The organism is Gemmatimonadota bacterium, from assembly GCA_026702745.1.
In the GTDB taxonomy this organism is placed as follows: Bacteria; JAAXHH01; JAAXHH01; order JAAXHH01; family JAAXHH01; genus JAAXHH01.
Genome location: JAPPBT010000102.1, coordinates 1 through 115,343, shown reverse-complemented (window position 1 = coordinate 115,343; position 115,343 = coordinate 1). Strand labels below are relative to the sequence as shown.

At 62.8% G+C, this 115,343-nt stretch carries 86 protein-coding genes and 3 tRNA genes (1 of these 89 running past the window's edge); 36 read left to right on the top strand and 53 right to left on the bottom strand.

All coding sequences use genetic code 11. The features are described from left to right. The 17 genes from OXH56_16785 to OXH56_16705 all read right to left on the bottom strand — a co-directional run. Positions 1–423 carry the 5' portion of a sulfatase-like hydrolase/transferase gene (locus tag OXH56_16785; GenBank protein ID MCY3556967.1) on the bottom strand. It extends 1,146 nt beyond the left edge of the window, so the window shows 423 of its 1,569 coding nt (coding positions 1–423); its start codon is at positions 421–423; the stop codon falls past the left edge of the window. Then, entirely contained in the window at positions 416–1,738 is a 1,323-nt protein-coding gene (locus OXH56_16780; protein MCY3556966.1) for a hemolysin family protein, read from the bottom strand. Before OXH56_16780 ends, OXH56_16785 begins: the two co-directional genes overlap by 8 nt. Then, positions 1,731–2,273: an rRNA maturation RNase YbeY gene (ybeY, locus tag OXH56_16775; protein MCY3556965.1), complete on the bottom strand. Its 543-nt coding sequence runs from the start codon at positions 2,271–2,273 to the stop codon at positions 1,731–1,733. Before ybeY ends, OXH56_16780 begins: the two co-directional genes overlap by 8 nt. An 18-nt stretch (positions 2,274–2,291) precedes the next feature. Further along, positions 2,292–3,257, bottom strand: coding sequence for a PhoH family protein (locus OXH56_16770; GenBank protein MCY3556964.1), 966 nt, complete (start codon positions 3,255–3,257; stop codon positions 2,292–2,294). A 162-nt stretch (positions 3,258–3,419) separates the two neighbouring features. After that, entirely contained in the window at positions 3,420–3,926 is a 507-nt protein-coding gene (locus OXH56_16765; protein MCY3556963.1) for a DUF402 domain-containing protein, read from the bottom strand. A 26-nt stretch (positions 3,927–3,952) separates the two neighbouring features. Continuing rightward, entirely contained in the window at positions 3,953–4,480 is a 528-nt protein-coding gene (locus OXH56_16760) for a thioredoxin family protein (GenBank protein MCY3556962.1), read from the bottom strand. Between the two features lie 81 nt (positions 4,481–4,561). After that, the gene (locus tag OXH56_16755) at positions 4,562–5,128 is read right to left on the bottom strand and encodes a nitroreductase (GenBank protein ID MCY3556961.1); all 567 of its coding nucleotides are present in this window, start codon (positions 5,126–5,128) and stop codon (positions 4,562–4,564) included. 35 nt (positions 5,129–5,163) lie between these two features. After that, the gene (locus OXH56_16750; protein ID MCY3556960.1) at positions 5,164–5,430 is read right to left on the bottom strand and encodes a hypothetical protein; all 267 of its coding nucleotides are present in this window, start codon (positions 5,428–5,430) and stop codon (positions 5,164–5,166) included. 126 nt (positions 5,431–5,556) lie between these two features. Beyond that, positions 5,557–7,767, bottom strand: a complete 2,211-nt coding sequence (gene feoB, locus OXH56_16745) for a ferrous iron transport protein B (GenBank protein MCY3556959.1) — start codon at positions 7,765–7,767, stop codon at positions 5,557–5,559. Between the two features lie 187 nt (positions 7,768–7,954). Further along, positions 7,955–8,353 (bottom strand): hypothetical protein, encoded by a 399-nt coding sequence (locus OXH56_16740; protein MCY3556958.1) that lies wholly within the window; start codon positions 8,351–8,353, stop codon positions 7,955–7,957. Then, positions 8,322–9,527, bottom strand: a complete 1,206-nt coding sequence (locus tag OXH56_16735) for a PepSY-associated TM helix domain-containing protein (GenBank protein MCY3556957.1) — start codon at positions 9,525–9,527, stop codon at positions 8,322–8,324. Before OXH56_16735 ends, OXH56_16740 begins: the two co-directional genes overlap by 32 nt. Before the next feature lie 172 nt (positions 9,528–9,699). After that, on the bottom strand, positions 9,700–9,963 hold the full coding sequence (locus OXH56_16730) for a FeoA family protein (protein MCY3556956.1): 264 nt from the start codon (positions 9,961–9,963) through the stop codon (positions 9,700–9,702). A gap of 3 nt (positions 9,964–9,966) precedes the next feature. After that, a complete protein-coding gene (locus tag OXH56_16725) occupies positions 9,967–10,461 on the bottom strand; it encodes a hypothetical protein (GenBank protein MCY3556955.1) in 495 nt (164 codons plus the stop codon). Next, positions 10,458–10,901 (bottom strand): FMN-binding protein, encoded by a 444-nt coding sequence (locus OXH56_16720; GenBank protein ID MCY3556954.1) that lies wholly within the window; start codon positions 10,899–10,901, stop codon positions 10,458–10,460. Before OXH56_16720 ends, OXH56_16725 begins: the two co-directional genes overlap by 4 nt. A gap of 133 nt (positions 10,902–11,034) precedes the next feature. Beyond that, positions 11,035–12,045: an FAD:protein FMN transferase gene (locus tag OXH56_16715; protein ID MCY3556953.1), complete on the bottom strand. Its 1,011-nt coding sequence runs from the start codon at positions 12,043–12,045 to the stop codon at positions 11,035–11,037. A 3-nt stretch (positions 12,046–12,048) separates the two neighbouring features. After that, positions 12,049–13,320, bottom strand: coding sequence for a hypothetical protein (locus OXH56_16710; GenBank protein ID MCY3556952.1), 1,272 nt, complete (start codon positions 13,318–13,320; stop codon positions 12,049–12,051). 217 nt (positions 13,321–13,537) lie between these two features. Then, the gene (locus tag OXH56_16705) at positions 13,538–14,068 is read right to left on the bottom strand and encodes a metal-dependent transcriptional regulator (GenBank protein MCY3556951.1); all 531 of its coding nucleotides are present in this window, start codon (positions 14,066–14,068) and stop codon (positions 13,538–13,540) included. Positions 14,069–14,506: 438 nt separating this feature from the next. On the opposite strand from OXH56_16705, the gene OXH56_16700 reads away from it, so the two are divergent. From OXH56_16700 to OXH56_16685, 4 genes are all read left to right on the top strand, one after another. Beyond that, positions 14,507–16,813, top strand: coding sequence for a hypothetical protein (locus tag OXH56_16700; protein ID MCY3556950.1), 2,307 nt, complete (start codon positions 14,507–14,509; stop codon positions 16,811–16,813). Positions 16,814–16,915: 102 nt separating this feature from the next. After that, positions 16,916–21,709, top strand: coding sequence for a translocation/assembly module TamB domain-containing protein (locus OXH56_16695; protein ID MCY3556949.1), 4,794 nt, complete (start codon positions 16,916–16,918; stop codon positions 21,707–21,709). Between the two features lie 55 nt (positions 21,710–21,764). Further along, positions 21,765–23,654 (top strand): BamA/TamA family outer membrane protein, encoded by a 1,890-nt coding sequence (locus OXH56_16690; GenBank protein ID MCY3556948.1) that lies wholly within the window; start codon positions 21,765–21,767, stop codon positions 23,652–23,654. Positions 23,655–23,771: 117 nt separating this feature from the next. Next, positions 23,772–25,391, top strand: a complete 1,620-nt coding sequence (locus OXH56_16685) for a hypothetical protein (protein ID MCY3556947.1) — start codon at positions 23,772–23,774, stop codon at positions 25,389–25,391. A gap of 177 nt (positions 25,392–25,568) precedes the next feature. On the opposite strand, the gene hxlB is transcribed toward OXH56_16685, so the two are convergent. The 20 genes from hxlB to hrcA form a co-directional block, all read right to left on the bottom strand. Continuing rightward, the gene (gene hxlB, locus OXH56_16680) at positions 25,569–26,159 is read right to left on the bottom strand and encodes a 6-phospho-3-hexuloisomerase (GenBank protein ID MCY3556946.1); all 591 of its coding nucleotides are present in this window, start codon (positions 26,157–26,159) and stop codon (positions 25,569–25,571) included. After that, on the bottom strand, positions 26,152–26,874 hold the full coding sequence (locus tag OXH56_16675; GenBank protein MCY3556945.1) for an orotidine 5'-phosphate decarboxylase: 723 nt from the start codon (positions 26,872–26,874) through the stop codon (positions 26,152–26,154). Before OXH56_16675 ends, hxlB begins: the two co-directional genes overlap by 8 nt. A 52-nt stretch (positions 26,875–26,926) precedes the next feature. Then, on the bottom strand, positions 26,927–27,703 hold the full coding sequence (locus OXH56_16670; protein MCY3556944.1) for a LarC family nickel insertion protein: 777 nt from the start codon (positions 27,701–27,703) through the stop codon (positions 26,927–26,929). A gap of 106 nt (positions 27,704–27,809) precedes the next feature. Then, positions 27,810–28,550 (bottom strand): hypothetical protein, encoded by a 741-nt coding sequence (locus OXH56_16665; protein ID MCY3556943.1) that lies wholly within the window; start codon positions 28,548–28,550, stop codon positions 27,810–27,812. Positions 28,551–28,711: 161 nt separating this feature from the next. Further along, positions 28,712–29,542 (bottom strand): Cof-type HAD-IIB family hydrolase, encoded by an 831-nt coding sequence (locus OXH56_16660; GenBank protein ID MCY3556942.1) that lies wholly within the window; start codon positions 29,540–29,542, stop codon positions 28,712–28,714. 39 nt (positions 29,543–29,581) lie between these two features. Continuing rightward, complete coding sequence (locus OXH56_16655; protein ID MCY3556941.1) at positions 29,582–30,409, bottom strand: HAD family hydrolase; 828 nt, start codon at positions 30,407–30,409, stop codon at positions 29,582–29,584. A 69-nt stretch (positions 30,410–30,478) separates the two neighbouring features. Beyond that, a tRNA-Val gene (locus OXH56_16650) sits at positions 30,479–30,552 on the bottom strand. Between the two features lie 6 nt (positions 30,553–30,558). Next, positions 30,559–30,632: transfer RNA gene (locus OXH56_16645), tRNA-Ile, on the bottom strand. An 88-nt stretch (positions 30,633–30,720) separates the two neighbouring features. Beyond that, positions 30,721–32,520, bottom strand: a complete 1,800-nt coding sequence (gene dnaG, locus OXH56_16640; GenBank protein ID MCY3556940.1) for a DNA primase — start codon at positions 32,518–32,520, stop codon at positions 30,721–30,723. Positions 32,521–32,571: 51 nt separating this feature from the next. Next, positions 32,572–33,153 (bottom strand): thioredoxin family protein, encoded by a 582-nt coding sequence (locus tag OXH56_16635; protein MCY3556939.1) that lies wholly within the window; start codon positions 33,151–33,153, stop codon positions 32,572–32,574. A gap of 141 nt (positions 33,154–33,294) precedes the next feature. Continuing rightward, the gene (locus OXH56_16630) at positions 33,295–35,796 is read right to left on the bottom strand and encodes a Smr/MutS family protein (protein ID MCY3556938.1); all 2,502 of its coding nucleotides are present in this window, start codon (positions 35,794–35,796) and stop codon (positions 33,295–33,297) included. Positions 35,797–35,863: 67 nt separating this feature from the next. Further along, the gene (locus tag OXH56_16625) at positions 35,864–36,397 is read right to left on the bottom strand and encodes a CvpA family protein (GenBank protein MCY3556937.1); all 534 of its coding nucleotides are present in this window, start codon (positions 36,395–36,397) and stop codon (positions 35,864–35,866) included. A gap of 82 nt (positions 36,398–36,479) precedes the next feature. Continuing rightward, entirely contained in the window at positions 36,480–36,962 is a 483-nt protein-coding gene (locus OXH56_16620; GenBank protein ID MCY3556936.1) for a GatB/YqeY domain-containing protein, read from the bottom strand. 16 nt (positions 36,963–36,978) lie between these two features. Then, positions 36,979–37,176 (bottom strand): 30S ribosomal protein S21, encoded by a 198-nt coding sequence (rpsU, locus tag OXH56_16615; GenBank protein ID MCY3556935.1) that lies wholly within the window; start codon positions 37,174–37,176, stop codon positions 36,979–36,981. A gap of 155 nt (positions 37,177–37,331) precedes the next feature. After that, positions 37,332–37,676 (bottom strand): histidine triad nucleotide-binding protein, encoded by a 345-nt coding sequence (locus tag OXH56_16610; GenBank protein MCY3556934.1) that lies wholly within the window; start codon positions 37,674–37,676, stop codon positions 37,332–37,334. A 148-nt stretch (positions 37,677–37,824) separates the two neighbouring features. Beyond that, entirely contained in the window at positions 37,825–38,568 is a 744-nt protein-coding gene (locus OXH56_16605; protein MCY3556933.1) for an RsmE family RNA methyltransferase, read from the bottom strand. Between the two features lie 60 nt (positions 38,569–38,628). Beyond that, complete coding sequence (locus OXH56_16600; protein MCY3556932.1) at positions 38,629–39,603, bottom strand: 50S ribosomal protein L11 methyltransferase; 975 nt, start codon at positions 39,601–39,603, stop codon at positions 38,629–38,631. A 51-nt stretch (positions 39,604–39,654) separates the two neighbouring features. After that, entirely contained in the window at positions 39,655–40,806 is a 1,152-nt protein-coding gene (gene dnaJ, locus OXH56_16595; GenBank protein MCY3556931.1) for a molecular chaperone DnaJ, read from the bottom strand. Positions 40,807–40,826: 20 nt separating this feature from the next. Next, complete coding sequence (gene grpE, locus OXH56_16590) at positions 40,827–41,675, bottom strand: nucleotide exchange factor GrpE (protein MCY3556930.1); 849 nt, start codon at positions 41,673–41,675, stop codon at positions 40,827–40,829. Positions 41,676–41,961: 286 nt separating this feature from the next. Beyond that, a complete protein-coding gene (gene hrcA / locus OXH56_16585) occupies positions 41,962–42,993 on the bottom strand; it encodes a heat-inducible transcriptional repressor HrcA (GenBank protein MCY3556929.1) in 1,032 nt (343 codons plus the stop codon). Between the two features lie 394 nt (positions 42,994–43,387). Here hrcA and OXH56_16580 point away from each other — a divergent pair, with 394 nt between their 5' ends. From OXH56_16580 to lon, 7 genes are all read left to right on the top strand, one after another. Then, on the top strand, positions 43,388–43,987 hold the full coding sequence (locus tag OXH56_16580) for a CDP-alcohol phosphatidyltransferase family protein (protein ID MCY3556928.1): 600 nt from the start codon (positions 43,388–43,390) through the stop codon (positions 43,985–43,987). Positions 43,988–44,106: 119 nt separating this feature from the next. Continuing rightward, the gene (locus OXH56_16575; GenBank protein MCY3556927.1) at positions 44,107–45,789 is read left to right on the top strand and encodes a S41 family peptidase; all 1,683 of its coding nucleotides are present in this window, start codon (positions 44,107–44,109) and stop codon (positions 45,787–45,789) included. Positions 45,790–45,841: 52 nt separating this feature from the next. Then, positions 45,842–45,923, top strand: a tRNA-Leu gene (locus tag OXH56_16570). A gap of 235 nt (positions 45,924–46,158) precedes the next feature. Beyond that, complete coding sequence (gene tig, locus OXH56_16565) at positions 46,159–47,406, top strand: trigger factor (GenBank protein ID MCY3556926.1); 1,248 nt, start codon at positions 46,159–46,161, stop codon at positions 47,404–47,406. Positions 47,407–47,418: 12 nt separating this feature from the next. Continuing rightward, positions 47,419–48,042, top strand: a complete 624-nt coding sequence (locus OXH56_16560; protein MCY3556925.1) for an ATP-dependent Clp protease proteolytic subunit — start codon at positions 47,419–47,421, stop codon at positions 48,040–48,042. A 9-nt stretch (positions 48,043–48,051) separates the two neighbouring features. Then, positions 48,052–49,377, top strand: a complete 1,326-nt coding sequence (gene clpX / locus OXH56_16555) for an ATP-dependent Clp protease ATP-binding subunit ClpX (protein MCY3556924.1) — start codon at positions 48,052–48,054, stop codon at positions 49,375–49,377. Positions 49,378–49,410: 33 nt separating this feature from the next. Continuing rightward, complete coding sequence (gene lon / locus OXH56_16550) at positions 49,411–51,828, top strand: endopeptidase La (protein ID MCY3556923.1); 2,418 nt, start codon at positions 49,411–49,413, stop codon at positions 51,826–51,828. Positions 51,829–51,831: 3 nt separating this feature from the next. Here lon and tsaE read toward each other — a convergent pair whose 3' ends face one another. From tsaE to OXH56_16535, 3 genes are all read right to left on the bottom strand, one after another. Continuing rightward, the gene (tsaE, locus tag OXH56_16545; protein MCY3556922.1) at positions 51,832–52,368 is read right to left on the bottom strand and encodes a tRNA (adenosine(37)-N6)-threonylcarbamoyltransferase complex ATPase subunit type 1 TsaE; all 537 of its coding nucleotides are present in this window, start codon (positions 52,366–52,368) and stop codon (positions 51,832–51,834) included. Continuing rightward, positions 52,365–53,633 carry a serine--tRNA ligase gene (gene serS, locus OXH56_16540; protein ID MCY3556921.1) on the bottom strand — a complete coding sequence of 423 codons (1,269 nt, stop codon included), beginning with the start codon at positions 53,631–53,633 and terminating at the stop codon, positions 52,365–52,367. The genes tsaE and serS overlap by 4 nt, the downstream gene beginning before the upstream one ends. Before the next feature lie 149 nt (positions 53,634–53,782). After that, positions 53,783–54,601 carry a TIGR02757 family protein gene (locus OXH56_16535; protein ID MCY3556920.1) on the bottom strand — a complete coding sequence of 273 codons (819 nt, stop codon included), beginning with the start codon at positions 54,599–54,601 and terminating at the stop codon, positions 53,783–53,785. Positions 54,602–54,787: 186 nt separating this feature from the next. Here OXH56_16535 and holA point away from each other — a divergent pair, with 186 nt between their 5' ends. Beyond that, positions 54,788–55,798 (top strand): DNA polymerase III subunit delta, encoded by a 1,011-nt coding sequence (gene holA / locus OXH56_16530; protein ID MCY3556919.1) that lies wholly within the window; start codon positions 54,788–54,790, stop codon positions 55,796–55,798. 31 nt (positions 55,799–55,829) lie between these two features. Continuing rightward, positions 55,830–56,819, top strand: coding sequence for a ribosome small subunit-dependent GTPase A (gene rsgA / locus OXH56_16525; protein MCY3556918.1), 990 nt, complete (start codon positions 55,830–55,832; stop codon positions 56,817–56,819). A gap of 119 nt (positions 56,820–56,938) precedes the next feature. On the opposite strand, the gene OXH56_16520 is transcribed toward rsgA, so the two are convergent. From OXH56_16520 to thrC, 3 genes are read right to left on the bottom strand one after another with little or no spacing between them, the layout of a single operon-like run. Next, positions 56,939–57,409, bottom strand: a complete 471-nt coding sequence (locus OXH56_16520; protein ID MCY3556917.1) for a hypothetical protein — start codon at positions 57,407–57,409, stop codon at positions 56,939–56,941. A 47-nt stretch (positions 57,410–57,456) separates the two neighbouring features. After that, positions 57,457–58,977: a D-alanyl-D-alanine carboxypeptidase/D-alanyl-D-alanine-endopeptidase gene (gene dacB / locus OXH56_16515; protein ID MCY3556916.1), complete on the bottom strand. Its 1,521-nt coding sequence runs from the start codon at positions 58,975–58,977 to the stop codon at positions 57,457–57,459. Beyond that, the gene (thrC, locus tag OXH56_16510; GenBank protein ID MCY3556915.1) at positions 58,974–60,299 is read right to left on the bottom strand and encodes a threonine synthase; all 1,326 of its coding nucleotides are present in this window, start codon (positions 60,297–60,299) and stop codon (positions 58,974–58,976) included. The genes dacB and thrC overlap by 4 nt, the downstream gene beginning before the upstream one ends. 698 nt (positions 60,300–60,997) lie before the next feature. Between thrC and OXH56_16505 the strand changes: the two genes are divergently transcribed. From OXH56_16505 to OXH56_16470, 8 genes are all read left to right on the top strand, one after another. Further along, positions 60,998–64,075, top strand: a complete 3,078-nt coding sequence (locus OXH56_16505) for a TonB-dependent receptor (GenBank protein ID MCY3556914.1) — start codon at positions 60,998–61,000, stop codon at positions 64,073–64,075. A gap of 89 nt (positions 64,076–64,164) precedes the next feature. Continuing rightward, complete coding sequence (locus tag OXH56_16500; GenBank protein ID MCY3556913.1) at positions 64,165–67,356, top strand: T9SS type A sorting domain-containing protein; 3,192 nt, start codon at positions 64,165–64,167, stop codon at positions 67,354–67,356. Positions 67,357–67,394: 38 nt separating this feature from the next. After that, positions 67,395–68,414 carry a PorV/PorQ family protein gene (locus OXH56_16495; protein ID MCY3556912.1) on the top strand — a complete coding sequence of 340 codons (1,020 nt, stop codon included), beginning with the start codon at positions 67,395–67,397 and terminating at the stop codon, positions 68,412–68,414. Positions 68,415–68,530: 116 nt separating this feature from the next. After that, positions 68,531–70,462 carry a multiheme c-type cytochrome gene (locus OXH56_16490; protein MCY3556911.1) on the top strand — a complete coding sequence of 644 codons (1,932 nt, stop codon included), beginning with the start codon at positions 68,531–68,533 and terminating at the stop codon, positions 70,460–70,462. 10 nt (positions 70,463–70,472) lie between these two features. Next, positions 70,473–72,089: a tetratricopeptide repeat protein gene (locus tag OXH56_16485; GenBank protein MCY3556910.1), complete on the top strand. Its 1,617-nt coding sequence runs from the start codon at positions 70,473–70,475 to the stop codon at positions 72,087–72,089. Beyond that, positions 72,079–73,242, top strand: a complete 1,164-nt coding sequence (locus tag OXH56_16480; protein MCY3556909.1) for an NHL repeat-containing protein — start codon at positions 72,079–72,081, stop codon at positions 73,240–73,242. The genes OXH56_16485 and OXH56_16480 overlap by 11 nt, the downstream gene beginning before the upstream one ends. Next, positions 73,242–73,793 (top strand): hypothetical protein, encoded by a 552-nt coding sequence (locus OXH56_16475; protein MCY3556908.1) that lies wholly within the window; start codon positions 73,242–73,244, stop codon positions 73,791–73,793. The genes OXH56_16480 and OXH56_16475 overlap by 1 nt, the downstream gene beginning before the upstream one ends. A gap of 86 nt (positions 73,794–73,879) precedes the next feature. Further along, entirely contained in the window at positions 73,880–75,562 is a 1,683-nt protein-coding gene (locus OXH56_16470) for a CRTAC1 family protein (GenBank protein MCY3556907.1), read from the top strand. Here the strand turns inward: OXH56_16470 and OXH56_16465 are convergent. Continuing rightward, on the bottom strand, positions 75,507–76,973 hold the full coding sequence (locus OXH56_16465; protein ID MCY3556906.1) for a lipopolysaccharide biosynthesis protein: 1,467 nt from the start codon (positions 76,971–76,973) through the stop codon (positions 75,507–75,509). The genes OXH56_16470 and OXH56_16465 overlap by 56 nt on opposite strands. A 324-nt stretch (positions 76,974–77,297) precedes the next feature. Here OXH56_16465 and rlmB point away from each other — a divergent pair, with 324 nt between their 5' ends. The 3 genes from rlmB (at position 77,298) to chrA (ending at position 82,055) form a co-directional block, all read left to right on the top strand. Further along, positions 77,298–78,050, top strand: coding sequence for a 23S rRNA (guanosine(2251)-2'-O)-methyltransferase RlmB (gene rlmB / locus OXH56_16460; protein MCY3556905.1), 753 nt, complete (start codon positions 77,298–77,300; stop codon positions 78,048–78,050). A 143-nt stretch (positions 78,051–78,193) separates the two neighbouring features. Next, complete coding sequence (gene ppdK / locus OXH56_16455) at positions 78,194–80,905, top strand: pyruvate, phosphate dikinase (protein MCY3556904.1); 2,712 nt, start codon at positions 78,194–78,196, stop codon at positions 80,903–80,905. A gap of 4 nt (positions 80,906–80,909) precedes the next feature. Further along, on the top strand, positions 80,910–82,055 hold the full coding sequence (chrA, locus tag OXH56_16450; GenBank protein ID MCY3556903.1) for a chromate efflux transporter: 1,146 nt from the start codon (positions 80,910–80,912) through the stop codon (positions 82,053–82,055). Between the two features lie 93 nt (positions 82,056–82,148). Here chrA and OXH56_16445 read toward each other — a convergent pair whose 3' ends face one another. Continuing rightward, the gene (locus OXH56_16445) at positions 82,149–82,934 is read right to left on the bottom strand and encodes a phytanoyl-CoA dioxygenase family protein (protein MCY3556902.1); all 786 of its coding nucleotides are present in this window, start codon (positions 82,932–82,934) and stop codon (positions 82,149–82,151) included. A 168-nt stretch (positions 82,935–83,102) separates the two neighbouring features. Here OXH56_16445 and OXH56_16440 point away from each other — a divergent pair, with 168 nt between their 5' ends. After that, positions 83,103–84,815: a peptide ABC transporter substrate-binding protein gene (locus OXH56_16440; GenBank protein MCY3556901.1), complete on the top strand. Its 1,713-nt coding sequence runs from the start codon at positions 83,103–83,105 to the stop codon at positions 84,813–84,815. Positions 84,816–84,916: 101 nt separating this feature from the next. On the opposite strand, the gene OXH56_16435 is transcribed toward OXH56_16440, so the two are convergent. The 4 genes from OXH56_16435 to OXH56_16420 all read right to left on the bottom strand — a co-directional run bounded on the left by OXH56_16435 (position 84,917) and on the right by OXH56_16420 (position 89,519). Beyond that, complete coding sequence (locus tag OXH56_16435) at positions 84,917–86,137, bottom strand: mandelate racemase/muconate lactonizing enzyme family protein (protein ID MCY3556900.1); 1,221 nt, start codon at positions 86,135–86,137, stop codon at positions 84,917–84,919. 4 nt (positions 86,138–86,141) lie between these two features. Next, on the bottom strand, positions 86,142–87,398 hold the full coding sequence (locus OXH56_16430; GenBank protein MCY3556899.1) for an RtcB family protein: 1,257 nt from the start codon (positions 87,396–87,398) through the stop codon (positions 86,142–86,144). A gap of 15 nt (positions 87,399–87,413) precedes the next feature. Further along, complete coding sequence (locus OXH56_16425; GenBank protein MCY3556898.1) at positions 87,414–88,304, bottom strand: TauD/TfdA family dioxygenase; 891 nt, start codon at positions 88,302–88,304, stop codon at positions 87,414–87,416. Between the two features lie 126 nt (positions 88,305–88,430). Further along, positions 88,431–89,519, bottom strand: coding sequence for an alanine racemase (locus tag OXH56_16420; GenBank protein ID MCY3556897.1), 1,089 nt, complete (start codon positions 89,517–89,519; stop codon positions 88,431–88,433). A 203-nt stretch (positions 89,520–89,722) separates the two neighbouring features. Here OXH56_16420 and OXH56_16415 point away from each other — a divergent pair, with 203 nt between their 5' ends. Beyond that, a complete protein-coding gene (locus OXH56_16415) occupies positions 89,723–89,938 on the top strand; it encodes a hypothetical protein (protein ID MCY3556896.1) in 216 nt (71 codons plus the stop codon). A gap of 246 nt (positions 89,939–90,184) precedes the next feature. Here the strand turns inward: OXH56_16415 and OXH56_16410 are convergent, their stop codons facing one another. Next, positions 90,185–91,642: an arylsulfatase gene (locus OXH56_16410; GenBank protein ID MCY3556895.1), complete on the bottom strand. Its 1,458-nt coding sequence runs from the start codon at positions 91,640–91,642 to the stop codon at positions 90,185–90,187. Between the two features lie 207 nt (positions 91,643–91,849). Here OXH56_16410 and OXH56_16405 point away from each other — a divergent pair, with 207 nt between their 5' ends. Genes OXH56_16405 through OXH56_16375 form a run of 7 tightly spaced genes read left to right on the top strand, consistent with a single transcriptional unit; the run spans position 91,850 to position 102,018 of the window. Further along, complete coding sequence (locus tag OXH56_16405; GenBank protein MCY3556894.1) at positions 91,850–93,067, top strand: aminotransferase class V-fold PLP-dependent enzyme; 1,218 nt, start codon at positions 91,850–91,852, stop codon at positions 93,065–93,067. A gap of 51 nt (positions 93,068–93,118) precedes the next feature. Next, on the top strand, positions 93,119–94,507 hold the full coding sequence (locus OXH56_16400; GenBank protein MCY3556893.1) for a DEAD/DEAH box helicase family protein: 1,389 nt from the start codon (positions 93,119–93,121) through the stop codon (positions 94,505–94,507). 1 nt (position 94,508) lies between these two features. Beyond that, positions 94,509–95,762 (top strand): DUF790 family protein, encoded by a 1,254-nt coding sequence (locus OXH56_16395; GenBank protein MCY3556892.1) that lies wholly within the window; start codon positions 94,509–94,511, stop codon positions 95,760–95,762. Between the two features lie 53 nt (positions 95,763–95,815). Beyond that, positions 95,816–98,587, top strand: a complete 2,772-nt coding sequence (locus OXH56_16390; GenBank protein ID MCY3556891.1) for a VCBS repeat-containing protein — start codon at positions 95,816–95,818, stop codon at positions 98,585–98,587. Positions 98,588–98,600: 13 nt separating this feature from the next. Then, entirely contained in the window at positions 98,601–99,518 is a 918-nt protein-coding gene (locus OXH56_16385) for an aminoglycoside 6-adenylyltransferase (protein MCY3556890.1), read from the top strand. Positions 99,519–99,573: 55 nt separating this feature from the next. Then, the gene (locus tag OXH56_16380) at positions 99,574–101,112 is read left to right on the top strand and encodes an aldehyde dehydrogenase family protein (GenBank protein MCY3556889.1); all 1,539 of its coding nucleotides are present in this window, start codon (positions 99,574–99,576) and stop codon (positions 101,110–101,112) included. 36 nt (positions 101,113–101,148) lie between these two features. After that, positions 101,149–102,018, top strand: coding sequence for a phytanoyl-CoA dioxygenase family protein (locus tag OXH56_16375; protein MCY3556888.1), 870 nt, complete (start codon positions 101,149–101,151; stop codon positions 102,016–102,018). Between the two features lie 145 nt (positions 102,019–102,163). On the opposite strand, the gene OXH56_16370 is transcribed toward OXH56_16375, so the two are convergent. Further along, the gene (locus OXH56_16370) at positions 102,164–105,421 is read right to left on the bottom strand and encodes an aminotransferase class III-fold pyridoxal phosphate-dependent enzyme (protein ID MCY3556887.1); all 3,258 of its coding nucleotides are present in this window, start codon (positions 105,419–105,421) and stop codon (positions 102,164–102,166) included. Further along, complete coding sequence (locus OXH56_16365; protein ID MCY3556886.1) at positions 105,411–106,322, bottom strand: phytanoyl-CoA dioxygenase family protein; 912 nt, start codon at positions 106,320–106,322, stop codon at positions 105,411–105,413. The genes OXH56_16370 and OXH56_16365 overlap by 11 nt, the downstream gene beginning before the upstream one ends. A 153-nt stretch (positions 106,323–106,475) precedes the next feature. Here OXH56_16365 and OXH56_16360 point away from each other — a divergent pair, with 153 nt between their 5' ends. The 3 genes from OXH56_16360 to OXH56_16350 all read left to right on the top strand — a co-directional run bounded on the left by OXH56_16360 (position 106,476) and on the right by OXH56_16350 (position 114,369). Then, the gene (locus tag OXH56_16360) at positions 106,476–107,591 is read left to right on the top strand and encodes an aminotransferase class V-fold PLP-dependent enzyme (protein ID MCY3556885.1); all 1,116 of its coding nucleotides are present in this window, start codon (positions 106,476–106,478) and stop codon (positions 107,589–107,591) included. Positions 107,592–107,849: 258 nt separating this feature from the next. After that, a complete protein-coding gene (locus OXH56_16355) occupies positions 107,850–113,225 on the top strand; it encodes an autotransporter domain-containing protein (protein ID MCY3556884.1) in 5,376 nt (1,791 codons plus the stop codon). 202 nt (positions 113,226–113,427) lie between these two features. Continuing rightward, positions 113,428–114,369: an alpha/beta hydrolase gene (locus tag OXH56_16350; protein MCY3556883.1), complete on the top strand. Its 942-nt coding sequence runs from the start codon at positions 113,428–113,430 to the stop codon at positions 114,367–114,369. Between the two features lie 36 nt (positions 114,370–114,405). Here OXH56_16350 and OXH56_16345 read toward each other — a convergent pair. Further along, a partial coding sequence (locus OXH56_16345; GenBank protein ID MCY3556882.1) for a hypothetical protein occupies positions 114,406–115,343 on the bottom strand: 938 nt, incomplete at its 5' end.

Here is a 115,343-nt window from a genome sequence, read left to right as displayed (position 1 = left end):
GACCCGCTCGTGGAACCCGCCGGGGATGTCCCGGGGCATGAAATGCATCTTGCCGATGCTGGCGCACCAGTAGCCGTTTTCCGCCAGGTCCTGCACCCAGTTGCGGTGGAGGCCCCAGGGCTGGAAACTGTAGACGCCCGTGTTGTGGGGGTACATGCCGGTGAATACGGCGGCCCGCGAGGCCACGCAGGTGGCGCCCGGACAGTAGGCCTGCCGGAAGGAAACCCCTTCGGCGACCAGCCGGTCGTGGGCCGGGGTGACCATGTGGGGATGGTCCCAGCCGCGGATCGTGTCGATGCGCTGCTGGTCCGTCATGATGAGGATGATGTTGGGGCGGTCCGGACCAGGAGGGCTAGTCGAGCCAGACGGGCTATTCGAGCCAGACGGGCGGTCCGGACCAGGCGGGCCAGGAGGGTTAGGCAACGCGGTCCTCCATCGCGCCGTCGCCGTCCTCTTCGGACCGGGGATGCAGCCGGGTCACCTCCGCCTTGATGATGCGTTGCCCTTCGACTTCGCGCACCACGATCCGGGCGTTCGGGAACGGCACATCCTCTCCGGGTTCGGGCACCCGGCCGAGTTCATTGAAGATCAGGCCGCCAACGGTTTCGAACCCGTCGGGCGTGATATCGAGGTCCAGGATGTCATTCAGCGTATCGATATTAAGCCGGGCGTGGACGATGTACGAGCCGCCGGGCGTCGCTTCGTACATGGGATCCTCGTCGTCGTACTCGTCCTGTATCTCGCCGACGATCTCTTCGAGCAGGTCCTCCAGGGTCACCAGTCCCGCGGTGGTCCCGTGTTCATCCACGACGATGGCCAGGTGGATCTTCTCCTGCTGGAACTCTTTCAGCAGCTCGGCGGCTTTCTTGGTCTCCGGTACGACATAGGGCGGGCGAAGCAGTCCGTCCAGGTCCTTCTCCTCATCCGGGTCTTCGCTCAGCTGGAGCAGGTCCTTGGCATAGACGACGCCTACGATATCGTCGACGGAATCGCCGTAGATCGGAATCCGGGAATGTCCCATCTCGCGGATGAGCTCCAGCAGTTCGGGAATGGGCCTGGATCGCTCGGCGCACACCATGTCCACTCTCGGGACCATCACTTCGCGCACGTTGGTGTCGTGCATTTCAATGATGCTGCTGATCATCTCCTTGTCGTCGGGTTTCAGTTCGTGGGTTTCTTCCAGTTCGAGCACCCGGTGCAGTTCGTCGTCGAGCCAGTATGGATTGCGTCCGCTGCTGAAGAGCCCAGCGCGCGCCATGCGCCGGTTGACGAGCAACAGCGGCGTGATCAGCGGCCAGAACAGCCAGTAGCTGATGAGCACGAGCACGGCGGAGACGCGGACGGTCAGGTCGGAGTAGTGCGACACGAGCAACCTGGGCAGCCATTCGATAAGCACCAGCAGGAGCCCGATGGCGAACAGTCCGGAAAGGGTCAGGGTCAGGGTCGAACCGAACCAGTCGGTGAGCGGCGGGGTAAGGAACAGCGCCACCACGGAGATCACGACGCCGGCCGTGGTGATGATCTTCCCGATCAGCAGGGTGGTGAAGAGGCGCTCCTGGTTGTCCAGCCACCGGGTAACGCGGCTGGACTGTCCGCCCTCGTGGGCGGCCTTGAGTTCCTGGAGCGTGGTTTTGGGCAGGCTGGAAAACGCGGATTCCGCTCCGGTCAGGAGCATGGCGTAGAGGGTGCATCCAATGAGGACTAGCCACTCGACCAATAGGGGAATGTCGTCATCCAAAACTTTTTTCTCCCACTTTACCTTCCGGAATCCCGTGGTCAGCCTGGCCAGCCTGGTCAGCCTGGCCAGCCTGGTCAGCCCGTGCGGTCACGTCGGCCTGGTCGATCTGGCCTGCCGCATTCGCCGAATAGACCTGTTCCTTTTCCCGCATCACTTTGCGCTGTGAAGCGGTGTGGTGGTCATATCCCAGCAGGTGCAGGCACCCATGGACCACGAGCCGGTGCAACTCGTCGTCCATGGACACGTGATGACGGGCGGCCTGATCCCGGGCCCGGTCGACGGATACGTATACGTCGCCCAGGATTTCCCCTTCGGATCCGGGATCGTCTTCCATTCCGAACGACAGCACGTCCGTCGCGCGATCCAGATGGCGGTACTTGTGATTCAACTTCCGGATATAGGGGTCATCGACCAGCACCACGGTCACGGCCGCATGGTCCCGGCCTTCGCCCCGGAGTACCCGGCAGACTGCGGTCCATAGCGCCTCGCGCGGGATGTCCGGCGCGGGCAGGACGGTCTCGATCTCGATATTCAAGTGTCGACGCGGGTGGAATTACGGGTTTTCATGGCGTTCATAGGCCTTGATGATGTCCTGGACGAGCCGGTGCCGGACCACGTCCGTCTCCGTCAGGTACACGAAGGAGATCCCGCGGATGTCCGCGAGCACATCCTGCACGTGCACCAGTCCGGAAACCTTCTCCTCGGGCAAGTCGATCTGGGTGATGTCCCCCGTGATGATCGCCTTGGAGTTCGCGCCCAGGCGGGTCAGGAACATCTTCATCTGCGCGGTCGTCGTGTTCTGGGCCTCGTCGAGTATGACGAAGGCGTTGTTCAGCGTACGGCCGCGCATGTACGCCATGGCGATGATTTCAATGGTCCCGTCCTCGATGAGCCGCCCGGCCTTGTGGTTCGGGATCATGTCGTGCAGCGCGTCGTAGAGCGGCTTCAGGTACGGGTCCACTTTTTCCCGCGGATCGCCGGGCAGAAAGCCGAGACTCTCTCCCGCTTCAACGGCCGGCCGCGCCAGCACGATCCGGTCGACTTCACCGTGGCGGAGGGCCGAGATGGCCATGGCGACGGCCAGGTAGGTCTTCCCCGTGCCGGCAGGTCCGATGGAGAAGACGATATCGCACTTGCGGACCTGATCCACGTAATTCTGCTGATTGGGACTCCGAGCCCGGATCCGTTCCCGCCGGGAGAGCACGTCGATGGACTCGCCGTAACCCGATCCCTGGTCTTCGCCGCTTTTCGTCCCGGTTCGCGTTGCCCGGATGATGTCATCCACTTCCTTCGCCCGGCCCTGCTGGACGGACTTGATCATTTCGCGCAGCACACGGGTGATCTGCCTTACCTCTTCCGCCTTGCCCGTGATCACGACCTCTTCGCCCCGGGCGGTGATTTTGGCGTCGAATTCGCTTTCGATGGCGCGCAGCCTGGAGTCAAACTGGCCGTAGAGCGCGAGGGGATCGATGCCCTTGGCCGACAGGCGTTGCGTAACCGTGTTTTTCAATGATGGCATATAGTGGAAGGTCGATGCTTGTACGGTGCGATTCGCCGACCTGTTCCGATTGTCCGGACAGGCCACGCTTTCGCCACGTTTCCCGTAAGTAAAATCTAAGGCTAAAGCCGGTCCGTGTCAAGCGTATTCCGAATGCTGCCTACGCGGCCGCATGGGCCGGGGTCAGCCGGAATGCACTACGATCCCAAGGTCGGCGAGCAATGCGTCGAAATCCCTCATGATCCGGTGTATGCCGCGCTGGACTTCCGCGGCGGACGTCCTGATGCGATCCGCCGTCTGCCCGTCGATCAGTCCGTCGTCGCTGGCCTGCTTCAACTCGTCCTCATCCAGCACGCGGCAGCCGCCGTCCGGGAAGAACCACAGGTCCAGCAACTGGTCGTCGTATTCCACGCGGTCCGGTCCGATCCGCACCCGGTCGCACAGGTGCACGTAATGTCCGACGAGGCGGCCGCCGGATCCGATCATTTTCCAGAGAATGTACGGAAGCCCCACCTCGTAGTACGCCAGGGTCAGCGTGCCGGCAGGGATCCGGATGTCGCCCTGGCTGTACGGCCGGTCGGACCGGTAGGAGATGACCATGCGGCTGCCGCCGTGGTGCAGCAGGCCGCACTGGAAGGACTGATCGGGCTTGCCCGGGTTGTGCTTGATTTCCGTAATGGTGGCGGCCATGGAAGGGCTACGCGATCCGAGAAGAGCTATGTGATCCGTTCGAGGACGTCCCGGATCTCCGTGACGAGGGGACCGTTTCCGTTCTGCCGGTACCAGGTGCGGATACGCGGGTAAATCTCATCCATGGGGATCCTGCCCTTGTTGTCCCGCATGATCGCCTGGCACGCCTCGGGCCGCGGTCCCCACCGGGCCAGTTCGTTCCGGCCGGCGTCCATGAAGACCAGGTAGGGAATGGCCTTCGAGCCGTCGGTGAGATACCGGTCCATGATGTCCGGGTTCTCGTCCCGGCGGAAGATGCGGTAAGAAACGGATGGACTGGCCTCCAGCATGCGGACGATGGGCGGGAGGCTCTGCACCACGTCGCCGCACCAGTCCTCCGCGAGGATCAGCACCTTCAGGGGCGTTCCGATGGCGGCGAAGAAGCTGGCGTCCTCCCCTTCCAGATTGAACTTGTCGTAATTATCATGGAATCGCTCGAGATTCTTCTCGCTGTTCCCCATGTAGTCGTCCCACAGGAATCCCGATTCGAATCGTTTTTCGGAAACTACGGACATGGTGTCTCCAGGCTGTTTCGAGGTTGATTTAGACGGGTTGACGGGATGGGTTGATCGGCCCGGGACGGGTTGACAAATCGGTCAGGTGAACCACTCGGTCCGTTCGGCGGCCGGCACTCTCTTCTGGGCGGGAACCTGCGCGGGATAGCCGGTGTAGAGGAATCCTACGATCTCTTCTTCCCTGTCGTTGATTTTAAGCAGTTCCAGCGTATCGGGATCCCGGATCAGCCCTCCCGTGCTCCACTGCATGCCGATGCCTTCTTCCCAGGCGGCCAGGGCGATATTGTGTATGGCGCAGCAGGTGGCCGCGTAATCCTCCCGCGCTCGGAAGGCGTCCGCGTCCTTCCTGCAGACCACGCCGATGATCACGGGCTTGGACATGATCTTGGCATAGCCCTTCTCCGTCGCCTTCCGCAGGATGCCGGAATCGTCCGATTTCGTCTTTTCCCGCTGGATCCTGCAGTAGATTTTCGCCAGGGTTTCCTTGGTCTTCCCGGTGACGACCAGGAAGCGCCACGGTTCCGTCAGCTTGTGGTTCGGCGCCCAAACGGCGGTTTCGAGCACGCGGGCGATCACTTCCCGGGGGACCGGTTCCGGCTTGAATTCGTAAATCGACCTTCTGTTCCGGATCGTATCGAGTATGGACATTTGATTGAAGTCGACCGTTGCCTCTAAGGCGTAAGCTATTCCCGGACGGACTCATCCACCTGGATCGGCTTCACCTGGATCAACTCCACCTGGATCAGCTCGTCGTCCCGCGATGCGCTGGTCAGCCTGGACTGCCCGGTCTGTCCGGTCAGCCCGGTCAGCCCGGTCAGCACCGAGCCGCCGTGAGCGCAGCTTCCGCATCCCTTCCGGTCCCGGGAGGTGAACTGCCGGGTGAAGGTGCGCAAGACAGACGCGGCCGCGACCCCCACGACTATGGCGACGATCAGAGTTTGAAGGTCCATGATAGCAAGATAATGGCGGACGGGTTAAAAGCCAAGCGGTCCGGCGGCTGCCAAGTGGTCCGACAGCTACCAGGCGGTCCGACAGCTACCAGGCGGTCCGACGGCTGCTAGACAGTCCGACGACGCTTATCCGAATCCCAGGAGCCGTCCCCCCTGGTAAACGACGAAGGATCCCACATAGGCCAGGGCCGTCATGTACAGGACCATGACGATGGGCCATTTCCAGCCGTTGGTCTCCCGCTTCACTATGGCGACCGTGGCCATGCACTGGCAAGCCAGGGCGAAGAAGACCATGAGCGCGACCGCCACCAGTGGCGTATACAACCGCTCGCCCGTCTCCGGGTCCACATCGTCCTGAAGCGATGACCGGAGATCTACCGAGGTCTCGTCGGCCTCCTCCACATTGTAGATCGTGGCCATGGTGCTCACCAGCACTTCCCGGGCGACGAAGGAGGTGATCAGGCCGATGCCCACCTTCCAGTCGAACCCGAGCGGCTCGATGGCCGGTTCGATCAACTGGCCGAGCTGTCCGGCGTAGCTCTGCTGTATGCGCGATCGAGACGACATGGCTTCATAGTCGTCGGGCTGCGGGTACGAGGCGAGAAACCAGAGGACGACCGATATGGCAAGGATGATCTGGCCCGCTTCTGTAACGAAGACCTTCGCCCGTTCGTACATCTGCAGGAGCACCCACTTCAGGGACGGACGCCGGTAGGGCGGCAGTTCCATGACGAAACTCGTGGGAACGGCGTCCTTCATGAATAACCGCTTGAAGACCAGTGCGGCGCCGATGGCGACGACGATCCCGAATATGTACATGGAAAACAGCATGAGCCCCTGCAGCGTGAACACGCCCAGAATCGTCATGGACGGAAAGAACGCGCCGATCAGCAGGATGTAAACAGGCAGACGGGCGCTGCAGCTCATCAACGGCGCGATCATGATGGTGATGAGGCGGTCTTTCCAGTTCTTGATCGTACGGGTCGCCATGATGCCGGGAATCGCACAGGCAAATGACGAAAGCAGCGGCATGACCGAGTGGCCGGACAGGCCCATGCTCTTCATGAACCGGTCCATAATGAAGGCGACGCGGGCCATGTAGCCCGTGTCTTCGAGCAGCGCCAGGAAGAAGAAGAGGAAGAGGATCTGGGGGAGGAAGACCAGCACGGCGCCCACGCCGGCGATGACGCCATCCACGAGCAGGTCCCGCAGCATGCCGGCGGGCAGAAACTGGTAGACGAAGGCACCCAGGGCGGCGATCCCGTCCTCGATAAGCGTCATGGGCGCTTCGGCCCAGGAAAATATGGACTGGAAGACCAGCGCGAACACGGCCAGGACGATGACCGGACCGGCAATCCGGTGGGTGAAAGCGCGGTCCAGCCGGACACTCAGGCTGTCCTGGACATCCCGATCCTCCCGCACGACCCTGGAATAGAGATCGTCGATCTGGTCATACCGCAGGATGGTCTCCAGCATGCGCCACGGGACCTGCATTTCGTCCAGCCTGCCCCGCGTCTGCTCCACGATGCGTTTCAGGTCTTCCTTGCAAGAGGGATCCTGGCGGCCTTCCATCCACGTCTGCAGCGCCTGGTCGCTCGAGGTCACGCGCAGCGCTTCCGACGCCTGCGCCACCTCGTTCAGATTCGTATGTTCTCCGAACCACGCCGCCGCAGGGGCGAGCGCTTCGTCGAGCAAACCACCCAGCAGCCGCCTCCGCGGAAACCGTTCGGCGAAGGAAACCGCGTCCCTGGCTGACTCCGTCGAACCGTCCGTCCGTGCATCCCGATCCACCGGACCGATCTGGTCGAACATCATCCGTCTCAGTTCGTCTATGCCCTGTTGGCGGGAAGCGACCACGGGAACGATCGGGACCTGCAGTTGTTCGGAAAGCGCGTCCAGGTCGATGTGGATGCCGCTGCTGACGGCGTTGTCCATCATGTTCATGGCCACGGCGACGGGGATGCCGAGGTCGATGAGCTGGGTGACCAGGTAGAGGTTCCGGTTGAGGTTCGAAGCGTCCGCCACGACCACGATGAGGCGGATGTCCAGCTCCTCGTCCGCCTCCCCGATCAGCACCTCCCGGGCGATGGAGTCGTCGAGGGACTTCGGGGTAAGGCTGTACATCCCCGGCATGTCGTGCAGGCGAAGCGTGCCGCCGTCCGGACCCGTCACGGTGCCCGTTTTCTTCTCCACGGTCACGCCGGGATAGTTGCCCGTTTTCTGACGGAGCCCGGTCAACGAATTGAATACGGACGTCTTGCCGGTATTCGGGTTGCCGACGAGGAGTACATCGTACACGGATTCCCGTGCCGTGTATGTATTGGTTGTTTCGGCCATGTCACCGGTTGATTCTTGAATGGGATCGGGATCAAAACCGGGCCGGAAAACCGTCAAGCCCGGATCGAAACAATATAACTAAATACATCACATAAGGGAATAAAAAGCGAAGCGCATGGGATGTCCGGGCTGACCATACCTTGCCCCGCCTGGCCTTGCCCCGTCTGGCCTTGCCCCGCCTGGCCGCTCAATTCAGGTGGCTGTATCTGCACGGTGCAAAGGGGATGAGCTTGGCCGTGCGTTGCTGCCCTGATTCGACCGGTTGTTCGGGATTGTCGGAAAAAAGTCGCTGAAAACTTGTCATAGCCCGTCTGAGGACATGCACGAACATGCTGAAGGCGGGCAGGGGCATTTTAACGACAGTGTCGTCGAACGTCACGTCGATGTGTTTCGATGCCATGCTCTCCGGGCTTTGTTTCTGAATGTACTCGAAGGTCTGTACGACGCAGTCCAGGAGTTCGCGGAACTCGCCCGTCGACAGGGCGATGTTGATGCGCCGATAGATGACATGTATATGACCGGAGTGGCATCGGTAAACCCGGGTCAGGTTCTCTTCATCCTGTGCGAGCAAAGTGTGGTTCTTCATCGGATTCTCCTGGTATATCCTTCGTAGTGTATGCCCTGTCTTGCCGGGTTCTGTTGAACCTTCGTAATCGCCGCCATGCCAGCGAAAGCCCCGTCCAGACCAGGACCACGGCGCCGGCCGACGCCACGCCTGCGATGAGCTGGCCGAACCAACCGGCCGCTTCGCCCGTATGAATCCAGCGCAGCCATGTGCGGATCTGCCGTCCCATGTTCAGGCTGGTGAAGGGTACCCATTCGACTAATTCCGCATCGCTCGTAGATACGGTAAGGGTCGATCGGGTCAGCGGAATGCGATTGTCCATTTCAGATACGGTCAGTGTGGTGGTTACCGCGCCTTCTTTCTGCAGGTTCAGGGTGATGTACGCCCATTCTGGAACCTGCTTCCGCGCCGCATCCAGAAAGGACTCGGACGGCGCGAAAGGGGACGGCGCGGATTCCTCCTCCGGGTATTCCGGTTCCGCGGCGGCCTGTGAAGTCCGTTGCGGGGGTTCCGTTCCCGTGAGCGTGTAGACCAGGTTGCCGGCCCAACGATAGGATATGACCACGCCGCTCAGTGAGATCAGGAAGAGGGCGGGAAGGCACCAGATGCCGAAGGAATTGTGCCAGTTGAAATCCCTGGTCTTTCCCTTGACTTTGAAGTTTGGAAGGAAGACCGCCTTAAAAGCAGCGAAGGTCCACCTGCGGGGCCACCAGATGTAAAGTCCCGTGATGGTCAGGAAGAAGAACGCCAGGTTGCAGGCGCCCGTAACCGCGCGGGCGACTGCCCTGTTCTCGTCCTCCGCGGCGAACCAGCGGTGCCAGTACACAATCTCGCGCAGGAAATCGCGGACGGCGATGTTTCCTTCGCCCCGGACCTCCCCGTTATAAGGATCGACGAAGACGGTTTTCGCTCGGCCGAATCGCACGACGTACGCCTCGTCCGGATCGGGACGGATGGTGACGGAGGTGGGTTCCGTTACGGTTTCGACGTTCCGGACCGCCGACAGCACCGCATCGAGATCCATGCGCTCCGCGCCCGAATGGGGTGGGCGGACCGTGGAGTAATCCCGGTTGGCGAAGTCGACGATCTGGCTTTGGAAGGTGAGCAGCACGCCGGTGACGGACATGATCAGAATGACCACGCCGGCGACGACACCCGAGGAGAGATGGATCCAGAAAATGGTTTTGCGAAACATGTAAGCCCCACAGTGATCCGATGAATTTGACACCGAGCACCAGGGGGCATATATTCAATAATACAGGCCGGGATCGGATTGTACCCTAAACGCGTACGTATCCCCCTGGTCCAGGGACTATCGGGGAGAGCTGGCCAGCCGAACCGATAGTCCTTTTTTTGTAACCTTCAGTTCAGCCTCTTTCCACCATGACCGAACGGGCTTCCGAGCAACGAATAGACAGGTGGTAGCTCCGTACGCGAATCTCGATCGGGTCGCCCATGGGTGCACGTTTGATCAGTTCGACGGTTGTGCCGGGAAGCAGCCCCAGTTCCATCAGGTGAACTTCTTCCCCCGCCGTACCCTTGATCTGTCGGATCGTTCCTTTTTCACCGGGCTTCAGTTCATCCAGGCGAATCGTTTGCGCCGTTGTATTGGTAAAGAGTTCAGAGTGCATGGGTTATCTCGTGTCAGAGGGTCCTATGCTGGTACTTGCTACGGAACTGAAAGGTGTTTTTCGAATAGGCAGTGTCCCCTTTTTACGAAGATGGGTCACCTGGTGTACAAGGTAACCGGTTATCCATAGGAATGACGTAATGCAATGGACGACGATCCAGACGATGCGCCAGGATTCGCCGACCGACACCTGTATCAGGTATCCGGATACGACCATTGGCGCCATGGTCAGTATCAGACTTATTCCACTGCGCCGTCCGGTCGTCAGTCTGCGTCGATAGTGGTCGTAGATATGGTTTTTCCAGATCAGCCCGATGGCGAACACCGCGAACGGGGCGACCACGATATGGAGATATTGTACGCCGGGCTGCCACGGGTGGCTGACCACGGAATATGTATCCACGGGTTCCATCAGGTACCGCATGACGGCATAAATCACCCCGGTGACCCCGACGAGGATCGTCGAGATATGCACGAACCAGGCTTCGATTCTGTTCAACGTTCCAGTTGATCCTTGATAACATGATGAATCGCCAGCATGCGCCGTACCGCGTCGGTGGTGCTGCGCGTCGTTAAGGTTGCACCCAGTATGCCGCGTATTCCCCGGTTCACGGCGAGGTGGTCGTCCAATCGCTGACCCGGGAACAAACGATACCAGGCATCCGGCGGTATGTACTCGGGCGGTTCATTGAACACCAGCAGTTCCACGCGATGCACCCTGTCGTCCGGATCAATGGCCACCATAATCGTCTCATCCAGTGTCCGCACGATATGATTGTCGAAATACGCGACACCGGCGATACGGCCTTCCTTCAACGCCACGTAGGGGTAAATGATTGCACTGTTCAGTTCCACCCGTGCCATTCCGCCGGCATCGGTTGTCTGCTGCTTCGTCAGGTAAATCGTCCGCCGCTCTATTTCGCATTCCGGGAATGCCATTTCGAGCGCTTCGCCAACCGTAAGATAAACGTTGGCGGACGCAGTGGCCGGTATCGCTATCAGTGCTACAGCCGCAAGCAACCATGAGCCGAACCGAAATGCCGACTGCAAGTCCGGCCGTGACGATTCGCAATTAGCGGAAGGACAGGACGACATCCGATCCTCCTGAATCGATTCGGCCCCTGAATCCGGTTGTCGCGCGGGCGTTCAGACCATCATCTGTAGATTCCAGGACGAGTACTTCAATCCCTGTGTATTCCGCCGCCCAGTCCAGGGCTTTCTCCGGTCCGAGCACGTAAAGGCCGGTCGAAAGGCAGTCCGCCGCTAAGGCGTCATCGGCCCACACGGTCAGCGAACCGAAATCCGGCACGGGCATCCCGCTGTTCGGGTCAAGGATATGGCTATAGGTCCGATCGCCGATCACGAGACCTCTCTCGCTGTTCCCCGATGTGGCCAGTGCTCCCCGGTCGATGGTCAGTGTCAGGGCGACGCGTTGACGGTCCGAAGGATCCGCCACCTCGAAACGAACGGATTCGCCGGAACCGAAAAGGGCTACCTGTCCGCCCAGGTTGATCATGGCGACCGTCGCATCCGTCTCCTTCAGTTTTCGTACGGCGTCGTCCAGGCCGGCGCCTTTACCGAATCCACCTTCGTCAATGCGCAAGTCGGCATGCCGCCGAGCGGCGGTAGGCCCGTCCATTTCCAGCGCCTCCAACCCCGGCAAGTCCGCCGTCCGGTCGAGCAGCGCGCGGGTAGGTTTCTTCCCGCCGCTCCGCAGGCCCCATATCTCCGTGAGCTTCCCGATCCCGGGATCGAAAGCACCGCCGGTCGCGATCCACCACCGCCGGGCTTCGGTCAGATCCGCAGCCAGTTCGGGGGACAGGCTCACCGTCCGCCCCACCTCGGCTTCGTTCAATCGAGACAGTTCGGAATCGTTCGTCCAGGTCGACAGTCTCCGCTCCGCCTGATGCAGCACCGCCAGCGCTTTTTCGCTCGCATCAAGGGCCGTGGCCCGATCCCGAGCTTCGACCGAGATCACCAGCGTAGTACCCATCAGGGTCAGATGACGCTCGATGCGCACGGGGTCCGGCCGGTCTTCGGGCAGCAGGGTTAACCAGGGTATGAGTAACAGGCTGATGATCATGAGCTAGAAGACGTATCCGACCTGTAAGTTGAACTGATCGAGTCCCGAGTCCGCTTCGTTGGTGTTGTTCTTGTAATCTACCTTGAACACGATCCTGGGTTCGGGCTGATAGGCGGCGCCAAACGTTATGCTGCCCTTGTCGTTTACCGGGTTTGATGCGTAACCCGAAGGCACGGAGGTCTGCGTGTTCACGCGCTCGTATCGCAGGTACGGCATGAAGGACTGGCCGACGTAGCTGGAGCGGTGCAACAGGTCGTATCCGGCCTGGACGTAGAATCCATTCAACGATTCACCCACGGAACCGTTATCGGTATAGCCGAGTGCATCGTTCAACGCCGCCACGTCACCCAGTTTCGCGTAGGCGGCGAGGGCGCTCAGCCACAGTCCCGAATGGCGAATGTCGACATGGCCTTCGTAGATGCCCGTCGGGACCTTGACGTTGGTATTTTCCCGTGCCAGATCCTGGCCCGAGTTGCCATAGTAGAATGACCCGCCGAAGAGGAATCCGGGCTGCGGCGTGACGTCCACCCGTCCAACCAGCGCGAAATGGTCGCTTACCGCTCTGCCGCCTTTCTGCCGGCCGCCGCGCAGGCCACCCGACGAGAACTTGGAGCCTCTGAGCCCGTTGACGATGTAGGCCCTGTAGGAGAATTTGCCCGTGTCGCCGTAGATACCCATCCCGTTTTCCCGCCACGTACTGGGTATGATGGATTTCTCGACGTCCGGCCGGTTCGCGCCCATGTAGACCGTCGGTTCGTGCAGTTCGTTGACCAGTCCCATGGGAACGAGCAACAGGCCGAAGCGCATGTTGAAGGCGGGACTGTGGGTATATTCCAGGTGGATGAACTCGGCTGAGACGCTGCCGCCCACGCCCGTCGAGCCGTGTTCGAATTCGAATTCGGTGTTGAGGAGCCAATTGCTGTTGAATTTGTATCCGACGTACACGATGGCGCGCAACAGGTCGGTCACGTCCGCCTTGCCGCTCGAGCCGTCGTCTTTTTCGCCGGCGTAATTGAAATACACAGCCTCGCCGTAACCGCCGATGGACACGCCGCGTTCGGTCCGGTAGATCTTTGATGCAGCAGGTCCGAAGCCGAAGCGCATCTGATCGGCCTCCACCAGCGCTTCGCCCAGTCTCAATTGTTCAATCTCCTGGGCAAGCGCGTCGATACGCCGCTTGATTTCCTCGGATTCATCCTTCGTGTCGTCCTGCGCGAACGCCATGTAGGGAAGGATTATCAGGCCGATCACGGCGATCAGTATACGACAGTACATCTAATGGAGTCCTTTCGACTTATGCATTGACCCGTTCGAGCGGCCAATGTATATTATAGAGTAAGAGGGTCGCGTACGTCCGTACCGCCCTCAGGGACTGTAACACAAGTCCTGCCAGGGACTATCGCCGGGCTTGCCGGGCCATGTCGCGATAGTCCCTTTTCATTTACTGGCAGCACGCGTTCCGCCGCCAGGACACCGAATGCTTCCACTTCCCTCACGCCGACTCCGATCGGATGACCAGGCATTCGCCCACTTCCTCGCACACCGCGCAGGACTCGAAATCGCAGATCGACAGCACGTTGGCATCCCAGTAGGACTTCAGGAACGCCTTGCCGTCGGGGTCGTCCGACAGAAGGAACTGCAGGAAGAGCAGCAACCGTTCCCCCGTCTTCGTGCTGATCAGGTGCTCGATCTTGCACGCGTCGATTTCCGCCTGTTCCGCGTCGATATGCAGGACGCCCTTGAGAAAGGCGATAAGGATCTGGCGGTGTGACCATACCGACTGCGCCAGTCGGTTTCCATCGTCCGACAGCAGCAAAAACCGGTTCCTGTCCTCTTCAAGGTATCCCTTTTCCCGCAGCGACTTGATCATGATCGACGCGCTGCCGGGCGTGATATGCATCTCCCGGGCCACGTCCGAAACCCGCGCATATCCCTGTTCTTCGATCAACTGCTGAACTGTCATCAGGTAGTGCGCGCCACTGTGCGTGATCTCGTTGTGCTCGAATTCTCTCCAGACATCCATCTCACTGTCCGATTCGTTATGGCAACCATCGTGTTGCCAGCGCAATAAAAAGTTTGGCTTGTCAAATATGCCATCGAATAATAAAACCTTTCGTGGGACTGTCAAGAAAAAAGTGGACATTCCGCCAATTTATCAGTGGTCCCGCCCGGCCTCACCTGGTCGCCTGCTCACACCCAGGTCTCACCGGATCCCGCATGGCCGTGCCATATCGCCCCCGCGCACGCCTGCTTCCGCCCTCTCGGCCCGGCCTAGTCGCTCCCGGTCCCTCCTGGCTGCGACTGCCCGCCTTGTTCTGCCCTGTCCCGCCCTCTCACGCATGCACGCGCACGCCCGGGCGCGTGTACCTAAATGTGTTCCGTGGTTGTGTTTACGGTAAGGTTGGATATATTATGTATGTTAGGCGTTTTGTGCCCTTGACCATAAGCCCGGAACCTCGGCATGACGAATACGATACCCTTCGCGGAACTATCGGCGCATCTCAAGGGCAGCGATCTGCCGGATACGTTGATCAGGGATCATCTCGACCGGTTGGAGCCGGCCTACTTCGAGCGATACGAGCCCGGAGTGGTTCGGCGACACATCGAAATGATCAACGGGCTGGGTCCGGACAGCGCTGCGGAGATCGACGTGGAGCCCCTGGACGACTCCACGTGGCGGCTTACCGTCGTGGCTTTCGACAACCTGTCGGTAATCTCGATCCTTTCCGGCCTTATGGCGTCTAATGGACTGAGCATAAGGCGGGGTGACGTGTTCACCTACGCCGACGCGTCGCCTGCGGTTGAAGGGCGCAAGCGGTCATTGCGGCCGAGACGGCGCCGCCGCATACGTCCGGGTATGCCGGCCGCGCCGCCGGACATCACCTCGGCGTCGCTGAGGACGCAGCGGAAAATCGTGGATGTCTTCCGCGTGCGCGCGTCGTCGGAGGCACCTCCGGACTGGTCCGCCATTACGCGGGAGATCAAGGATGCCATGCACAGCCTGCGGATGAACAGCGCGGGGGCGCTGCAGCGAAGGATCAACGAGCGCGTCGTGGACTACCTTCGTCACGAGGAGGACGCGGGGCGTTCCTCCATGTTCCCGGTGCGCGTGGCGATCGACAACGACAACGGGACCGGGGCGACCCGCCTGGACATCACGGGCCAGGACACCCCTGCGTTCCTGTACGCCCTTTCGACCGCCCTGGCACTGCGCGACATCAACATCCGAAGGATCGATATCGCGGCCGCCGGGGTCGAGGTGCAGGACACGCTCGAGGTGACCGACCGGCGCGGCGGAAAGATAACCGATCCGAGGAAACTCCATGAACTGCGGTTCGTGATCACGCTCATCAAGCAGTTTACCCATCTGCTGACCCGGGCGCCGAATCCCGCCCAGGCCCTGGAACACTTCAACCATTTGATCGACCAGGTCCTGGCTAACGTACCGCCCGGACGGGCGATGGAGGAGATGTTCGACCAGCTGGAGAAACAGGAAGTGATCAGCGCGATGGCAACCCTCTTCGGCACGAGCGATTTCCTGTGGAAGGATTTTCTCAGGATGCAGTACAAGAACCTGTTCCCCGTGCTGCAGGACATCAAAGTGGTCGGTATCGTCAGGTCGCGGGAGCAGATGGAAGGAGAACTGGCCGCGCGGCTGTCGAAGGTCGGAAGTTACGCCCGCCGTAAAGAGTTGCTGAACCGGTACAAGGACAAGGAGATGCTCCGGATCAGCATGCGCCAGATCCTGGAGAAGAAGCAGGACATCCAGGCCTTCTCCCGCGAACTCACCACGCTGGCGGAGGTGGTTATCGAATCTGCGTACGACATCTGCGACCAGGAGCAGCGCCGGCAATACGGCGAGCCCACGCTGCCCTCCGGCGAGCCCTGTGTCTTCAGTATCTGCGCGCTGGGAAAGTGCGGCGGCCGGGAACTGGGCTGGGCCTCGGACATCGAACTGATGTTCGTCTACGCCGGACAGGGCAGTACGAGCGGATCCCACGTCGTGCTCAATTCGGAGTACTACGAGCGGCTCGTGCGCATGATCTGCAGCACCATCGAATCCCGGAGAGAAGGCCTGTTCGAGATCGACCTGCGGCTCCGGCCCTACGGCGAAAAAGGGGCCTTGGCCTCGTCCCTGGAGAAGTTCAACGCGTATTTCAACGAAAAGGGCGGCGCCCTGCCCTACGAGCGCCATGCACTGATCAAGCTGCGCGCCATCGGGGGCGATCCGCTCCTGGGTGGTAACGTCGAGGCCGCCCGCGACGCCTTTGTATACCACGAAGTCCCGGTCGACGGCAGGTCGTGGGCCCATCTTCGCGAGCGGCAGAACGACGAACTGGTCGAAACCGGCGCCATTAACGTCAAATACAGCTACGGCGGCCTGATCGACATCGAGTACTTCGTGCAGGACCTGCAGATCCTCTACGGCGCCCGGAACGACTCCGTCCGCGGACCGAACACGTTGGAGGCCATGGAAGCCCTCAACCGGGCCGGACTCCTTTCAGACGAAGAGCGCGGCATGCTGGACCGGGCATACCGGTTCCTCGTCCGGCTGATCAACGCCCTGCGCATGGTACGCGGCAACGCCCGGGACCTTGTCCTTCCGGATTGGCCTTCCCAGGAGTTTCTGTTCCTTGCCCGTCGCCTGGGATACGAGGAGGGAGACGGCGCGGGACCGGACGAGCAACTGCGGCGGGACATAGAACGGAACATGGAATGGGCGGCCAGGGCGCTGAGGACCCGTTTCGTCCACAAGCTGTTCGACTGACGGTTTCGGGTCGGCGGCTTCAGGCTGGAAACCTCTGGCCGGTGGTTCTCGACTGGCGGCTTCGGACTGGCGGCTTCGGACTTCACATTTCGGTATGGCACGATGAAACTACAGCTGAACATATGGACCATGGGACTGGGCCTGCTCGCCGCGTTGACGCTGGCAGCGAGCCTGGCCGTTCTCGTCCTGCTGGGTACCGGCTGGGGCAATGACCTGATCCGCCGCGCCGTGGTGCGGACCGTCCAGGAGCGGCTCAACGGACAGGTAACGATCGAAAGCGTCGAAACCGGTTTGCGGACGCACCTGGCGATGCAGGGCGTATCCTTGCGCCTGGCTGACGTCCAGGGTGGTATGGAAGTCGCGGGTGCGGACGAAATCAGGATAGACTTCAGCATCTGGGACGCCGCGGTGGGCGATGCACCCCTCTACAGCGTAGGGATAGACGGATTCCGCATGGCCTACATCGAAAACGCCGCCGGCAGCGGGGCGAATTCCCTGGATCTGCTGTTTGAAGGCCCGGCGCAGGACGGGGCATCGGCGCAGGACGGGGCATCGGCGCAGGACCGGCAGTCGGCGCAGGACGGGGAAGCGACCGTGGCATCGGATGAGGGAACGTCCGGCCTGCCCTTCGACCTGCGCGACCTGCGGATCCGGAACGGCACGTTCCGCTATTTCGATCCCGGGGATTCCACGGCGGTGAGCGCCGGGGAAGTCGGTTTCAGCGGCTCCGTGCTCCGGCCTTTCACGGTGGAAGGCGAGATCGACGCGGGGCACGTGGCTTACCGTATTGCGGGCTATGAAGACGCGGCAACGAATATGCGCGCGGACGTGTATTTCGAAGGGGACGACCTTACGGTGCACGACCTGACCATGGAATCCGCCCACGGCCCCCCGATCAGATACCACGTGACCGGCGAGATATCGACCGCGGACGAGAACCCGGCCACGCTGGATTTCGCCGCGAACGGACAAGTCGGCGCCATACTGCGGATCATCGGTTTCGAAAACACCATGCCGGGGATCTTCACCATGACCGGGTCGCTGCGCAACAGCCTGTCCGATCCGGCCATCGAGGCCAGGTTCACGTCGCCGGTGGTACGATCGGAGTACGGCGCCTTCGACCTGGCCGCATTGGATATGGCCTATGCGCGGGACGTGCTCACGGTCAACCGGTTTCGGGGCAGGCATGAGGCCGGATGGATATCGGGACGGGGCCGGCTCGATTTCAGTGGAGAATCTACCGGATACCGCCTGCAGCTGGAGTCGCCCGGGATCGCGCTCCCCGCCCTGCCGACGGTCCTCGTCGGCGACGAAAGCGAACTGGAGGGCGAGGTGGAATTGGCCTTCGAAATGGAAGGCGACGGCTTCGACGACGCGCCCCGCAGGGCCGATCTGAGCGCTTCTTCCGCCCTGGTGAGCATAAGCGGCCTGCCGTTGCGGGAGGTAACGGCGACGGCCGCGTACCGGCGCGGTTTGCTGCGGACCGACCTCCGGGAAGCGTCTTTCCAGGTTAACACCGAGGGACAACTCGGCACGGACGGGAACCTTCAGCTGACCGGTTCGGTCGACGTGCAAGACGTCGGAAAGCTGCCCCCGCCGCTGGATTTCGAAGAACTCCGCGGTTCGGGCGACCTGGATCTCTACCTGCTGGGCACGCTCCGGCGGCCGACCGTTCGGCTCGGTGGCTGGGTCAGCGATCTGGCCTATGGCGATGTCCTCCTCGGCGAAACGAAAGTCGAAGGTTTTCTGGACGAGCGACGCAACCTGAAGATCAATGCCGTACTGGACAGGCTGGAGCTCCGGGCGAGGACGAACCTGGCCGGCGACCGGGCTGTGTCCGGATACTTCAACGTGCATGACCTCAGACTTGGAGACTACCTCCAAAGCGAATCCTGGTGGGGGCTGGATGCCATCCTCCGCATGCAGGGGGAGATTTCCGGCACCATACAACAGCCGTCCGCAACGGGGAAGGGCACCGTCCGGAACCTGGCGATTCAAAACGAAGACCTGGGCGACACCGATCTGGAAATGACGATCGACACGGACCGCCTGGCGTTTATCCTGAACCGGGTGCCGGGTCCCACCGTGCGCGCGGAAGGATCCCTCGAACTGACCGGGCAGTACCCCTACGATCTGCGGGTCGATCTGCTGCAGACTTCGCTGTCTCCGCTGCTTTCCATTCTCTCCAAGAGACCGGTCGAAGGCGGCACCGGCACGTTCAGCGGGAGCGTACACGCCGTGGGACTGGCCGGGTATCCGGACCTGTCCACCATAACGGTCTCCCTTGATTCGCTGGATGTATTGATGAACGATCGGATACTGCATTCCGCGGCTCCCTCCACCGTGAAGCTGGAGAACCAGGTCATTACCGTGGACGAATTCAGACTGGCGGGCGATTTCGGGCGCGTAACGGTCGACGGTACGGCGAGTCTCGCCGCGGACGGACCGGTCGACCTTGAAACCGTCCTGGAAGGCGTGCAGCTGGAGTTCTTCTCGCCTTTCCTGGTGTCGGCCGGCACGTTCAGCGGCGCCATGGACGGCGTGATCTCCCTGGAGGGCACGCCGGAGGATCCCAGGATGAACAGCCAGCTGACCGTATCGAACGTGAGCTATACACTAGGAAACAGAACCAACCTGCTTGGCACGGTGGCCGCATCGGCGCTTTACGAAGACCGGTTGCTGCGGGTTCCCATGCTATCCGTGCAGAGTCCGGTGGGACGATCGGAGATCGATCTTGTCTATCCGGTCGATCTGCGATGGGCGACGGAGGTCCAACCGGAGTCGCTTCCGTCCGGCGAAAGATACACGGCGTCCATGGTCGTGAACAATCTGGCCGTGGCGCCCCTGCGGGAGTTCTTCGAGGTGGTTCCCGCCGATCTGGACGGGTACATCCGGGGCAGGATCGACGTGAACGGTTCGGTCCGGGACCGCAGCGACGTCGACGGAGTCATGGCGCTGGACTCGCTGAAACTGTTCGGTCTCCAGAACGAGCTGGTGAATACGGAACCCGTCAGGCTGCATTTCGACGGGGCCCACATCCATATGGAATCCATGTCCGCCACGTTTCGCCGCATCAACCAACCCGGTGACGAGCGGGGCCGGCTTTCGATGCACGGCCGCCTGGCGTACGTCGATGGCGGAACGGAGGCGGGCGCGTCCGATTTCGTCATCCTGGGTGAGCAGATCAGGATGGACGCCGTAATGGCACTGGCGAATCTCGACCTTCCCCTGGGCGGTAACGTGAATACCCGGATCGAAGTCACCGGTCCGGCCTCCGCCCGGGTCATAGACGCCCGCGTTTCCATGGATCAACCGAGATACAATCAAGCCTCCCTGGACAGCCTCGCCGCCCACATGGTGTATAGCGGCAGGGAAATCGCCATCCGGGACCTGAGGATTCGCAAAGGCGGCGATACCATAACCGCTCACGGCTCCATACCCTATGACCCGGCCCGTACTGAAAGGACCGGCGATGCGACCGGTGTGGAAGATATCGCCCTGACCGTCGAAGGAGACGACATCGACCTGTCTTTCCTGAGCGGCGTCGTGTACGATCTCGAACGCATCGAGGGGAAGGCCGACATCCGCCTGTCCATCGGAGGAACACCCGCTTCACCCCGGTCGGTCGGTCAGGTCACCGTTCGGGACGCGGCGTTGCGTTTCCGTGAGTTCGAACCGATGTTCCGGGCAGACGTGCTGCAGGTCGACGTCGATGGAGGCGCCTTCGCGCTAAAACCCACAGCGTTCCGCGCCGGGGACGGCACGGTCCAGGTTTCCGGCGACCTCTTGACAGACAACCTGTCCTTCGCCGAAATCGAAGCCTATGCCGGTTTCAACCAGGCTGAAGTGGAACGGCTCGGTTCGGCCATGCTTGTAATCGACGGATCGCTTGCGTGGACCGGCAACAGAGACCTTTCGCGGATTTACAATGTAGCCGATCCGATCGTCGTGACCGGCGTGGTCACGCATTCGCTGGATATAGGCGAACTGCTCCTCGACAACGCGATCATACGTCCGCAGGACACGCCGGACCCGTTCCTGGAAAGCATCGCGCTGGACGTCGCCGTGGACGTGACCGATCTGGCTGTCGAGAACAATATCGCCCAACTGACCGTCGAGGGCGGTGTGGCCCTCGGCAATACGGTGCAGAATCCCCTGTTGACCGGAAACGCCGTCGCCGAGGAAGACGGCGTGATCAGGTACCTGGGCGCAACCTTCGAACTGGAAACCGGACGGATCGACCTGACCAGGCGCGTACCTTTGGAGAGCTTCACCGCGTTGATCGAGTACCCGGTGGCGCAGCTCGACCCGGTCCTGAACATACAGGCCTGGGCGCCCCGCGTGCGCGACATTCACGATACCTATTACGAAGTGGAACTGCTCGCGTCCGGACCGGTGTCGACGGTGACGCCCCAGTTGCGTGCGGCGCCGCGCGACGACAACGCAACGGAGATTCTGGCTTCAGGTTCCCGGTCGCTTGCCGGCCCCGAGGTTATCTACGGTCCCGAGGTCGTCTCCCTGCTGACTTTCGGCACGGCCGGACTCACCAGCCTGGGCACGCCCGATGAATACGCCGGCATGAGAAACAGGGCCTTTTTGATGACCGGTGAAGCACTCGCAGAGGCTTTGCTGAATCTCGACGAAGTCCAGGTCGAGGGCGATCCTTTCTCGATGAACAGCGCCATTCAAGCCGGATCGCCGGTTCAACTTACCCTCAGCAAGCGGATCAACCGTCGCGCCCGGGTCAGCTTTACCCGACTGTTCCAATCTTCGGAATACTCGTTGCGGGTCGGTTACCAACTGACCGATTTCCTGTATATCGAGACGTTTTCCGATCAATCGGGCGAACTTCCCCAGAATGGAATCGACCTCCGGGTCAAATTCCGGTTTCGGTAAGCTGAGCGCCTTTGCATGTAAGGACGACAGGGGACCAAACGGTCAGGCATTTCACATGGTAAAGGGAATGAGGCTTCCTTCGAAGCCAACCGTTGCCGAATCGGGTCGTATCGGTTCATCCCGGACGCGGTATCCCGTAACGATCCGGACGCTGTTTCTCCTGGCGATCCTGTACGCTTTCCCCGCTGACGCCCAGCAGTCCCATATCGTCGATCGCATCGTCGTCGATGGCAACGCGTCCATCGCCGAGGACCGTATTCTCAGTCTGATCGAAACCAGGACGGACAGTTTTCTAAGGCCCAGATTCTGGCAACGCAGACGAATAAACAACGCCACCTGGCGGACCGACCTGTCGGCGATAGAGAGTTTCTACAGGAACAGCGGTTTCCTGGATGCAAGGGTCCGGCACGTTCGCGAAGAGATTGACACGGATCGAGTCGCGCTCAGGATCGTCATCGACGAAGGTCCGCGGTACACCGTGCGCGCGGTCAATCTGAACGGCTTCGGATATCTGTCCGAAGACGAGATCCGGCAGAACCTGATCACGCGGGAAGGCCAGGTATTCTTCCGACTCTCCGCCGCGACGGACAAACGCTACATCCAGCGTCTCGCCGATCGCCGGGCGCTGCTGGACGTGGTCGTGGACTCGAAATTCGTAGTGCACGAGGAGGACCATTCCGTTACCGTAAACTTCCGTGTTATCGAAGGGCATCCCGTCAGCGTGGGTGCGATACAGGTCCGGGGACTGCGGAAGACCCACAGAAACGTAGTGATCCGCGAACTGGAGATCCAACCGGGAGAACTCTACGACAACGCGAAGATATCGTTGAGCCAGACCCGGCTTTTCCAGACGGGCCTGTTCCGCAGCGTGCGCCTGTCTCCCCTGAGGAGCGACACCTCAGCCACGGTGCGGGACCTGGTGGTGGAGGTCACCGAACTGCCCGGGGGCGAGGTGAGCTTCGGCGCCGGGTACGCCACGGCCGAACGCTTCAGGGGCAGCTTCAGTGTCGCCTACCGAAATTTGCTGGGCCGGGGGATCACCATTGGCGCCAACGGTCAGATCAGTACGCTCTTCCAGCACGTCGAGTCGGGGGTCACGCAGCCGTGGTTGTTCCGGACCAGGACGACGGGCATCTTGCGCGCGTTCTTCCGTCGCGAGGACCGTATCAGCCATACCGAGCAGGAAGCGGGCGTGTCCGTGGCGGTCAACCGCGAACTCTCCCGCACCTACCGCAGTCAACTGACCTATACGCTGAAGAACATCGAGGTGTCTTCGCTCAGCGACGAACTGGCCGAACTCCTGCAAAGCGGCTCGGAAGTCGACAGCCTCCGGTCCAGGCGCGAAGGCAGTCTGACCGGGCTTGTGACGTACGACACGCGGGATGATATCCTGAACCCGAAGACGGGATTCTACAGTCAATTCCAGAGCAGCGTGGCCAGCCCCCTGCTCGGCAGTTCCTCGCTCAACCGGAACTCGATACTAACGGTGAGGGCCATAGCCCGTAAATACCTGTCCTTTCCCAACGCGCCGGATTTTTCCACTGCGGTCTCGTTCGCCTACGTGAGGGCGCTGAATGAAAACCGCGTACCTCTCGACAGCAGACTGTTCATCGGAGGCGACCGATCGGTGCGGGGGTTCGGCATAAACCGGATCGGCCAGCCCGACGGCGGACTGATCGCCATCAGCGCGCAGCATGAAGTCCAGATACCCTTCTCCCGGTTTGACCTGGCCGTATTCGCGGACTGGGGCGGGGTAGGGAAGACGGTGGGTTCTTTCGGTTTCGGAGATCTCCTGCTCGGTTACGGGGCGGGAGTCCGTGTGAATTCGCCAATCGGGCTGATTCGGGGCGACGTGGGCTTCCACAATCAAAGCAAGATCGACCCGCCCAATTCGAGGAAGTACGACCGGACCTTCTTCTACTTCGGTCTCGGACAGGCATTTTGATTTCGACCGGACGGCGCCTTACCGCGTACCTTCATTCACCCATAAACCTATTCACCCAATAAGCGACGCGATTTCAATCGCGATTTCAATCACGGATTCATGCCGGGATAGGGAGACATGTTCGCCAAATCGAGAATGCAGGCTTTCACATACTATAACGAGTTTGACCGCGCGGACCGATGGCGCGACGACTTCGCCGAGCTCAAGGCCGGCGGATTTCAATACGTCGTCTTCAGAGACGGATTCGACCTGAGAAACCAGCTGGCCTCGGAGGACCAGACGGACCGGGTGAAAGAAATGATCGGCGCAGCGGCGGACGCGGGCATCCGGTCCATCCTGCACATCGGCAACCCGAAGGCCCTGTACCTTTTGCCCGACACCCGGGCGTGGCGCCTCGACTATGTACGGCGCGTGTCGGAAGTGTTCGGGTCCTGCAAGGGATTGTACGCGCTGCAGCTGGAGGACGCGCCCACGGGCGGCAGCGAGTACCCGGAGGATCGCTGGCAACCGGTGATGGAGTCCGTCGAAGGCCGCCTGTTGACGATGGAAATGACCGAAGACGGATACCGGCATGGGCGCAGGATCTGGCAGATGGAACAGCATGCGCTGTTTACGGCGGAGGTGGTCCGGGCCGTGAAGAAGGTGAAATCGAACCTGAAGACGACGATGGCATTCCATCTCGACGCCCTCCTGCCCGCCGAAACGCTGGTCCACTTTCAACAGACAGCCCGCGCGCTGGACTTCGTCATCATCGATCCGGGATCCCCGCCGGTTCAGTACGCGACGGATTCCGGTCGACTGATCCGCTGGGCGGCGCGCGCGGCCGGGTCTCTAGCGGAGAAGGACGTCTGGATGGTCGTTGGTTCGCAGATGATGCGGGGCAGGTACCAGGCCACGCTGCGGGAGCTGCGGGAATGGACGGGTGCGGCCTGCGCGCCGGGGGTATCGGCCGTTGGCTGGCATAACTGGGACGATACCGCCTGGTGGGATGGCCGGGCCATACGAGGCAGAGCCCTGTCGGAATCGAATCCGGAGCAGTGGGCGGCGATTTCCGCACTGAGCCGATCGGTGACGGAGAAGGAACGTACGGATGCGCCTTCCACGGGATACCGATGCCTGCTTTCGTACGATTCCTTCGCGAGCCGCGTGCCGGCGCTGGACGTATGGACGCCCCATGCCATCCTCGAAGAGAGCACCGGGCAGGAAATCGGGTACGCGTCCGATCACCAGGTATCGGACGGAGACAAACTCTCCGGGTGTGAATGGCTCTGCTGCACGCCCTGTCCAGCGGTCAAAGACGCGGTCGTCGAACGGTTGATCCGCTACATGCGGGCAGGCGGATGGATCGTGGGTTCGGCCGACGACTTCAGCCTGGACGAGGGGATGCGTCCCGGCGACGCGCGGGCACGCCTGCTCGGCATACAAGCGGAGTCCGTCCTCAACGATCCGGACCGGATCCTGCTGACCGCCGGCTGGCCCGATCTGCCCGAAGGCGCCGCGCTCGACGCGCACCAGTGGCGGGTCCGACCGGCGGAAATCGAAGACGACGTGCGCATCATCGGACGGTGGGGCGATGGTACGGCCGCGGTGATCCTGAAGCCGCACAAGGACGGCGGCGCCCTGTACATGGGCACCGATCCCTATCGGTCGGCGGACAGAGACCCCAACGGCCACTGGCGTGGATTCCTGAAGGCCGTCCTGAACCGGGAAGTGCTCAAGCGCCTGTCGAAGGCATAGCAGCCAAGGACCTGGGCCGTTGCCAGCAGCCGAGGACCGGAACCGCGGCCGGGTCCGCAGCATACGCAGGAACGACCGGCGCCTACCGGAATGGTCGGCGCCTAACGGAACGACCGGCGCATACTGGAATGGCCGGCGCTTAACGGAACGACCGGCGTCTACCGGAATGGCCGGCGCCTACTCCAGATTGGCGTGGCGGGCGAACATGCTCTGCCCGGATTCATCGAGCCGCGCCATGAGCAGCATGACGCAGGCATCGAGCATTACCCCGAGGCTCTGTTCGAAGAGGGTGCCCATCGGCTGGCCCGACCGTTGTTCCTGTTCGCCGGTTTCTTTCGATGATTTCGGAGTGGGCGCGGGTATCACGACGACAACGCCCGCCCACCGGGCGGTCGGAGAGTCCGGGACGGCGGTGGCCGCCGCAACGCGCGCGCCGGCCTCGGCGGCTTTCCCCGCATAGTGGACCAGGCGGTCCGTCACGCCCGATCCCGATCCGATCAGCAGTAGATCGCCCGGCCGGATAGGTGGCGAGATCGTTTCGCCCACTACGTGGACCGGCAGACCGAGCTGCGCAAGCCGCATGGCGAAGCTGCGCATGACCAGCCCGGAACGTCCCGCGCCGGCAACGAAAACCCGCCGTGCCCCAGTGACTTCCCGTACCAGCGCTTCGACTTCATCGCATGAGATCTGGTTCAGCGTCCGCCGGAGTTCGTCCAGGATGGACTGGGCGATTACATCAAATGGGGGAGTGTTTTTCTCGTTATCCATCAGTTCGATGCGCGGACTCCATGGTCTGCCGGACCGCACGTACCGCGCGTACGGGATCGGCGTTTCCTGTGATGTAACCGCCGACGACCACAATGTCCGGGCCGTACGGAATCAGACGCTCGATCAAGACGGGGTCCAGGCCGCCCGCGACGGCCAACCCGGCCCGTTCGACCACCGCGCCGACCCGGCCGATGCCTTCCAGGGTCCACGCTGAATCGTCCAGTCCGCCTGGCCCGTCCTGCCCGCCCGGTCCGCCCGGCCTCTGGGCGTCTGGCCCGCCCTGCCCCCGGGCGTCGAAAGCGGTGTGCATACAGATGAAATCCAGCCCGGACCGATCCAGCCGCCGGGCCAGGGAGACCGCCTCGTCCACTTCGCGGATGGTGATCAGGTCGGCCATGACCTGGCCGCCGGACCGCTTCGCCCGCTCGACCGCTTCCCGAAGCGTGGCCGGGTGGGCCGTCCCGAGCACGGTTACGATGTCCGCTCCCGCATCGAAGGCAAGGCCCGATTCCACGGCACCGGCATCGGCGATCTTGAGATCCGCCAGGATTTTTCTGTCGGCATGGTCCCGCCTGATCCCGGCGATGATGTCGACCCCGTAACGGATCAGCAGGGGTGTACCGAGTTCGATGATGTCTACGTCGCCGGCGGTCTCGTCCAACAGGCGGCGAACCGTACCCGCGTGCGGCATGTCCAGGGCGAGTTGAAGCAGCATGATGGCCGTGTCCGCTTAAGCAGCGGTGGGCAACGGGTCCGCTTCGACCCGGTCAGTCCACACCGTCGCCAATATAAACCCGGAGCAGGTTCGGGTGTTCCGGGAGATCCTTCGTACCCGCGCCATAGCCGATCTTCCTCAATATCATCCTTGGCAGGACCCCGTGCCCGTTGGCCGTGGCTTTAAGGAACGCGGCGCCGGTCGGCGTGACCAGTTCACCTTCGATCCCGGTGTGGTAAACCGGCATGTCGCGCATCAGTTCAAGCGCGCCCGGGGCGGGGACGGGCATCCGGCCGTGCGCGCAGTGGATAAAGCCCCGCCCCACCGGCAGCGCCGACGCGTAAACCCGGTCTATGTCGAGCAGGGCCAGGCCGATGCATGCGCCCACGACGTCCACGACGGCGTCCACCCCGCTGACTTCGTGCAGGTGTACCTCCTGTTTCGAGATGCCGTGCACCTTGCTTTCCGCCGTCGCCAGGTGGTCAAACACCTCGATGGCCCGGCTTCTGACGGCCCCGTCGAGCGTGCTGCCTTCGATGACGGAGGTCAAATCGTCCAGGTGCCTCGCTTCCCCGTGGTCGTGGAAGGGTCCGGATTCACCGGGTCCTTCGATGATCTCACGGCCCTCGGCGGTCCGAACGATAACATCGATCTTGGTTCCCGCGATTAGCTGCCGGGTCACCGTCTTTCGGGTGAGCCGGAAACTGTCCACGGGGAGTTTCTTCAGTTCGCTGTTCAGCGTATCGAAATCCAGGCCGGCGTCCACCAGCGCGCCGAGAATCATGTCGCCGCTGATGCCGGAGAAGCAGTCGAAGTACGCAATGGCCATCCATCCGCTCCATATATAAATGACCGGACGATCACCGTGCTATCGTCCGGTCATGAGAATCGACTGAAAAAAGCGGTTCCTGCAATTTGCGGAGGCCGCCGTCGCCTTATTCGCGTGTGCCGCCGTCCGCCGCGGCATCTCCGGTTTCACTTGTTCCGGCGTCGCCGCTCACATCCCCGGTGTCGCTGGTGTCGCTGGCTTCACTGGCTTCACTGGCTTCGGCCTCCACGGCGGCTTCCCCGGCCTCACCAGCTTCCATGGTTTCGACGCCCGCGTTCCCTTCTTCACTGTCCGCGGTCGCTTCCCCACCAGTGTTCCCGGCCTCACTGTCCTGGCCGCTTCCTGCTTCCATCTCCCCGTCGGTCATCCCCTCTTCCGCCATCTCCTCTTCGGTCAATTCGGCTTCTTTCAATTCCAGGGCGACCAGCAGTTCATCCACGTCTTCCGGCCAGGCCTCGTTCAGTTCCAGCGCGATCGTCAGTTGATCGGCGACGGTCTCCATGGATGCTTCCTCTATACCCATTTCCGCCAGGCTTTCCTTGAAACTGCTGCCTTCGTATTCGATTTCACCGCCGGAGACGAAAGTGAACTGGGCCAGCAGGGTCTCCTTCCACGCATCCTGGTCGACCCCTTCGAGATGACCCTTCAACGGTTCCTCTTCCACGGCCGCGGCAACGAAGTCGTCGATCACGCCCATAATCATTTCTTCGCCGCCCAGGCGGTCATACAGGGGACCGTCCATCACCCATTCCATGTTCGGATCGTCATGCTGGGCATGCACGGGTGCGGCGGTTCCGATCAGCAGCAACGCGGAAAGCGCCGCAGTAGCCATAGCCATACGAGTCATTTTGATAATCTCCTTGTCCCGGTTCGGGTCGCGTTGTTTCGGTACAGACTCCATCTCTCGCCTTGTCTCGTCGTCTGCGTCAACAGGATTATACAGGAAGATAGGGGAATCCGTTAAAAAATCAAATGATTCTCCCCGGTCCGGCCGGACCGGGGTGGCGCTCACAGCAGACAGGTGTCGATGACGTGGGCGACCCCGTCGGCGTCGTTGTCCGGCGCGACCAGGTCCGCCGCGCGCCGCACGGCGTCGGGCGCGTTCCCCATGGCCACGCCGAGGCCGGCGTATTCGATCATGTCCAGGTCATTGAAATTGTCGCCGATGCCGATCATCCGCTCCGCTCCGATCCCGTAGCGTTCACCCAGGAATGCGAGGGCCTTCGCCTTGGATACGCCGGCCGGTACGATTTCCATGCACCAGTAGTCGCCCACCAGGGTGCTGCGCGACAGTATGACGCCGATACGGTCGCCGTATTCCGCCAGCTCCGCCTTCAGTTCATGCATGGACGAACCCTTGCCGGCCACCGCGATCTGCGCCGGGTCCCGGCCCAATACTGCTTCCAGGCTGTCCACCTGAAAGGCCTTGTCCGCATTGGCCTCCAGGTAGCGTTCCCGCCAGCCGTTCGCCGAACGGGGGTGCTCGAACCAGATGTACCGGCTTTGAGGGACCGGTTCGTACACGAGCGGGTCGTGACCGCGTCGTCGGCAGAAATCGACCAGGTCGGTCGCCAGGTCCCTGGGCAGGTTTACCGCCCTGAGCAGCGGGCCGTCCAGGTGCTCGAGTATGAGCGCGCCGCTGTGGAAGACCAGCATCGTGGAGGACGGCACCTGCTCTGCCGCGGCCCGGCCGGAGTTCAGGCTTCGCCCGGTACAGAGCGCCACGCGCTTCCCGGCCGAGACGGCCCTTTGAAGCGCCTCGCGCGTCACCGGGGATACCTCGCGGCGCGACGTGAGCAATGTGCCGTCGATGTCGATGGCGATCAGGTCGTAGATCATGCCTGCGGTGCTTTCCAATCAGTTTATGAAGCGCTCGATTCAGTCTATGAAGCGCTCGATGGCCCGGGCGACGCCCTCGTCGTCCACTGAAGCCGTGACATGGTCCGCCCGGTCGCGGATTTCAGGCGGTCCGTTGCCCATGGCCACCCCCAGGCCCGCGACGTCGAGCATTTCCAGGTCGTTCAGGTTGTCCCCCACGGCCATGACCTCGGAGAGACTGATCCCGAGAAGCCGGGCCAGCCTGCGCAGCCCGTCGCCCTTGGACACGCCGGGCGGCATGACCGTGATGACGTGGTAGCCAGGGTCCCACGGACTGATTTCGAAGACCACCCCCGCATCGCGAAGCCGGGCCTTTATGTGTGGTTCCCGGGACTTGACCCGTTCGTTGCGTTCGGCGACCGTAATGCAGGCAACGTCCTGCCGGAGAAACGCGCACACGTCGTCCACCCGGTGAACGCGGTCGGCGTTCTGCTCGGCGTAGTCTATAAACGCGTGGTTGTCCGGATCGAAGGAGTCGTAGTAGAAGTACTGCACTTCGGGCAAGGGGCCGTACACGATGGGATGAAACCCGATGCCGCGAAAGACCCCGACGGCATCCTTCGCAAGATGGTTCGGAAGATTTCGCAGATACCTGGCGCGATGAACGGGGGCGTCGTAGATCATCGCGCCATTGTTCAGTACGTAGGGGGCGTTCAACGGCAGATGCCCCACGGCCTCCTCGGCGGAGGGCAGGCTTCGCCCGGTACACACCGTGACGCGGACGCCTCGGCCTGCCGCGTGGCGAACGGCGTCGACCGTGGCCTCGGACATTTCCCGCCTGCCGTCCAGCAGCGTGCCGTCGATGTCCAGGGCGAGTAGGCGATACATGACAGACCCAATTAAAAAACGGAGACTTCAGAAAAGCCTCCGTTTTCCGTCGTAAACCTTTTCAATCGATGGGCGCTAGTGGACTCGAACCACTGACCTCCACGATGTGAGCGTGGCACTCTAACCGGCTGAGCTAAGCGCCCGGCAAATGGGCCCGCCAGGACTCGAACCTGGGACCGTCCGATTATGAGTCGGATGCTCTAACCAACTGAGCTACAGGCCCATGGTTGACGCCCAGTTCAGCATGCCCGACAAGCGGAATCAATATAGGCGAACGGCCGGTCATCGTCAAGCAAAAGATGGGGGGCTTTTCAATCGCCGCGGGCTGATCTCAGCAGGACTTTTTCCTGTTGCTTGAGTTCCATGTAGGTGGCCATGGCGTCGTTCAATTCGCTGCTTCGCCCCCCCGTTTCCATCTGCTTGATCTGTTCCATCAGGCGGGCCATGCTTTCCTTGAGCCGTTTCTGCTTGATCCGGACGATATGGTCCCGGGCTCTTTGCTCCAGGTGAACGCCGGAGTCCGACGTGTTGATCAGTTCCGTGATCACCCGCGCGGCCTCTTCGTCACCGATGGTATCGACCAGGCCGGAAAGGTCGTGGGATCCGCCGCCCAGTCCGAAGAGACACTGTTCGACGATCCGGCGGTAGAGGGGGTACTTGAAATCCTGCGGCTCTAGCTGGCCTTCGACGAGTTCGGCGATGGACCGGTCGCTGAGCATGAGCTGGACCAGGTCCCGTTCCACCCGTTCGTCGCCGTCCCGCGCCGCGGCGGTTGAGGTCGCCTGGCGATCACGCCCCCCGGCGCCCGAACCGCCCGATCCGTCCGGACCGCCCGGACCGCTTGGGCGCCGCAGTTCAGAGGCCAGCAGGCCCTGAAGCGCCGGGAACCGTCGTTCGGCTTCTTCCCGGTACATTTCCCGGTGGACCAGGTTCGTCGTCTTCCGGATCAGGCCGGCCAGCGTCCGGAATACCTCGTCCCGGTCGCCCGCTGCCTGGAGATTGGCATGATAGCCCATGAAATCGGCCAGGGAATCGGCCTGTTCGACGAGTTTCATGAACCCGTCCGGCCCGTGTTCCCGCACGTAGGAGTCGGGATCGTAGTCCTCCGGCAGCCGCACGATACGGGTCCAGAGCCCGCTTTCCACCAGGGGCTCGATGGCGCGCCAGGTCGCCCGCACGCCGGCCTGGTCCGAATCGTAGACGAGATACGCCTGTTGCCCGTACCGCGCCAGGAGCCGGGCCTGTTCCCGCGTCAACGCCGTTCCGCACAGGGCGACCACCCCATGAATCCCCTGTTCATGCAGGCCGAGCAGGTCCATGTATCCTTCCACGACCAGCGCCTGCCCCTGCCGCCGCAACGAGTCCCGGGCCTGGTACAGCCCGTAGAGCACCTGGCTCTTCCGGTAGATGGGGGATTCGGGTGAATTGAGGTACTTGGGCTGGTCCTCGTCGGAAAGCGCTCTCCCTCCGAATCCGACCACGCGGCCGCTCGGCGCCTGGATGGGAAAGATGAGCCGCTTCCGGAAGGCATCGTAGGTACGCTGCTCGCCCGTCTTGGCCAGTCCGGCCTTGACGAGCCAGTCCGCGCCGATGCCCTTTTCCCGGGCGGCGCTTAGCAAGTCGTTCCAGGAATCGGGCGCGTAACCGAGCCCGAAGGACTTTATCGTCTCTTCGGACAGTCCGCGCCGTTCGGCGTACTGACGGACGACGGATTCCCGATCGCTGTTCAGCAGCCGGTCGTGGAAGAACCGGGCGGCGAACCGGGTCACGCGCGCCAGGCTTTCCGCCTCGCTGCCGGCCTCCCGTTCCCCCTGTGTTTCGGGTATGGTGATATGAAGGCGGCGGGCGATATGGTGGACCGCTTCGACGAACGTGACGTTCTCGTGCTCCATGAGGAAGGTGAACACGCTGCCGCCCTTCCCGCAACCGAAGCAGTGGAAGATCTGTTTCTCCGGATTGACGCTGAAGGAAGGGGTCTTCTCATCGTGAAACGGACAGAGCCCCATGTAGTTTTTACCCGATCTGCGCAGCGTGACGTAGTCGGACACGACGTCCACGATGTCCGCCTGCGACCGGATCGAATTGACGAGGTCTTCCGGTATCCGCGCCAAGGCGCTCTCTCCGCGTTTGCCGCCGGCCTGGGGCGGGCTTGTTCAGGGTCCTCACACCAGATCGCACGCCTCGGGCGGCATCCAGTGCGCGTCCTGGTTCTCCCACTTGACGTTGCACCCGATGGGGTTGGTGAGCGCCGTCCGCACGGGACGGCCCGCCGTCACGTCGTCGAGGGCCGCTTCCAGGTCGTTCACCGTTATGCCGTCCGCGTCCCGGGGACTGTCGACGCCGCGGCCGGTGTAGACCAGGGTGCGGTCGCGGTCGAAGACGTAGAAGTGGGGGGTCCGCAGAGCGCCGTACGCCCGCGCGGTATCCTGGCTCAGGTCGCGCAGGTAGACCCACGGGAAGCGATGGACGTTCATCCGGGCGACCATGTGATCATAATCGTCGTCGGGATGGGTGACTTCGCTGTTGGAATTGATCCCGACGAACCGGACGCCGCGGGACCCGAATTTCTCCGCGGAAACGCGCGTCACTTCATCGGATCCGGTGACGTAGGGACAGTGGTTGCAGGTGAAGAACACCACCAGCGTCTCGGCGGTCGAGAAATCGTCCAGGCTGTAGGTCCTGCCGTCCGTCGCCGGCAGCGAGAACTCCGGTGCGGATTCGCCCAGTTGCAGCGTAAAGGCCATGATTGTCCTCCTGTCTCGAGCACATTTATTGATATCGAAGATGGATCGTCCGTTTGCCACGGCCTGTACCGGACGCCCCGTACCGAACCGGCCCTTGCGGCGTTACCGCGAAAAAAGCGCGGCGTCAGCGCGCGAACGCGCTTAATCCTTCATCTCCACGATGGTCACCCCGGTCCCCCCGTCGCGCTGTTCGGCGAAATGGGAGGACTTGACCAGGGGATGTTGTTGCAGAAACTCCTGAATCGCGCTGCTCAGGGCCCCGGTACCCTTACCATGAAGTATACGGATTTCGTTGAGGTCATCAAGGGCGGTCTGGTCGATGTAGCGATCCACGGCGTCGATGGCCTCCCGGGCGCGGAAGCCCCGCACGTCCAGTTCCGTCAGAGCAGCGCGGGGTCGGTCCATCCGCACTTCCACGTGGCCTGCCGGTTTTCCGCTCGATGGCGCGGGGTCGGGTTTGTGGAGACGGACCTCGGATCGCCGGGCCGTGATCTCCATTCTGCCGGTCCGGATGCGCAGCCGGTCTCCCTGGTCCTGGATCACGCTCCCCGGTTGTCCCAGTGACGCCACCCACACCTCGTCGCCCGCCGATATGGCCTCGTCGACGGGTTCCGCAGTGAGACCCCCGGCGCGATCTGTGGCTGAATCCCCGGCGCGTTCCGCGGCGGCGCGTTCCGCGGCGGTGCCCACCGTGTCCCCGGCGGTCTCCCCGACGTCTCCTTCATCGGAAGAGGTTCCGGAATCGATGGAATCGAGCATGCGTTGAAGCTGCGCGCGCTGGTCCCCAACCGTCTTGCGCGATGCCTCGACGGCCCCGGCCGCGGCCTGTTCTCGGCGGACCGCGGCCACCGCCTGGTCGATGGCGGCCTGGGCGTCTTTCATCAGCCGGTCCATCTTTTCCCGGCCGGCGGCGATCGTGTCGCGTTCCTTTTGCCTGTAGGAAGCGATCTGGTCCTCGTAGGTCCGTTTCAGTCCATCCAAATCAGCGCGAAGCCGGTCCGCCTGCTCCTGTGCGGCAACGAGCAGTTCATGCTTCCGGTCCACTTCCACGATGACTTCGTCCAGACGCTTTTCGGCGGTACCCATGAACCGGGAGGCACGCTCGAGCACGTCACCGGGCATACCGAGCCGGCTGCCGATTTCCAGGGCGTAGCTGGCACCGGGGATGCCCTGCCTGAACTGGTAGGAGGGCGTCAGGGTTTCCACGTCGAAAATCATCGATCCGTTTTCCACTCCCTCGGTCCGGGTGGCGAAAGCCTTGAGCGTATCGAAGTGGGTCGTAGCCGCGGTGACGGTTCCCCGCAGGGTCAGCGATTCCAGGATGGCCATGCCCATGGCCGAGCCCGCCGATGGATCCGTGCCCGCGCCCAGCTCGTCGAGGAGCACCAGGGTATGGTCGCCGGCCTCCTCCAGTATGGTCCGGATATGCAACAGGTGGGCCGAGAAGGTACTCAGGTTCGCCTCGATCGACTGCTCGTCCCCGATGTCCGCGAAGACGGTGTCGAACACGGCGATTTCGGTGTCGTCGTCCGCCGGTATGTGCAGTCCGGCCTGGGCCATCATGGTCAGGATGCCGATCGATTTCAGGGCGACTGTCTTGCCGCCCATGTTGGGACCGGTGATCACGAGCGTCTGCGCGCTTTCCCCGACCAGCAGGTTCAGGGGGACGACGGTTTCGCACTGGTCAGACAGCTGAAGGATGGGGTGCCGTGCGTTGCGCAGGACGATGCGTCCGTCTGAATTCATCCGCGGCGGCGCGGCCCGGAGGTCGATGGAAAGCACGGCGGCCGCGTGAAAGAAGTCGAGTTGGCCCAGCAGTCCGTACGATAAGGTTATGGCTTCCACCTCCTGATGTACCTGGTCGGTCAGGGACAGCAGGATGCGCTCGATCTCGCGGCCTTCCGCCACGATCAGTTCGCGCAGCCGGTTGTTGAATTCGACGACGCCGATGGGTTCTATGAATACCGTGGCGCCGCTGGCCGACTGGTCGTGGACCACCCCCTGCACCTGCCCGCGGTGGTCCATTCGTACCGGGACTACGTACCGCCCGTCACGCATGGTGATGACCGGCTCCTGCAGCGCTCTGGCCCCTGCTTCCGACTGTATGAAACGCTGCAGCCAGTTCCGCGCGCGCTCCCGCATGGTCTGCTGGTCCGTGCGGATTCGCCGCAACCCGGGACTGGCGTGGTCGCGTATGTTGCCGTCGCCGTCGATGGCCTGCCCGATCGAGGTCTCGATCTCCTGGAAGTCTCCCAGGCCGGCCGTGAGGGACGCGACGTGGGGGGCCGTGGAACGATTCCGCAACCTCTGGCCGAACGCTCGCATGCGCCGGCTTACCCGGAGGGTGTCGGCCACGTCGAGCAGGGCCTGGGGCTCCAGCCTTGCGCCGGCCACGCCGACCTGTTCCAGGGCCACGCCGATGTCCTTGATGCCCCGCAGGGGAACCGTTTCGGCCTGGTCCAGGAACCCGCGCATTTCGGTGACGGTCTGCAGGTTGTTCCGGATTACGACGATGTCTTTGCCCGGTTCCAGGGACATGGCCCGGCGGTGGCCCGGCGCGGAGACCGTCCGCTCCGAACACATGGTCCTGACAGCGTCGAATTCCAGTACTTTCAGCGTGTGGGAAGGTATTCCGGGTTTCATGTTCGGTTGTTCTCGAATCGCCGACGGCCGGCTGCGCGCTTCGGACTGGCCGCCCGCATCGGACCGGCTACCTGGTAAGCAGATACCGTTCCAGTTTCTCCATGATCGACGGGGAACCGGGTGACACGCGGTCCATGACGGTATCGATGATCGCCGGTATGATGGACATGGCCTCCGGCGCCAGGGACGACCGGTCAAGCTGGGTCTTCGCAGTGCCGGTGAACGGCATGAACGCGTAAAGGATCAACAGCAGGCTCGCGATGACGCAGCCGCGCGCACAGCCGAGCAGAAAGCCGGCCGCGCGGTCGAGAAGGGACTTTGAAGCGCCCCGTAACGATCGGCCGGCCACGCCGGTCACGACATTGACCAGCGCAAGCGACAGGACCAGGCAGACGAACAGGCTGAACCAGTGCAGCCAGCCGGTGGAAATGCCGGTCATGCGGCCGAGGAGATCGGACACCAGGACGAACTGGGTCAGGGATATGACTACCGCCGCGACGATGCCCGCAAGGTCGAGCAGGCTCCGGGCGATTCCCTTGCCAAAGCCGGTTGCCGCCTGGTAGAAAACGAGGATCCCGATGGCTATATCGATCCAGTTCATGGCATCAAAACACGGAAAGCCTCCCCGGGGATTCGGAGAGGCTTCGAAATCAGGACCGCCGCTGACCGTGATTTGGAGAGAACTATCCGGTCTGCATGGACTGCATGTCCTGCGTGGCCAGGCCGGCCAGGCATTCCCGCACAATGGTGTTGACGAGCCTGCCGTCCGCCCGGCCCTTTACCCGGGGCATGACCGCGCCCATGACCCTGCCCAGGTCTCCCGGTCCCGCTGCGCCGGACTGGTCGATGGCTTCCTGGACGATGGATCCGATCTCTTCCTCGGACAACTGTTCCGGAAGATAGGACGCAAGGATCTCCAGCTCTTCTTCGGCCTGGGCGACCAGGTCCTTTCGATCTCCCTTGACGGCGAATTCCAGCGCTTCTCTCTTGGCCTTGATCAGGGAAGAGACCACCTCGACCGTTTCCTCGTCCTCCAGGTCGCTCCCCTTGGCGATCTCCCGGTTCTTGATCTGTGCGCGTATCATGCGGACCAGGCCGAGGCGTACGGTCTCCCGGTTCCTGAGTGCCGTCTTCATGTCATCCGACAAACGCTCTTTAAGCGCCATGACCCGCTCCGGTCGATCAGTATCTTTCCTGCTGGAGCCGCTTCTGATTCTTCCGCTTCGCCGCGTTCAGCTTGCGCTTGCGTTTCGCGCTTGGCTTTTCGAAATGCTGATGCTTGCGTATTTCAGACATGATGCCGACTTTCTCGCAAGTCTTGGTAAAACGCCGCAGGGCCTTCTCGAACGGTTCTCCTTCCCTGACACGAATACCTGGCATCCTCACACCCCCTCTCATGCCACACGAATCGGGTGAACCAAGTCTTACTCTCCGTCTCTATTCAAGCCAATCTAATATGCCATGGACTGGTTGAAAAGGCAAGGAGATTAATTCGTTCGGTTCCAATAGGCGCCCGTCGTCCCGCCCATTGCCGCTCAAGCGGCCAATTCGGGCATCTTGCGTCCTGCGAGCAGGTGCATGTGGAGGTGGAAAACGGTCTGGCCCCCATCACGGCCACAGTTGACGATCAGCCGGTATCCGCCGGCGTCGACCCCGGCTTCCCGGGCGATCCGGTTCGCCGCCGCCGTGAGCCGGCTCATGACCCCGGCCGTATCGATGCCCAGGTCGGCGACCGTTTCGATATGCGCCCGCGGTACGACGAGGATATGCACAGGGGCGGCGGGGTTTATGTCCCGGAAGGCCACGACGTGCTCGTCTTCGTAGACGAATTCGGTAGGCAGCGATCCGTCGATGATCCGGCAGAACAGACACTCTGGCATGTTATCGTCCTCCATTGCGCCTCTAGCGCGACGCGGGTGCGCTTCGTGCACGTGCGGGGCAGGGCGGTGAATCCGGGCGATTGTGGTCAGGCGGCGGTGACTTCGGGCGACCCTCGGTCATGGGGCGGTGACTTCGGGCGACCTTCGGTCACGGGGCGTCCAGTGCTGCCATGAGCAGGGCCAGCCCCGCGATGGCCGCCGTGTCGGATCGCAGACGCGAGCGTCCCAGGGAAACCGTCACCAAGCCTGCTTCACGGGCCATGGCAATTTCCTCCCGGGCGAAACCGCCCTCGGGGCCGATCATCAGCAGGACGCGCCTGGCCTTCGCGTCGAGGCCGGCCACGAGGTCCAGGCGCCTATCCCCTTCCTCTTCCCAGGCGATGAGGGCCAGATCGTAAGACGACGCGGTTCCCACGATGTCTTCCATGCTCTTGACCGGTTCGATCCGGGGCAAACGGGCGCGCAGCGACTGCTTCATTGCGCTCAGGGCAATGCGCCGCCAGCGTTCCATCCGCTGGCCGGACGGTCCGCTGGCCGGTCTGCCGCCCGCCACCGTCCGGGCGCTGCGCATGGGAAGGATGGCGGCGACACCCAGCTCCGTCGCCTTCTCGACGACGGTGTCCAGCCGCGTCCCCTTGAGCAGCGACGGCGCGAGCGTGACTTCGGGCGATTCCGTTTCACGGTCTCTCCGGCGGTCCCGGATCTCGATTTCGATCTCCGGTTTCATGCGGACAAGCACGCCGTCGTAGATCCAGCCTTCGCCGTCCACGAACTGCACGGCGTCGCCCGGTCTCTTCCGTAAAGCGCGGGCCAGGTGATGCTGTTCGTCCTTGTCGGCAACAAGGGCCGAATTCTCCGTGATCCGTTCCGGGGGCACGTAGCTGTATTCCATCAATTCCGCCGATCATGGCTTGCCGTCCGGCTCGTTGCCGCAACGACCGGCCGCCATCTGTCAGGTCGCCAGCACGGCCGCGCCGGCCCACCAGAGGCCCATGGTCTTCCGCTCGATCAGCGAGAAACCGCCACCGGCCAGGGCGTCTTCGAATGCCCCGGCCTCCTCGATGAGCAGACCGGACAGGATCAGTTCGCCTGTGGGGTGCAGGCAGGTTGCGAAACCGGGCAGCATGGCGGTCAGGCTGGCCGCGCTGATATTGGAGACCACGACCCGGTAGCGGCCGCTGACCGCGGGATGATCCAGGCGGCCAGCATGTACGTCGACCCGGCCGGCCACTCCGTTCAGCCGGGCGTTCTCCCGCGCGTTGCCGAGGGTCTCGGGGTCGATATCGATGCCCGTCGCCCGGGAGGCGCCCAGGAGGACCGCGGCGATGGCGAGCACGCCGGAGCCCGATCCCACGTCGAGTACCCGGTCTCCCGGCCGGACCCGTTTTTCCAGTTGCCGCAGGCACAGTTGCGTGGTCTCGTGGCCGCCCGTGCCGAAGCCGGTGCCCGGATTGATCCGGACCACGAGCGGTGGGCCGGCCCGGTGCCTACCAGACGGGGGCCCACCAGACGGGGGCGCATCAGACGGGGACGGCCCGGACCAGGGCACCTCGGACCAGGGCACCTCGGACCAGGGCGCTTCGGACCACGGCGGAGCGACCATGAGCCCCTCCGAGACCCGGACGGGCCCCACCTGCGCTTTCCATTTCCCGGCCCAGTCGTCTTCGGAAACCTTCCGCGTCGAGATCCGGCACGGACCTTCCGCCATGCCTAGGTTGCGAAGTTCTTCCCACAGCCGGATGATCCGGTCAAGCTTTTCGTTCACTTCGGGCCGGTCGGGCCAGAAGCCGGTCACACGATCGGATGCGCCGGCAGGTTTGCCCCCGGATTGCAGGACGCCGCTGGAACCCAATTCCCAGAAGGCATTGACGATCGCTTCTTCGGTTTCCGGCGAGATGTCTAATGTGACTTCAACCCAGTGGCGCATAGGCAGGGATCGGGTGGAAGCCGGGTCGGAGTTAGCATGTATGCAGCGGTTTCAGTCGCCGAACAGCTCGTCCCGGATCCGGTTGAAGAATCCCCGGTCGTTTTCTGGCGTCTTCCCGCTTTGCAGACGGGACAACTCCTGGTACAGTTCCTTTTCGCGGCCGGTGAGTTCCGTGGGCGTCCACACGATGACCTTTACGAGCTGGTCGCCCTGGCCGTACCCGTTGAGATGGGGCATGCCCTTGCCGCGCAGCCGGAACACCTTGCCGAACTGGGTACCGGGGGGAATGGTGAGACGGACTTTGCCCGAGAGGGTCGGGACTTCGATTTGTTCGCCCAGGGCCGACTGGCTGAAACTGAGCGGCATGACGTAGATGATGTCGTCGTCCTGCCGTTCGAAGAACTCGTGGGGTTCCTGCTCGATGACCACGAGCACGTCGCCCGCCGGTCCGCCGCGGATCCCCGCGTGGCCCTGGCCCTGGAGGCGCATGTAGTTCCCGTCGCCGGCACCCGCCGGGATATCCACCTTGACCGTAACCGTCTTCATCTGCCGGCCCTGCCCCTCGCACGCGCTGCAGGGCCGGTCGATGATTTTCCCCTGTCCCTGGCAGTTCGGGCAGGTCGTTACGTTCATCACGACGCCGAACAGGGAGGACGCGCGCTGCTGCACCTGGCCTTGCCCGTGGCAGGTGGAACAGGTCCGCACGCTGTTCCGGTCGGCGGCGCCGATGCCGCCGCAGCTTTCGCAGGGCACGTAGCGCTTGATGCGAATCGTCTTGCTGACACCCTGGGCCAGTTCTTCCAGGGTCAGCTTGAGGTTCACCCGCAGATCCTCGCCACGGTTGCTTGCCCTTCCACGGGTCCGTCCGCCGAAGAGGTCGCCGAAAATACCGCCCCCGAACAGGTTCCCCAGGATGTCCTCGAAGTCGCCGGCGTGGGTGAAGTCCCCCCACTGGAAGCCGCCCGACCCGAAGTCGCCCGCCACGCCCTGGTGGCCGAACCGGTCGTATCGCGTGCGCTTGTCCGGATCGCTGAGTACCTCGTAGGCTTCGGCGGCCGTCTTGAACTTCTCTTCCGCCGCCTTGTCGTCCGGATTCCGGTCCGGATGATACCGCATGGCCAGCTTGCGGTACGCCTTCTTGATCTCGTCTTCGGAAGCCGAGCGCGCCACGCCCAGGGTGTCGTAGTAATCTTGTTTGTTCATCATACACTGGATCCCGGCGTTTAGTTGCCGTCCTGGTTCTCCGTTTCTGCCTGGTCGGTCTGGTCCACCTGGTCCGCCTGGTCCGGCGATTTCGTCGGCGCGCGCGTCACGATGACCTTGGCCGCGCGCAGGACCTTTTCATTAAGCGTATACCCCTTTTCGACCACGTTGATCACCGTGTCGGCCGGGTGTTCTTCGTTCTCCACGGCCATGACGGCTTCGTGCCGCGTGGGATCGAAGGACGTTCCCTCCGCGGCGATCTCCTTCATTCCTGCCTTCTCCAGTTTCTCCAGGAACTGCTGGCGGATCATCTCGAAACCCTGGGCGAAGGACCGGGTCTCGTCGGAGGTCTGCGGAGCCTGGAGCGCCCTTTCAATGTTGTCGAGGATGGGCAGCAGCTCGGTGATCAGCGATTCACCCGCGTTCTTTACCAGCGCGGTAAACTCGCGGCCGGTCCGTTTCTTGTAGTTGTCGAACTCGGCGGCCAGACGTACCAGCCGGTCCTTGTAAAGCAGGACCTCCTCGGCCAGCCTGGCCTGTTCATCCTCCTCCGCATCGACCGGATCGCCATCCGATGGCTCATCGGTTTCCGCTTCGGTCCCGGACGCGGGTCCGCCGGACGGATCCTCCGCTCCGGCCGCGGAATCCGCCCCGGCCGCGGAATCCGTCCCGGCCACGGAATCCGCCCCGGCCGCGGAATCCGTCCCGGCCACGGAATCCGCTCCGGCCGCGGGGTCGTTATTCTCCGCCGCGGTTCCGGCCACTTCGGCTGCGTCACCCGTCGACGCCGCGGTTCCGGCCACTTCGGCTGCGTCACCCGTCGACGCCGCGGTTTCGACTGCGGCGTCCTCTTCCTTGCCCTTAATCACCTGAAGCCTCCTGTCACCATTCCGAATTTCAGTTCGCGCGCCCGTTCTACAAGTTTTGCCCGACCAGTTCGGGCGAATGTTTTTAGTTTCGACCGTTGCGTCCGCTCTATACTGTACTGTCCGTAACTTCCGTTCTGCCCGTACCGTCCATTCTCCCCGGTCCGTCCATTCCGCCCGTACCGTCCATTCTGCCCGGTCCGCCAGGCATTTCCCGGCTTTTCAAAACGAAGCGGGCGTGATCGCTCACGTCCGCTGGTAAACCGGTCCGGTACGAAAACCCCGGGTCTCATGCGAATTTCGTATTCAGGTATCTCGCCGTGTATCCGACGACGGACATCAGCCGCGCGTAGGGCATGCGCGTCGGGCCGATCACCCCGATCACGCCCGTCATGTCGCCGATTCTGTAGGTTGAAGTCACCACGCTGCACGAGGTTACTTCACGCTGCCCGTTCTCGCTCCCGATGGTGACGGCGATCCGGTTGTCGTGATGGCGCTCGCTCAGCCAGTGTGCCACCGTCCGCTTGTGTTCGAGAAACTGCAGCAGCGATGACAGTTTCGTGTAGTCCGTCACGAATTCCGGTTGCGACACGATGTAGGTCGTGCCGCCGATATGGGTCTTCTCGTTCTCCTCGAAATCGAAGAGATATTCGCTGTACTGGATGAACAACTGCACGATCTTCCGCCTGGACTGCGGCGCGTCTTCCAGGCGTTCGTCGAGCTGGCCCCGGATCTCCCTGAGGGAACAGCCGGACAGTCGCTCGTTCAGGAACCAGCTCGCGCTGTCGAGCCGGTCTTTGGGGATATCGGCATCGAGTTCGGCGACGATGCTCCTGACCATTCCGGAAGCGAGGGTCAGCACCAGCAGCACCTTGCGGCGCGCGACCGGGATCAACTCCACCCGTTCGAGCCTGCCGTCGTACAGTTTCGGCGCCAGCGCCACGCCGACTTCCCGGCATACGAGGCCGAGTATCTGCGCGGTGTGGCTCAGCAGCTCCTGCACGCTGAGCCAGTCGTTCTCCAGTTCGAGATGGATCCGTTCCCGGTCCCGCTTGTTGATGGGCCGCATGCGGAGGAGGGCATCCACGTAATACCGGTAGCCCTTGTCCGTCGGCACACCTCCGGCGGAGGGATGGGGCCGCGTGATGTAGCCCGCGTCCTCGAGGTTCACCATGGTATTGCGCACCGTCGCCGGGCTGACGTCGAGCGGGCCCTGGCTGGCGATCGAACGGGAGCCGACGGGCTGTCCCGTGGATACGTGGTGTTCCACCAGGTTCCGCAGTATGTCCTTGTCCCGGTCGGTCTGTAGGGTGTATGCCATTACGATCCTGTGGTCAGCATGGTCTGAAAGGAGGACGGTCAAGGACCGGTTCCGGAAGCGGAGAAAACCGCATGCGAACGCCTGGCGGAACTGCGCTGCCCCACGACGTTCCAAGGCGGGCGGCCGCGCGCGAAAAACTGATTCTTTATTTACGAATCGCACCGGTCGATGTCAAGCGAAAAGCTGGGTGGAAGGGACGCCTTTCCCCCGGGCACGCAATGACTTTTACTTGACTGCGGGGGGCGCCTCGGCTATATTTTCGCAACATGTATCCGGCAATGAAAACCCTCGCCGGGTTCCGTCCGTCGACCGGCTGCGCGGAGCGCCGCAAGGTGGAGTAAGACGGAGCCGGTAGCTGGCGGGAACGCGCCGCGGCCCGATGCGGGAGTTTGCCATGCTGAGTTCGAAAGTGAAGACATGGTACGTGAACATGCTGGGCCCCTTCGTCCGTACGTCCGTGCGATTCGGGATACATCCCAACGCGCTGACCATGATCGGCTTCGGGATCACCCTGGTCTCGGCCTGTCTCTTCGGTCTCGGCGCTTTCAGGTGGGCGGGCCTGGTCATGTTCATCGGCGGCAGCTGCGATGTGCTGGACGGGCATCTCGCCCGGGAGACGGGCACCCGAAGCACCTTCGGGGCGCTCCTCGATTCCACGCTGGACCGCTACGCTGAAATCGCCGTATTCATCGGCATCATCGCCTTCTATCTCTTCAACGCGGCAGACAGCGCGTTGAACGCCTACTGGGTGCTGGCGTCCGTGATGGCGATCAGCGGCTCCCTTATGGTCAGTTACGTCCGCGCCCGCGCGGAGGGACTCGGCCAGGAATGCACCGTGGGACTCATGCAGCGGCCCGAACGGATCGTCTGTCTCGGGCTGGGCGCGCTGCTCGGGGAAACGTACCTGCCCGTCGCACTGGTCCTGATTGCCGTGGTGTCGAATTACACGGCCATCACTCGCCTGTACTACATACGCAGGACATCGAAAGGGTGAGAGAGGTACCAGGATCCGGGGAATCCCCGGTGCGCGGGAATACGGGAATACGGACCGTCGTTCGTTGACGCGGTCCCGAATGCGAAGCATGACGGCTTAACGTCACAGGAGTTAGGTTCATGTGGGCTAAAAACAGGAAAATCACCCTGGCCTTGCTGGTGTTCGTCGGTCTGTTGGGCGCCGTATGGATCATCCGGCAGGACCGGGCACAGGCGGTCGGCGATCAGCAGTACGACATGAAACTGCTGCAGCAGGTCGTGGACCGCATCCGCGCCAAGTACGTGGACGACCTGAACGAAGGAGAAGCGATCGACGCGGCCATCAAAGGCATGCTTGGCACGCTTGATCCCTATACGGAGTTCCTGGAGAAAAAGCAGAGCGACGAGATGAAAATGATGCAGATCCAGGGGAAGTACGGTGGATTGGGCATCAGGATCCAGAAGCAGGAGAACGCCCTGGTCGTCGTCGCGCTGTTTGACGACACGCCGGCCTTCGACGTCGGCCTGCAGACCGGCGACCGCATCGTGCGGATCGAGGAATCTTCCACGGCCGACATCGACGTTTCGCAGGCGGCGGACCTCCTCCGGGGAAGTCCCGGGACTTCCGTGAAGATCTCGGTCAGCAGGGATGGCGAAGACGAGTTCATCGACTTCACGGTGACGCGGGCCATCATCACCATACCCGTGGTTCCTTACGTCGGCATGCTGGAGGGCGGTACCGGCTACATCAAGCTGAACCAGTTTACCGAAGACGCCTCCATGCAGGTGGAACAGGCGTTGAAGCAGCTTCAGGCGCAGGGCGCCGACGGCTATCTGCTGGACCTGAGGGGCAACCCCGGGGGCTTGTTGGAGCAGGCCGTGGACGTAGCCGGGAAGTTTCTGCCGGAGGACCGTCTCATCGTGTATACAATGGGCAGGCCCGGTTCGGATCAGCGGTCGTACCACGCGCCGGAATCCTACACGCTGGAGGACGCGCCGCTGGTGGTGCTCGTCGACCGGTACAGCGCCAGCGCGTCCGAAATCGTCGCCGGAGCGATCCAGGACTGGGACCGCGGCGTCGTGGCCGGCCAACCGACCTTCGGCAAGGCATCGGTGCAGCAGATATTCCCCATGAACCAGGGGACGGCCCTGAAGATCACGACGGCGAGGTACTACACGCCGAGTGGCAGGCTCATCCAGAAGACCGGGGAGCGTCCGGGCGAAAGCGGCGCGTTGGATTCCGCGCTGGGTGAGACGGACGAACCCGACAGGACGTCGTACGAGACGAGAATCGGGCGGACCGTCTACGGCGGCGGCGGTATCGCGCCGGACGTGGAGATCGAGGTTCCCGCATACCCCAACCTGATCCGCGCCTTGAACAACCAGAGCATGTTCATCAAGTTCGCCATCCACTACGTTTCGAACAACCCCGTCGCGGACCAGTCGAACTTCGACGTCACGGACGAGATGATCGACGCCTTTCGCCGGTTCGTAGGGACGCGGTCCTTCACCTACTCCTCCGTGGCGGAACAGTCGCTCGACGAACTGGAAGAGATCGTGCGGGACCGCGCGCCGGCTGTCGACGTGATGGCATCCCTCGCCGACCTGCGGGGCAAACTGAACCGTCAGCGCGAACTGGAGTACTCCAGGCACCGGGACCTGCTCGTGGCCCGCATCGGTACGGAGATCAGCGCGAAACTCTGGGGTACGGCGGGCCGTTATGCCTTCGCCGCCAGGCACGACCCCCAGATCAGGGCGTCTCTGGAGATCCTGAATGACGAACGGGAATACCGGAAGCTGCTCGGTGACGATCCCGCGGAATAGAGGCGGCGGCAAGCCGCCGGCAGAGACCCGGGCATCGAAGTACGCGGGCTTCGCGAGGGTGGCGGAACTGGTATACGTGCTGGATTTAGGATCCAGTGGGGCAACCCATGGGGGTTCGACTCCCCCCCCTCGCATCTTGCACCGTGTTTTGTCAAAGGCCCCGGATCCCGGGCGCTTTTCCGTTGACACACCAACCCCTCCACGGTTAATTACGACGGCTTTACGAACGGCGGCCGCGACGCTTCGGGACCGCGGCCGGTCTACGCGGCGCCGGCCGGTCCGCCAGGTCCATCCTGGTCCGATCGGTTCAGCCCGGTCATGCAGGCAAGCAAGCGAGGCGCAGGGAGCGAGGCGAAGGGAGCGATTGGCTTGAACTACACGGTTTCCGAACCCAAACCCTGGAAACGCGTCCTGGAGATCGAAGTGCCCTCCGACGCGATTCAATCCGAACTGAACGAGGCCTACGCGCGTTACAGTAGAGAGGTGCGCCTTCCCGGGTTCCGCCGGGGCAAGGTGCCCATGAGCGTGCTCAAGGCGCGGCTCGGCAATGAAATCCGCGCGGAAGTGCTGGAAAAGAAGATACCGGAGTATCTGAACAGCGCCCACGAAAGTGCGGAGATCAAGCCCATCAGCCAGCCCGTGATCGAAGAGATTGAATTCGACGAGGGGCAGGACCTGAAACTTCGGGCCAGCGTGGAGATCAAGCCCGCCATCGAACTGAAACAGTACCGGGACCTGCGGGTGACCCGGCGGACCGTGAACGCGACGGACGAGGACGTGGACGAACGGCTCGAGCGGTTGCGGGAACGCTACGCCAGCGTGGTACGGATCGACGGGGAAGCGGAGAAGGATCACTTCATCCGTGCCGATATTCAGCACGCCGATGCCGGCGGGGTGCCGATCATCGGACGCAAGGAGGAGAACCAGTTCTTCCAGGTCGGTTCGGGACGGCTGGGCGAGGGGTTCGACACCCAGCTGACCGGCGTCCGGGCCGACGAGGACCGGACCGTGAAGACCACGCTGCCGTCCGATTACCCCGATGAGGACCTGGCGGGCAAGGAGGCCTGTTTCATCGTGCACGTCCACGAAGTACTGGAAAGGCAGTTGCCGGAAGCGGACGACGATTTCGCCGTGGACATCGGGATGGAGAGCCTGGACGCCCTGAAGCAGTCTGTCCGCGAGGAAATCGAGCGGGAACCGGACCTGGAGCTGCGCAGGGACCTGGTCACGCAGATCGTGGACGCCCACGACTTCGAAGTGCCCGAATCCATGATGACGACCTTTCTCGACCAGGTCGTCGCCGACGCGCGCCGGTCGACGCGGGACCAGGATCAAGTCGACGAGAACGCCCTTCGCCAGGAGTACCGGCCGGTGGCGAACAGCCAGATCATGCGCCACCTCATCCTGGACGCCATCGCGGAGCAGGAAGAGCTTGAAGTGGAACAGGAGGAGCTGGACGAGTGGCTGGAGGCGGTCGCGGCAAGGGGGCAGGCCTCGGTCGACCAGGTTCGCCGGCTTTTCCGGGAGAACGGAAGGCTGGACCGCATCGAAGCGGACATCAGGGAAGAGAAAGTCGTTGAATTCCTCGTGGAGCACGCCGACATACAAACGGAGTAGAAGGAGCGCATCATGTTAGTGCCGATGGTGATTGAACAGACGGGCCGCGGGGAACGGGCCTACGACATCTACTCGCTGCTGCTGAAGAACCGCATCGTCTTCATCGGCATGCCGATCGACGACACCATCGCGAACCTGGTGATCGCCCAGCTCCTCTATCTCCAGTACGAAGACGCCGAAAAGGACATCAAGCTGTACATCAACAGTCCCGGCGGCAGCATCACCGCGGGGCTCGCCATCTACGACACCATGCAGTTCATCCAGCCCGACGTGGAGACCTACTGCCTGGGCATGGCCGCCAGCATGGGGGCCTTCCTCCTCACGGCGGGCGGGACCGGCAAACGTTACGCCCTGCCCTATTCGCGCATTCTGATCCATCAGCCTTCCATCCCCCACATGGCCGGCACGGCCAAGGACATCGAGATCCAGGCCGAGGAAATGCTGCGCATGAAGCGTACCATGAACGAGATCATGGCTCACCATACGGGACAGTCGGTGGACAAGATCGAAACGGATACGGACCGGGACTTCTGGATGTCGCCGGAACAGGCCGTGGAATACGGGCTGGTGGACCACGTGGTCGAAACCGCCGCTTCCAGGGCCATCGCCGAGTCGCTGAACGGCAAAACCGCCTAGGATCGGATCATGAAGAAGCGATCGACACCGCGGGACCTGCGCTGCTCCTTCTGCAACCGGAACGCCGACGAGGTGGAACGCCTCATCACGGGCCCGAACGTGTACATCTGCAACGAGTGCATCCTGATGTGCAACGGGATCCTCGAGGAGGAGATGAGTCGCAGCACCCTGTCGACGGTAGAACATCTCCCGTTGCCCACGGAGATCAAGGAGGCGCTCGACGAATACGTCATCGGCCAGGAACAGGCCAAGAAGGTGCTTTCCGTGGCCGTGTACAACCACTACAAGCGGATACAGCACGGCGCTGCCCAGCACGGCGCTGCCCAGGCCGGCGGCGCCACCCAGGCCGGCGGCGCTGGCCAGGCCGGCGGCGCCACCCAGGCCGGTCAGGACGACGTGGAGCTCGAGAAGAGCAACATCTTGCTGATCGGTCCCACGGGCACCGGCAAGACGCTCCTGGCCCAGACCCTGGCGAAGATGCTCCACGTTCCGTTCTGCATCGCGGACGCCACGGTGCTCACGGAAGCCGGATACGTGGGCGAAGACGTGGAGAGCGTCCTGGTACGCCTGCTTCAGGCCGCCGATTACGACGTGCCCAAAGCCGAAAGCGGCATCGTCTATATCGACGAGGTGGACAAGGTGGCGCGCAAGTCGGCCAACCCCTCCATCACCCGCGACGTGTCGGGAGAAGGGGTGCAGCAGTCCCTGCTCAAAATGCTGGAAGGCACCATCGCCAACGTGCCCCCGAAGGGCGGCCGGAAACACCCTGAGCAGAACTTCGTCCAGATCAACACGCGGAACATCCTCTTCATCTGCGGCGGCGCTTTCGACGACCTCGACCAGATCATCGAGCGGCGGACCGCGGAAGGGACCATCGGATTCGGCGGCGTTTCGAAGCACTCCGCGAGCCGCAATACGAGCGAACTCCTCGCCCGGGTCGAACCGGACGACCTTCTGCAGTACGGTCTCATCCCGGAGATCATCGGCCGGCTGCCGGTGATCGCCACATTGGGCGAACTGGACGCCGATGCCCTCATGGAAATCCTCCTCAAGCCCAGGAACGCCCTCGTGAAGCAATACCAGCGGCTGCTCGAAATGGAAGACGTCAAGCTGACCTTTACGGACGAGTCGCTCCAGGCGGTGGTGAACGAGGCGATGGACAAGAAGACCGGCGCGCGGTCGCTGCGGTCCATCCTCGAGGAAGTGATGCTGGACGTGATGTTCAACGCACCTACTCAGGAAGACCTGAGCGAAGTGATCGTCACCGGGGAGACCGTCACTGAGAAATCGCCGCCCGTCTACGTTCAAGGCAAGGAAAGCAAGCAAAGCGCCTGATTCCCCACCCCGCGGCGGCATCAACGGTTTCCCATGATTACCCTCAATCGCAACGAACCCATCACCTTCGACGACAAGCTGCCGCTCATTCCCCTCCGTGAAGTGGTCGTGTTCCCCTACATGGAATACCCCCTCATCATTGCCAGGGATGCCTCCATCAAGGCCCTGGAGCACGGGGTCAACAACGACCGGCTGCTCTTCCTGACCGCCCAGCGGAACCCGGATATCGAGCAACCCGCGAAGGGGGACGTGCACCGGACCGGCATCGTGGCCCGTATCCTGCAGGTAGTGAAGCTGCCCAATGGCCTGATCCGCGTGCTCGTCGAGGGGATCGTCCGCGCCCGGATCGTCCGGTTCCTGTCGACGGAACCCTACATGCGGGTGAAGATCACCCTGGTCGAGGAGGCCGGAGACACCGAAGCGGAGGTGCAGGCGAGACTGCGGACCGTCGTGGACCAGTTCACGGAGTATATCAAGCTGAACCAGCAGGCGCCCGACGAGATCCTGCTGTCCCTGCAGAACATGGACGACGCCCAGCGCCTGGTGGATACGATGTCGGCCTTCATCCAGCAGAGCCCCCAGGTCAAGCAGCGTCTCATCGAGGCGCCGTCGATCATCGAGCAGCTCGACGAACTGGCGGCCCTCCTGGCCACGGAGCTGGAGATCCTGGAGATCAAGAACCAGCTCGACGGGGAGGTCCGGGACCGCATCACCAAGTCGCAGCGGGAGTTCTTTCTCCAGGAACAGATGCGCGTGATCAAGCAGGAACTGGGCGAGCTGGAGGACCTGCCGGAGAACCCGGACGGCCTGGCCCAGCAGATCGCGGACGCGAAAATGCCCAAAGAGGCCCACGAAAAGGCCATGAACGAGTTGGAGAAGCTCCAGCAGATGCACCCGACTTCACCCGAAGCGACGGTGATCCGGAACTACCTGGAATGGCTCGTCGAGGTCCCGTGGCGGAAACGCACGCGGGACAGCCGGGACATTGGCCGGGTGGCGTCCGTGCTCGACGCCGATCACTACGGGCTGGAAAAACCCAAGGAACATATCCTCGAGTACCTGTCGGTCATCCAGTTGACGCGGCACCTTAAGGGACCGATCCTGTGCCTGGTCGGCCCGCCCGGCGTGGGCAAGACGTCCCTCGGCCGTTCGGTCGCGCGCGCCATGGGCCGCAAGTTCGTCCGCATGTCCCTCGGCGGCGTGCACGACGAGGCCGAGATCAGGGGTCACCGCCGGACCTACATCGGTTCCATGCCCGGACGCATCATCCAGGCGATGCGTCGCGCCAAGTCGGTCAATCCGGTCATCCTGCTCGACGAGGTGGACAAACTCGGCCGGGACGTGCGCGGCGACCCCGCGTCGGCCCTGCTCGAGGTGCTGGATCCCGAACAGAACAATGCCTTCAACGATCACTACCTGGAGGTGGATTACGACCTGTCCCGGGTACTGTTCCTCACGACGGCCAACACCACCGAAACCATCCCCCCGGCACTGAACGACCGCATGGAGATCCTCGAGCTGCCCGGTTATCTCGAAACGCAGAAACTGGCCATCGCGAAAGAGTTCCTCGTGCCGAAGCAGATCACGTCCCACGGACTGAAGAAGGAACGTGTCACCTTCAGGAAGGACGCCCTGCTGGCCATCATCCGGGAGTATACCCGCGAGGCCGGCGTCCGTGGACTGGAACGCCACATCGCCGCGGTCTGCCGCAAACTGGCCCGCAAGGTAGTGGAAGGGAAGTCCGGCAAGCGGATGCAGGTTACGCGCAACCAGCTTTCAGGTTACCTCGGCGTTCCGCGCTACCTGGACTCCGAAGTAGTGAAACAGGACTCGGTGGGAATCGCCACGGGACTTGCGTGGACGCAGTCGGGCGGCGACATCCTCACCATCGAGGTCAGTGTCCTGAACCGCCGCGGCGCCGGGAGACTGACGCTGACCGGCCAGCTGGGGGAAGTGATGCAGGAGTCGGCCCACGCGGCACTCACCTACGCCCGGTCCAGGGCGCCTTCGCTGGGACTCGAACCGGATTTCTACAAGAACGTCGAGATCCACGTGCATATGCCCGAAGGCGCGATCCCCAAGGACGGGCCTTCCGCCGGCATCACGATCGCGACGGCGCTCTGTTCGGCGCTGACCGGCGTGCCGGTCCGGTGCGACATCGCCATGACGGGCGAGATCACGCTCCGGGGAAACGTCCTGCCCATCGGCGGACTGAACGAGAAGCTGATCGCCGCGCTCCGGGCCGGCATCAAGGAAGTGGCGATACCGCTCCGCAACCGGAAGGACCTCGTGGACGTGCCGCCGGAGGTGAAGGACGGGATCGAGATCATCCCGGTATCGACCATGGACGAAGTCCTCAAGCGGACCATGGGCATGACGGTCGTGGAATCCCGTGTGCCCGCCCTGCTCCCCGCCCAGTCCGTCGCCCAGCCGTCCATTAAGCCGGTCTAGCGGTCAACGGCCGGCCTGGGCCGCTGCCTCCAGATCAGCCACCAGTTCGCCACTGCCTGCAATCTCCAGCGTTCTCCGCGTTCCCGCTCCGATTTCGATGTTTACCGTTACCGCGTCGGACGGCATGATCCCCGGAAACTTGTCTCCCCATTCGACCAGGCAGACGCACGCGTCCAGGTATTCGTCGAAGCCGAGGTCCAGTACCGACTCGGGGTCGTCCAGGCGGTAGAGATCGAAGTGGGCCACGGGGACCCGCCCAGGCTGACCAAGCTGACCAAGCTGACCAGGCTGACCGTAGTATTCGTTCACGAGGGTGAAGGTGGGACTCGTGACCGGTTCCGCGACACCGAGGCCCGCGCAGATCCCCTGGATGAAACAGGTCTTCCCCGCGCCCAGGTCTCCGGACACCCGCACCGTGTCCCCCGGCGCCAGCCACGCCGCAAGCCGTCTCCCGACCCGCGCGGTCTGCCCGGGTCCGTCCGTGTCGAAACTGCGCCGTACGGGACGGTCCTGCGCGTCCCCATGTATCGAAGCGTTCACCCGATTTCCTTGAGTCCACCCATGTAGGGGATCAGGACTTCCGGGATGCGGATGCTGCCGCGCCCGGTCTGGTAGTGCTCCAACACCGCGATCAGGGTCCGCGCCATGCCCATGCCCGATCCGTTCAGGGTATGCACGAACTGGCTTTTCCCGTCCTTGTTCCGGTACCGGATCCCGCTTCTCCGCGCCTGGAAATCCTCGAAATTGCTGCAGGAAGAGACCTCCAGCCACCGGTCTACCCCGGGCGCCCAGGCTTCCAGGTCATAGCACTTGGCCGCCGCGAAACTCAGGTCGCCCGTGCTCAGTGAAACCACGCGGTACGGGATGTTCAGCAGCTGCAGCACTTCCTCCGCGTCGTTTACCAGCGTCTCAAGTTCATCGTAGGAGGTCTCCGGACGGACGAACTTGACCATCTCCACCTTGTCGAACTGGTGCACCCGGATCAGGCCGCGGGTCTCCCGCCCGTAGGAACCGGCCTCGCGGCGGAAGCAGGGGCTGTAGGCCGTGTAGTAGATCGGCAGGTCGTCCTCGGAAAGGATCTCGTCACGGTGCATGTTGGTGACGGGAACTTCCGCCGTGGGGATGAGGAACAGGTCGTCCAGGTCGGTCCGGTACATGTCCTCTTCCATCTTCGGCAGCTGGCCCGTGCCGAACATGCTCTGGCGGTTCACGATGTAGGGCGGGATGACTTCCGTGTACCCGTGCTTCTGGATGTGCAGGTCGAGCATGAACTGGATCAGCGCGCGCTGCAGCCGCGCGCCTTCGCCCTTGAAGAGGACGAAGTGGCTGCCCGATATCTTGCCCGCTCTTTGAAAGTCGATGATGTCGAGCGCTTCTCCCAGGTCCCAGTGGGCCTTGCGCTCGAAATCCACATCGGGCGTGGCCCCCCAGCGGCGCACCTCCACGTTGGCGCTTTCGTCGGCGCCGACCGGCACCGAGGGATGGGGTATGTTGGGCAGGCGCTCGAGCACGGACTGCAGGCTGTCCTGGAGGCCGGCCAGATCGGTGTCGATCCCTTTGATGCGCACGGACACCTCCCGCATCTCCTCGATCCGTACGGAAGCGTCTTCGCCGTCGCGTTTCATCGAGGCGATTTCGTCGGACACGGTGTTCCGCCGCTGCTTGAGCGACTCGCTCGTCTGCAGCAGTTCCCGCCGCCGGGCATCCAGGTCGAGGAACCCGTCGACGTCGACCCGCTCGTTCTTGTTCGCCGCCGCCTGCTTTACCACGTCGGGGTTGTTCCTGACGAATCGCTGGTCTAACATGATCCCTCCGTGTCCGTGGATGATCTGCCGCAATAAACCACGGTAAAATAGGAAGAGGCCTTCGCGCCCGGCAAGCAGAAACGAAGCGTTGGCGGACGCGCACGTGGACGCGCACGTGGATGCGCACGTGGACGCGCCGGCCGGGCAGTTTATCGCTTCCTGTACTCCAGCATGCCCCAGTGGCAAAGGGCGAAGTCGTATTTGACCGGATCTTCCGGGTCGAATCTCCTCAGCGCCCGCGTGACCTCCTCGGCCATCTTCCAGTCAGCCTGCTTCCGGGACGTCAGGCCCAGCCGCCTGGAAATCCGCGCCACGTGGGTGTCGATCGGCATCACCAGGCGGGCGGGCAGAATACGCGGCCAGAGGCCCAGGTCCGGAGCTTCCCGCCGGACCATCCACCGGACGTAAAGGTTCATCCGCTTGCAGGCGCTGCCCGAAACCGGGGAGGGCAACAGGTAGCGGATCCCCGTTTTCGTCCCGTGCCGCTCGCGCCGCTCCCCGGGATGGATCTCCCGCGTGTATCCGAGCAGCGTATCGGTGAAATGAGCAAGCGCGGGACCCGTGTGGTTATCCGATGGGCAATGGCCCGCGGCGAACAGCGCGCCGAGGGAACCGTGCCGCCGAAGGGCCTTCCCCACGACCGCGACAAGGGAAGAAAGGTCCCGTCCCCGCGTCCACCGGTATACGAATCCGTCGAATCGTCCGCCGTCCCGCCCGGGATCGTAACCCATGACGAAGTCCCAGGGCGCGTCTCCCATCCTTCCCAACGCCTCGCCGGCCGCGTCCATGATCGTTTCCGCCCGGCCGTAAGCCAGCGAAGCCGCCACCAGACCGGCGATCTCCTGGTCTTCCGGACGTTCGAAGCGTCTTACCACTTCGAGCGGGTCGGGCGAGATCATGGAAGGATCGAAGGAACGGTACAGGACTTCCAGCCGGTTCCCGATCGCGGTCCAGTCGATACGCGTCATGGCGAAACGTCCGTGTTGCGGGCCAGGATTTAAGCCCGGGGTTCGGTTAAGGGATGGCGTATGCGGCTTGACTTGAATATAATTGACTTGAATATATTCGTATTTCGCGATTCCCGTAACCCGATTCGTGCCGGCTCCGCACCGGGCCTGCAAAGGCCGGCCGCGGTCCGTCGGCTAGGCGCTCGCATGAACCCCGAGCAGTTGATTCAGCAAATTGACCGAGGCCGGATCGAAGCGGTGTACTTCTTCTCCGGCGACGAGGCGTACCGGAAGGAAGAAGCCGTGGATACGCTGGTCGCCCGGGTCGTCGAGCCGGGGACGGAGGCGTTCTGCATGGACGTGCTTCGCGGCGACGAAAGCGACGCTGCGGCGATATTGACCGCCGCGTCCCTCGTGCCCATGATGACCGACCGCCGGGTGGTCGTCGTCCGGGATTTCAACAAGTTGCCGCAGAAGGACAGGGAAGCCGTGGCGGACTACGCGGAGCGGCCCGTGCCGAGTACGGTCCTGGTGCTCGAAGCGCCCCGGGTGAACCTGAAGACCAGGCTGTACGAACGGCTGGCGGCGTCGGCGGTCTCGGTGGTGTTCTACCCCCTGTTCCCGGAACGGGTTCCTTCCTGGCTTCAGCAGCAGGCGAAACGTTACGGAAAGCGGCTGACCCCGGAAGCCGCGCATCAATTGCAGGCGGTCGTGGGGACCGACCTGGGGGAACTGGCCGGAGAGGTGGAGAAACTGGCCGTGTTCGTCGGTGGCCGGGATACGATAGCGGCCGGCGACGTGGAGAGTACGCTCGGTCCCGTTCGCGCGGGGACGGTTTTCGACATCGCCGAGGCCGTCGGCGAGAAGGACCTGGCCCGGGCGCTGGTGGCCTACGAGCGTGCGATAGACGGCGGCGACGCGCCTCAGGCCATCGTGGCGCTCTTCGTCCGCCACCTGGTGATCCTCTGGAAGATCAGGTTCCTGAAAAGGGAACGCCGGACGGACGACGACATCAAGAAGAGGCTGCAGCTGGGATGGGGGTTCAACCGGTTCTACAACCGTTATGCCGCGCAGTCCAGGCTGCTGGCGGGACGGGACCTGCTCAGCGGGTTCGAGGCGCTCTACGAAGCCGATACGGCCCTGAAGTCCAGCGCGTTGCCGCCCGAACTCGTCATGCGGCGGCTGTTGTATTCCTTGTGCACCGGACACGCGGCATAGCCGCAATGTCACGGAGGGCCGGCCAGGCGCCATGGGCGCCGCTATTGTGAAACCGACCGAAGGCATCGTAATCAGGGAACACCGGGGCGTGTTCGACGTGGAGACCCGGCACGGGATCTTCGCCTGCGCGTTGCGCAGCAGGATGAAGAAGGCGCTGATCTATCCGGAACGGGACGACCAGCATCACTCCGTCGAGCAGGTCGGCCGTATCGACGCCGTGAATCCCGTGGCCATCGGCGATCGCGTGCGCGTCGTGGAGGACCAGGGCGAGACCGGCGCCATAGAGGAAGTGCTCCCGCGCCGCTCCAAACTCTCCCGTCTCGCCCCCGGCAAGCGGCGCATGGAACAGATCATGATCGCCAACGCCGACCATCTCGTCGCCGTCTTCTCGGTGCGGGACCCGCGCCCGAACCTGCAGCTGCTGGACCGCCTGCTCGTGGCCGCGGAGGCCGGCAACCTCGCCCCGGTCATCTGCCTGAACAAGATCGATCTGTCGAAGGACGGGGACCCGGACATCGCGGCGATCTACGAACGGTGCGGCTTCCGCGTCATCCCGGCCAGCGCCGTGACGGGGGAAGGAGTCGACCTGCTGAAAGCCACGCTTCGGAACCGGGTTTCCGCGATCGCGGGCCCGTCCGGCGCGGGGAAGACTTCCCTGCTGAACGCCATGCAACCCGGCCTTGGACTGCGGGTCCGCGAGGTGAACCGGACGACGGGCCGCGGCCGGCACACCACCACCTATCTCGCCGCGCACCGGCTCGATGCGGGGGGCCTGGTGATCGACTCTCCGGGGATCCGGGAATTCAGCCTGTGGGACGTATCGCCGCGCGAGCTACCGGAGTTGTTCCCCGAAATGCGCGGCCACCTGGCGGGTTGCAGGTTCCACGACTGCACGCACGTCCACGAACCGGACTGTACACTGCGGGCTGCCGTGGCAACGGGCGACGTGTCACGTGAGCGATACGACAGCTACGTCGCGTTGCGTAAAGAACTGGACGGGGGGCGACCTGACGGGCGATAGGCGTCGTGCCGGACGGCGGCGGTCCGTTGTGCCGGACAGCGGCGGGGCGTCGTGCCGGACGGCGGCGGTCCGTTGTGCCGGCAGGTCGGCTGACCGGACGGTGGACGGCAAGGTGGTAATCAGAACCCGATGCCCCGGTCCGGGTCGGCGCATATCCCGGAGAAGGTGACCAGTTCGTCCAGGGTCAGTTCCATCTCCCGGCCCGTGGCGAGACGATTCGATCGGATGACGACGTTCAGGTGGTTGGGCAGGTGCGTCTCGTCGAAACCTGTTATCGTCCCGATCTCTTCCTCCCGGACAGAGACCGTGTCCCCGCAGAGCAGCAGTCCCGCTTCCGAAACTTCCGCGAATCCGATGTAGGCGGTCCGGTCCACGTTCGAACCCGGTCCGACGCCTTCTTCGTCGGTGCAGATGAGTTCCAGGACATCGCCCCGCCGCACCGCCCGGGAAAGCTGGAGGATCAGGTTCAGTCCCCGGTCCTCCTCGGTCAGGTCCAGCACGGCGAAAAGGCGCGCCGACAGTTCCGTCTTGCTCGAGTAGTGCGCCCGGTTGACCTTGCCTTCTATGTGAGGATCCCTGGACTTCGCCATAGCAGGTCCCTTCCCGGTTAGCGTTACATGCGCCGTTTCACTTGAGGTCACTTGCGGCTGAATTCCGCGAGCAGGACGCCGATCGCATCCTGTGCACTGCGCGCCGTAGACGCCGGACCGACGAAGTTGTTCACCAGGATCGAGAAGACCAGGGGCTCGCCGTCTCGGGTATGGACGTAACCACTCAGGCAGCTCACACCGGTCAGCGTGCCGGTCTTCGCCCTGAGATTGCCCATGGCCTCCGTGTCCTTCATCCGGTTCGCCAGGGTTCCGTCCACTCCGGCGACGGGCAGTGCCTCCCTGAATTCGTCGCCGATTTCGGGATCGTGGTACGCCGCCGTAAGCAACGCCGCGACCTGGTCGGGCGATACGTAGTTGTACCACGAGAGCCCGGATCCGTCCGCGAATCGGTAGGCCTCGGGATCCAGGCCGATGTAGTCCGCCAGGACCTGCCGGAGGGCGGCCAGCCCGTCGGCGGAAGAGCCCGGTTCGCCCGTCGTGTGGCGTCCCATGGTCTTTATAAGCAGTTCCGCCGTCAGGTTGTGGCTGTACTTGAGCAGACGGGCCAGGGCCCCGGTCACCGGCGGTGAACGGTAGGTCGCCACCGTCCGGGCGCGGGTCGGCGTGACGCCTTTTCGGACCGGTCCCGTCACGCGGACGCCGCGGGCCTGCAGCCTGTCCCGGAACAGTTTTCCCGCATACAGATCGGGCGCTTCGACAGACCGGAAGTACTCCCGCTCTTCCGCGTCCTTGGCGACCCGGCCGGTTATGGTGATCCGGTTGGACCGCGACGGCCAGTCGCGCTCGATCCTGAGCGGTTCGGCGGACACGGTATCCCCCGCTGCCGCCGTCAGGGCTTCCACTACAAAATTAACGGATGTCGTCGGCGGATCGACCCGGACCGTTACGGGCGCGCCGACGGCGGCCCCGGGCGAAATGCCGATCTTCACGCTGTTTCCGTTTACCGAAAGCGCGTTCAGTGAGGCGGAGTAACTGTACTGCACGTCGTCCCACATCCACCCTTCACCGTAGGGCACCCGGTCCAGGTAGGCGTCGTCGACGACGATGTCGCCCACGATGACCCGCGCGCCGTACGACCCGGCGATAAGGCCGGCGAGGCTGTCCAGGTGCGCCGATTCCAGCATGGGGTCCCCGCGGCCGAGCAGGTACAGCGACGTGTTCAGCGTGTCGCTTCCGGCAGCGGCGTCTCCGTCCGCGAGGACGCTCGTCTGGTAGCGGTAGTCGGGGCCCAGGGTCCGCAGGACGCCCAGGGCGGTGAAGAGCTTGGTATTGGACGCGGGGTGGAACAGTCCGTCGGAATGCCGCGCGAAGAGTACCCGGCCCGTGACCGGCGAAACGACCTTCACGCCAACGGTCATGGGCGCCAGGTCCGGATGGTCCAGGATCCGGCTTATGTCCTCCGCCAGGCGGCGTTCCGGCCCGGAAGGCCCCCCGCGGAACTGCAGGGGACCGCCGCAGGCGAGCACAAGCAGGGCCAGGACCGGCAGCAGGATGCCGGCGGCAGTGACTGAAAAGGCGGCCGCGCCGAATATCGGTTTCGTTCTCATGACAGCACCCGGTCGATCGCCCGGACCACGTCGTCGTACCGGGCAGGCAGTTCCAGGGGGGATTGTCCATGTCTCACGTCGACGCCGTCCAGGCAGTCCTCATGGTATCCGACCTTGAAATCGGTGAACTTCAGTCCGTTCGCCGTGGAGATGATGATGACGCGGTCCGTGGACCGGATCTCGCCCCGTTCGACCATCTTGAAGAGCGCGGCCAGCGCGACGCCCGTGTGCGGACAGTTGTAGAGCCCGGTCAGGTCGCCGCGGGCGGAGGCATTCGCGATCTCGTCCTCGGTGGCCTGTTCGACCTTGCCGTCGAAGGCCTTCAGCACGCGGACGGCGCGCTTGTAACTGACGGGGTTGCCGATCTGGATGGCGCTGGCCACCGTCGACTCGGCGTGGATGGGTTCGTATTCATCGAATCCCTTGAGGTAGCTCTGGTAGAGCGGATTGGCCCGTGCGGCCTGCGCGCAGACGATGCGCGGCCGCTTGTCGATCAACCCGAGTTCTTCCATCATCAGGAACCCCTTGCCCAGCGCGGAGACGTTGCCCAGGTTGCCGCCGGGTATGATGATCAGGTCGGGCACCTCCCAGTCGAACTGCTGGCAGATCTCGATCCCGATCGTCTTCTGGCCTTCCAGGCGGAGGGAGTTCATGGAGTTTGCGAGGTAGATGCCTTCACTTTCGGCCACCCGCTGGACGATCTCCATGCATCCGTCGAAATCCGTATCCAGCGACAGGGTCAGCGCGCCGTGGGAGATGGGCTGAATAAGCTGGGTCACGGAGACCTTGTCCCGGGGCAGGAACACGATGGCCGGGATGCCCGCGGAGGCGCAATAGGCCGCCAGCGAAGCCGAGGTGTCTCCCGTCGACGCGCACGCGATCCCCCGGATGCCCTGGCCTTCCTCGATCATCTGGTTGACCATGGAGACCAGCACGGTCATGCCCAGGTCCTTGAACGAACCGGTGTGGTTGTTGCCGCACTGCTTCACCCAGAGGTCGCCCAGGCCGAGTTCCTCGCCGAGCCGCTCAGCCCAGAAAAGGTTGCTGCCGCCCTCGTAAATGGAGACGACGTGCTGGTCGTCCACCGCGGGACAGACCCATTCCTTCTTGCCCCAGACCGAACTCCCGTATGGATACTCCGTCCGCCGGTACCGTTCGTCGAAGAGCCTCATCCACGCCGCGGCGCCCCGGGCCTTCAGGCTGTCCATGTCATGCACGACGTCGAGGAGGCCCCCACAGACCCGGCACCGGTAGATGATTTCGTTCAACGGATAGGTCTCGCCGCAGCCTTCGATGCAGTGAAACCTGGCCCTGTATTCCATGGGGGACCTGCTTTTTGAGCCCGCCATCGCCTGTTTTTTTGAACAAAATGAAATAATAATGTTGACTATGAATGGGACCGGATATATACTTACTACTCGTTGCAAGCGAATAACCAAACATAGCCGAACCATTACCAGCGCAACACCTTATGCGCGTCCGTACATAATGTCAAGAAAGATATGACGGCGGTCGCGGGGTTGCAATGAGTACGATAGCGTAATGGATTCGGACCGTGTTGTGCAATTCGTTTCAGCCCGTATCGAAGGATGAAAATTATTTCGTGTTTCGTGTTGTCCGGAACGACCCCTTACAGGTGGCAGAATACGGCACATGGACTTGTTACACCTAGAGCCCCAATGGGTTCCGGGCAGGGAGTTGTGCGCGCCGGCGGGCGAATCGAAATCTGGCACGTTGTTTGCATTAAATAGGAACTTGGAATCCTGACATCCAAAATCGATGTTTCGTCGCGTGTTCACGCCCTTGCACGCGGCCGTCATGTATGTCGTTTCTAGTATTTTAAGGTATTCAGATTACTTATTTATATACGATTGCCCCAATACCATCGCTGGAGGGAGGTGAGTGTCGAAAGAAGTGCGGTTGGAATTTGAAGTCGAGTCTGCAACATTACGATACCGTCAGCAGGCCGGGGCAAGCTGACAATAATCAGAAGGGCTCTGTTAAACGAGGAGTGAATTAGATGTCTATAACAATTTCACGAGCTTTGCGCTTCGCATTCGCTTTCGCGTTAGTGCTCAGCATCTCGACGGATGCACAGGCGCAGTTGTCGCTGGGTAAGATTTCCGGTGTCGTGGTCGACAGCGCGACGCGGGAACCGCTGCCGGCAGCCAGTGTCCAAGTCGAGGGCACGGTTCTGGGTGCGATGGCGAATGACATGGGCGAGTACTTTATCCTGAACGTACCGCCCGGCAACTACAACCTGGTGGTGAACGTCATCGGCTACGTCCCGGTGAGGGCCGTGGGTACGTTGGTGAATGCCGACTTGACCACGACGCTCAACTTCGAGCTGGAATCCACGATTCTCGAATCCGCGGAGGCGGTCGAGGTCGTGGCGACGCGGGATCTGGTCGAGAAGAGCCTTACCTCCACCCGGACCATCGTGCAGGCCGAGGAAATCCACTCGATGCCGGTGATCAGCATTTCCGAAGTGGTCCTGACCACTGCGGGAAGTTTCGCCGGTAACCTCCGAGGCGGTCGCGCGGAGGATCAGCAGACCACGCTCGACGGGGCCACGGTAACCGGGCAGCGTACGAATACGAGACAGGCGTTTGCGGTCAACCCCTACATGATCCAGGAACTCGAGGTCAAGACGGGTACGTTCAACGCCGAATACGTGAACGCACTGGCCGGCATTACCTCGGTGGTGACCCGCGAAGGCGGCGCCAGCTACAACGGTAACTTCGAATACCGCACGCTGGGCCAGAAGGGTCTCAACTGGGTCAAGCCGCCGGATATGGATATCGTGGACGCGTACCGGGCAGGGACCTGGTCCGAGGAGGACCTGCGCAAGGTCATCCAGGACGCGATCGACAAGACGAACGCCTTCAACAGCGACCCGGCCCGCGCGGACGACGGTCTCAGGCTGCAGGATCCCTTCGACGTGTTGGACATGACCGGCGCGCCGGACAGCTGGTCCGCCATCTACAAGCGCGACAACTATTATTGGGATTATGACCGGGTCATTCCGGAGGTCGAGGCCATCAACTGGTCCTATCTGACCGACGGTTTGCCGGAAGCCCAGGCCAATAGTTTCGCAGTGGACCGGTCGTTCCATCTGGACAAGTACAACCAGTTCGCCCGGAACAACCGGACGGAGAAGCGCCCGGTACAGATCGACTTCGGCATGGGCGGTCCGCTGGGCAGCAAGTTGAACTGGTTCGCATCGGGCCGGTTCGCGGAGAGTTGGGGACGGAATCCCAATGACTACGCGCGCGTGATGAACACCTTCGTCAAGATGACCTACCGGCCAGAGACCGCCATGAAGCTGTCCATGTCCGGACTCATCGAAGACCAGGGTTTCTTCAGCAAGAAGGGCAATCGTGGTTCGGGCAGCGTCGGCGGGATTTTCGATCCGGGCTCCTCGAACTATGCCTGGAAGTACAATAAAGAAGGTCTCAACCAGGATTACGGCGGCCGGCTGCACTTCAACCTGGCGTTTACCCATACGCTCAGCCCTCGTACCTTCTACGAGATCCGCTTCAGCCACCTGCGCGAGTACAACGAACGCTATAATCCCAAGTACGGCAAGGAGCCCCTGCCGGCCCTTACCGATGCGTTCATCCACTCCGTGGGTTATTCGCCGCTTGAGCAGGGCGCCGGTACGCAGGTGCCTTATATCCTGTACGGCGATGAGGCCTACGCTTCGATCGACTTCGGTAACTACACGAGTCGACGCCCGTTCAAGACCGACATAAATTTCGCCATTACGAGCCAGATGACCTCGAATCATCAGCTCAAGGGCGGATTCGGCATTACGATGAACGATTACGAAGAGAACACGCGGGGTCCCGCCCGGGGTAACGCCGTGACGCTCTTCAACGACCTCAACCGGGATCCGACGGCCAGCGTCCTGCCCCTCGCTGGACGTCAGGCGCACGTTTACCCGGTCGAGTACTTCGCATACATGCAGGACCGGATCGAGTACGGTAGCCTCGTGGTGAACGCGGGACTGCGTCTGGACATCTTCGATGCCAACGCCAACGCGATCAACCCGTACCGTCCGCGTCCGGGTCCCGATCCCGAGCATGACGATCCCGAATACCGCACGCTCGAGCCGTCGATGAAGACGGGTCTCGCACCGCGCCTGGGTATCTCTCACCCGATCACGGATCGCGCCGCGCTGCATTATTCGTACGGGATCTTCAACCAGCGCCCGTCGCTGGAAAGACTGTTCACCGGTCTGGTTCAAACCTCGTCATTCGAGCGGAACCACGGAAACCCGGATCTGCCGTTCCAGAAGTCCACGAACTACGAGATGGGTCTGCAGGCCGAGGTCTATCCCGGGTACTACCTGGACGTCACGGGTTATTTCCGGGACGTGAACAACCTGCCGCTGGTATGGCTCTTCGCGCCCGATGTCGCTTTCATCGGCGGTTCGCAGCGCGAGATTTCCATACTGCTTCCGACTCATGCCCAGGATACACGGGGACTTGAGGTGTCGGTGCGGCGCCAGATGGCCAACCGGTTCTCGGTACGGGCCAACTACACCCTGGCTTTCACGTCCGATCTGACGACGCCTCAAACGGTTCGTGAGCGCGGCGGCGAGACAGTGCTCGTATTCTCCGACTTCGTGGATGGAACTCCGACGCCGGATACCTACATACGCGAGTTCACCAGTTTCGATCGTCGTCACCGGATCGTTGCGAACCTCCTGGTCGAGCTGCCCTATGGTATAAACGCTTCCTTCCTGACCAAGGCGCAGAGCGGCAACCAGTACCGCACGTCCAGCGATCAAGCGATCGATCCGCTCGGTCTGCTTGCTGCTTCGCAGCGTTCGCCCTGGACGTGGACGACCGACCTGTACGCCCAGAAGTCTTTCGATCTCGGCGCGGTACGGTTGGGCGTGTTCACCCAGGTTAACAATCTCTTCGACCGGACGAATATCTACAGCATCGTCAGCAATGCTGCCAATGCAGCCGGCGATCGTTGGCACCGTCGTGGAGATCCTGTAGGCCTCGTAGGCGGTCCGGTAGGTGGCATCGGCTCGCAGGCCAACGGACCACGCGATATCTGGGTGGGTCTCAACTTAGCTTGGTAAATCCAACGCGAGGAGACGCGCATTTCCCGCGCGTCTCCTCGCCAGGTTGGCGACGTTCGCAAGACGTTGCCGGCATAAGGAGGTTCATTTTGAAGAAATGGCGTCGATATGTAACAGCCGGAGCGGTCGTGTTTACGACGGCGCTTGCCCTGGGGGTCGCTCAATACCTCACGGCGTTGCCGGACGCCCCGGCAAGATCCGCGGCGACTCAGGGGTCTCCGATCCCGAACGAGTTGGCCCTGGACGAAAGACAGGATGCCTATATTGGCGGCCAGACCTACATGGCCATCATGAACTCGGAAATCACCGATACCTACACCGGCGTAGGCTGGCGGGGATCGGGCCGTTCCATGAGTCCCACGATGGGCTTCCCGTCGTACACCTTTCCCGCGGGCGGGTTGGATGCGCCGCTGTGGGCGTCGGCCTTCGGGATTACGGCCTATCAGCCCAACGCCGTGGCCGGTATGCCCATCAGCCGTGCTGAAGGCGATTTCATCGGTACCACCAACGTTTACCGTGCACCGCCTCACCAGCGCGAGCAGGCGCCCCAGGGCTTCTGGTCCGATCAGGGTGGATCAACGAGCCCGGGTTTTGCTGGTGGCACCGTGGGACCTGGCGGTTACCGCGAGCCGTTCATTACGGAAACGACGTTCAATACGAATGCCGGCATCCGTGTCCAGCGTCAGTCGTACAGCTTCAGCTACGGCTACGGTCATACGAATGATTTCATCCTGCTGCGTCACGTGCTGCACGTGCACGGTGATGTCGATGTGAATCAGGACGGCACGCTGGAAGAGCAAGGCGTTACGATCAAGAACTTCCTGATCATCTTCAATTACGACTTTGATATTCCCTGGACGAACAACCCACTCCTGACCGGTGGGGCGATCGGCGGCGGAACCGGCGGCGACGACAAGCAGCCGCCCGCCATGTTCAGTCGTGTGATGCCTCTCGCCGTGCCGGAAGGATTGATCAATTCGGGTCGATACAACCAGGCGCCCTTCAGCGATCGTTTCTATTCGGGTCTGGTTACCATGTTCGACGAGGACAATCCGAACCATCCGGGGATCGATTCCTACGTGTGGAATACGACCAACGGTAACTTCAATCCGCTGCACGTGGGCGAGGCCTCCCTGCTGGTCCTGGAAGGTTCCGGCGACGATGATATGTACGGGGATCTGAACAATGTCGCGGCGCTGGATATCTATGACGCGCCTTCCGTCGGCCTGTTCAATACCCACGAATGGTGGATCGCCGACCTCAGGACCGTTTTCGGCTGGTACGAGGGTTCCCTTACCAAGTACCTCGAGAACAAGAAAGTCAACGTGCCGGGCGGAAGCAGTTCACCGCATCCGGATCTCTTTACCAGTGGCTCTCCGCTTGATAGAAACTCCGATATCAGCACCTGGACTGCCAAGACGCAGCCGGGTGGATCGGCCGCGGGCATGGGCCTGATGTGGGGCGACCCGCGTAACCTGACCCAGTCCGGCAACCCCGGCGTGGCCAATGGTGTGCAGCCTGGTCAGTATGACAGCTTTACGCTCTTCGATCTCGACGGCGTGTTCCGGGGCATCGTGCCCGATCCGTACAACGGAAGCGACACGAAGGAAGAGACCTCGGGCGCCGGTTGTATCCGGAACGCCCTTGGCTGGGGCCCCTACACCAAGGCGCCCGGCGAGGATCTGTCCATCTGGCACGCTGATGTCGTCGGCGCCGGCAAGGACGGCACTTACGACGTGTACCTCCGTGCCATGGACGTGTGGATGCAGCGGAAGTACAACATGGCCAACAACACGTACTACTGGGACGGCTCCAATGACCGCACTGTCCCAATGTACAACGCTGATGGTTCCGTCATGCGGGACGGTGGCGGCGCAGTCATGACCGCGACGCACAACCCCGGTCGCGGTGCAGCCAGCGGCGCGCTGTTCCATCCGCCTCCGCCTCCTACCCTGTCGGTCTTCCCGACCGCCAACGGTACGATCGCGCTGGCATGGGCCAACAATGCGGAAACGGCTAGGGATCCGGGCCTGGGCCGCGCGGACTTCTCGAAGTACCGCGTGTACCGTGCTTCCGGTTTCATTGATCAGTTCCCGACCGCTACGGTGGCCCATGAAGTCGGTTACAACAGTACGGTGATTCCGCCGAACCTGGGTCTGAGCGAAGGCGCTGCACCGGTCACGGACGTAACCGATCCGACGAGTGCCGCGGTGAAGCAGGGCCATCCCTACGCCCGGTTCATCCACGAAGGGCTGACCCTCGGTGCCGATTATAACATCGGCCGGGTATACGACTTCGTGGCTGACGACCTGGTGAAGCGCTTCGCAGCGCCGAACTTCTCCGGTCCGTACGTCCAGATCGCTGAATTCGGCGGCGGCGGCGGAAATCAGACCAACAGCCTGAATCCGCCGGAGTCCGTTTCCTATCCGAACCCGTATCCGGCTGGCAGCAGGCTGCCGGGTTTCGAGGATGATTTCATCGAAACCAAGCCCAGTTCGGCGCAGATCGTCGAAGCAAACAACGCACTGGGCGCCACGACGGCCATCGCCACCAGCTTCTCGGATCGCTATCCGGATGCCATCGGATCCGGTGATGCGCAGATTACCAGTGTTGGCGGTATTCCCACCGATCCCCGACTGGTGGGCAAGAGCGGTTATATGTTCGAGGATCGCTCCGTGCTGATCGGGTTCAGCTACTGGTACTACGTAGCCTCGGTGGATACCGAAAGCGCGCAGCAGCACGATTTCGACAACTACGTCGCAGATCAGGGTTCTTCGCAGCGCGTGATCACCCGTACCATCAATGGCCTCGAGAGTTTCTACACGATGAACGCAAACGGGACGGACGGACGCTGGCACGGTCAGTATCCCTACCGGGGTCTGACGGTGGGTCCGCAGGTTCCGGGACAGGACGTCATCCCGACAACCGTGGTCCGTAACGACGTGGTCGGCGGTGTGGCGGAGTTTGAGAATCTGATGACGGTCGCACCCAACCCCTTTGTCTTCCAGGCCCAGTGGGATCTGGCGACGAAGTCTCAGACCGTCAAGTTCTTCAACGCTCCGGTACCGTCCCGCATCACGATCTTCGATGCGGCCGGCCTGCAGGTGAAGCAGTTCTCCGTGCCGGGTGACCAGACCACGACGATCGGTGGTGTGACGGACTGGGATCTGAAGAATGATTCCAACGTACCTGTTTCCAGCGGTCTGTATATTATCGTGGTAGAAGCCGAGATCGGTGGCGTGGACTACGCGAAAACGTTGAAACTCTACGTCCGGCGGTAAACTGCGGTTACGTCCTGCGCCATGGGCCATGACCGGCCATGGCGCGGGGCGGTCCGATTCAGGGAGGTTTTCTAATGAAAGTATTGTTTCGCTGGGGCGTGGTCACCGGACTGCTGCTGGCACTGTCAGCGCCGGTACATGCTCAGGTTTCCAAAGGTGGAACCGCCGCGACGAAGTTTCTGACGCTGGATTCTAGCGCCCGTGTCGCGGGTGTTGCATCTTCCGCCACGTCCTATACGGACCTTGGCGCCTTCTCGGCCCTTACGAACCAGGCTACCATGGTGTTCGTTGAGGGCAGGGGTGCGGTCGGCGTTTCCTACGCACCGTATTTTGCGGAAATGACCGTGTTCAGCGCAGGTCTCGTGTGGAATCTCGGCGATAACGGGGCGGTGGGTGTGAGTGTGCATTCGTTGCTTTCGGGCGACATACCCTATACCACCTCTGGAGATCCGACGGGTCAATTCGCCAACCAGGGCCAGAACTTTAACGTGACGGACCTGGCCATCGGTCCGAGTTACGCACGTCGTCTGACGGATTCGTTCGCGGTCGGTGGATCGCTGAAGTACGTGTCGGAAGGCACGAGCGGTGCCGGAGACGATGACCGGACCAGCACGGCGGTTGCGGTCGACGTGGGCACCATCTATACGACGGACTTCCGTAACTTCCGTATTGGCGCCTCGTTCCAGAACTTCGGTCCGGACATGCAATTCATCGATGAGTCGAGCGCTCGCGATCAGTTGCCCACGACGTTCCGTATCGGTTTCGCCATTGAACCGACCGAACTGCCGGTGGGTAGCATCATGACCAGCGCCGAACTCTGGAAGCTTCGCGAGTTCGATTCCGTGCTCAATCTTGGTATCGAGTGGTGGGTGAACGATTACATCGCGGGGCGGGTTGGCTGGAAAGCCGGTTACAGTGGCGGCCAGGACGAAGGCGTTTCCGCTGGTGCCGGTCTCCGGTTCAGCCAGGGTGAATTGAGTCTCAACGTTGATTACGCGTATACGCAGTATGAACTGCTGGACGATCTGCATCGCGTGTCCGTCGGCGTGGGCTTCTAAACATCAAGCCAGGAAGTACCGATGGATGTAAGCATTATCGTTTGAAGCACCAGGAGAATCCCTCAGTCCGTTCGATGAGGGATTCTCTTATGTTGTGAGAGAATCGGGGAATTCCGATGGTGTTGTACAGACTGACCGGACTGGCCGCGAAACGCCTGACCGCATTCAGGCAGGTGTTGAGGATTTTCGTGATCGGATGCATCGTGACAGCCGGAGCGATGATCGGTCTGGAAACCAGGGCCCAGGCCCTGCAGCTGAGCGGAATCGTCATCGATGGGAAAGATCCCATACCGGATGTCCGCGTGCGGGAACACGGAAAGCCGAATTTCGTGCTTACCGATTCCGAGGGAAGGTTTACCCTGAACATCATTGAAGATCCCGTGCAGCATTACGCGGTAACGGCAGGCAAGGAAGGCTGGTTGAATGGCGGGGTCATGGTCGATCCCAAAACCTCATATACGACGATTATATTGCAAAAAGTACCGGAAGAAAAAGACGACTCCTACGATTTCATCACCCCCCATAAATCGCTGGTCGATCTTCGCGAAGATCCGGAAGAGCTGGAACGACTGCGTATGCAATCCCACACGGGCTTCGAAGAGGGGTGCAACCTCTGCCATTTCGAACCGACCTGCTACCTCTGCCACAGAGACCTCTACGATCAGTGGAATACTTCCCAACACGCGAAAGGCGTGACCAATCCGTGGACGTTGAATCTTTACGACGGTACGGATGCGGACGGGAATGAGAACGTGGGGCCGGGTTTCAGGCTGGATTTCCCCGATGAAGCCGGAGAATGCGCCGATTGCCACGCTCCCTCGGCCGCCGTGCGCGCGCCGGGGAACACCGACCTGAAGGTCGTGTACAACCGTTCGCTGGCCTATCCTACCATCCAGGACTACAAGACGCTTGAACGCATGGAGTACGAGAAAATGGCCGGTTCGGTCGACGCCGCGGGGATACATTGCGATTTCTGCCACAAGATCCAGAACGTGGAGGTGAATGATCACGCGGGCGTGAATGGATCGATTACCCTTAACCTGGTGGCCATGGAAGAGGAAAGACATGCCAGGCTCATCAAGGGGAAGTTTCCGCCGATCTTCGTCTACGGACCCTATGACGACGTCATCAACTTTACCCCGTTGCCGGGTTCATCCAACACCTCTCCGATGGTGGCGAGTTACAATCCGCAATACACGAGCAGTGACTACTGCTCTGCCTGCCACCAGCACAAGAACAAGCACGGCCTTCCGTTCATGGATACGTATCGGGAATGGAAGGAGAGTCCCTATTCCGCCATGGGCATCGAGTGCCAGGACTGTCACATGGAGCCCGAATCCGATGGTTTCACCTTTGGTTCTTTCGTAAACGGCGACGCGGAGAAGTTCTGGACACCCATCGGATACCGGGATCCGACCACCGTTAAAACACATGGGTTCCCCGGGGCCACGGAAGAGCTCCTGCCGAATGCCGCCACCCTGGCCATCGACGCTGTTGTATCCAAAGGCCTGCTGACGGTGACCGTGGACGTGCGCAACGTAAATACCGGCCACCATATCCCGTCGGGAATCACCATCCGAAACATGCTGTTGCTCGTCACACCGGTGCTGGCCAATGGCGATACCCTGCGTTACCTGGGGGACCAGCGCGTACCGTCCTACGGCGGGGAAGGCGACCTGGCCGAAGGGAACTACGCGGGCTACCCGGGCAAGGGATTCGCCCTGGTCTTCGGTGACGACGAGGGCAATACCCACGTCATGGACTGGCAGGCGACCCGCATCGTTGAAGACACGCGGATCAAGGCGCGCGAGGCGGATCGCTCCGTGTATTCCTTTGAAGTCCCGTCGGATGTCGATCGCGTGGATATCCATACCGATCTGATTTACAGAAGAGCGTTCAAGCCGCTGGCGGATCTCAAGAAGTGGACACAGAAGGACATGACCGTGGCTTCGGACGTCACCTCGGTAAGGCCTGTTGGGCAACTGGAAGTTTCCACGCCTTCAAAAGGACTGAGCCTCCGCGATCGAATCAGATCCTACTTCGACTGACGGGTACGGCATGCGCAATATCCTTCTCGCAGCCCTTCTGCTTTACACGCCTCTGATTACGGACACCGGTCCCTACCTAACGAGCATAACCACCGTCCGTCAGGATGAAGGGGTCAGGCAACTGTCCCCCGAGGACGAGTCCATTCTGCTCGAAGACGTGATGTACTTCCGACGGCAGATCGAGGACAACAGGAACGAACCCTCCAACTACTTCAACCTTGGGCTTGCCGCCGTCGCGTTGGAAAAGCTGGACACGGCGGAAGCGGCCTTCCTGGTCGTCACCGAACTGCGTCCCGGGGACGCCGATGCCCATTTCAACCTGGGTCTGGTCTACGCCCGGCAGGAACGGTACGACGAAGCGATCGAGGCGTTCCTCCGCGTCGTGGAAATGGATCCCGATCGCGCCGAACCTCACTACAACCTGGGCCAGGCCTACCAGTACACGGGCCGGCTTGTCGAATCGATCAAGTCCTTCGTCGAGGCGACGGGCCGTGACCCCGACAACAGCCGGTTTCACTACGGCCGGGGGACCACGGAAGAGAAACTGGGCGCCCTGGACGAGGCCGCCATTTCCTATGCCAATGCCCTGTCCATCGATCCGGAATACGTCGACGCCCGGTTCGCGTTGGGACGCGTGATGCTGGATCAGCGTAAGTTCCAGGAAGCGCGGGATGCCTTTCGTGCGGTTTTGCAGGTGGATAGCGGCATGCTGGAAGCCTACTGCCAGCTCGGTGTGATCGCGTTGAGTGAAGGCCGTGTCGACGACGCGGTCCGGTCCTACGAGAACGCGCTACGCATTGATGAAGCATCGGTGGAAGCCATCGCGGGTCTTGCCCAGGCCTCGCTGCGTGCTGGCCAGGCTGAACGGGCGATCACGCTGTACAAGGAGACCCTGGAGATGGATCCCGAGTCGCCTACCCTTCACTACCATGCGGGTACGGCCTATGCGGCCGCCCAACGGCAAGAAGAAGCCCTGGAAGCGTTCTCGCGGGCGATAGAACTCAACCGGACGTACCCCGAACCCTATCTTGCGATCGGAAACACCTTGAACGCCATGGGCAGACAGGACGAGGCCAGGCGTTTTCTCGATACGTTTCAGCAGCTCAACGGGTTCAGGGAAGCGTTGTCGCAGGCGGAATCCCTGGTACGGCTGAACCCCCGGGTGGCGGAGGTGCATTACAACATGGCGACGGCCCTTACCCGCCTGGGCCGGTACGAGGACGCCGTGCGGGAATTCAGGATAGCGACGGAGCTGTCGCCCCGTTTCGTTCACGCCTTTAACAACCTGGGCGTGGCCTACGTGGAACTGGGCATGTTCGATGAGGCACGCGTTGCATATCAGCAGGCGATCCTGCTGGATTCGAACTATGTGGAGGCCTATACGAACCTGGCCTGGCTCATCACCCGGCACGGGGAGGACCTGGACCGTGCCCTTGAACTGGCTGGCAGGGCGGTTGAGATCGCGCCTACCGCCGTCGCCTACGAAACGCTCGCTATCGTGCGGAACGCGAGAGGAGACTACGGCGGGGCCGATGAAGCGATGCGGACTGCCATCCGTATCGAGCCGGAAAACGTGATATTGCAGCAGCAGTGGGAGCAGATCAGGCAGGAAAGGAATGGATCATGAATCGATGTACCGGAAGGAGAAGCGGATGAAGCGGTTCAAGTCCGGAGCGTTGTCGCTCCTGGCCGCGGCACTTCTGATGGGCTGTACGGAAGCGGACGATGACGGGATGTGGCGCGGGAGAACGGAAGTGGTCGCGGGCGCTTCAAGAGTCATCAGCGACGCCCCGGTCCGGCACGCACCCGATCAGACGGCTGACGTCACGCTCGAAGAAGACCTGGTGATCCAAGGAGGCGAGGGCCCGTCCTTTGCTTCGGTTTTCGGGATCACCACGGATCGAAGCGGCAACATCTATATTGCCGATTCGGACCTAAAACAGATTTCCAGGTTCGACGAATCCGGTAGCTTTCAGTCGGCCGTAGGGTCGTTAGGCGTGGGACCGCTGCAGTTCAGGTCTCCGGTAGACATGGCGGTGGATGACGAAGGAAGACTGTTCGTGCTGGACAACGAACTCGACCGGGTCACGGTACTCAATCCGGACCTTACCTTCGCGGACATCTGGTCCACGCAGGTTACGAAGCCTCGCCGCATACGCATCGATGCCGAGGGCAACGTGCTCGTCTTCGTCATTACGCAGCACGATCTCATCTACAAATACAGTCCGGAAGGCGATCCGATCACCAAGTTCTACAATCCGATGGAGACCCTGCGGCGCACGGGAACGCTCAAGGAATTCATCGCGTATTCAGACGCGGCCATGGAAACGACGGAGGACGGTTACGTGGTCGTATCCGCGAAACACCCTTACTGGATCCGTAAATTCGACCGGGTAAACGGACTGGAACTGGAGTTCTACCGGACCACTCCCTTCGCTATGAACCCCATGGCGCGCTGGACGGCTACGCGGCAACCGCCGCCCGTGGGCGTGTCCGGCGGACTGGCCGTTCTGCCCGACGGACGAATCGTCAACTCCATACAGTACCAGGAATTCGAACAGATCGGTCTCAACGTGATGGGCATGCCCAGACTGCAATTGACGAAACTGGATCGATGGTTCGATTTCTTCAGGCCGGATGGAAAGTGGGAAATGTCGGCGCAGTTCGACGTGGTCGGCGTACCCATGCACGTGGACCGGCAGGGCCGGATCTATTTCGCGGAACTGGAGGAGGACCGAGTCGTCCGGTACCACTTCGTTTTTCCCGAGGAGTACAACTAGTGCGCGGTATCAAAACAAGCTTCTTTCTGGTGTTCACGGCGGTGGTCACGCTGGTGGTTACGGCGCCAGGCTGCAACGGGGCGCCCGGTGACGATCAGGTGGCGGGCGGCACTTTCGTCGGATATACGTTCTCCGAGCAGGCCGTCGTCGACGAAGCACGGGACATGGACGCAGGGTACACGCTGACCTTCAAGGCCTACGATCTCGGCGGCGACGCGCGATTCGTGACCTACGTCCAGCGCAGGTCGTCGGGCGAATACTACGCGGGCGTCCTCCGGATCGGGATCACGGATCCACAGGGCAACGTATACACTCATTACCACAGTGCCGAAGCCGAGGCCATAGACCGTCCCATCATGTGGACCCGGCGGATTCCGGGCGTGCATCACGTTGAGGTGGAGTTTGCGGCCCGCGGCGAACAGAAGGCAAGTGTCGCCTTCGAGGTTCCGCTGGTCAGGGAACCGGTGTCGGGCTTTCTCGTCGCCGGGGTCAGCCTGGGTGTGCTTGCCCTCGTGGCCATGACCGTCGTACTTATGAGAAAACGCCGTTGAGATGGGCGCCGGTACTTCTCTCCTTCCTATTCCTCTTTCCTTCCTGTGGCCAGCCCGATCCTCGTCCTGAAGGGCCCCGGCCGGTCGTGCAGTTCACGGACATCGCGTCTACCGCCGGGATCACGTTCCGGCACACCAACGGCAAATCGGGCCGGTACTACTTCCTCGAAACGGTGGCGTCCGGCGGCGGGTTCATCGACTACGACGGAGACGGCGACCTCGACGTCTACCTGCTCAACGGCGCGGCCATACCGGGTTTCGTGCCCGACCGGCCCCTGTCCAGCGCCCTCTATCGCAACGACGGTGACGGATCCTTCACGGATGTAACCAGCCAGGCCGGCGTGGGCAATGCGGGGGGTTACGGGATGGGCCTGGCCGTCGCGGATTACGACAACGACGGCGACGACGACCTGTTCGTCACGAATTACGGGGCGAACATCCTCTACCGTAACGAAGGGAACGGGACATTCCGGAACGTGACCGCCCGGGCGAGTCTGACGGTACCGACGAACCCCATGTTCTCGACCAGCGCGGCGTTCCTGGACTACGACCGGGACGGGTACCTGGACCTCTACGTGTGCGCATACGTCGAATTCGACTTCGAGACCAACAAGCGCTGCTCCCGGGACGGCATCCAGTCCTACTGCGGACCCGACATCTACGAAGGCGCGGCCGACCTGTTGTACCGAAACAACGGCGACGGCACGTTTTCCGACGTCTCCGTGGCGGCGGGAATCTCGAATCCGAATGGCAAGGGCCTCGGGGTCGTGGGAGGCGACTACGACGGCGACGGATGGACGGATATCTTCGTGGCCAACGACCTGACGCCGGATTTCCTGTACCGGAACAACGGCGACGGCACGTTTACCGACATGGCCCTGCTGGCGGGCGTGGCCTATGGCGAGGACGGCGTAGCCCGGGCGGGCATGGGGGTGGATTTCGGAGACTACGACCGGAATGGGTCGGCGGACATCTACGTGACCAATTTCTCCCTGGAACCCAACTCGCTGCACCGGAACAACGGGAACGGTACATTCACCGAAACGACTTTCGGCGCGGGCGTGGGCAATCCCACACTGCTCTTTTTGGGATTCGGTACGGCCTTCAAGGATTTCGATCACGATGGCTGGCTGGATATCTTCGCAGCGAACGGCCACGTGATCGACAACATCTCCCTCTTCGATCCGACGATCACCTACGCGCAGACCAATCAGCTGTTCCGGAACGAGGGCGATGGCGTTTTCACCGACGTCAGCCCTGAAGCGGGTCCACCCTTCCAGGTGGAGCGCGTGCACCGTGGCGCGGCCTTCGGAGACGTGGACAACGACGGCGACGTCGACGTGCTGGTCACCACGGTGAACGACGTCCCGCTGCTGCTGCGGAACGACGGGATTAACGGGCGAGGTGCGACCGGCGTGATTGGGGGCGGCGATGGCGTCGGAAGCGGCGGCGCCGGTCAGTCCGACCCCCTCAGCCTGCTCGTCGCCACCGAGGGCGTCCGGAGCAATCGCAACGGCATCGGTGCGCGGGTCACCGTGGTCACGGATGCCATACGACAGTCGCGGGAAATCCGAAGCGCCTACAGCTACCTTGCGGCCAACGATCTCAGGGCCCATTTCGGACTTGGCGCTCACGCCGTGGCGGACTCGGTCATCGTGGAATGGCCCCTCGGCGCGAGAGACGTCGCAACCGGAGTCGAAGGTGGCCAGCTGATCACGATCCGCGAAGGCGCAGGTATCGTCTCGCAAACGCCATTTCCCCGGCGTTGAAGAATCTCATCGCCCACAACGCCACCGGGTAGGCCGCGACCAGGGCGATCTCCCCGGGCCAGGTGATCTCCCCGGGCCATGCGCTTCCGGTGAGTTCACGCACTGCGAACAGCACGCCGCACGCGAAGACTACCTTGAGCAGACGGATGTATTCATAGGGTATGGGGTAGTACCTCCGGCCCACGAAATACAGCCCGGCCACCATCACCGCGTAGGCGGCCGCAGAGGCCGTTGCCGCCCCGTACATGCCTAATTCCGGGATGAGCCAGAGGTTCGTCAGGATGCAGACCAGGGCCGACGCGGCGGTGATGAAGGGGAGCAGGATGGTCTTCTTCTCCAGGTAGACGCCCACGGTGAGGTTGACGTAGATCCCATACAGCACGTAAGCCGCGAGCAGGATCGGTACCACGGCGATCCCTTCCCAGTATGACGCCTCGATAAGGGTATAGCCACCGAAGGATATGCGGACCAGGTCGTCGATGAGGAAAGAAAGGGCCAGGAAGACGCCGCCCGCAATGGCCAGGAAGTAGGTCAGCACGCGGGCGAACAGCGGCCTGGGGTTCTCCTCCCTGGAAGTCTCCAGGAAGAAGGGCTGCCAGGCCTGCCTGAACATGGTGACGAAGATGAGCATGCCGACGCCCAGTTTGCGGGCCGCATGGTATATACCGAGGGTTTCCGTGCCGGCCATCCGTTCCAGCATCAGCCGGTCGATGGTTTCGATGATGATGATGCAGGCGCCGGCGGGCACGTAGGGCAGGCCGAACTTAAGGAGCCGTCCCATCGTTCCGCGAGACCAGGAGAAGGACATGTGCCGCAGGGTAATGCCCGCCAGGATGAGGAAAACGATACCGGACCCGGCGATGTTGCTGATGAGAATGCCCTGCAGCCCCATGTCGAGCACGACGACGAGGTAGCAGTTCCCCCCCAGTTCGATCATGACCTTCATCAGCTTGAGGGAGGCGAACGTCGCCGCCTTGCCTTCTCCCCGGAGTCGCGCGAAGGGAATGGCGTTCAGGGCATCCAGCGCCAGGACGGCGGCGGCCAGCTGGACGTAGGAGGTGAGGGAAGCGGAGACGGCAATCAGGGGCGCGATCCGGGCGGCGAACAGGACGATGATCACGGCGAGCCCGGCCGACGTGAACAGCATGGTGAGATAGCCGGTGCTCAGCGTATCCCGCTTGCGGTCTTCCTCGAGCACGTAGTACCTGAGAAAGGCCGAATCCATGCCGTAGAGGAAGACGACGTTGGCCAGCGCGATGAAGGTATATACGAGCCCATAGTAGCCGAATTCTTCCACGGGCATGACATGGGTATACACCGGTACCAGCAGGTAGGCCATGGACCTGCCCAGCACGTCGCTGAGACCGTAGATCGCCGAATGGGTGGTGAGTCTTTTGAGGCCTTGGAACATGGATCCTGGTCTGTGGGCGGTCAGGGTTTCTCGTAGCCCGGGAGGGGCGGATCCCAGTCGCTGAGCATCGATATGGTACCGGCGACCGCCGGGGACGTCAAGCAATTGCAGTTGGCCTTGACCGCCGGAATCCTTGTCGCGCCGTCACAGCCGGACTTCGATATTGAACGCCGTCGGGCGAAAAAGGTTCGTTGCGTCGGGCCGGTGCTTTATCTTGACCGGGTGCCCCCGGGGAGATCGCCACGGTTTTCCATGATCGTGGCAGCGCGTCGTAGCGACACAGTCCTCAGGATGGTTTAATACTCGTCACGGGCTGATACGGCCATGTCGGAAGTCACGGAAGTCATCTACGGACGGAACCCGGTCAGAGCGGCCCTGCAGGCGGGCCGGAGCCTCAACCGGATCTACATCGCCGACGGGGTTGCGCGCCAGGACGTGGCCGACATACTGGACCTTGCCCGGAAACGGGGCGTCGTGTTCCAGTTCACCGAACGCCGCCGGCTGGACCGTCTGACCGAAGGCAGGCACCAGGGGGTCGTCGCCACGGTGGCCGGCCACCCGTACGCCGAAATGGCGGATATCCTGGCCTCGGCCCGCAGGTCCGAATCTCCCCCCTTCCTCGTCATGCTGGACGGCATACAGGATCCCCACAACCTGGGCGCGATCATTCGCACGGCCGATGCGGTCCGCGCCGACGGCGTCGTGATACCCCGTCGAAACGCGGCGGGACTGACCGCCGCCGCGGTCAAGGCTTCCGCCGGGGCCAGCGTGCACGTTCCGGTCGCGCGGGTGGCGAACATGAACCACGCCATGAAGGCGCTTCGTGAAGCGGGCGTCTGGCTCGTGGGCCTCGCGGCGGACGGTCCTTCGCTTTTCAGCAAAATGGACTATACCATCCCCGTGGCGCTCGTCATTGGCGGTGAGGGCAAGGGACTGAGGTCCCTGGTCCGGCGCAACTGCGACGAGGTGGTGCGGCTACCGGTCGCCGGGCACGTGGATTCGCTCAACGCGTCCGTGGCGGCCGCCCTCGTGCTGTACGAGGTCTTTCGCCAGCGCCAGGAAACGGAGGAAGGGTAAATCGGTTGACACTTCTGCTTCGCCGAGTTATGCTAACGCCCTGTGTTTTTTGGCGAAAAACCCTGCGGGCGGGACGGAATAGAGCAACGGAATGTAGTAAAGGAATATAGTAAAGGGATATAGTAAAGGAGCACGATAGCGTCATGGCGAAACACGTATACTACTTCGGTGGCGGCGAAGCGGATGGATCCGCCGACTTTCGGGAGCTTCTGGGCGGCAAGGGTGCCAATCTGGCCGAGATGAGCCACCTCGGCATTCCCGTTCCCGCGGGCTTCACCATCTCAACGGAGATATGCACTTATTTCTACGACCACGACCACCGGTACCCGGCGGAACTGGACGAACAGATCCAACTGGCGATGGCGCAGGTCGAGGGCGTCATGGACGCCGGTTTCGGCAGCGCGGGAAACCCGCTGCTGGTTTCCGTCCGGTCCGGGTCCCGTTCCTCCATGCCCGGCATGATGGACACGATTCTGAATCTCGGCCTGAACGATGCCACTATCGAGGGACTGATCGCACAGTCGGGTGACGAACGCTTCGCCTACGACAGCTACCGGCGTTTCGTACAGATGTACGGCGACGTGGTCATGGGCGTGCGTCCGTCGGACGATGAGGATCACGATCCCTTCGAGGCGTTGCTGGAACGCATGAAGGCCCGCGCCGGCGTCACGGAGGACATGGAACTCGGGGCCGCCGACCTCAAAGCGCTGGTCGCCGAGTTCAAGTCCGAGATCAAGGCGCGCACGGGCGCCGACTTTCCAGACGATCCCCGCGAGCAGCTCTGGGGCGCTATCGGGGCCGTGTTCGGCTCGTGGAACAACGAACGCGCCGTGGTGTACCGGAAGTTGAACGACATCCCGGATGAATGGGGCACCGCCGTCAATGTGCAGGCCATGGTCTACGGCAACATGGGCGACGACTGCGCCACGGGGGTCGCCTTCAGCCGCGATCCCGCGACCGGCGAAAAGCGGTTCTACGGCGAGTACCTCATCAACGCCCAGGGCGAGGACGTTGTGGCGGGCATTCGCACCCCAAGGCCCATCGAACAGCTCGAGGGCGAAATGCCGGACGCCTATTATCAGCTGGTAAGCATCTGCGATACCCTGGAATCTCATTACAAGGACATGCAGGATATCGAGTTTACCATCCAGCGCGGCAAACTGTGGATGCTGCAGTGCCGCGTTGGAAAGCGTACCGGTTTCTCCGCCATCACGATCGCGGTGGACATGGTGCGGGAAGGGCTGATCGACGAGCAGGAAGCCCTGCGACGCGTGGAGCCCGACCAGCTCGACCAGTTGCTGCGACCGGTATTCGACGTGGAAGAGAAGCGCCGCGCGGAACAAGCGGGGCGGGTGCTGGCCCGGGGCCTCAACGCCGGCCCGGGCGCGGCGGCCGGCAAAGTGGTGTTCAACGCCACCGATGCCGAGTCCTGGGCGGACCGGGGCGACCAGGTCATCCTGGTCCGTATCGAGACGTCGCCCGAAGACATACGCGGCATGAACGCTGCGGTGGGTATCCTGACCGCCCGGGGCGGCATGACGAGCCACGCGGCCCTGGTCGCCCGCCAGATGGGCAAGGTCTGCGTCGCCGGCTGCGGGGAACTGGATATCGACTACGCCACCCGGCAGATGCGCGTCGGCGAACAGGTCATCGCCGAAGGGGACTACATCTCCATCGACGGGTCCACCGGGGAGGTCATGGCCGGCGCCATCCCGACCATTCCCTCCGAAGTGCTGCAGGTCCTGTTGCAGAAATCCATTTCGTCCGAGAACTCGGAGGTCTATCAGCGGTACGAAAGCCTGATGGCCTGGGCCGACCGGAACCGCCGGCTTAAGGTGCGGACCAACGCGGACCAGCCCGATCAGTCGGCCACCGCGCGTGCCTTCGGCGCCGAGGGCATCGGCCTCTGCCGGACGGAGCACATGTTCTTCGAAGAAGACCGGATCGACTCGGTCCGGGAGATGATCCTGGCCGATGAAGAAGCCGGCCGCCGGAAAGCGCTGGCCAGGCTGCTGCCGATCCAGAGAAGCGATTTCATCGGGATATTCGAAGTCATGGACGGCTACCCCGTCACCATCCGCACGCTCGACCCGCCCCTGCACGAATTCCTTCCCCACGAGGACGAGGCCATCGGGCAGCTCGCCGCACAGACCGGCGTGCCGGTGGAGCGTTACCAGCGCAAGCTGGAGGACCTGCGGGAGGCCAATCCCATGCTCGGACACCGTGGGTGCAGGCTCGGTATCGCCTACCCCGAGATTACCGAGATGCAGGCCCGGGCGATTTTCGAAGCCGCGAGCGACTGCGTGAAACGGGGCATCCAGGCCATCCCGGAGATCATGATCCCCCTGGTCGGCCACATCAACGAGTTGCGTCTGCAGGCCGAGGTCGTCCGCCGGACGGCCCGGGAAGTGCAGTCGGAGACCGGCGTGGAGGTGGACTACCAGATCGGTACCATGATCGAGCTGCCGCGGGCGGCGCTGACAGCCCACGAGATCGCGGAGGAAGCGGAGTTCTTCTCCTTCGGGACGAACGACCTGACGCAGACCACCTTCGGACTCTCCCGTGACGACGCGAGGTTCATCCCCGACTACCTGCATGCCGAGATCTGGCCGGAAGACCCCTTCGTGAGTATTGACGGCAGCGGTGTCGGCGAACTCGTGAAAATCGGCGTCGAGCGCGGCCGCGCCACGCGGGACGGCATGAAGGTGGGCATCTGCGGCGAGCACGGCGGCGATCCCGCCTCAGTCGAATTCTGCCACGGCGTGGACCTGGACTACGTCAGCTGCTCCCCGTACCGCGTGCCCATCGCCTGCCTGGCCGCGGCCCGGGCGGCGCTGTCCGACCAGGGCGCGTAAAATCATGTGGGAACTCTTCTGGCGATTCCTGGCCCTGGGATGCATCAGCTTCGGCGGTCCCGTCGCCCACCTGGGTTATTTCCGGACCGCCTTCGTGGATCGGTTGAAGTGGCTTGACGAAGCCTCCTACGGCCGGCTCGTAGCCCTGAGCCAGTTCCTTCCCGGACCATCTTCCAGCCAGGTCGGCTTTGCCATCGGATACCAGCGGGCGGGCGTCGCCGGCGGCATCGCCGTCTTCCTTGGGTTCACGCTGCCGTCCTTCGTGCTCCTGTACCTGCTTGCCATCGCCGGGAGCACGGTAACGGACACGGTCTGGTTCGGCGGATTCGTCAAGGGACTGAAACTGCTGGCCGTGGTCGTGGTCGCCGACGCCGTGCTGGGCATGTATTCCACCTTCTGCAGACGCCGCCTCGCCGGGGCATTGTGCATCCTGACCGCGTCGGTCCTGCTGGTCGCCCCTTCGATGACGACCCAGTTCGCGGTACTGGCGGCAGGCGCGCTGGCCGGCTGGCGCTTTCTGCGCGCGCCGGAGGCGCCGCCCGGAGGCCGGCTCCGATTCTCCTGGCTGCCGCTGGCCCTCTTCTTTCTGCTCCTCTTCGGTCTTCCGCTCCTGGCGAGCCTGTCGCCGGACCTCGACCTGTTTTCCCGGTTCTACCAGGCCGGCAGCCTGGTATTCGGCGGTGGACACGTGGTACTGCCGTTGCTCCAGCAGACCGTGGGCGACGCGCTTCCCATCGACCGTTTCCTGCTCGGCTACGCCGCCGCCCAGGCCATTCCAGGCCCCATGTTCGCCATGTCGGCGTTCCTGGGCGCCGGCATGAGCCCGGATCACGCACTGGCCGGTGCGTTGATCGCGGTCCTCGGTATTTTCCTGCCGGGATTCCTGTTGATCCTGTCCTTCCACGACACCTGGGAGACCCTGGCGCGAAAGCCGGGTGCCGCTGGCGCGGTGGCGGGGGTCAACGCGTCGGTGGTCGGACTCCTGCTGGCCGCACTCTACCAGCCCGTGTTCGTCAACGCCGTCTTTTCGTCCCTGGATCTCGCCCTCGCCATCATCGGGTTCTTCCTGCTCAGGGCGCTGCGCCTGCCGATCCTGGCGCTGGTCGCCTTCTTTGCCGCGGCGGGGATGCTGGCAGCCGTCCTGGGATGACGGTGCCGCGATCGTCCAGGCAGTCATCTTGCGCGTTGACAGTTACGTGTTCCGTAAGACACAGCGCTGGTGAGTGGTACCGGGGCAGAGCACTTAAGACCAGGCCTCGCAACCGCTGAACGCCATGTGCTTTGCGTCTTCGTACACGGGGAACTCCCGGTAGGTATTGATCCCGGGAGCGGGATGGCCGCGGAACAGGAACAGGCACGGCCATTCCCGCGTGACCTTCGTCGTCGCGGGCATGTACTGAATTGAACCACCCCGCCTCCACGCGTTGCTTTCGTTCGGATTGGATCCATGCAACAGCAGCGGGTGATGGACCGAGACGTCTCCGGGCGACAGCACCAGATCGACCGCCTGGTTTTCATCGAACGCGTCCGGATCGGCCTGGTTGAGGATGTAGTTGTCTTTTCTCTCCGGTGAGTGATTGTGCAGACCGGATCTGTGCGATCCGGGGATCACGCGGACACAGCCGTTGGAGGGCGTCGAATCGGTTACGGCGAACCAGACCGTGATGACGTCCATGGGCTCCAGGGGCCAGTAGTGTCCGTCCTGGTGCCAGAGGACCCCCTTGCCCCTGTGGGGCGGCTTGCAGATGTAGTCCGCCGCGAAGAAGGCCACATCCGGACCGACCAGGGCATCCGCCACGTCGAGCAGGCGGCGGTCGCTGAGGAAACGGACCCAGAAGGGGTCGTCGGCGATGAGCCAGTGTCCCAGCGATTCCGGGGGCAGGTCGGGATGACGTTCCATCAGCCAATTGATGTGCCGGTCGACTTCCCGAAGCAGATCGGCCGGCAGGACATCCCGCACGATGACGAAACCATCCCTGTCGTAGTCTTCTATGATGCCTTTCAAATAGGGAAACGTGTAATCGGACATACGCCTTGAACTCCGGCAGAGGCGGTCGCCTTCGCGGTTTCAGTGGACGGTGATCAGGATTCGGAAAATCGAATATGGCATACTCTGTCTATGTTGGTTAAATTAAAATATCACACAAGGGTCAATCCACCAGGGCCGGACATATCCATGTTTTTATGGTATCTGACCATGCAACGACTCACTCCGTTTCTAGTGTTGGTTTTGTTCTTTTCGGTTCCGGAACTCCGGGCCCAGCAGGTCAACTCCATCGGTATCGAACTGCCCGAGGACGCCGCTCCGCCGGAAAACCAGAGGCTTCGCTTCTTCGAGATGGACGGGACGTACATGGAGTGGTTCAAGACCATTTACAAGCGCAGCCCGGCCACCAACCTCATTTCCGAGCCGCTGGTCCGCCAGGACCACAACTACGACCTGGTGCCGGCCGCCGCAAAGTCCTGGGAGGCCACGCCGGACGGCAATACCTGGCTCTTCCACCTGCGGTCAGGAATGCAGTGGGACGACGGCCGGCCCTTCACCGCCCATGACTACGTCTTTACCTTCCGCCGGGGAGCGGACCCGGACAATGCCTACGACTTCGAATGGCACTACCGCATCATCAAGAACTGGAGCGACGTGGTCGGCCGGCGGCTTCCCGTCGATTCGCTGGGCGTGGAGGCGATAGACGATACGACGCTGGCCGTACATACCGAGCAGCCCGTCCCTTACCTGCCCTTCAACCTCATCATGAGCTGGGCTTCGCCGGAGCACGCGGTGGCCAAGTACGGCGAAGAGTGGTCCACCCGGGCGGAGACCCATATTTCGTCCGGCCCTTTCAAGGTTACGGAATGGCGCAAGAACGAGATTATCATCCTGGACGCCAACCCGATGTACCGGGGATCCATGCCGCCCCTGCTCGACCAGGTGATCATCCGGGTGTTCTCCCAGTCGGCCGTGCCGCTCATGCTCTCGGCGTATACGGCCGATGAGGTGGACATGATTCTCCTGAACGGGCAAGCGGCGCTCGGACGGGTCAAGAGCGACCCGGTGCTCCGTCATGAACTGCATTCCATGGTCAACTTCGTCACGTTCTACATGACCATGGATACATACAATCCGCCTTTCGACGACCTCCGCGTCCGCAGAGCCTTCGCCCACTCCATCGACCGCACGGCCCTGATGGACTCCGCCCTGAAGGACGTGGGCGTGGCGGCCTACAGCATGCTGGCCCCCGGTTTCCCCGGCTCGAGACCGGAGGTCTTTCGCGATATGCTGCCCTACGATCCCGAACGGGCCAGGCAGTTGCTGGCCGAAGCCGGTTACCCCGGCGGCAAGGGGTTTCCCCAGGTCGATATCTGGATCCGCACCCACGACTACCAGGCCACCCGCTTGCCCGCGGAGGCCATCCAGGCGATGATCGCCGAAGCGCTGAACGTACGGGTCGGAGTCAGGGTCATCGAACGCAAGGTGTTCACCGACGGTCTCAACAACCACGAGGTGACGCTGGCCCTGGTGGCCTACAGCCAGGATTTCCCCGATCCGGCCAACCTGCTCGGGCTCTGGCGGTCCAGGGGGCGTCACGCGTGGCACGACGACACCTTCGAACGGCTGATTCACGAGGGCAACGAGTTCATGGGGCCGCCCGAGGAAAGGTACGCCATCTACCACGCCGCAGAGCGCAGGCTCGTGGAGGACGTGGGCGGCATCTTCCTCTGGTTTCCCGTGGAGCACCGCCTGTGGAAACCCGATTTCCACAGCCCTACTCTCCAGCCCAACCGCCTCGGCATGGAGGTCTGGTCCAACCTGACCTGGATGAACGGGTATTTCAGGGATACGGATCGTGACGCGGCGGATCAGCCGCGCAGCCGCGGCCTCTGGGACTGGCTCAAGTCCGCCCTGGACTGATGCGACCGGCGTGTGGCGGGCGGGGCAGGACGAGCCGCGCGGGGTCAGCCGGAACCAGGACGACCCAGGCCGACCGCAAGCGTGCGAGCAGTGATCGCGGTTTAATGCAGGGGACTTGAAAAACCTTCCAGCGCTTCATCGTCGATCCGGACCCCCAGGCCGGGATCGTCCGTCACCGGAAACGCGCCGTTTGTGGGTTGCGGGGCTTCCAGCGCGTAGCGGCACCGCGTGGGAAAAGACTCGTGGCCGTGTTCCATGACCAGGAAGTTGGGAATGGCCGCGGACAGCTGGATGGTCGCGGCGGTGGCGAGCAGTCCGCCGCCCCCGATGTGGGGTGATACGGGGATGTTGTAGGTCTCCGCGAGCACGGCGATGCGTTTGCCCTCGGTCAGCCCCGTACGCCCGATATCCGGCATCACCACGTCGCAGGTCCTTCGGTCAAAGGCTTCCTTCATCTCGAACCGGGTGCGGTACCACTCACCGTTGGCGACGTGCATGTCAAGCGCCCGGGTCACGGCCGCGTGGCCCGCCAGGTCTTCCGGCAGAGTCGGCGCCTCCAGCCAGTAGATGTCCAGTGCTTCCAGTTCCCGCCCCAGCCTGATCGCCTCGGCCACGTCGAATTCGGTATGCACGTCCACCATGACGGCGATGTCCGGACCTACGCGCTCGCGGACGGCCCTGGCGATGGCGACGGTACCGGCGCGGTCCCTTGACGGGGACAGTTTCAGACCGCGGTAGCCCTCGGCCACGAGTCTTTCGGCCCGGTCCGCCGCGGTGGCGGGGTCGCGGCCGGCGCATCCCGAGTAGATTTCGACCCGGTCCCGGAACCGTCCCCCGAGCAGTTTATGGACCGGCAGGTCCAGCGCCTTGCCTTTCAGGTCCCACAGGGCGATGTCGCACGCGGCTAGGGCGTCGACGTAGAAGCCGGTCGGATGTCCCCTCTCCCGCATGCCGTCGAAGAGACGCTGCCACAGGACCTCCACGTCGAAGGGGTCGGCACCGATCAATACGGGACGGCACAGGTTTTCCACGATGGTCCGCGTCGTATCGGGCAATATGGGACTCTGCCCTTCGCCGTAGCCGACCAGGCCCTCTTCGGTCGAGACGCGCACCACCAGGGTCTCGTGCATATCGGATTTGAAGGCATGCCTGTTTTCCGGGATGAAATATGGGGAGGCAGTACCGGCTTTGGGGGATTCGCCGGTCGCTCCAGGGCCGGCGGCCGTTCCCTGACCTTCACGCGCTCCCTGGCATTCACGCAATTTCTGGCCGGCTTCTCTCGGAACGCGTACCGCGAATGCTTCGACGTTCGTTACTCTCATGGTCTTAATCCTCCGGTCGCTCGCCGGCCGGCGCCATCTTCACCAGCCTGGGATCGAAACGGGCCACCACCTCCACCAGGTCGGTCTGGGCCGCCATCACTTCTTCGATATTCTTGTACACGAAGGGAACTTCGTCAAGGCCGGCGGACATGAGCGTGACGCCTTTCTCCCGAAGCAGCCGGTTGGCGTCCTGCCAGTTCAGGCTCCGGATCGCCCGTTTCCGGCTCATCACGCGGCCGGCGCCGTGTGCCGCGGAGTTCATCGACGCGCGATTGCCCTTTCCGCGGACCACGAAGGCCGGACTCGCCATCGAGCCGGGTATGATGCCCAGAACGCCCGGGCCGGCCGGCGTGGCGCCCTTTCGGTGTATGATCGCTTTACAGTCCAGCCTCCGCCCGGACCGCCCGGACTGTTCATGCTGGCCTGACTGTTCGTGTTGGCCGGATTGGCCGTGCTGGCCGGGGACGGCGATTCGTTCCTCCCAGGCGAAATTATGGTGATTCTCCAGGTCCAGCAACACTTCCGCACCGAGGTGGCCGGCCATGTGCCGGTGTATACATGCGTGGTTGGCCTCCGCGTAATGGCCCATAAGCTCCATGGCCGCCCAGTATTCCTGTCCCGGCTCGGAGTTCAGGTCCAGCCAGGCCAGGTGCCGTTGCTCTTTGGGCAGCTCGGGACGCAGGGACATGGCCAGCCTGCTGTAGTGGGAGGCGACCATGGCGCCGGTCCCGCGGCTTCCGCTGTGGGACAGCAAGGCGAGGTAGGTGCCGGTATCGAGCCCCTTCAACGGCTCGTTCAGCGTCAGCTCGCCGAATTCGACGAAATGGTTGCCGCTCCCGCTGGTGCCCAGCTGGCTCCAGGCCTTGTCCCTGGCCTTCCGGGTCACGGGGGAGACGGACCAGTTCCGGTCGAGGACCGGGTGGTTCCGGCGTTTCTTGAAACGGGCCCCCACGCCGAAGCGCGTCTCCGCCGAGATGGCCTTCTTCAGGCGGTCCGTTCCCCGGTCGTGCCGCAGCGTACCCAGCGGAAGGTCCAGGACGGTCATTTTCATCCGGCAGGCGATGTCGACGCCCACGGCGTAGGGTATGACCGCGTTGTCCGTGGCCAGCACGCCGCCGATGGGCAGGCCGTAACCCACGTGGGCGTCCGGCATCAGCGCGGCGGCCAGGGACACGGGAAGCGCGCAGGCCCGCTCCATCTGCTGGATCGACTGCGCGTCCAGGTCCCGTCCCCACTGCCGGTAGGGTATGCGATTTGCCAAAGCGGTCACGTCCTCTCAGAAGCCGGCAATCTGGCGGCCGCTGAAGGTAAGCCGGTACATGAGCCGTTCGTAACGCGTGTCGTCAAAGGGCGTCGGGGCGTGCAGCGTGCACCGGTTGTCCCAGACCACCAGGTCGCCCGGACGCCACTGGTGCATGTAGGTGTAGTCCACTCCGGTCGCGTGGGCCTGCAGATCGTTCAGCAGCGCGGATCCCTCCGCCGTCGACATCCCTTCGACGGATTCGATATGGCAAAGGGGCAGGTAGAGGGACTTCCGACCGGTCTCCGGGTGCCGTGCGACCAGGGCCCGGACGATCGGGGGAAACTGTGCCCGCAGTGCTTCGCTGAGCGGTGGCCGATGCGGGTTCTTCTTCCTGAGCAACTCGTTGAGGTGGTTGTAGGAATGAACGGTACGTATAGACTCGATGCGTGCTTTGACCTGGTCCGGCAGGTCCTCATAGGCCGCGGTCATGCCCGCGAAGCCCGTTTCCCCGCCCTCGGGGGGCGTGCGGACGCAGAACAGGCAGGATCCGATCGGCTGGGGATGGCGGAAGGAATCGTCCATGTGCCACAGCAGCGGCGGCGGGTCCGCCTGGATGAAGAGCGCGGTGTACTTTCCGTTCTCTGTCGCGTTCCCGATGCGCAGTATGTCGGGGAACCCCGGGACCAGAAAGGCCGGATCGTACTTCTCGTTACCTTCAGGCGTGCCGAACCGGGTCACGAACCGGCGAAGGTGACCGGGTTCGATATGTCCCTGGTTACGGACGACCACCAGTCCGCCCGCCTCGTGAAACGCGGCCACGGCCTCGTTGACCATGGCTTCATCGGGCCGCGCGAGGTCCACGTCCCCGAGTTCGGCCCCGAAACCGGACGGGGTCAGCGTAGTGTATCTGGACTTCTCGGGCATTCCGGTAGCATTCCTGGTGATTGATCCGGCTGAAGGGTCGCCCTTCATGGTGCGGCTTTCGTCGGATCAGCGCAGTTTTCCGCGGATCAGCGCAGTTTTCCGCGGATCAGCGCAGTTTTCCGCGGATCAGCGCAGTTTTCCGCGGCCGACGATGGGCCAGATCGTCTCGACGACCCCGTTGCGGATCCCGTAGAGGTGGTCGTGGAGGAACAGGGTGACGTCGGTGTAGGCCACCATGAGGTCGAGTTTGTCCCCGACGGCGATCTCGTGGTTCGGACCCGTGAAGGTCACGGTCCCGTGTTCCGCGGACATGCGCACGCTCTCCACGCCATCGACACCTACCGGCATGGGCATGCCGAACCACGCGGGTACGGTCTTGAACCCGGCGTCCACGATCAGCCGGTCCGGTTCGGGGCGGCTGGTGACCGTCACGTGCACGAAGATGGCCGGGTCGGTCCGAACCCCCCACAGGGTGTACATCACATCGTTGAAGATCGCGCCGCCCGCCTGGATCTCGGTGATCCCTGCCAGGTCGGGCGTGACCGACAGCGTGCCGCTCCCGCCGCCGCTCACGATATCGCAGGGTAGTCCCGCGGCCCGACAGCGCCGCGCGGAGTCCACGAGATCTCCCACGGCCCGCCTGATCTCCCCGTGTTTCCAGTCGGAGTCTTCGTCCACGCAGGCGTGCCCCTCCCAGGCCATGACCCCCCGGAACCGTAGGCCGGGGGTCTGGTGGACCTTCCGGGCGAGTTCGACGACCGGTTCGCCAGGCCGGACGCCGGCCCGTTCCATCCCCGTGTTCAGTTCGACGAGCACGCCGACTTCGACGCCGGTTTCCATCGCGGTGCGGCCCAGATCCTCCAGCGTGGCGTCGCTGTCGACGGCGACCTTCACGTCCGCCTGCCTGCAGAGATGGGTCAGGCGGATGTATTTCGGCGGTCCGACCACCTGGTTGGCGATGAGGATGTCTTCGACGCCGCCCGCGGCCATGACCTCGGCCTCGCCGAGTTTGGCACAGGTAACGCCGATGGCGCCGGACTCCAGAAGCCTGTGGGCAATCGCCGGGATCTTGACCCCCTTGATGTGCGGGCGCCAGTCCACGCCGGCATCATTCAGCCGTTGTCCCACGGTGCGGATGTTGTTTTCAAGCCGATCCAGGTCGACCCAGAGGACCGGGGTATCCAGGTCTTCCTTGCGCGTTCCGATCTCGTCCAATGTGTGTTCCCTCACGTGGTGCAACTTGGCCAATGCGTCGTTTTGATCTCAAGGTCGACAACGGCTTCCTGCAGATTTGGGCACGCCGTCCGACGAATTGTTCGAGAATCCGCCATGACGCGCTGACTGACTACTTTGTATCACCTCGGCAACGCTCCGTCAAGGACGATTAGTGTATCGGTACCCAAACACAGGAAGACATCATGGAAATAGCTGGACTGTTGATTCAACCGGCCGTTTTGCTGGCGGCCTTCGTCTTCTTCTGGCGGGAAGCCGAGGCAGGGCGCCAGGAGCTGAGGGCCGAACTGAAGGCCGAGATGCAGAACATGGAAACGCGTATCCGGGAAGATATCGGGAAGTTGGAGCACCGGATCGCCCGGATCGAAAATATCATGCTCAGTCAGCGCCAGACTTCATAATAACAACGGAAGAGAGGTGACAAGATGCCAGGCTGGACAGACTGGATACCCCAGGTTATCACAATCGGAGTTTTTATTTACTTCTTTCGCGATCTCAAGACAGATATCCGCGACCTGCGCGATAAAGTGTTCGATCTCGGCACTCGGGTTTCACGCGTCGAAGGGCTCCTCGAAGCCAGGTCGGAGCAGAAGGATGATCGACATTCCTGACCTGCAATTCGTCCTGATGCTTCCTTCCGCCACGATTCAACCCTGGTACCGGACGTCCTTGAACGGTGAGACCAACGGTTCGTCCGGGCAGTGCAGCCGGCCGTTCACGACCCATCCACAGTCTCGCGCCTCGAGCTCCGACACGAGATACCCCTCCCACTTTTCTATTTCTTTTTCATAGGCCGGGTCGCTCACCAGGTTGCGGCACTCGCCGGGGTCCTTATAGAGGTCGAAGAACTGCTTCTGATCGATGCGCGGCAGCCAGATGAACTTCCGGTGGCCGTCCGTAACGTATTGCATCTCCTGTTCGGGCGCGTAGCACCAGCAATGCTCGCCGTGCAGGTAAGTTCTCCATCCACCTGAGTTGCCCCGGACCAGCGGCAGCAGGCTTTTTCCCGTCACCGTGGGCGGCACGTCCAACCCGGCGGCGTCCAGGATCGTGGGCATGATGTCGCGGAGTTCGGCCACGCCGTACGGAACGGGTGCCGTGACCTGTTCGTCCCAGGCAGCCGGCGGGCAGACGATCAGCGGAATCCTCGCGCTCCCCTCGTAGGCATAGGTCTTGCGCCAGAGATGGTGGTCGCCCACCATGTCCCCGTGGTCGGACGTGAAGACGATCCAGGTGTTGGACCAGGCCTCCGGCTCGTGCCGCTCCATCCAGTTCTTGAGCCGTCCGATCTGGGTGTCGATGAAGGAGATCTCCCCGTAGTACCCGGACCTGCCGCGATGGATGCGTGCGGCCGACTGCTTCCCGTGCCATGCGTTCACGTCCGTGGCGTCGAAGGGCACGTCGTGCATGTCCGCCCAGTCGCCGATGTACGGCGGTGGGGTTTCCCGGTCGTGGTACAGGTTGAAGTACCATCCGGGCGGCACGTAGGGCGAATGGGGCCGGGCGAAGCTGACGTTGAGGAAGAAGGGTCTTGCGCGGTCGCGCCGCGCGATGTAATGGATCGCACGGCTCATGGTCCAGGCCGTCGGATGGAGGTATTCCTCCGTATGCCAGGGACGCCCGATCCACGAGTTCCAGTTGACCCCGTGATCGTCCGGTGTAATGTCACGTTTCTTCTCCCGATCGAACCACTGCCGGTACTCGTCTCGCAGGCCCTGGGAGATCAACCGGCCGGACTCGTCCAGTTCCGACGACTGGAAGCCCATGTCGGCACGCTGCGGCGTGAAGTGGCCCTTCCCGACCAGGTGGGTGGCATATCCCGCATCCGCCAGCGTGCCGGCCAGGGTATGGGGGAAGTCGTTGGGGATGGGCCCCTGACCGCGTCCCATGCCGAGGACGCCGGTGTGCCACTGGTCCATGCCGGTCATCACGGTCGAACGGGCGGGAATACAGGATGGGATCGCGGTGTAGGCGTGGGGAAAACGCGCGCCCCGGGCGGCCAGGTGATCCAGGTTGGGCGTCTCCACCACCGGATGGCCGTCGCAGCTCATGCAGTCGCCGCGCATCTGGTCCGCCATGATGAATATGACGTTGGGACGGGACATGGCTTCATAACTTACGCTTCCCCGGTCTGCTGTCAAGATCGGAAGCCCCCCTCGCACCACGGTATATGAGCACGGTATACGACTTCCGTTAAGCCGTTAATCCCCTTGACATTGGGGCGGTCTCCTCCACATTTCATGCAGGGCAGGACCGTCGATATTCGAGCGATGCTCGACACCTCGAAATCCCGTCAAAGGAGGCATGCGCCCATGGCTGCGCGCGACAAACCCATAACCGATGAAGAGCGGGCATTCTGGGCGGACATTCGGCGCCAGTTCTACCTCGAGGACGGTGTGACCTTTCTCCAGGGCGGCTCGGTGGGTCCATCGGCGAGACCGGTCATCGAGCAGGTGATCGATTGGCTGCGGCAGGTGGAGGAGAACCCGCTGCGCAACCAGGGTGGCGGGCTCATGCGGACCCTGGTCGAGTCGGCCCGCGAGAAAGTCGCCGATTTCACCGGGGCTTCCGCGAGAAACACGGCCCTGGTACTCAACACCACGATGGGCATGAACGTCCCCGCCCGCGGGTTGCCCCTGCAGCCCGGCGGAGAGGTGTTGATGAGCGACCAGGAATATCCTTCCGTCCAGCGCATGTGGGAACACATGGCCAGGACGCAGCACGTGCTGATCCGGAAGGTCCCCCTGCCGACGCCGCCCGACTCGCCGGGGGAGATCGTCGAAGCCTTCGCCGCCCATATCACGCCGCGTACCCAGGTCATGGTCTTCTCCCACGTCTACTGCACTACGGGTCTTGTGGCGCCCGTTGACGAACTGACCACCCTGGCCCACAGCCACGGCGCCGTGGCCGTGGTGGATGGCGCCCACGCGGTCGGCATGGTGCCTGTCGATATCGAAGCCTGGGGGTGCGACTTCTACGCCAGCAGTACCCATAAGTGGCTGCTGGCGCCCAAGGGAACGGGCATATGCTATGTCGCGGATCCCTATCTGAGCGCGCTGCCGGCGCCCATTCTGGGATACAATACCTTCCCTGTGACCCACGCACGCCGGTTCGACGTGACGGGGACTCACGATACGACGCACTTCGCCGGACTGGGCGCCGCCATCGATTTTCAACAGGGCATCGGGTGGGAAGACCGGATCAGGCCCTATTGCCTCGACCTGGCCCGGTACCTGCGCGAACTGATCACGACAGAGATCGAAGACGCCCGCATGACCGTGCCCCCCGGGCCCGATATGTCCGGATTCCTTACTTCCTTTACCATCGACGGCTGCGATCTCCAGAAGATCGTACAGCTCATGTGGGAGGAGTATCGCATACAGATCGCCGGCACGCGGGCCGGCCATCTGCCCGTCTTCCGCATATCCACGCACTTCTACGACAGTTACGAGGATATCGATCGGTTCATCGACGCGTTGAAGGAGGTGCTCGCCACCCGGCGGAACGAGTTGTTCGAAGAACGGGAATAGTCCAGAACGATCACACCACGCGCCGCCGCGTGTGTGCAAGGCCCCGAACCCATGCTCAGACTCGAATTCGACCGCGGGACCATCCTGGTGCACGGCGACCGGGACCAGGTGGACGCGTTGTCCCTGCCCGGTTGCGTGTTCGACCGGCGGGTAGCGCTGTACCGTGCTCCGGCGCGGCATTACCGCGAGATCATCACCCGGCTCAACGACCGGGACATCCCCCATCAGGACGACGCCCGGTCCTACGGGAAACTGGACCTGTCCTTCCAGTCGGACCGGTCCCCTTTTCCCTACCAGCAGGAGGCCGTGGACGCCTGGTGGCAGGCGGGCGGACGGGGCATTGTCGTATTGCCGACGGGAGCGGGCAAGACTTTCGTCGCGCTCATGTGCATGGCCCGCGTCCAGCGCGGCACGCTGGTCGTCGTTCCGACCATCGACCTGATGCAGCAGTGGTACGGCGTGATTTCCAGCCAGTTCGACACCGAAGTCGGGCTCATCGGCGGGGGATACTACGACATCGAGCCCGTCTCCGTGACCACCTACGATTCCGCGTACCTGCACATGGAGCGGTTCGGCCACCAGTTCGGACTCGTGGTCTTCGACGAATGCCACCACCTGCCCGGACCCTCCTACCTGATGACCGCGGACCTGTCGCTGGCGCCCTACCGGCTGGGACTGACCGCCACGCTCGAACGGGAGGACGGGGCGGAGCATCTCCTGCGGGATGCGATCGGCGATACGGTCTACCGCCAGGAGATCCGTTCGCTGAGCGGAGAATACCTTTCCGGATACGAGACTATAAAGATCAGCGTGCGACTTTCGCCGGAAGAGCGGACGGAGTACCAGGAGGCGAGAAACACCTACCGGGCGTTTCTGGACAGCCAGCGGATCGCCCTGTCCGGCCCCGGTGGATGGGTGCGGTTCCTGGCGGCAACGTCGAGGAGCGAAGAGGGACGGAGGGCATTCACGGCCTACCGGAACCAGAAGACCATCGCCCAGGGTTCACAGGCCAAGCTGCGCGTCCTGGAACGGTTGATCCGCCAGCACCGCCGCGACCGCATGCTCATCTTCACCAGCGACAACGAAACGGTATACCGGATCTCGCGCCGGTTCCTCGTCCCCGCCATCACGCACCAGACGAAGGTAAAGGAGCGCCAGGACATCCTGGCGTCGTTCAACGCGGGCAGGTATCCCTTCCTGGTTACGTCCCGCGTGCTGAACGAAGGGGTCGACGTCCCCGAAGCCAACGTCGCCGTGGTGCTTTCCGGCACCGGCAGCGTGAGGGAGCACGTGCAGCGTCTCGGCCGGATCCTGCGCCGTGTCGAGGGAAAGCATGCATTGCTCTACGAACTGGTAGCCGAGCAGACGGGCGAGGAATACGCGAGTTCCCGGCGCAGGCAGCACAGTGCCTACCGGAAGCCATCGCCTGGGGAGGCGTGACATGCTGACCGGCGACTTGCTCCGCGTCCGGTTCCGCAAGGGACAGATCCAGCTTCCCTACATCGACGAAGCGAGCGGGGATCACCTGGGCGTGGCTGAAACGCTGATCCGTGCCTTCGTAAGCCATGAAGGCGGTTCCCGGCAGGAACTCGACGAAGAACTCGCGGATATCACGGGCGCGGGAACGGATTTCCTGTTCCACCGCGGCCTGAGCAAGCTGTTGAAGGATCGCTGCACCTTCGCGGCCGCTTCGCCCGTCGACCCGGTGGAACTGCGAAGCAAGATCTTTGAGTCGGCGGCGGCGGCTTACCGGAACACGGACCAGATCCGCATCGACCGGGAGGCCGTTCTGGCCAAGGCGGCGAAGTCGGCCGGCATTGAAGCAAAGGAGGTCGACCAGGCCTTCTATGCCGATCTCAAGGCGGCCGAGCGGCTGGAGTCTTTTAAATCCTGTACCCCGGAGTGGCTCCTCGGCAGGTACAACGTCGCCCTGGTCCAGGCCGTCCTGTTCCGGGCGGCGGAACTCGACCTGCACGTCGAGGGCGAGACTCCGGCCCGTTACCGCGACCTCTTCCGGAAACTGAAGTTCTTCCGGCTGCTCCACGAGATCCGGCAGACCGGTCCGGGGAATTACCACATTCATATCGACGGTCCCATGGCACTCTTCAAGTCCTCCCAGCGCTACGGACTGCAGATCGCCCAGTTTCTACCCGCGGTTCTGCACTGCGGGAACTGGTCGATCGCAGCAACCGTTACCTGGGGCGCCAGGCGTCGCGAGGGCGTGTTCAGGCTGACGCCCGAAACGGGACTCAAACCCATCGGCCCATCCACGGGCCAGTGGATACCCGAGGAGGTGGCCTGGCTCGAAGAACGGTTCGGCCGGCTGAAAACGGTCTGGCGCATGACGGCCGGATCGGAAATCATCGACCTTGGAGGCCGGGGCGTACTGGTTCCCGACTACGTTTTCACCCATCCGGCCGCAGGGACGAAAGTGTACCTGGATTTCCTCGGTTACTGGCGTTCCGCGGCGGTCCGGACACGTCTGGACCTGATCCGGCGCCACGGTCCGCCCAATCTGATACTGGCGATTTCCGACGATCTCGCCGTGGACGACGAATCCTCGTCGGGACTGCCCGGCGAAGTGTACAGATTCCGCCGGACTCCCGTGGCCCGAGACATCCTCGGAATCCTCGACGCCATGGCGGCGGAGACCCACGGTGGATCTCCGGAGACGCTGGACCTGTTCGATCACTGAGGAGCGCCATAAAGGGGTTGATTTAACCGTCCGCCCTGCCATAGGTTATGGCCATGTCCTCCCATCCTTCCCCTTCCGTCTCATCGACATGGATTACCCGGGGTTTCGAGGCCTTCCGACGCGGTACCTTCGGCAATGGCGGCCAGAATCTCTATGTGTCGCGGGCGGGGATACTGCAACGCATTCACCAGTTCGACCTGGACCGCGACGGCCACGTCGACCTCGTCTTCTGCAACAGCCAGAACCATGGTGAAAAACCTCCAGTTACCCTGTATCATGACGTACTCGGTCGGACCACTCCCCGGTTTCTGCCGTCCGACGGGGCGAGAACGGGTGTCGTCGCCGACATGAACGGGGATGGATACGACGACCTGGTCGTCGGCATGTTCTATAACGGCATCCGGCGGGATCTCAACGCGTTCCTGTACTACGGCGGCCCGGATGGACTCGGCGAACGGCGGGTGCAGTACCTGCCCGCGCCTTGCTGCACTTCGGTGGCCGCGGGTGATTTCGACGGCGACGGCAGGCCGGACCTGGCCTTCGTATCCGGCGGCAGGCTGCGGCTGTTCCGCCAGACGGCGCTGGGGTTCGAACCGAAAGGCTACCGGGACCTGGAAATCGAGGCGGACCAGGCCGCGTCCTGCGATCTGGACGGCGACGGGTACGCCGACCTGGTCATCCGGACCGCCCGGGGAAGCGTCCGGGTATACTGGGGCGGTCCGGACGGAATAGTGCCGGAACGATCATCCGACGTCTTCGTCGTTGCCGACCCGCCCGAAAGACCGGACCAGGCGGACCCGGCTGACCAGGCGGACCCGGCTGACCAGGCGGACCAGGGCCTCGATGGTTATCCCGAGGAGGTCGATCCCGCTGTACCGCTGGTCTCCGTGCTCCATATCCGGGGTGCGCCCCATGTATTCGTCGCTCGGACCGATGCGATCTTTCTCGTTCCCTTCGAAGGGGGACGGGCGGCCGGGACGCCGGTCCGGCTTTCCTGCCGGAACGCCTTCGCAGCCGCCGCGGGCGACCTGGCCGGCGACGGACGATGCGGCCTGGTCGTGGCCTGCCGTGACCGCCACGGCGGGGAGGAGTGTTCGTGGCTGTACCACGACGGGGACGAGGGCGGGTACAGCGATCAGAACCGCACGGCGATCCCCAGCCGATACGCCTGCGATGCGGCCGTCGGGGACCTGGACGGGGACGGCCGGTCCGAAATCGTGATCTGCCAGACCCACACGCCGGAGAGCTATACGTCGGAATCCCTGGCGTACCGCTGGGGCCGGGACGGGCTGTCGCCACCGCGCGTCCTCGAGACCCATGACGCCCGGCGGGTGCTGCTGGTCCGCATGACCCGTGCCTCGGACGATCCCCTGCCGCAGGCCGTTTTCATCAACCAGTTCAGCCGGGACCTGAGGGGCGACATCCCCGTCTTCGTCTATTACGGCGGTCCCGATGGGTTCAAGGCGGAAAACCGCCAGGAAGTGCCGGGGTGGGGTGCGGTGGAAGCGCTCCGGTGCGACCTGAATGACGACGGGATGCCTGACCTGATCCTGGCCAACGCCTCCGAAAACTCGGTCCGCAAGGATCCGGGGTCCTACGTGTACTACAACGATGAAGGGCGATTAGGGAGCGAACCGGACGTGCGCCTGCCGACCGTGCGGGCCCACGGGGTCTGCTGCGCGGACCTGGACCGGGACGGATACCTGGACCTCGTCTTCTGCGGATTCGACCATCCGGATATCGTCATCTTCTACGGCGGACGGGACGGCTTCGACGCCGGCCGAACGGAGCGCATCCGGCTCGAATACGAGGGCGTCGTGTACAAGGATCCGCGCTGGATCTTCCTCGTCGACCTGGACGGCGACGGCTGGCTCGACCTGGTCGTGCCACAGATCGCCGACGACTACAGCTTCATCCTTTGGGGCGGCCCGGAAGGCTTCAGCATGGACCGGTGCCAGGCGCTTTCCGTGTGGCACGGCGCCTGCGCCCGGGCGGCGGACCTCAGCGGGAACGGGTATCCCGACCTGGTCATCGGCGGACACGAACCGTCGATCGGAGCGCCCCATGACTCTTTCGTGCACATCTACTGGAATGGTCCCGACGGGCTTCGCGAGGACCGCCGCACCCTCCTGCCGTCCAACGCGGTGAACGCCATGTCCATCATGGACTTCAACGGGGACGGCCTGCTCGACCTCTTCGTCTGCTCCTACCACGATAACCGCGTGCGGGACATCGATTCCTACATCTACTGGAACCGTGCCGGCCGGGGATTCTCCGCCGACGACCGCACCCGGCTGTTCACCCATTCCGCGTCGGGCTGCGTAGCCGCGGACTTCGACGGTGACGGCCGCGCCGACCTCGCCATCGCCTATCACAAGGTCGAGGGCGACCACGTCGGCCATTCCGCCGTCTGGTGGAACGGTCCCGACGGGTTCGACGCCAGGCGGGTCACCCGGCTGCCCACGATGGGCCCTCACGGCATGACCGCCGTGCAGACGGGCAACCTGTTGGACGCGGGGCCTGAAGAATACTATGTCTCGGCTCCGCACGAGATATCCCGGGGACAGGCCATGACCGGCATCGACTGGGAAGCGGAATGCGGACCGGGCACCTGGGTGCGCGCCCAGGTCCGGTGGGCGGACTCGGAGGAGGCGCTTGCACGATCGGCCTGGCATGGCGCCGGGGGAGCGGGCACCTGGTACGAGACGCCCCAGCCGGTACGGGTCGCGGACGCGGGAACATGGGTCCAGTACCGGCTCGCGCTGGGCGCTAAAAACGGCGGAAGCACCCCGAGGGTTACGGAAGTCCGGCTGGAAACGGGTTGACGGTCCGGCCGCCTTGTCCTTCGGCAAGCGGGGACCGCGGGTCGGCGGATGGATCAACGGAGAACAGGGCATGCGAAAGGCGTCGGAAGTCCTCGATCAGATACAACGCTGGGCGGAAGCGGACGATCAGATCAGGGGGCTGGTCCTGTCGAGTGGCCGGGTCGATGGAAACGACCAGGTCGATTTGTTGTCGGACTACGACGTGATCGTGTACGTCACGGACCCGGAGCCCTACAAACGGGACGACATCTGGCTGGAAGCGTTCGGATCCGTGATGACGCGCTCGCCGACCTTGCCAACGCAGTTCGATGATGGCAGAATAGGCCGCATGGTAATTTATGACGATGGCGTCCGGATCGACTGGAGCGTCGCGGACGTTGAGTCCATGCACGACCTCAACGGCGAGCCCGAACCTTACCGAGTGCTGCTGGACAAGGACCGGATCGTACATAATCCCATATTGCCCTATCACAGCGCCTACCACGTTCAAAGGCCGTCGAAGGACGAATACGACGAACTGGTGGCCGATTTCTGGTGGGACATCATCTACGTAGCCAAGGCCCTGTGGCGTGACGAACTCTACTGGGCGAAGCACATGAACAGAAAGGTTCATTCCCCCTTTCTTGAAAAAGTCATCGAATGGCATATCGGCATGAAAAACGACTGGTCGGTTACGACCAACAAACACGGCCGCTGGTTCAAGCGCTACCTGGACCCCGGGACATGGGCGGAAATCGAATCCACGTATTCGGGTGCGGACCTGGATCAGAACTGGGACGCCCTGTTCAATGCGATCCGGCTGTTCCGGCGTCTTGCCGTCACCGTCGCCGACGGGTTGGATTTCGACTATCCTCACGAAACCGACCGGCGCGTCACGGCGTACATGGGGAAGATCAGGCGGCTGGACCGGGACGCCGAGGATTTCGTGTGAACCAGGCGCGCCGCCGAGGGTTTCTTCTAACACAGATCAAACTGGAGCATCGAAGATGAAGGCACTGCTTGAGAAACTGAATATCGAGGCTTTGAACGCCGGAGCCTGTACGGGGATGGACGGCTGGATTCACGGGGAGGGGCCCATCCTGACGTCGTACAACCCGACGACGGGCGAGCCGATCGCGGGCGTGCGGCAGGCGACGCCCGAGGTCTATGACCGGGTGATCGAACACGCCCGCGCCGCCTTCGATACCTGGCGAGCGCTGCCCGCGCCGAAGCGGGGCGACATGGTCAGGGACCTGGGCAACATCCTGCGGGCGTACAAGGAACCGCTGGGTGAACTCGTCTCCCTGGAGATGGGGAAGATCCGCGTGGAGGGCATGGGAGAAGTCCAGGAGATGATCGACATCTGTGATTTCGCCGTCGGCCTTTCGCGCCAGTTGTATGGACTGACCATCGCGAGCGAGCGGCCGAGTCACCGCATGAGCGAGCAGTGGCACCCCCTGGGCGTGATCGGCATCATCACCGCCTTCAATTTCCCAGTGGCGGTCTGGTCGTGGAATGCTTCCCTGGCCTCGGTGTGCGGCGACGTCACCGTATGGAAACCGAGCGGGCAGACGCCGCTGACGGCCGTGGCCACGCAGCACCTGTGCAACCGGGTCATGGCCGACCACGGGGTGGACGGCGTGTTCAACCTGGCCATCGGCCGCGGCAGCGACGTGGGCAACCTCATCCTCGATGACGAACGCATACCGCTCGTATCCTTTACGGGTTCGACCGCGACGGGCCGGACCGTGGCCGCACGGGTCGCTTCCCGGTTCGGCCGCAGCATACTGGAACTGGGCGGCAACAACGCGATCGTCGTCACCGAAAACGCCGACCTCGAGCTGGCCGTGCCCGGCATCGTATTCGGCGCCGTAGGGACGGCGGGACAGCGGTGTACCTCGACGCGTCGCATCATCGGGCACAAAAGCTTGACGACGACGCTGATCAATCGACTGGCCCGCGCCTACGCGCAGGTGCCGATGGGAGATCCCATCGACGACGGCACGCTCATGGGACCGCTGGTCACGGTCGACGCCGTGGACGACATGATGCAGGCCATCGAGCAGGCGAAGACCGAGGGCGGAGAGGTCGTCACCGGCGGGAAACACCGTCCGGACCTGGGACCGAACTTCGTCGAACCGACGATCATCCGCATGCCCGCCCAGTCGGCTATCGTGAAACAGGAGACCTTCGCCCCGATCCTGTATATCCTGGAGTATGAAACCCTGGACGAGGCCATTGATCTGCACAACGACGTGCCCCAGGGTCTTTCCAGCGCCATCTTTACCGACAGCCTGCGCGAGGCGGAGCGCTTTCTCTCCGCGACGGGATCGGACTGCGGCATCGCGAACGTGAACATCGGTACGTCGGGCGCCGAGATCGGCGGGGCCTTCGGGGGCGAGAAGGAGACGGGAGGCGGCCGCGAATCGGGCTCGGACGCCTGGAAAGCCTACATGCGCCGCCAGACCAATACCGTCAACTGGTCCACCGATCTCCCGCTGGCCCAGGGAATCGAATTCGACACCGTCGGATCAGACGGTGACTGACCGCGCTTCTCAAATCAACCACAGGGAGGAATACGCATGTCATCCAACGGAGCGTTTATCATCGACAAGAACCTGGGCGCGCGCCTGGATGAATCCCAGGCCGATCTGACCCGGGTGAATGCCGACGGCAAGGAGGTGGTCCCGCCGACAGACGAACAGAAGTACCTGTTCGACAAGGACGGCTGGCTTTTGATCCCCGGGGTGCTTTCCGAAGCCGAATGTGCGGAGATGCGGGCATTCTGCCTGCAGCTGCACCATGACCCGGAGTCCATTCCCGAACGGGAGCGGTCGGCGCTCGGCGGTCCGCTGCAAAGCCTGACGGATCATCCGCGGGTGGTGGGGTTCATGAACGAATTCCTGGCCTATCCCGGCCTGTCCAACCAGATCTGCTACGGTTTCAGACAGGAATCGGCCACGCTGTTCTACCGGGAAGCCGGCGACGGCGAGTTCGGGCCCCACAACGGGAACGGCATGCTGCGGCTCCCCGGCGACTCCCATCTCTACCACTGCATTCCCGGGAAGGCCAACTCCGCGCTGACCCGGGTGGTCTGGGAGTTGAACCCGGTGGAGGAGGGGAACGGCACGCTCCTGGTAACCGGCAGCCACAAGTCCGTCTTTCCCACGCCGTCCTCCATCCAGTCGCCGGACTCGCCGATCTGGGATACATATACCTGTCCGGCTGGATCGCTGATGTTCTTCACCGAGGCCCTGACGCACAGCGGAAGGCCGTGGGTCAGCGAGAAGTATCCGCGCGTCGCCATTTTCAGCTGCTATAACTCCGTCAACTCCAGGTGGCACAATTGGGATCCCGATCCGGAGCTGCTCGCCTCCATGCCGCCCCTGCGCCAGACGCTCTACCGCGGCGTCTACGCGGGGAACAATCTGGTGGGGGGCGTGATGCTCTAGGACCGGCGGCCGTGACCGGTATACGGCCGGCTCAGACGATCCCGGGGCGTCGATTTAGTTGATGGAATCGGGTTCCGCGGGGCTACGCCGATTACGCCGATTACGCCGGTCAGCCCGGTCAGCCCGGTCAGCCCGGTCAGCCCGGTCAGCCCGGTAACCGCAGATAGTCCTCCTCGAGCACCTTGCCGAGGCAGTGCAGGAGATAGTCGGCGTCTTCCCGGGTGAAGACCAGGGGAGGCTTGATCTTCAGGACGTTGTGCAGGGGGCCGTCGGTGCTGATCAGCACCCCGTGGTCCCGCATCCGGTTGGCCACGTAAGAAGCCTGGTGGCCGGCCGGTACCAGCGAATCGCGGTCCAGCACGAGTTCCACGCCCACGTAGAGCCCCATGCCGCGGACGTCACCGATGATCGGGTGGTCCGGCTCCAGGGCGCGAAGCTCTTCCAGCAGGTAGCCGCCCACCTCCAGGGCATTGGCCTGGAGCCCTTCTTCCTCGATGATATCCAGCACCGCCAGGCCGATGGCGCAGGAGACCGGGTTCCCGCCGAAGGTGTTGAAATACTCCATGCCGTTGTCGAAAGCGCCCGCGATCTCGGGGGTGGTAACCACCGCGCCCAGCGGGTGGCCGTTGCCGATAGGCTTTCCCAGGGTGACGATGTCCGGTACCGCGTCCTGGGTCTCGAATCCCCAGAAGTGCGAACCCACGCGTCCGAATCCCACCTGCACCTCGTCGGCGATGCACACGCCGCCCGCTTCGTGCACCTGTTGGAACGCCTTCTTGAAATAGCCGTCCGGCAGTACGATCTGCCCACCGCAACCGGGCAGGGACTCGGCGATGAAGGCGCTGATGCCGCGGTCCTGTTCCGCGAGCGCATCGATCCGTTCGCGTACGTGGTCGGCATACCGTGCGCCCGTTTCAGGCGAATAGCCCTTGTACGGCCCGCGGTAGGGGTCGGGGAGCGGCACCTTGTGGACATGGGGCGGCGCGCCTTCGCCGCCGGGGCCGTCGAACTTGTAGGGACTGATGTCGACCAGGGACGTGAGGTTGCCGTGGTAGGCCCCGTCGAGGATGAGCAGGTCCCTTCGTCCCGAATAGGCCCGCGCCAGTCGAAGAGCGAGGTCGTTGGCCTCGCTCCCGGAGTTCACGAAAAAACACACGCTTAAGGGGTCGGGCAGTTTCGCGCAGAGCCGTTCGGCGTAGTCCACGAGGTTGTCGTGCAGATAGCGGGTATTGGTGTTCAGCACGGCCATCTGCCGGTGGCTCGCGGCGACCACCCGGGGATGGCTGTGCCCCACGTGGGGTACGTTGTTCACGGCGTCGAGGAAGGCGCGCCCCTCCTCATCGTACAGGTACTGCATATGGCCCCGGACGATCTTCAGGGGACGCCGGTAGGAGACGCTCAAGGACCTGCCGATGTGCTCGCGGCGGGACGAAAGGACCTCCTGCCGTGTCCGCTGGTCCGGCGGGAACGCTCCGGCGGGCACGCCGAGTATGACATTCGGGTCCGGGGAAAGGCTGCGCCAGACGTTCCGCTGGCTCGGTCCGCCGACGCCGGGGAAATCGCCCTTTTTGCCCAGCATGTCCGTGACGACCTGAAAATGCAGGTGGGGCGGCCAGCCGCCGTTTACCGCCGGGTCGCCGAGTGTGGCGAATCGTTCCCCTTTCTCGATCCGCTTGCCCTCGAAGAGACCGGTGAGCGATTCGACGCTCAGATGCCCGTACAGCGTATAGAAATTCACGGCCGAGCCGGCTGAACCGGCCGTGCCTTCCGAGCCGGCTGAACCGGCCGTGCCTTCCGAGCCGGCTGAACCGGCCGTGCCTTCCGGTTCTTCCGTCCCTACCCGTTCCTCCGCGACATGTTCCAGAATGATGCATGGGCCGTAGTCCAGTGGCTGCGTGTTGTTCCGGAAGCTGTGGACCTTGCCCTCCAATGGCGCGAAGACCGGCGATCCGGCGGGCAGGAACACATCCATGCCCAGGTGGATGGTCCGGCGTTCCGGCATTTCGTCGGAATCCAGGGTGAACTGCCCGGCGGTGTAGACCTGGCGGGCTTCGTCGTAACGGCCGATCCCCGCCTCGGCCCCGGTTTCTTCCATGCGCCGGAAAACCTCTCTGGTAAGGTCGTCCACGCCGATGGAACCCCCCAGCAGGGCCCGGTCCGGGCTGCTCACGCTGAGATCGAATACCAGGGCGGTGGAGAGGTCCACATCGGGACCCATGACCGGCGCGAAGGCACCGCGCTTCGATGAGAGGTACGTTTCGATGCCGGGTGTCTGCGGACACGGCGGCCGTCCACAGGCGTCCCGGAACAGGTATTCGGCAAAGGATGGGGCGGCGTCCTTGAGTTTTTCGAGGAGGTCCCAGGCGTTTTTCTCGCTGACGGACAGGTAGGTATTCTCCGGTTCGGCAACCTGCTGGTGGGCCGAGATGGCCACGCTCATGCAGAGCCGCATCACGGCGCAATGGTACATCAGTTTCAGTTCCAGGTCCGTCAACGGGTGCTCGGTGTGGTACCCGGCCACGACGTGGGCGGCCGCCGCAAGGGGTTCGGCCTTGCCGAGCATGACATAGGCGGCGGCCACGGCCGGTTCGAAGAGCGCGCAGGAATGCACCATGTCACCGAAGTCGATCAGGCCGGCCACTTCCAGTTCGCTCGGTGCCGGGTCTTCGGGGCTGACCCCGCGGGCTCGGTTGACCCCGCGGGCTCGGTTGACCAGGCTGACCAGGCTGACCAGGACATTCTGGTCGTTGGCGTCGTTGTGGATGAACTGGCGCGGCAGCGATGAGAGGTGGGGCTCGACGGTTTTCTCGTATGCTTCGCAGAAATTCATGACCAGGTCGCGCCGGCCGGCGTCGTGGATCTGGCCGGCGTATCGGCGCACGACGTCCGGTCCGTTGTCCACGTTCCAGATGAGTTCCGGTTGCTTTTCCTCGTGGGAGAAACCGGCGAAAGCACGGGTCAACCGTCCGAGGAAGGCGCCGAGGTGGTTCAGCAGGCCGGGACCGTGCGGCCTGGCGTCGCAGAGGGGCCGTCCGTCGACGTAGGTCAGCATTCGTACCAGGTGATGGCGTCCGTCGTGTCCATCGACCCGGGTGATGGCCTCGCCGTCCCCCGTGCGGCATACCCGCGGCCAGGCAGCTTCTTCGTAGTGCGCGGACAGGTGTTCCAGGGCGGCATGCTGAAGGTCGAGAATGCCGCGCCGCTCGCCCGCGCCGGAGATCTTGAGGACGAACACCTTGCCGTCGCCGGCCGTCACCCGGAAGTTCTGATCGCGCTCACTCGGCAACGCGCGCAGCGTGCCGGAAACACCATACAGGGAACGGGCGAGTTCACCGGCCTTTTCAGGACTGAAGCGGGGCCGGTTCTCGGAGATGGCGGACAGAGGGGGCCTGCTACCGGGCATAGTCATCGTCGTTGTTCCCGCGCCAGTCGGGGAGATATCCCTCCGTACGTCCGAAACCGTAGGAGGGCCCGATCTGGTTGGCGGATTTCCAGGGCCACGCCTGGCCGCCGATGAGGCGGAATTCATCGCCTTTGCCGCAGAGCCAGTAGAACATGTGGGCCACGTAACGGGCGGCCCCGTGCCCTCCGTAGTCGGCGTGTCTGAAGTCGAAATCCGGTTCGACGATCCAGTCCCGCGTGGGCGGCACCGTACGCCAGTAGCTGTATTTCAGCATGTGCCGCAGGCCGGATGCCGTGGATTCGCCCCGGCGGTGCAGGATGCTTTGCGAGTGCAGTCCGATGGTCCCCGCGGGTCCCGAACACAGCACCCCGTTCTCCTCCTGGCCCCTTCGGGTCGAGCGGATATGGGAACCGGGCGTGACTTCGGTGGGTCCCATGTTGTCGGGGGTGTCCTGGGGGAAATAGAATGCCTCGACGAAACGGATCTCCGGACCGAACACGTGATCGGCGTCGTGGTGCCAGGGCTGTGATTCCTTCGGACATTCGATCCGGTGGTCGCTGACCAGCACCGGCAATCCCACGTGACGGCCGAGGAGCGAACGGAGCGCACCCGCCATCACGGGATTGATCAGGACGTGCTCGATGAACCAGTCTTCGAGCAGTATCGAACTCGGTTCATGGGAATTCCGGATCCGGGCCAGGTCTTCTTCGGTCATACCCTCGGGCATGTAGCACGGATTGGCGGGGATCTTCCCGTTCAGGTAATCGCGCGTCCGCCGGTTGATCTCGTCGGGCACGACGCCCTCGAAATGCAGATATCCGTCCCTGCAGAAGCGTAGCACCTCCGAATCCGTGAGCGTGGGCTCGCAGTCGAAAGTCCGCCGGGATGCGTCGTACTGCATGTTTTATTCCTTGATTATGGGCCTGCGCGGCATAATTTCCAGATACAAACCTGTCTTGAGACAACAGTAAAATATGCAGTGCGATCTGACGGCGGGACAAGGGTTTTCCGACCGGGCACATGCATTGCGGCCATCGCGAAAGGGTTCGAAGCCATGGGTATCTATGAAGACATCGGCGTGCGTCCGGTCATAAACGCCATCGGCACGGCTACGCGTTACGGGGGCGCCCTTCTGGACCCGGAAATCATGGAGACCATGCGCGCGGCATCCCGGGAGTTCTGTATCCTGGACGAACTGCATGAGAAAGCCGGTGAGAAAGTCGCCCGAATGCTCGGCGTGGAAGCGGCCTACGTCACCGCCAGCGCCGCGTGCGGTCTGGTCATCACCACGGCGTCCTGCATGACCGGGACCGACCCGGAGCGGATCCGCCAGCTTCCGGACACGACCGGGATGCGTGACGGAGTGATCGTCCAGAAGACCCACCGGATCGCCTACGACCAGGCCATTCGGCTGACCGGTGCGAAGCTGATCGAGCTGGACGACTCGGACGGTCCGCCGGCAGATGCCATGCGGGCGGCCATCGGGGATGGATCACGGGCGGCAGCGGTCTTTTACCTGGGCAAGAACTTCAAGAACGACCGCTCCGTCCCGCTGGAACAGGCCGTGGCCATGGCCCATGCCGTCGACGTGCCCGTCATCGTCGACGCGGCCTCGGAATGTCCTCCGGTATCGACGCTGACCCGGTTCACGGAGGCCGGTGCCGACCTGGTCATATTCAGCGGCGGCAAGAGCCTCCAGGGTCCGCAGTCGACCGGCCTCATCATCGGACGGAAGGACCTGATCAGCGCCTGCGCGGTGAACGGGACGCCCTTCGCCACGGTCGGCCGGCCGATGAAGGTCAGCCGGGAGGAGATCTTCGCCTTCATCAAGGCCCTCGAAATCTACCTGAACCGGGACCATGCGGTGGACGCGGCGGGCTGGGAAGCAAAGGTGCGCTACATCGAAGAGGAACTGGCCGGCATTCCCCACGTTTCCGTAGGCCGGCTCGATCCGGAGGAAACCTACGCCGTGCCACAGCTCGAGGTCACCATCGATCCGGAAGCCGGTCTGACGGGAGACGATGCAGTGAAAGCACTGCTCGACGGCACGCCCAGGATCATCGTGCAGGACAGGGGCGAGGAGGGATTCTCCATCAATCCCCATAACCTGCAGGACGGCCAGGAGCGGATCGTGGCGGAAAGGTGCCGGGAGGTGCTTGCCGGTGGGTAGCGGCCTGGTCAGGACCCCGTGCGTACAAACCTCGGCCGAACCGGGCGAAAGCGGCTTGTCCAAGACCCGTCCACAGCCGGAAAACATCTTGCATGCTTACTAAAACAAACTATTTTCAAATTGATGTATTTTATATATGGTCGTCCTTGGAAATGGCTCGAACCATACCCCTTGACCGGACAGCTCGGTTGATCAGATAGGCTACACTGACTGCGGTATATGACTGCCCACACTTCCGCCTCGCGCAGGAGATCTCCTATGACACGGCATGTCTTCCGGAAGTCCCTGAATTTCCTCGTTGTTGTGTTCGGCCTGCTCGTGATCTACGGGTTATTTACAAATGTGCGCCCGGCGTTCGCGCAGACGCAGATATCCTGTCCACTTCCTGAAGGGGCAACGCCTCCTGCGGACCCGGCTGTGACGGCCCAGCAAGTGGAAGACGGCAGCGCTACCCTTGAGGACTTCGCGCTCGCCGTGAGGGAGCGGTCCAGAGAATATGCCCAGGGGGCCGCGTCCCATGAGGAAGGGGTATATATCGGATGTATCGTCAGGCAGGATGATGGGATCTGGCGTTCCGGTTCCACCTACATCGTGAGCCTGACGCTCGACGGAAGATTATACATTCACGCGAAGGACATGGCATTGTCCGGCCGGCAACTCAACCCCTTGATTTACGGATCGATCCTTCAAGCCCTGGGCGTCTCCCCAGCCATTCTCTTCAATCTGGCATCTCCCGATTCCTCCACTGTCGCCCAGGCCATCGACGCCCTGCTGGGCACATTGTCGCAGGAACCGGACGGCGCATTCGATGCGACCGTCCCTGTTCCGGGTCTGTCACCAGGTATACCCGGCGCCTCGGGCCATGCCGCCGTCTATGTGGACCCCAATTTAGGGTCTCCGGTTCTGCTGCTGGTCGGATTCGACATCAATGCATCGCACCTGGTCGACGAAGTCATCGATTACGGCGACCCGGCTATTACCGCCAGTGAGGTCGTGGACCGGGAAACCTTGAAGGCCTTCGTCACGCAAGCGGGAGAGCACCTGCGTGAATTCATACAGTCGGGCGATGCAGCCGCCAGCTCTAAATTCAGGCTCGCTTTGCGGGATCCAAACGGGCCCTGGCGACACGGGTCCGTGTACCTCTACGTCCTGGACCTCAACAGCAACACGATCCTGTTTCACGCGGCGTTTCCGGATGAATTCGAGTACCGTCCGCTAATACCGACCGTCCGGGACGCCGTGACGGGAGAGTACATTCTGCCGCAGGTCATCGAAGCGGCGAAAAACAATCCGGAAGGCGGCTTCGTGGAGTATTACTTCGACGATCCCACAGACGACACCGACAGCGCCGACATCCCCAAGTTGGGCTACGCCCGCGAGTTTGCCGCTGAACTCCGGAGGCCGGATGGAAGCGTCGTATCGGCCGACTTCATCATCGGGTCGGGCTTGTATGGGCGCACGCCCGATCCCGTCGCAACAGGTCCCTGTCCATTCCCTGACGGGACAACGCCACCGCCGGATCCTTCTGTGACGGCGCAACAGGTGGAAGACGGCAGCGCAAGTCTGAGGGACTTCACGCTGGCCGCCAGAGAGCGGTTGAACGTAGAAATAGGCGATGGACTGTACTTGTACAATCTGTGTCTCATCAGACAGGAAGGAGGGCCTTACCGTTCCGGCTCCACCTACCTCGTGCAGCTGACGCCCGACCGCAGGGTGTACGTTCACTCGAAGCAAATGGCCTTGTCGGGACGGCGCATCAAAGCCTCGATCTATACTGCGATCCTTACTTCGCTGGGCGTCACGCCAGCTGATCTGGTCAAATTGCAATCTACCGATCCCGCCATTCGAGGTCCCGCATTAGCCGCCCTCAACAACCTCTTGTCGCAAGAACCGGACGGCGCATTCGATGGGACCAGGTTCGGTGCACCCGGCGCCTCCGGCCATGCCGGCAGCTACTTCTCGGAGCATCTTGGCGTTCCGACCGTGCTGCTCGCGGGATTCGACCTGAACGAAACACACCTGGATGAAGAAGTCATCGATTACGGCGATCCGGCCATTACCGCCAGTGAGGTGGTGGACCGGGAAACCTTGAAAGCCTTCGTCGGGGAAGCGGGGAAGTATTACCTCAACCTCTTCCAGACCGACGGTCGAGCCTCTTCCACGAAATCCAGGGTTGCCCTGCGGGATCCGAACGGGCCCTGGAGGCATGGGTCGGTGTACCTTTACGTCCTGGACCTCCACAGCAGCACGATCCTGGTTCATGGAGCGTTTCCGGACCGATACGAGCTTCGGCCCCTGGTAGCGACCGTACGGGACGTCGTGACCGGAAAACTCATTCTGCCGCAGGTCATCGAAGCGGCGAAGAGCAACCCGGAAGGCGGCTTCGTGGAGTATTATTTCGACGACCCCACGGACGACACCGACAGCGCCGACGTCCCCAAGGTGGGATACGCCCGCCGGTTCAAAGGTGAACTCCCGAGGCCGGACGGAAGCGTCCTCCCGATTGATGTCATCATCGGGTCGGGGTTCTATGGGCGCGCGCCCGAGATTGCCGCACCCTGTCCGCTCCCCGACGGTGTTGCACCTCCGATGGACCCGACCGTGACGGCGCAACAGGTGGAAGACGGCAGCGCCAGCCTGAGGGACTTCACGCTGGCCGCCAGAGAGCGGCTGAACGTGGAATTAGGAGATGGCGTCTACTTGTACAATCTGTGCCTCATCAGGCAGGAAGGGGGACCTTACCGTTCGGGCTCCACCTACCTCGTGCAACTGACGCCCGACCGCAGGGTGTATGTTCACGCGAAGCAAATGGCCCTGTCGGGACGGCGCATCAAAGCCTCGCTCTATACCGCGATCCTGATTGCGCTAGGCGTCACGCCAGCCGATCTGGCCAAACTGCAGTCTACCGATCCCGCCATCCGAGGTCCCGCAATAGCCGCCCTCAACAACCTCTTGTCGCAGGAACCGGACGGCGCATTCGATGGAACCAGGTTCGGTGTACCCGGCGCCTCCGGCCATGTCGGCAGCTACTACTCGGAACATCTCGGCGTCCCGGTCTTGCTGCTCGCGGGACTCGACCTGAACGAAACGCACCTGGATGAGGAAGTCATCGATTACGGAGACCCGGCCATTACCGCCAGTGAGGTGGTGGACCGGAGAACCCTGAAGGCCTTCGTCGGGGAAGCGGGGAAGTACTTTCTCAACCTCTTCCAGACCGAAGGCCGAGCCTCTTCCACGAAATCAAGGGTTGCCCTGCGGGATCCGAACGGTCCCTGGAGGCATGGCTCGGTGTATCTCTACGTCCTGGACCTCCAAAGCAACACGATCCTGGTCCATGGAGCGTTTCCGGACCGGTTCGAGCTTCGGCCCCTGGTAGCGACCGTGCGGGACGTCGTGACCGGAGAACTCATTCTGCCGCAGGTCATCGAAGCGGCGAAAAGCAACCCGGAAGGCGGCTTCGTGGAGTATTACTTCGACGATCCCACCGACGACACCGACAGCGCCGACGTCCCCAAGTTGGGATACGCCCGCCGGTTCGCGGGTGAATTCCCGAGGCCCGACGGAAGCGTCCTCCCGATCGACGTCATCATCGGGTCGGGGCTTTACAATCCTGCACCCGATGAACCGCTGGAGATCACCCTGACGGTATCTCCCGCCACGCTGACGGAGGATGGCGGGGTCCAGACGGTGACGGTAACGGCCACGCTGTCCAGCGCACCGATTCCGGTAGCGTCGGTGATCGACCTTTCTCTGTCCGGCACCGCCACCGCCGACGATTACAGCGTCACGGGAGATCTGGTCATCACGATACCCGCCAGAGCGACGGAGGGGTCGACGGAACTGACCTTCACGGTCACGGACGACACGGTATACGAATCAGGGGGCGAGACGATTGTCATTACCGCACGCAGCGAGGAGGTGGACCTCGATTCCGCCACGATTTCGGTGACCGATTCCTATGACGCTCCCGCGACGATTGGCACTCCGCCCGCGGTATCGCTGGAGGCGGGAGACGACGAAACGGTCAATACAGGCCCGCTGTTCAGCGGAACGGACCTGAGCTATTCGGCGTCCTCGACGGATAACGGCGTTGTCGAAGCGGTCATGTCGGGCGCCGTGCTGACGGTAACGGGGGTGCGCAAAGGAGGCGCCACGGTCAACGTCTCGGCCCGTAACGCGGCGGGCGAGGCGAGCCTCGCCGTCAGCGTGACTGTCACGGCCGTCGCGGCAGAACGGGAGGCCTATACGAACATCCTGGCGGCCATCGGGCGAAGCATGCTGTCCGGAGTCTCCGCCACCATAGGCGGCAGGTTTTCCGCCGGTGGTGGACGGGAGATCACCGTGGGAGGCCGCAGGATCGACGGATTCGCATCGGGCATCACGGCGCTGGCCGGACTGACCGGCCAAGGCCGGCAGACCGCATCGAAAGAGATGGCGTTGCTCCAGGGCGCGGAACGCCGCCATGGCGCGAGCGGCGACTACCTGCTGCGGACGAGCTCGTTCTCCTACGCGATGGAGGATCACACAGGCAGCGGCGGGCTCAGGTGGTCCGTCTGGGGCGCCGGCGACCTGCAGAACTTCCAGGGAGAGCCCGATGTGGACGCCAGCTACGACGGAAACCTCAGAACGGCGTATCTCGGATTTGACGTGGCCACTGGGCGCAGCTGGTTGGCGGGTATTGCCCTTTCTCGTGCGATGGGCGAGTCCGACTACGACGTTACCGTGGCGAGCGGCAGCCTGGAATCGCGGCTTACCTCGGTGCTGCCGTACTTGCGCTGGACCTGCCCCACCGGTTTCACGGAAGTGTGGTCGATCGTGGGACTCGGTTCCGGCGAAGTTGAGGTGGAGGATGGCACGAGCGACCTGTCCATGCGTATGGGCATGCTGGGCGCACGGTCCCGGCTGGCCTCCTCGGGCGGTCTGGGACTCGACCTGGTGGGTGACGCCGGGTTGCTCCGCCTTTCCACCTCCGACAGTGAATCGGCCGCACTGAGCGACATTGCAACCGGCGTGCAACGGATACGCGTCGGCCTGGAAGGGTCGCGTACGACCGCCCTCGCGGGCGAAACCACCGTAACGCCCTATGCGCAGGTGGCCGGACGCTACGACGGAGGCGACGGCCAGACCGGACAGGGCCTCGAAGTCTCCGGCGGACTCCGCCTGACCGGCGGTCGTGTCGGACTTAATGCCCAGGGCCGTTACCTGGCGGTCCATACGGCAGAGGGATACCGGGAGAACGGCGTTTCACTCATCGCCTATCTGAGACCGAGTTCGGACGGCCGGGGTCTTTCGATGTCCGTGGCGCCGCGCATGGGCGCTGGAACCGCAGACTCCGGCATGATGTGGCGCGAACGGCCCCTGGCCGATTCCGCCCTGCGCAGCGGCAGCCGCGCCCGTTCCCTGCGGGCCGAGGTGGGATACGGCCTTGCTTCATCGCCCACGGGTGTGCTCTTCACCCCCTTTGGCGACGTGTATCTCGACGGGGATGAACGCCGCCAGTTGCGGCTGGGCGCCCGCATAGGCGCCGCGGACCTCGGACGCTCCGGATCTCTGGAGCTTTCCGGCACGCGGATCGACCGGCGCGGTGGCGCATCCGATCATCGTATCAGCCTCTTTGCACGCATGGGCTTCTGATCGCGGTATCCGGAGTCTCTCCGCGCAATAATCGTTTCGCGTACTGTGAATTTGTCTTACGAGTAAGTATTCAAAGTATTGAGTATAAACGCTTGACGAGTAACGAAGCGAGAGGTACGTTAACGCCTACACTTGAGTCCATTGGCTTTGTATATCGAAGGGGTTGATTCAAGGCTTCGGCGGAAGGGCGACTTTAGGCCAAATGACTGAAGACAAAACCTGGATCGTACCCGATCCCCAAGCATCGTGTGAAGTCCGCCTGGACGAAGAGACTGTGACCGTGCTGCGCAGGCACGGGAATCCACAGGGTCCGCGTCTCGTCCTGAGCCACGGCAACGGACTCGCCATAGACCTGTATTATCCCTTCTGGTCTCACCTTGCCGATGACTACGATCTGATCCTGTACGACCAGCGGAATCACGGCTGGAATACCGTCGGCGATCAGCAGAAACACGATGTGCCGACGCTGATCCACGACCAGCGCCTGATCCTGGAGGCCATCGACGATCAGTTCGGGCAGAAACCGAAAGTGGGCGTCTACCACTCCGTCTCGGCATTGATTACCCTGCTGTCCATCTCGACCTTCAAGGATCTGATGTCGTCAGGCCCGGCGATAGATTTCTCCGGCCTGATCCTCTTCGATCCGCCCCTTTGCAAGCCGGGGGTCAGCCAGGTCGAATTCGACGCGGCCGCGGAACAGGTCGCCGCCGCCACGAGGCGACGCGGGCATTTGTTCCAGACGGAAGAGGACTTCGTTGAGCTGCTCAGCTACTCGCCAGGCTTCGTCCACGTAGTCCCCGGGGTAAGGGAACTCATGGCGAAGACGACGCTGCGGCCGATCGACAGCGGGGACGGTTACGAACTGCGGTGCCCGCGGGAATTCGAGGCCCAGATCATCGATTATTCGAGAAGTTATTCGGTGCTTGTGGATTTCGATGCGCTCGATTGCCCGACGAAAGTCATCGGGGCGGACCCCACCCTTCCCTATTCCTACCTTCCGACCCTGGACCTGCGCGACATGGTGACGGTCGACTACGACTTCCTGCCCGATACGACGCATTTCTTTCCGCTGGAACAGCCGGAGGAATGCGTATCGCTGATCCGGGAATTTCTCGAAAGCAACAACCTGGCGCATTTGGCCTGAGGCGGCCATTCGCCCTGTGAGGGCTTGAGTGGGAAGTCAACCGGCAGGATCTGCCGCCGCCGTGGCCTTGACGCGTACGGTGACGATATCCGTGTCGTGATATTGCTGGTGGCGAACGGATGACGCGAGATGACGCAGGAGCCGGAGAGATACTTCATGTTCGATGGATGTTTCGTCCGACTCGTCGGATAACATGGCGAGCCTGTCCTGTATGTTCTCGCCCCTCGGCGTAACGACAAACTCCAGTACCGCCCCGCCCTGTTCCCTGGATACTACAAGCCGCAGACTTCTCCGCTTACGTTCTTCCTGTTCTTCCTGACGGGTGAGCGTCAGCAGCACCTCTTCGCCGACGGCGTCGAGCCGGCCCGCCATGGCCTCGTCCCAGCCGGCCCGGGAGGCGAAGTTTCCGAGGAACGATCGGATTTCAGGCAAGACGGACATGTCCAGTACCGTCTCCATCCGGTACCGGCGATATCCCGTGGCACTGAGCACCAGGTTGAGGAGAATGGCCACCAGGCCCCCCGCGGTCATGCCGTTCCGGAACAGGCCGCCCGCGAACTGCGAGACGAACTCCGGGTAGATCAGTTCAAACTGCATACTGAATCCCACCAGGAAAGCGGCGCCCACGATGAAGCCCTTGTTCTTGTCGAGGCCGTCCTGGATGACGATCTTTAGACCCACGATAAAGAGCATCGCCAACAACACGATAAAGTACGCCGCGAAGACCGGATCCGGTATCGCCAGGACCAGGGCGAACGCCTTGGGCAGGAACACGAGCACCACGAAAGCGGCGCCGGTGAAAAGGCCCACGGTCCGGGCGGCTACGCCGGTGAGTTCGATAAGCGGTACGCTGGTCGTGTAGGTCGTGCCCGGCACGGTCCCTGCGAGTCCGGAGAGGAAAGATCCCACGCCGTCGACGGTCATGGCACCCTGAATCGATCTGAAATCGACCGCCCTGGTCTGCCGCCATGATA

Excerpts from the sequence above, each read along its gene's own strand:
- OXH56_16370 (MCY3556887.1), bottom strand. The coding sequence starts at position 105,421 with ATGCCCGGTAGCAGGCCCCCTCTGTCCGCCATCTCCGAGAACCGGCCC.
- OXH56_16675 (MCY3556945.1), bottom strand. The coding sequence starts at position 26,874 with ATGCTGCTTCAACTCGCCCTGGACATGCCGCACGCGGGTACGGTTCGC.
- OXH56_16465 (MCY3556906.1), bottom strand. The coding sequence starts at position 76,973 with ATGTTCCAAGGCCTCAAAAGACTCACCACCCATTCGGCGATCTACGGT.
- OXH56_16735 (MCY3556957.1), bottom strand. The coding sequence starts at position 9,527 with ATGTTTCGCAAAACCATTTTCTGGATCCATCTCTCCTCGGGTGTCGTC.
- OXH56_16695 (MCY3556949.1), top strand. The coding sequence starts at position 16,916 with ATGAAACTACAGCTGAACATATGGACCATGGGACTGGGCCTGCTCGCC.
- OXH56_16390 (MCY3556891.1), top strand. The coding sequence starts at position 95,816 with ATGTCCTCCCATCCTTCCCCTTCCGTCTCATCGACATGGATTACCCGG.
- OXH56_16635 (MCY3556939.1), bottom strand. The coding sequence starts at position 33,153 with ATGGCCTTTACGCTGCAACTGGGCGAATCCGCACCGGAGTTCTCGCTG.
- OXH56_16410 (MCY3556895.1), bottom strand. The coding sequence starts at position 91,642 with ATGTCCCGTCCCAACGTCATATTCATCATGGCGGACCAGATGCGCGGC.
- OXH56_16400 (MCY3556893.1), top strand. The coding sequence starts at position 93,119 with ATGCTCAGACTCGAATTCGACCGCGGGACCATCCTGGTGCACGGCGAC.
- OXH56_16760 (MCY3556962.1), bottom strand. The coding sequence starts at position 4,480 with ATGTCCGTAGTTTCCGAAAAACGATTCGAATCGGGATTCCTGTGGGAC.
- OXH56_16740 (MCY3556958.1), bottom strand. The coding sequence starts at position 8,353 with ATGAAGAACCACACTTTGCTCGCACAGGATGAAGAGAACCTGACCCGG.
- thrC (MCY3556915.1), bottom strand. The coding sequence starts at position 60,299 with ATGGAATACAGGGCCAGGTTTCACTGCATCGAAGGCTGCGGCGAGACC.
- OXH56_16750 (MCY3556960.1), bottom strand. The coding sequence starts at position 5,430 with ATGGACCTTCAAACTCTGATCGTCGCCATAGTCGTGGGGGTCGCGGCC.
- OXH56_16605 (MCY3556933.1), bottom strand. The coding sequence starts at position 38,568 with ATGGAATACAGCTACGTGCCCCCGGAACGGATCACGGAGAATTCGGCC.
- OXH56_16535 (MCY3556920.1), bottom strand. The coding sequence starts at position 54,601 with ATGACGCGTATCGACTGGACCGCGATCGGGAACCGGCTGGAAGTCCTG.
- ppdK (MCY3556904.1), top strand. The coding sequence starts at position 78,194 with ATGGCGAAACACGTATACTACTTCGGTGGCGGCGAAGCGGATGGATCC.
- OXH56_16505 (MCY3556914.1), top strand. The coding sequence starts at position 60,998 with ATGTCTATAACAATTTCACGAGCTTTGCGCTTCGCATTCGCTTTCGCG.
- OXH56_16405 (MCY3556894.1), top strand. The coding sequence starts at position 91,850 with ATGGCTGCGCGCGACAAACCCATAACCGATGAAGAGCGGGCATTCTGG.
- OXH56_16625 (MCY3556937.1), bottom strand. The coding sequence starts at position 36,397 with ATGAACTGGATCGATATAGCCATCGGGATCCTCGTTTTCTACCAGGCG.
- OXH56_16365 (MCY3556886.1), bottom strand. The coding sequence starts at position 106,322 with ATGCAGTACGACGCATCCCGGCGGACTTTCGACTGCGAGCCCACGCTC.
- OXH56_16730 (MCY3556956.1), bottom strand. The coding sequence starts at position 9,963 with ATGCACTCTGAACTCTTTACCAATACAACGGCGCAAACGATTCGCCTG.
- feoB (MCY3556959.1), bottom strand. The coding sequence starts at position 7,767 with ATGGCCGAAACAACCAATACATACACGGCACGGGAATCCGTGTACGAT.
- OXH56_16770 (MCY3556964.1), bottom strand. The coding sequence starts at position 3,257 with ATGCCATCATTGAAAAACACGGTTACGCAACGCCTGTCGGCCAAGGGC.
- OXH56_16380 (MCY3556889.1), top strand. The coding sequence starts at position 99,574 with ATGAAGGCACTGCTTGAGAAACTGAATATCGAGGCTTTGAACGCCGGA.
- OXH56_16715 (MCY3556953.1), bottom strand. The coding sequence starts at position 12,045 with ATGATCATCAGCCTGTTACTCATACCCTGGTTAACCCTGCTGCCCGAA.
- dnaJ (MCY3556931.1), bottom strand. The coding sequence starts at position 40,806 with ATGAACAAACAAGATTACTACGACACCCTGGGCGTGGCGCGCTCGGCT.
- OXH56_16415 (MCY3556896.1), top strand. The coding sequence starts at position 89,723 with ATGGAAATAGCTGGACTGTTGATTCAACCGGCCGTTTTGCTGGCGGCC.
- OXH56_16665 (MCY3556943.1), bottom strand. The coding sequence starts at position 28,550 with ATGACTCGTATGGCTATGGCTACTGCGGCGCTTTCCGCGTTGCTGCTG.
- OXH56_16355 (MCY3556884.1), top strand. The coding sequence starts at position 107,850 with ATGACACGGCATGTCTTCCGGAAGTCCCTGAATTTCCTCGTTGTTGTG.
- OXH56_16700 (MCY3556950.1), top strand. The coding sequence starts at position 14,507 with ATGACGAATACGATACCCTTCGCGGAACTATCGGCGCATCTCAAGGGC.
- OXH56_16600 (MCY3556932.1), bottom strand. The coding sequence starts at position 39,603 with ATGCGCCACTGGGTTGAAGTCACATTAGACATCTCGCCGGAAACCGAA.
- OXH56_16350 (MCY3556883.1), top strand. The coding sequence starts at position 113,428 with ATGACTGAAGACAAAACCTGGATCGTACCCGATCCCCAAGCATCGTGT.
- rlmB (MCY3556905.1), top strand. The coding sequence starts at position 77,298 with ATGTCGGAAGTCACGGAAGTCATCTACGGACGGAACCCGGTCAGAGCG.
- lon (MCY3556923.1), top strand. The coding sequence starts at position 49,411 with ATGATTACCCTCAATCGCAACGAACCCATCACCTTCGACGACAAGCTG.
- OXH56_16560 (MCY3556925.1), top strand. The coding sequence starts at position 47,419 with ATGTTAGTGCCGATGGTGATTGAACAGACGGGCCGCGGGGAACGGGCC.
- OXH56_16485 (MCY3556910.1), top strand. The coding sequence starts at position 70,473 with ATGCGCAATATCCTTCTCGCAGCCCTTCTGCTTTACACGCCTCTGATT.
- OXH56_16520 (MCY3556917.1), bottom strand. The coding sequence starts at position 57,409 with ATGGCGAAGTCCAGGGATCCTCACATAGAAGGCAAGGTCAACCGGGCG.
- OXH56_16360 (MCY3556885.1), top strand. The coding sequence starts at position 106,476 with ATGGGTATCTATGAAGACATCGGCGTGCGTCCGGTCATAAACGCCATC.
- OXH56_16445 (MCY3556902.1), bottom strand. The coding sequence starts at position 82,934 with ATGTCCGATTACACGTTTCCCTATTTGAAAGGCATCATAGAAGACTAC.
- OXH56_16580 (MCY3556928.1), top strand. The coding sequence starts at position 43,388 with ATGCTGAGTTCGAAAGTGAAGACATGGTACGTGAACATGCTGGGCCCC.
- OXH56_16495 (MCY3556912.1), top strand. The coding sequence starts at position 67,395 with ATGGCGCGGGGCGGTCCGATTCAGGGAGGTTTTCTAATGAAAGTATTG.
- OXH56_16395 (MCY3556892.1), top strand. The coding sequence starts at position 94,509 with ATGCTGACCGGCGACTTGCTCCGCGTCCGGTTCCGCAAGGGACAGATC.
- OXH56_16575 (MCY3556927.1), top strand. The coding sequence starts at position 44,107 with ATGTGGGCTAAAAACAGGAAAATCACCCTGGCCTTGCTGGTGTTCGTC.
- OXH56_16660 (MCY3556942.1), bottom strand. The coding sequence starts at position 29,542 with ATGATCTACGACCTGATCGCCATCGACATCGACGGCACATTGCTCACG.
- OXH56_16705 (MCY3556951.1), bottom strand. The coding sequence starts at position 14,068 with ATGGATGTCTGGAGAGAATTCGAGCACAACGAGATCACGCACAGTGGC.
- OXH56_16620 (MCY3556936.1), bottom strand. The coding sequence starts at position 36,962 with ATGGCGCTTAAAGAGCGTTTGTCGGATGACATGAAGACGGCACTCAGG.
- OXH56_16610 (MCY3556934.1), bottom strand. The coding sequence starts at position 37,676 with ATGCCAGAGTGTCTGTTCTGCCGGATCATCGACGGATCGCTGCCTACC.
- OXH56_16480 (MCY3556909.1), top strand. The coding sequence starts at position 72,079 with ATGGATCATGAATCGATGTACCGGAAGGAGAAGCGGATGAAGCGGTTC.
- OXH56_16655 (MCY3556941.1), bottom strand. The coding sequence starts at position 30,409 with ATGTATCGCCTACTCGCCCTGGACATCGACGGCACGCTGCTGGACGGC.
- OXH56_16710 (MCY3556952.1), bottom strand. The coding sequence starts at position 13,320 with ATGTACTGTCGTATACTGATCGCCGTGATCGGCCTGATAATCCTTCCC.
- OXH56_16425 (MCY3556898.1), bottom strand. The coding sequence starts at position 88,304 with ATGCCCGAGAAGTCCAGATACACTACGCTGACCCCGTCCGGTTTCGGG.
- rsgA (MCY3556918.1), top strand. The coding sequence starts at position 55,830 with ATGGGCGCCGCTATTGTGAAACCGACCGAAGGCATCGTAATCAGGGAA.
- hrcA (MCY3556929.1), bottom strand. The coding sequence starts at position 42,993 with ATGGCATACACCCTACAGACCGACCGGGACAAGGACATACTGCGGAAC.
- OXH56_16630 (MCY3556938.1), bottom strand. The coding sequence starts at position 35,796 with ATGAAACCCGGAATACCTTCCCACACGCTGAAAGTACTGGAATTCGAC.
- chrA (MCY3556903.1), top strand. The coding sequence starts at position 80,910 with ATGTGGGAACTCTTCTGGCGATTCCTGGCCCTGGGATGCATCAGCTTC.
- hxlB (MCY3556946.1), bottom strand. The coding sequence starts at position 26,159 with ATGGATAACGAGAAAAACACTCCCCCATTTGATGTAATCGCCCAGTCC.
- holA (MCY3556919.1), top strand. The coding sequence starts at position 54,788 with ATGAACCCCGAGCAGTTGATTCAGCAAATTGACCGAGGCCGGATCGAA.
- rpsU (MCY3556935.1), bottom strand. The coding sequence starts at position 37,176 with ATGCCAGGTATTCGTGTCAGGGAAGGAGAACCGTTCGAGAAGGCCCTG.
- OXH56_16765 (MCY3556963.1), bottom strand. The coding sequence starts at position 3,926 with ATGGCCGCCACCATTACGGAAATCAAGCACAACCCGGGCAAGCCCGAT.
- OXH56_16685 (MCY3556947.1), top strand. The coding sequence starts at position 23,772 with ATGTTCGCCAAATCGAGAATGCAGGCTTTCACATACTATAACGAGTTT.
- OXH56_16720 (MCY3556954.1), bottom strand. The coding sequence starts at position 10,901 with ATGGCATTCCCGGAATGCGAAATAGAGCGGCGGACGATTTACCTGACG.
- OXH56_16690 (MCY3556948.1), top strand. The coding sequence starts at position 21,765 with ATGGTAAAGGGAATGAGGCTTCCTTCGAAGCCAACCGTTGCCGAATCG.
- OXH56_16490 (MCY3556911.1), top strand. The coding sequence starts at position 68,531 with ATGGTGTTGTACAGACTGACCGGACTGGCCGCGAAACGCCTGACCGCA.
- OXH56_16755 (MCY3556961.1), bottom strand. The coding sequence starts at position 5,128 with ATGTCCATACTCGATACGATCCGGAACAGAAGGTCGATTTACGAATTC.
- serS (MCY3556921.1), bottom strand. The coding sequence starts at position 53,633 with ATGTTAGACCAGCGATTCGTCAGGAACAACCCCGACGTGGTAAAGCAG.
- OXH56_16670 (MCY3556944.1), bottom strand. The coding sequence starts at position 27,703 with ATGGCCATTGCGTACTTCGACTGCTTCTCCGGCATCAGCGGCGACATG.
- OXH56_16435 (MCY3556900.1), bottom strand. The coding sequence starts at position 86,137 with ATGAGAGTAACGAACGTCGAAGCATTCGCGGTACGCGTTCCGAGAGAA.
- OXH56_16440 (MCY3556901.1), top strand. The coding sequence starts at position 83,103 with ATGCAACGACTCACTCCGTTTCTAGTGTTGGTTTTGTTCTTTTCGGTT.
- OXH56_16375 (MCY3556888.1), top strand. The coding sequence starts at position 101,149 with ATGTCATCCAACGGAGCGTTTATCATCGACAAGAACCTGGGCGCGCGC.
- clpX (MCY3556924.1), top strand. The coding sequence starts at position 48,052 with ATGAAGAAGCGATCGACACCGCGGGACCTGCGCTGCTCCTTCTGCAAC.
- dacB (MCY3556916.1), bottom strand. The coding sequence starts at position 58,977 with ATGAGAACGAAACCGATATTCGGCGCGGCCGCCTTTTCAGTCACTGCC.